We start from the raw sequence: 111,980 nt of genomic DNA on the forward strand, positions 1-111,980 counted from the left end.
CGAACCCGTGGTCCACGACGGCCGAGAGCAGGCCGTTCTTGTCGCCGAACAGGCGGTACAACATCGGCGCGCCGACCCCGACCGCCTCGCACACGGCGCGCGTGGAGATGTCGCGGTCGGGCGAGGCGTCGAGCAGCTTCTCGGCGGCCTCCAGCATCTGGGTGCGGATGTCCATGCGTCCAGTGTAGCTCAGATATCGCGTCCACGTAGCACTGTTACGCAGGTCATAGCACCGCTACGGATTATCTCTACCAACGATAGAGCGACGCGGGCCGCACCCGCGGAAGGAGTGCGGCCCGGCGCGGTCACCAGGTGACCGGCACGCTCGAAACCCCGCCCGTCAAGCGGTTGGAGCGCACGTCGAGGTCGTCGACGTCCACGGCCAGGCGCAGGTTCGGGAAACGGCGGAACAGCGAGCTGAACACCACGCGCAGCTCGGTGCGTGCCAGGCTTGCGCCGATGCAGAAGAACCCGCCGTAGCCGAAAGCGATGTGGGAGTTGGGTTTGCGGTCGGCGTCGAACGCCTCGGGGTCGGCGAACACGCTCGCGTCACGGTTGGCCGACGAGGTCGAGATCATCACGGCGTCACCGCGCTGGATCGCGACGCCGCCGATCTCCACGTCCTCGTGGGCATAGCGCAGCAAGCCCAGGCCACCCGGCGCGGACATCCGCAGGATCTCCTCGACCGTGCCGTGCACGCGACCCTCGGGGTCGGCGGCCAGCGCGTCGCGGCGGACGGTGTCGGTGAGCAGGAACAGCACGCCGAGGTCGATGCGGTTCGACGTCGTCTCGTGGCCGGCGAAGAGCAGTCCCGCACCCAGCCGGGCGAGGTCGTCGTCGGTGAACGTCGGGTCGTCGGCCTGCGCGGCGACGAGGTCGGACACGACGTCCTGCGCCGGCTCCGCGCGCTTCTTGTCGGCCAGTTCGCCCATGTAGGCGGCGAACTCGTCCATCGCGCGCTTCGCGTCGCCGCCGCTGTCGAGCACGCCGATGCGGTCGGACAGGTCGCGGAACTTGTCGCGGTCGGCGTACGGCACGCCGAGCAGCTCGCAGATCACCAGCACCGGCAAGGGGAACGACAGGAAGTCGTGCAGGTTCACGGGTTCGCCGCCCGCGGCGTCGTGCGCGGCTTCGAGCTCGTCGAGGCATCGGTCGGCAAGCTCCTGGATGTGCTCGCCGAGCTTGCGCATCCGGTTGGCCGAGAACGCCGGCACCAGCAGGCGCCGCAGCCGCGCGTGCTCGGCCTCTTCGTTCTCGTAGTCGCCCTGTGGGCCGCTGAGCACCGCGGCGTCGGACACCGCCGAGGCCTGCTCCGGCTTCGGGTGCGAACGGCCGAAGCGCGCGTCGGCGAACACCGCGCGGGCCTCCTCGAACCGCGTCACGAGCCAGGCCGGGTCGCCAGCCGGTGTAGTCACGCGCGCGATCGGGCCTTCGCGGCGCAGAACCTGGTACAGCGGCGCGATCTCGAGCACGTTGGGCCGGTCGAACGGCAGCCGCGGCGCACGCTCGGTGGTGGTCATCGGGTCTCCTCCTCGGGTGACGGTTTCCGGGCCCGCGCACGCACCGTCGCGAGCCAGCTCAGTTCCTGCTCGGCCCGCCGGCCGACCTCGGCCAGCACCAGCCGGCTCCACGGGTCCTCCTGCGCCTCGGCGAGCTTCCCCAGCCGCTCGCCCTGAGCGGCGAGCGCGGTTTCCCGCGCGTCGAGCACCCGCAGGCGTTCCGCGGGCTCGAGCCAGCCGAACCCGGCGAGCCGGGAGAGGAACTCGGTCGAGTCTCCGGCCAGGTCGGGCGGCAGGTCCGCGAGCAGGTCGTGCAGCAGCTCGCGGCCGACGTCGGTGATCGTGTAGACGTGGCGCGGCGGCTTGCCCTCGTGCGTCTCGGCGCTTCGCGTGACTGCGCCGGCCTCGGCGAAGCGGCGCAGCGTCGGGTAGAGCGAGTTGTTGGACAGCGCCCGGCCGCTCGACTCCTCGACCTTCCGGCGCAGTTCGTAGCCGTGCCTGGGCTGCTTGGCAAGGCTCGCGAGCAGCAGGACGTCGATCCACATCTAGGTCACCGTAACCTAGGTCATGGTGACCTATCAACGGCCGAACGAGTCACACCGGCGGAAAATCCCCGTCAGGCGCGCAGCACGGCGGCGCCGGTGAACCGGCCTGCAGAGAGGTCCGTGAGGGCCTGATCCGCGTCGGCCAGCGCGTACGGACGAGTGGTCACTTCGAGGTGGTGGCGGCCCGCGAAGGCGAGAAACTCCCGCGCGTCGGCCCGCGTGTTGGCCGTGACGCTGCGGACCTGCCGCTCCTGGAACAGGTGGCGCTGGTAGTTCAGCACCGGCACGTCGGACAGGTGGATGCCCGCGATCGCGAGCGTGCCGCCGCGGTCCAGCGCGGCGAGCGCGACCGGCACCAGGCCCCCGGCGGGGGCGAACAGGATCGCGGAGTCGAGCGGCTCGGGCGGCGGCTCCTCCCCTGCCGACGCCGCCCCGAGGTCGAACGCCAGCCGCTGCGCCGCGCGGCTGCGCGTGACCACGTGGACGATCGCGCCCTGCGCGAGGGCCACCTGCGTGGCGAGGTGCGCGCTGCCGCCGAAGCCGTATACGCCGAGACACCCGCCTTCGAGCACTTCGGCCCGCAGCAGCGCGCGGTAGCCGATGAGACCGGCGCACAGCAGCGGCCCGAGCTCGTCGTCGCTGTAGCCGGCGGGCAGGTGGTGGGCGTAGTCCGCCGGGACCACGGCGTACTCCGCGTAGCCGCCGTCGGCGTCCCAGCCGGTGTAGCGCGATGCCAGGCATAGGTTTTCCGTGCCCCGCAAGCAGAACTTGCACGTGCCGCACGTGTGACGCAGCCAGGCGATGCCTGCGCGGTCACCGATCGCGAAGGTGCCGCCGGCGCCGGCTCCCAGGGCGACGACCTCGCCGACCACCTCGTGCCCCGGTGTCACCGCCGACCGGTGCACCGGCAGATCCCCTTCTGCGACATGGAGATCGGTGCGGCACACGCCGCACACGAGCACCCGCACGAGCAGCTCACCGGGCGCCGGTTCGGGCACCGGTCCGCTCGCGGGCTTCATCGGCCCGGTACCGATCGGCCCCGGCGCCGTGACGCGCCACGACCGCATGGTGGCCGGTAGTCCCGTCATCGCCGCTCCTTCGTCCGGGAACCCGAACGTACCGCGTGCGATGCGGGGCGGCGGGCGCTGCGCCGCCCCGCATCACCCGGTCGGTCAGCGGCCGCTCCACTGGAAGGTGACGGTGGCGCCGGCGCCCACGGTCGCGTCGAACGAGCGGTCACCGGAGACGACGGTGAACTTCTGCTCGGTCTTCGCGGTGTTCAGCGCGACCACGGTGGTCGAGTGGTCGGGGTTCGTGAACGCGACCGCCTCGATCGGTGTGCTGCTGCCGCTGGTGTAGACCACGGACGAGGCGATGTGCACCGAACCCGGCGGAACGAACTTCGAGAAGTGCTCGATGTCGCGGTACTGGTCGTTGTACGTCACGGCCTTCGTCTGCGAGTTCACGGTGATGGTGCCGTTGCAGGTGCCGCAGCCGCCCAGGTGCGGGCCGTGGTTCTCGTCGAGCGCGATGTTCCAGTCGATCGAGCTGCGGCCCCAGTTCTGCATCACGCCGAGGATCGTGGACGAGTCGCCGCCCTCGCACTCGGTCATGAAGATGTCCTTGCCGGGAAATGATGCCTTCAGCGGCGTCTGCGCGTCGGACGAGCCGTAGTAGCAGTGGTAGGCGGTGCCGGCCATCCACTTCGCGGCCGGGGTGGACAGCAGGTCGTACGGGTACTCCGGCTGCGGGTCCTCCCCCGCCCGCTGGTGCGAGGCGATGTCACCGGGGTGCTCGCTCCAGTTGTGGTCGAAGCCGAGGATCTTCGTGTCGAGCCCGGCGGCGCGGATGGCGGGGCCGAGGGCCTCGATCACCTTCGCCTCCTGCTGCCACGGCAGGTCGGTGCCCGGGTAGTTGTTGCGCTCCAGCGCCTGCGGCTCGTTCTGCACGGTCAGGTAGTCCACGTGCACGCCCGCCTTGCGGTAGGCCTGCAGGAACTTGACCAGGTACAGCGCGTAGGCGCGGTAGATCTTCGGCGAGTCGATGAGCTTGCCGTCGATCATCGAGCCGGACGTCTTCATCCAGCCCGGCATGCTCCACGGGCTGGCGACGATCTCCAGCTGCGGGTTCAGCTTCTTCGCCTGGCGCACGAGCGGGAGGATCTGTGCCTCGTCGTGGGCGATGGAGAAGTGCTTCATGTCGTAGTCGGTCTGCCCGGCCGGCAGGTCGTCGTAGCCGTAGTCCTGGCCGACGGCGAAGTCCGACGCGCCGATGGGCTGGCGCAGGAAGCTGATGCCCGCGCCGGTGCGCGGGTCGAAGAGGTTCTTCATGACCTCGTCGCGATTGCCCGGTGTGAGGCCGTAGAGCACCTGGGCCGACGAATCGGTGATGGCCGCGCCGAAGCCGGACACGGTCTGGAACTTCACGTTCGGATCGAGGCGGACCGTCGTGGGCGCCGCCGCGGCCGGGCTCTGCCAGCTCAGCTGCGTGTCGACGGGCGTCGCATCACCGGGGTTCGTGAGCCACTCGTGGACGGTCCGCGACACGGCGGCAGGGGCCGGGGCGGCGGGCGCCGCCGGCGTGATCTCGGGCCCGGAGGCGGCGGTCGCCGACCCGGCCGCCACGGTCACGGCGGCCGCCGCGGCCGTCACCGAACACAGCACTCTTCGCAAGCGCGGCATGCAGATTCCTTCGTTTCACGGGGAAAACCCAGCGGACACGGCACCTGATCGGCACCGTGGGGAACCCGTGCCCGCGTTGGCGGCCGCGACCGGGGGTCCGCACCGACACAACCAAACCGCGGGCGCGGTGACAAGATCCCCGCCCCGGTTTCCCATCGTTGGGGCGGTTTGTCCGCACGTCTGACCCCTCCTCGTGCCACTGACCGGCAACCGCCCGCGCGGGTTCCCGTTGTCGGGCAAGGCAATTCAGCCCGCCGAACGCGGACTCGTTACGGTGGCCCGATTCCCGCACCGCTGACGTGAGGAGACCCCGGTGAGCACCCTGCGCCACGGCCTGTACCTGCCGCCGTTCGGACCTTTCGGCGACCCGGCGGTGCTCGTCGAGCTCGCCGTGCGCGCCGAGGCCGCCGGCTGGGACGGGGTGTTCCTGTGGGACCACGTCGTGCCCGGCGCGCCACCGATCGCGGACCCGTGGACCACGCTCGGCGCGATCGCCCAGGCGACAAGCACGATCCTTCTCGGCCCGATGGTCACTCCCCCGGCGCGGCGCCGGCCGTGGGTGCTCGCGCGGCAGGCCTCGACCGTCAGCCGCCTCTCGCACGGCCGCCTCATCCTCGGCACCGGCCTCGGCTCCGACGAGACCGGCGACTTCAGCCGCTTCGGCGAACCCCTCGGCCCCCGCTCGGCGAAGTTCGACGAGGCAATGGCCTTCGCCCGCGCGATCTGGTCGGGCGCCGAGGTGCGCCACCGCGGCGAGCACTTCCACGTCGACCTCGACGCCGGCCCACCCGAACCGCACCCCATCCCCGTCTGGACCGCGATGTCCACCGACCACCCGCGCGTTCGCACCCGCGCCACCGCCGGCGACGGCATCTTCCCCCTGGCCGGCCCGCACCCGCCGGCACCGGAGGAGCTGGCCCGGCTGGTCACCGCCGTGCACCCTGCCGGCCGCCCCTTCGACGTCGCGGTGGCCGGCAACGCCAGCCCGGCCTGGGACCAACCCCCGACGGTCGACCTCGGCGCGCTGACCGAGGCGGGCATGACGTGGTGGCTCGAATCCCTGATCCACTTCGACCCGCTCGACCTCTCGTTGGCCGTCGTCGACGCCGGGCCACCACGCCGGTGACGCCTCGAACCGCCCAGCCGAACGCGACCCGACACCCGGGACCGGCGGGCCCCACCCGAAATCGAAACAAGTCCGCCCGCCCGTCGAACTCGGCGCACTGACCGAAAACCGGCCCACCGACCCCCTCGACCCATCGTGCACCGTCACCGACGCCGGGCCGCCACGCCAGTAACGCCCCGGGCTGCCTGGCGAGGCCGGGGCTGTTACGTTCGGACGAACCACGGTTGAGCACCCAGCCGTCACCAGACCCTGTCCCGGCCGCAGGCCGGGCACCGGGCCTGCCGGGTGCTCGTCCGGCCCGGCGGGCCCGTGACCGCGGAGGGAACGTGTCGTGACCGACAACCTCAGAGCGGCCGGCGCGCGACGCCTGCCCACGCTCCACATCACCACCATGACCACCGCCGCGACGACGGTGGTCACCGCCACCGGGGAAATCGACACCGCGGTGTCGGACGCACTGCGCGACCAGCTGGTCGCGGCCCTGGAAGCCCGCCCCGACGTGCTCGTCGTGGACCTGTCCGAGGTGCCGTTCTGCGATTCCAGCGGCCTTTCGGTGCTGATCGACGTCCGGGGCCGCGCGACCGAGGCCGGGATCCCGTTCCGCATCGTCACTCAGCAGCGCGGCCTGCTGCGGCCGATCGGGTTGCTGCACCTCGACTCGGTGCTGGAGATCCACCCGAACCTGGAGGCGGCCACCGGTACCGTCCCCTCGTCGTAGTGCGAGGCCGCGGCAGTGGGCCTAATGTCCTCACATGAGCGATCTGCCGCGGTTTCCCGAGGATTCCACGCCGCCTTCCTTCTCCGGCGAGCCCCCACGTCCGGCCGTGCCCAACACCATCACGGTCGCGTTCTGGGCGTTCGTCGCCTCGACTGTGATCGGCATCGTCGCCGCCCTGCTGCTGTTCGGGCAGAAGGACGACCTCGTCGACGCCGCCCGCCGCACCAATCCCAACCTCGACCAGGCGCAGCTCGACCAGGCCGCGAACATCGCGCTTGTCGTGGCGGTCGTGATCGCGGTCCTCATCGCGCTGCTGTACTTGCTGTTCGCGGTGAAGCTTCGGGCCGGGCGCAACTGGGCGCGGATCGTGCTGACCGTACTCACGGCGCTGCAGGTCCTGTCGCTCATCACGGGCAACGGCGGCACCTGGCTGAGCTACCTCTCGGCGCTGGCGGCCGTGATCGGCGTCGTGTTCTCGTTCGTCGGCGACTCCAACACCTACATAGCGGCGGGCAAACAGGTTCGGAGGTAACCACTCCGGCGGTGGCTGGCGGCTCTAGTGCACGTGCACTATCCTGGGTCTCGGTTGAGCCACCAGCCGCCGCGATTTCACCGCGCTCCGGGAGCGTTGGCGCCGATCGGCTGGGATGCCCGAACTTCCGGCCCGGATCGGCCGTCACCCGGGTGCGCGGCCTACGAGAGGCGGGCCGCCATGAGCGCCCTACGCCGCACGAAAGCTCCTTCCGCCAGGGTCGGCCAACTCGACCCGAAACGCCTGCTCGACCTGCACGTCCACCGTCCCGTGCCAGGCGTGTCCGTGGTGGAGGTGGTCGGCGAGGTCGATCTCTGCACCGCCCCGCACCTCTCCGAGGTCGTCGAAGCCAGGATCCGCAGCACGGTCGGCGTGGTGATCATCGACCTCGGCCGCACCACGTTCCTCGCGGTCGCCGGCCTGAAGGTCCTGCGCCGCATGCAGTTGCTGGCCGAGCTTCTCGACACCGACTTCTACGTGGACCCCGGCGACTCCCACCCGGCTCGCCGCCTGCTGCAGCTCATGCCACTCGGCTGCGAACGCCCCGGCGCCGCCACGGGCCTTTCACCCGTCGACGTCCCCGGCCAGCGGCGGCGGCTCACCACTTGAGGATTTCCCGGCGCACTTCCGTGGCCGCGAACCCGGGTTCCAGTGGCAAGATCACCACGGGGACCACCACCGCGGACGCCGGGAGAGCACCATGCGCATCGGTTTCACCCTGCCCCAGTTCGGCCCGTTCGCCGGAGACGGCTCGGGCGTCACCCGCTTCGCCCGGCGTGCCGAGGAACTCGGTGCCGCGAGTCTGTGGGTCGGCGACCGACTGCTCGCGCCGGTGCACCCGACGGTCGGGTACGGCGGCTCCGACGCGATCCCGGCCGAGTTCGCCGTGCGACTCGACCCGTTCGCGCTGCTGGCCGCCGCGGCCGCGGTGACCGAGCGGGTGCGGCTCGGCACCAACGTGCTCAACGCGCCCTGGTACCCGCCCGCCGTGCTCGCGCGCTCGCTCACCACGATCGACGCGCTCAGCGGCGGCCGGCTGGTCCCGGGGCTGGGCACGGGCTGGTCTCCCGAGGAGTACGAGGCCGTGAACGTGCCGATGACCGAACGCGGCGCGCGGCTCGACGAATGCCTCGACGCCCTCGGAGCGCTGTGGACCACCGATCCCGCCGAATACCGCGGCCGGCACTGGACCGTGCCCGAAACCCACGACTCGTTCAAGCCGGTCCGCACGCCGCCGGTGTACCTCGCCGGGTACGCACCGGCCGCGATGCGCCGGATCGCGCGGCGGGCGGCGGGCTGGCTGCCGGTGGTCACGCCGCCGGCCGAGTACGACCCGGGGACCGCGATCCTCGCACCGCTGGCGAACCTGCGGCAGCTGGCCGAGGAAGCCGGCCGTGACCCCGCGGAACTGGGCGCGATCCTGCGCGTCTACCCGCTGGCGGGCGCCGGCGTGGCCGACGTGGTCACCGCCATCGAGCGCACTGCCCAGGACACCGAGCTGCGCGACGTGTTCGTCGACCTCACCTTCACCGCGCGCAGCACCGACGATGCCCTGGAGCTCGTGGAGTCGATCCTCGGGCAGACCGCCCACGAGCCCGCGTGACGCGTTCACCCTCCGTTGGTTGCCCGCCGGGGTCCGGACTGCCGAAGATGTCGGGATGATCGAGCGCCACCACCACCGGCACGAGTCCGACGAGAACGACGGACTCGCCGAAGCCGCCCGGCACGCCGGCTTCGACCTCGGGACCGACGTCGCCCAGCCGGTGGCCGGGCACGAGCACAACGCCTTCGACGCGGAGGTCGACCTCGGCGTGGACGGCGAGCCGCCGGAGCTGCGCGGCTGAGCGAAGATCACCCCGGGCACGAGGATGGCCCCCGACCGGAGCCAGGTCGGGGGCCATCGTCTCGGGCCGGTGCGCTGTGGCCGCCTCTCGGCAGATCGCGCGACGCGGCGCCGGACGGATGCCGGGGCAGCCGGACGGAACACCGCCTCGACGAGGGGTGAGCCCGGCGGACACGAAGCGCATCGGCCGACTCGTTCAACATCACGAGCGGCGATCGCTATTCCCGCTCAGGCGGGCCCTGGTCCGGGGTCGCGGAAGTCGTCCGGGCTGACCTCGTCGAGCAGGTCGCGGAACTGGCGGATCTCGTCCTCGGTGCCCACGCCCGGCTCGCCGCCGAGCGCTTCGGCCGGGTCCTCGCCGCCGGCCACGGTGACGTCCACCGCGGCCTCGGCGAGCACGGCCTCGGCCACCTCGATGGGTGCGTGGGCTCGCAGCCCCACGGCGATCGCGTCGCTGGGCCGCGCCGACACGCGCACGCCGTCCGAGAGCACCAGGTCGGCGTGGAAGATGCTGTCGCGCAGCTCGGTGACCTCGACGCTCGTGACGTGCCGTCCGAACGCCGACACCACCTCGAGGATGAGCTCGACCGTGCCCGGCCGGGCCGAGGTCACCTGCTCCTGCGCGGCGGCCAGTTCCTGCGCCTCCGGTGCGCCGATGGTGATGGCCAGCCAGCGGCGCTGCCCGGTTTCCTCGCGCAGCAGCACCACCGGCGCCACCTCCTGGGCGACGACGGCGAGACCCTGGACCCGCACTTGCACCATGTGGTTCACCCGCTTCCGGACTGAGAGCCCCCTCGGGGACGTACCCAGTGTCGCGCGCGGGCACGCGTACCCGCGCGGGGCGGGGTCAGGTAAAACTGGACACGGCGGCCACGAACTCGGCCGCCACGTCGTAGAGCTTGCGGTTTCCGTCCTGCGAACGCTTCACGAGCCGTTGGAAAGCTTCCTCGGCCGTGATGCGGTGAGCGGCCATCAGGATGCCTTTGGCCTGGTCGATGACGGCGCGCGTGTCCAGTGCGCGGTTGAGCTGCGCCACCAGCTCCTGCGCGTCGAAGTAGCGCCGCGCGCTGCGCAGGCCGAACACCACCGTCGCGGTGTAGAGCTCCAGGATTTTCACCTCGAGGTCGCTGAACCCGTGTTCGCCGAACCCGAACAGGTTCATCGCGCCGCTGATGTCGCCGTCGACGGTGAGCGGGGCGGCGAGGAAGCTCGCCACGCCGAGCTCGTCGGCGGCCGACGCGAACTGCGGCCACTGGTCGGCCACCGCGCCGACCCCGACCCGCACGGGCGCCCCCGTCTCGGCCGCGCGCAGGCACGGTCCGTCACCGATGCGGTACTGCTCGCGGTCGAAGTTCACCGCGCGCTGATCGGTGCTGGCGACGGTCTCCCCGACGCCGTCCCGAACCAGCGTGATGCTGGCCATGTCTGCCCCGGCCACCACACCGACCACGTGCTCGCAGACCGCCTGCAGCATCTGGCCGAGATCGAGTTCCTGGTGGTCGAGCATCGCGGTCAGCGACTCCATCGCCACGGTGACTTCGTCAAGCCGCGCGGATAGCCGTTCCTGGCCGCCGGTCATGTTTCCCAGACCCTTCTCTTGGGTACTCGAAGGGCGCTGCTGACCAGGAGAGACCCGGGCGCGCGCCACCATTGGCCGCTAGCGCTTTAACGGGTCCTCGGGCGACATTACTGCATCCCGATCACCTGTCGGACACGCGGTGCCGCTCCCTCGCACCCCCGGCACGCATCGCGAAACCGAGGTGTCGAAGCCTGACTGAGTGGGTATGCGGGGGGCATGGAGAACGAAGCCGCCGGCAGCTCGCCGAGCCACGGGATGCCGGCCGTCGACAACCTGCTCGCGGAGGTGGTCGAGCTGCGCCTGCCCGCCGAGACCGCACAGATCCCGCTGGCGCGGATGCTGGCCCAGGCGGTGGCCGCGCGCGCCGACTACGGGCTCGACGCGATCGCCGACGCGAAGATGGCTGTCGACGAGGCGTGCGCGCAGCTCGTGGAACTCGCCGACTTCGGCGAGACCATGACCTGCCGCTTCCGCGTGGCACCCGAGGGCATCGCCATCACCGTGGAGACCCGCACCGGGCACGCGCGGCTGCCGAGCGAGCGCAGCTTCGGCTGGCACGTGCTCACGACGCTGGCCGCCACCGTGTCGTCGACCAACACCCCGGCTCCCGACGGCGTCGGCAACACCCTGGCGATCCACCTCGAGCTGGGCCAGGGGACGGCCAGGTGAACCCGCCGCCGATCACCCGGCGCCGGGACGAATACGCCCACACGGTGCCGCTGTTCGAAGAGTTCGCCGCCCTCGACGCCGACGATCCGCGCCGCCCACGCCTGCGCGAGCAACTCGTGACGGAGTTCCTCCCGGTCGCCGAGCACATCGCCACGCGCTTCACCGGCCGCGGCGAGCCGCGCGAGGACCTCGTGCAGGTGGCCCGCATCGGGCTGCTCAACGCCATCGACCGGTTCACCCCGGACCGCGGCCCGGACTTCCTCTCCTTCGCCGTGCCCACGATCATGGGCGAGATCCGCCGCCACTTCCGCGACACCGGCTGGTCCGTGCGGGTGCCGCGCCGGCTGAAGGAGCTGCACCTCGCCCTGAGCCACGGCTCGAGCGCGCTGTCGCAGACCCTCGGCCGCGCGCCGACGCCGACGGAGCTCGCGGAGCACCTCGGACTCGACGTCGGCGAAGTCCACGAAGGTCTCATCGCCGGCAACGCCTACCAGACGCTGTCGGTCGACAAGCCCGTGCACGACGACGCCGAACCCCTCTCGCTCGCGGACACCCTCGGCGAGGAAGACGCGGAACTCGAGCACATCGAAAACCACGAGGCGCTGGAACCGCTGCTGCGCGAACTGCCGCAGCGCGAACGCGCGATCCTCGTGATGCGCTTCTTCGGCGGTCTCACGCAAACCCAGATCGCCGACCGCGTGGGCATTTCCCAGATGCACGTCTCGCGCCTGTTGTCACAGACCCTGGAACAACTTCGCGGAAAACTCACCATCGAGCCGTGAGCACGGTCATAACCGAAAATCTTTTCACCGAGCACACCGGAAACCGCCATGCTGCAACGGAAAACCCACAACTTACGGCACTGGTCCCCGTTACCGAAGCGCGATTTCTTCACCTGCCGGAGCGACCCCGTTGTCCACCCCTTCGTCTTCTGCGAGGATTCATTCCCGTCCACGACGAAGGAGTGTCCGGTGGCTTCGATCCTCAACCCGTACATCAGCTTCCGCGACGACGCCCGGCAGGCGATGGAGTTCTACCGGGACGTGTTCGGCGGGACGCTGACCGTGAACACGTTCGGGGAATCCGGTATGCCGGACTCCCCCGCGGCGAACAACATCATGCACGCTCAGCTCGAGACCGAGAACGGATTCACGTTGATGGCGGCCGACACGCCGCCGGGCATGGACCACAACCCCGGCACCAACATCTCGGTGAGCCTCAGCGGCGACGACGGCGACCAGCTGCGCGGCTACTGGACCAAGCTCTCCGACGGCGGCAACGTCGCGGTGCCGCTGGAAAAGCAGATGTGGGGCGACGAGTTCGGCATGTGCGTCGACAAGTTCGGCATCGGCTGGATGGTCAACATCACGCAGCCGCAGGGCTGAGCGCACCCGGCGGCGGCATCCGGGGTTGCCGCGGCCGCCGCCGGGTGACCGCCACGTGTCCGGCAACCGTACGGGGAGGAAAAACGTGATGCGGGTCGTGATCGTCGGGGGCGGGTTCGCCGGGTACAACGCGGCGAAGCGGCTGCGCAGGACCGCGGGCGACGACGTGGAAGTGGTGGTGGTCAACCCCACCGACTACTTCCTCTACCTGCCACTGCTGCCGGAGGTCTCGGCCGGGCTGCTCGACCCGCGCAGCATCACCGTCTCGATCCCCGGCACCCTGCGCGGCGTGCGACTGGCACTCGGCACAGTGACCACTGTGGACTTCGACGCGCACACGATCGGCTACACCGACCCCGAAGGCCACGGCCACGAGTTGTCCTACGACCGGCTCGTGCTCGCCGCCGGCAGCGTGAACAAGCTCCTGCCGATCCCCGGCGTCGCCGAGACGGCCCACGGGTTCCGCGGGGTGCCGGAGGCGCTCTACCTGCGCGACCACATCACCCGTCAGATCGAGCTCGCCGCCGCCGCCGACGATCCGGAGGAGCGCACGGCTCGCTGCACGTTCGTCGTCGTGGGCGCCGGTTACACCGGCACCGAGGTCGCGGCTCAGGGCCCGGCGTTCACCGAAGCGCTCGTCGCGCGCCACCCCGAGCTCACGGGGCAGCCGGTGCGCTGGCTGCTGCTCGACATCGCCGATCGCGTGCTGCCCGAGCTGTCGCCGCGCCTGGGCAAGACCGCCGACGCGGTGCTGCGCGAGCGGGGCGTCGAGGTGGTGATGAAGACGTCGGTGAAGGACGCCACCGCCGACGCCGTCACGCTCACCAGCGGCGAACGCGTCCCGACGCGGTCGCTCGTGTGGTGCGTCGGGGTGCGGCCCGACCCGCTCGTCGCCGACGTCGGCCTGCCCACGGCCAAGGGCCGCGTCGTGGTGACCGCGCAGCTCGCCGTGCCGGGCTACCCGGACGTGTTCGCGTGCGGCGACGTCGCGGCCGTGCCCGACCTGACCCGGCCGGGTGAGTGCACGGCGATGACCGCGCAGCACGCCGAACGCCAGGGCAAGCTCGCGGGAACCAACGTCGCCGCGTCACTCGGATACGGCCGGCCCGGCACCTACCGCCACCACGACCTCGGGTTCGTGGTCGACCTGGGTGCCGGCCGCGCGGCGGCCAACCCGCTGCACATACCGCTTTCGGGCTGGCCCGCGAAGATCGTGACCCGCGCTTACCACCTGCTCGCGATGCCGGGCAACCGCCTGCGCACCGCCACCAACTGGGGACTCGCGACGGTGAGCCGCCGCCCGACCGTCCAACTGGGACTGGTCCGGGGCTCGTCCGTGCCGCTCGACACCGACTCCCCCGAGGTGCCGCACCGCCGGCACTGAGTCCACTGTGGATCTCATCTGTTCCACAGTGGACTAATCAGGCCTTCACCTCGACGGGCGCGCCCACCGGCAGCCCGGCGAAGAACACCTCCGAGTCGGCGTCGGTCAGGTGAATGCAGCCGTGGGAGGGCTTGTCCAACGGCCCGGCGTGGAACGCGATCCCGCCGGCCGCGAAGAACACCGAGTTCGGCATCGGGTCGCCGTACTCGCTGCTGGTGTGCACCTTGTCCTTCCACGCGACCTTGAAGCTGCCCACAGGTGTCGGCTGGCTCGCGTCACCCGGCTCCATCGCGACCGGTCCGCGCACGACGACGCCGTCCTTGAGCAGCCACGCGAGCCGCAGCGACAGGCTCGCGCACGCGCCCGTGGACACCTCTGCGACCGCGCACGGCGGGGGCGGAGGCGGAGGCGGGGTGGTCGAGGTGGGCGTGGTCTCCGTGGTGGCGGGCGCGAGGCTCGCGGTCTCGGCCAGCGGCGTGGGGGTGGTGGCCGCCTGCGGCGCCGTGCACGCCGTCAGCGCGGCCGCGGCTGCCACGAGCGCTCCCGTCCCGAAGGTCTTTCCCTGCATCGACAACTCCTGTCGTCCGGTCCACCGTGATCAACGGGTGAGCGGACGGGAAGGTTGAGTCCGTGACCGCGGACACTACCGGCAGGAAATGTTGACGCGTCATCAAAGCCTGGTAGGTTCGACGCCAGGAACTCGCGAGGAAGTGGACATGGAACTCGGTATCTACAGCTTCGGCGACCGGACGCCCGACCCGGCGACCGGTGAACAGGTGTCGGTGGCGCAGCGGCTCGCCGAGACGGTGGAGCGCATCAAGCTCGCCGACGAGCTCGGGCTCGGGTTCTACGGCCTGGGCGAGCACCACCTGGAGCACTACGCCATCTCGAACCCCGCCACCGTGCTGGCCGCGGCGGCGAGCGTCACCGAGCACATCACGCTCGCGAGCGCGGTCACGGTGCTCTCCACCGAGGACCCGGTGCGCGTGTACCAGCAGTTCACCACGCTCGATCAGCTCAGCCGCGGCCGTGCGGAGCTGCTCGCCGGGCGCGGGTCGTTCACCGAGTCGTTCCCGCTCTTCGGCGCCGACCTCGGCGACTACGACGAGCTGTTCGAGGAGAAGCTCGCCCTGCTGCTGCGCATCGACCGCGAGGACCCGATCACGTGGTCGGGCCGCTTCCGCCCGCCGCTGAACGACGCGCACATCTACCCGCGCCCGTACGGCCGGCGCCTGCGCATCTCCGTCGGCACCGGCGGAAACCCCGAGTCCTCGATCCGCGCCGGGCTGCTCGGCCTGCCCGTGGTCTACGCCGTGATCGGCGGCGAGCCGGAGCGCTTCGCACCGCTGGTGGACCTCTACCGCCGCGCGGCCGCGGCCGGCGAGCACGCCGACGACGAGCACGACGTGACCATGGGCGCCATCGGCTTCGTCGCCGAGAACTCCCAGGATGCCAAGGAAACCTTCTACCCGTACTGGCTCGAGACGATGAAGTGGGGCGCGCGCTCGCGCGGCTGGGCCGTGCCCACGCGCCGCGAGTACGACCAGTACACCGAGGGCGCCCGCGCGCTGTTCGTCGGCAGCCCGAACGAGGTGGCCGAGCGCATCATCAGCGTCGGCAAGCTGACCGGCGCCGACCGCTACGCCATGCAGATGGACTGGTCGGGTGTGCCGCACGCGAAGGTGATGAAGGCGATCGAGCTGCTGGGCACCGAGGTGCTCCCGCAGATCCGCAAGGAGTTCGGCTGAGGCCCGAGTACCGGGAAGAGCCTCAGCAGAACTGCTTGGCCCCGCCGGCCAGCCGCGCCGCCCGCTCCACCGCCACGTGCAGCAGATCGGTTGGGGCGCAACACGTTTCCACCAGTCCGGCGACGAGTGCCGCCTCCGGGGTGAACGTTCGCTCGCCCGAGCGGACCGTGCGCCAGACCGGGCCGGCGTGGCGGCGCAGCACCGCCTCGACGGCGGGCGGCACGTGCGCGACCGCGCCGAGCCCGAGCCGCCCCTGAGCCATCACGCGCAGGTCGGTGGCCGCCGCCAGCGCGTAGCCGGCGCCCAGCGCGTCTCCGCCGATCGCGGCGACGACCGGGCTCGGGTGGTTCGCGATGGCGAGCACGGCCCGCTCCAGCCGGTCCGCCGTGCCGGCGAAGCCGCGGGCGAACACGTCGTCACCGCCGGTGAGGACGACCGCGTACGAGCCGCCGATGTAGCCCAGCGCGGCGGTGATCCGGTCCAGTGTCTCGGGAACCATGCTCCCGCAGGGGTTCTCGTGCATCCGGACCACCGCGACGCCGTGGTCGTGCTCCAGGTCGATCATGCGCCGTCCTCCCCGCACCCGATCGCAGCGCCCCACGCGAGATGGCTCACGAGGGGATGTCGATGCCGTAGTCCCGGATCTTGCGGTAGATCGTGGCCCTCGACATGCCCAGGGAATGGGCCGCGCGGGACTTGTTCCCGTCGGCGTCGAGGAGGCTGCGCACGATCGCGTCGCGCTCCAGCGACTCCAGCGGGTTGAGCACGCGCTTGACCACCGTCCGGCATTCCGGCGGCAGGTCCTCGGGCTCGATCACGCCGGCGCGGCGGGTGTGCACGACCTTGCGCAGCACCTGCCGCAGCTGGGCGACGTTGCCCGGCCACTCGTTGCGCAGGAGCAGCTGCAGGGCGGCCGGCGAGCAGTGCAGCAGGGGGCCCTTGCCGAGCTGCGCGAGCAGGAACGGCACGAGCACGCGCACGTCCTCGATGTGGTGGCGCAGCGGCGGCACCGTGACCGACGTCGGGAAGTGGCGCATCAGGTCGGTGTCGAGACCGTCCTGCTCACCCTCCGCCACCGTCGCGACGCCCCACACGCGGGCGTCGAGCCGCGCGTCGTCGAGCACCGCGGCCAATGCCCGCTGCTCCTGCTGCGAGAGCTTGTCCAGGTGGCGGAACACCACCGTGCCCGGGCCCTTGCGCAGCACGCGCCGCACCGGGGCCTCCCACTCCCCCGGCTTGATGCCGTCGAGCTCCACGACCTCGCAAGGCGCGCTCGCCGTGGAGCCGGAGTGCGCGGCGCGGGCGATGGCGAGCTTGCCGCTGCCGGGTTCGCCCTCGACCACGGTCCACTTCCGGTCGCGCGCGAAGCGGCCGACCGAGTGACACGCCCGCACCCACAACGCGCCCGTGCCGACGATGCCGGGCAGCACGGGCTGGCGCGTGTCGATCCGCGCGGACACGACCTCGGGCTCCTGCAGCAGCCGGGCCCGCACGACGCCGCCGGCCGGGCCGACGTCGCTCGAGACCGGCGTGTACGACAGCCGCGCACGGGCCCCGCTGGGCAGGTCCATCGACAGCGAGCGGTCCGACTGCGAGCTCAGCGCCTCGACGGCCCGGGCCAGCAGCGCGGCCTGGTCCTCGGGCACGAGCAGCTGGCGGGCGTGGTCGTTGAGCATCACGAGGTCGTTGTTGACCGCGAGCACGATCCCCTGCCCGCGCCGGCACGCCCGCAGGTACGCCGAGAACAGGCTCAGCTCGCGCAGGCCGACCTGAGTGGTCAGCTCCGTCTCGATGTCGTGCGCGGTCGCCTTGGCCAGCGCCAGCAGCAGCGGGCCGGCATCCTTCTTCCAGCACGTGAGATCCAGCAGGCCGAGGACCTGGCCCGAGATCGGGTGGCGGATGGGCACGCCGGCGCACGCGAGCGTGTCGAGGTTCTCCGCGTAGTGCTCGTGACCGAACACCGCGGTCGCCTGCCTGCCTTCGAGCGCCGTGCCGATCCCATTCGTGCCGACGAACTCCTCGGCGTAGCTGAACCCGCGCGCCAGCTGCACGCCGTCGAGGTACCGCTCGAGCGCGCGGTCCTCCGTCCGGCGGTCCAGCACCAGCGCCTGGTCGTCGGTGAGCACCACGCTCACGGCGAGGTCGCTGAGCTTGTCCTCCAGCGCGTCGAGCACCGCGCCCGCGCTCTGCAGCAGCGGCGTTTCGAGGTTCGGATCCGCCACGTACGGGGTCTTCACGTGGTCGGCGGCTACCTGGTGCGTACGGGAGCGCCACCACGAGGCGAGGATCGTCTTGCGGACGCTTTCCGCGTCGACCTCCTCCGTGGACAAGAACTGCTCCCTGGCGTTCGCCAGCCTGTCCGGCGACGAAATGGAGGCGCCTGCGTCGGTCAAAGCCTCACCTCCCGGCAGAAGGGCGTCGTGCGCCCCGGCCAGGCACACGACGTCGTGTGCCAGTCACCATAACGGCAGCACCGACCACTGCCTGTCTCATATTGAGACCACCATCACAGGGTACTCGCGGTGTCATTCCCTGCATCCGGACGGCGACGTGCGAGCTGCATCCGGTGCCCGGCGGCCAGGCGGCCGGGTACCGGATCACCACCCGCGAGCGGCGCGAACCAAGCCGAGCCAGGAACTGCCGACGACCGATCAGGTGGAGGTACACGGCGTGAGTCGACAAAGTCTGAGCAAGGCGCACAAGAAGATCACGGAACTGTCGTGGGAACCGACCTTCGCGACCCCCGCGAAGCGCTTCGGGACCGACTACAAGTTCGACAAGGCCCCCAAGAAGGACCCGCTCAAGCAGATCCTTCGGTCCTACTTCCCGATGGAGGAGGAAAAGGACAACCGCGTGTTCGGCGCCATGGACGGCGCCATCCGCGGCAACATGTTCCGCCAGGTCCAGGAACGCTGGATGGAGTGGCAGAAGCTGTTCCTGTCCATCATCCCGTTCCCGGAGATCTCGGCCGCCCGCGCGATGCCGATGGCCATCGACGCGGTGCCGAACCCCGAGGTGCACAACGGCCTCGCGGTGCAGATGATCGACGAGGTTCGCCACTCGACGATCCAGATGAACCTCAAGCGCCTCTACATGAACCACTACATCGACCCCGCCGGGTTCGACATCACGGAGAAGGCGTTCTCCAACAACTACGCCGGCACGATCGGCCGGCAGTTCGGCGAGGGCTTCATCACCGGTGACGCGATCACCGCGGCGAACATCTACCTCACGGTGGTGGCCGAGACCGCGTTCACGAACACCCTGTTCGTCGCCATGCCCTCGGAGGCGGCGGCCAACGGCGACTACCTGCTGCCCACGGTGTTCCACTCCGTGCAGTCCGACGAGTCCCGCCACATCAGCAACGGCTACTCCATCCTGCTGATGGCGCTGGCGGACGAGGACAACCGGCAGCTGCTCGAGCGCGACCTGCGGTACGCGTGGTGGAACAACCACTGCGTGGTCGACGCGGCCATCGGCACCTTCATCGAGTACGGCACGAAGGACCGCCGCAAGGACCGTGACAGCTACGCGGAGATGTGGCGTCGGTGGATCTACGACGACTACTACCGCAGCTACCTCATCCCGCTCGAGAAGTACGGCCTGAAGATCCCCCACGACCTCGTCGAAGAGGCGTGGAACCGGATCATCAACAAGCACTACGTGCACCGCGTGGCGCAGTTCTTCGCCACCGGGTGGCCGGTGAACTACTGGCGCATCGACCCGATGACCGACACCGACTTCGAGTGGTTCGAGTCGAAGTACCCGGGCTGGTACAACCAGTTCGGCAAGTGGTGGGAGGCGTACAACCGCCTGCGCTACCCGGGCAAGAACAAGCCGATCGCGTTCGAGAACGTGGGCTACGAGTACCCGCACCGCTGCTGGACCTGCATGGTCCCCGCCCTCATCCGCGAGGACATGGTGACCGAGAAGGTCGACGGCCAGTGGCGCACCTACTGCTCGGAGACCTGCGCCTGGACCGACACCACGGCGTTCCGCGGCGAGTACGAGGGCCGCGAGACCCCGAACATGGGCCGGCTCACGGGCAAGCGCGAGTGGGAGACGCTCTACGACGGCATGGACCTCGCCGACATCATCTCCGACCTCGGCTACGTCCGCGACGACGGGAAGACCCTCATCCCGCAGCCGCACCTCGACCTCGACGACCCGAAGAAGCTGTGGACTCTCAACGACGTCCGCGGGATCACCTTCGGCAGCCCGAACATCGCGCTCAACAAGATGTCGGACGCCGAGCGCGAGGCGCACATCGCCGCGTACAAGGCGAACCCGAACGTCACGGTGGCCTGAGGCCGCACCCCGAAACGGTATCCCGCCGGGGTTCCGAGGGTTTCGAACCCCGGGACCCCGGTGGGTGCCCCCATCCCCAGGAGCGGCGTCCATGGGCGACAAGCACAAGATCCGGTTCGAACCGGTCGGCATCGACATCGAGGCCGACGAGGACGAGACCATCCTCGATGCGGCCTTCCGGCAGGGCGTCATGCTCATGCACGGCTGCAAGGAGGGGCAGTGCTCGGCGTGCAAGTCCTTCTTGCTCGAGGGCGACCTGCAGATGGACCGGTACTCCACGTTCGCGTTGGCCGACTACGAAAGCGAGGAAGGGTTCGTGCTGCTCTGCCGAGGGCACGCGTACTCCGACCTCGAGATCGAGCTGACCAACTACGACGAGGACATGATCCGGTCCGGCCTGCCGGTCGTCACGGCGGGAACCACGGTGGATTCGATCACCGACCTGACCCACGACATCTCGCTCGTCCGCCTGAAGGTGGACGAGGACGCGGGCATCCGGTTCCACCCGGGGCAGTACGTGGACATCAAGATCCCGGGCACGGACGAGCACCGTTCGTTCTCCATGGCCAATGTCACGGTGGCCGACGGGATCCTCGAGTTCATCATCAAGCGCTACCCCGGTGGCAAGTTCTCCGGGCTGCTCGAAGGACCCCTCTCCGCCGGCGACCCGCTGGAGGTGACCGGGCCGTACGGCACGTTCACCCTGCGGGTCAGCTCCGATCGGCGGCTGGTCTTCGTCGGCGGCGGGGCCGGGATGTCCCCCATCCTGGCGCTGCTGCGGCAGATGGCGGAAAGCGGCAACGAGCGGGAGGTCGTGTACTACTACGGCGCCCGCACCGAGCGGGACCTCTTCCACCTCGAGGAGATGGCGGAGCTCGCCCGGCAGTTGCCGAAGTTCCGGTTCGTGCCGTGCCTGTCCGACACCGCTCCCGAGGGCTGGCCGGGTGACGGCGAAGGCGAGCTCGGGCTCGTGACCCAGGTGCTCGAACGGCGGGAGGACAACCTCGCCGAATGCGACGTGTACCTGTGCGGCCCGCCGCCGATGATCGACGCGGCCCTGCCCCTGCTGGAAAGCCTGGGTGTGCCGTCCGATCAGGTCTTCTACGACAAGTTCACGATCACGGCCGCGGCGGAGGACTGACCCCGCAGGCCGATCCCACCCGAAGCAGACCACCACACACAGAGAGGTGTGCTCATGGTCAGTACGGAAAAGCCCCAGCAGAGCTTCCCGAAGCCCGAGTTCACGGGCGCCGAAGCCGGGTTGCTGGACTTCCCGAGCTCGAAGAGCCGTAGCTACAACTACTTCAAGCCGCGCAAGATGCGCGCGACGATGTACGAGGACGTGACCTTCGACGTCCAGCCCGACCCCGATCGGCACCTCTCGCAGGGCTGGATCTACGGCTTCGCGGACGGCCCCGGCGGCTACCCGAAGGAGTGGACGGAGCTCAAGTCCGGCAACTGGCACCAGTTCCTCGACCCCAACGAGGAGTGGGAACAGACGATCTTCCGGAACAACTCCAACGTCGTCCGGCAGATCCAGCTCAACCTCGAAAACGCGAAGAAGGCCGGCGCCTACCAGAACTGGGCGCCGAGCTGGAGCAAGTTCGTGGAGCGGCACCTCGGTGCGTGGATGCACGCCGAGCACGGTCTCGGCATGCACGTGTTCTGCTCGGAGCAGCGTTCGGCCCCGACGAACATGATCAACAACGCGATCGCCGTGAACACCGCGCACAAGCTGCGCTTCGCCCAGGACCTGGCGCTGTACAACCTGGACGTGACCGAGTCGGAGATCGAGTTCGACGGTTCGGTGCACCGCTCGGTGTGGCACGAGGACCCGGCGTGGCAGGGCGTGCGCGAGAACGTGGAGCGCCTGACCGCGATCGGCGACTGGGCCGAGTCGCTCTTCGCGGCCAACGTGGTGTTCGAGTCGCTCGTGGGTGTGCTGTTCCGCAGCCACCTGGTGATGCAGGTCGCCGCCCGCAACGGCGACTACGTCACGCCGACCGTCGTCGGTGCCGGCGAGCACGACTACGAGCGGGACCGCAGCTACACGCGGGCCCTGTTCGCCATGCTCACCAGCGACGCCGAGCACTCCGCGCACAACAAGCAGGTGCTCACCTCGTGGCTCGAGAAGTGGGTGCCGGTGTCCGAGGCCGCCGCCCGCACGCTGCAGCCGATCTGGTCGCAGCCGCAGGAGAAGGTCGTGACCTTCGCCGAGTCCTGGGACGCGTCGGTCACCGGCTTGCGCAGCCTCTTGTCCGATCTCTCCATCGACGAACCGAAAGGGCTGCTTTCATGACCGCGAGCAGGCAGTTCACCGTCGACCGCACCGCGTCGAACATGTGCGGCGTCACCCTGATGAACAACCAGAACGGCTACGTCGTGGCTGAGGTCATGCGCGGCAAGCCGGGTGTCACGGTGGCGGAGTACCCGTCCATGATCCGCGTGGACGGCACTAACAAGATCGTCTTCAACTGGGACGAGATCTCCGAGGCGATCGGCTTCGACTTCGGGCAGCCGGACTTCGAGGAGATCATGTCGACGCACTACGGGCGCATGGTCCACCTCGACGACGAGACGGTGCTGTTCGCCAACCCTGAGGACGCGGCCGAGTACATCGACTTCGACCTCGAACCGGTCGAGTAGCCCGCGCACGGACACCGGTTCGCCCCGAGGGGGGCCGGGCCGGGACGGTGCTCGCCGTCCCGGCCCTGGCCCCGGGGCCCTTCCCGCGAAAGGACTCCCCATGTACCGCAAGGACGGCGAGAGCTATTTCATCGTCGACAGCCACGTGCACTTCTGGGACGGCTCGCCCGCCAACCAGGCCAACCGGTACGGCAAGGGCTTCATCGAGTGCTTCTACGACCACCACCGCACCCTCAGCCCCGCCGAGTGGCTGTGGTCGCTGGAGAAGTTCGGCAAGTACTCCGAGGAGACACTGATCGACGACCTGTTCACGACGGGCTACGTGGACAAGGCCATCTTCCAGCCGACCTACCTCACCGAGTTCTACGTCAACGGGTTCGACACGACCGAGCAGGACGGGGCCGTCGCGGAGAACAACCCCGGCAAGTTCATCGTCAACGGCGCCTTCGACCCTCGCGACGGCGAGGCCGGGCTGGACAAGCTCGAAGCGCTGGCCGAGCGATGGGACCTCAAGGGCGTGAAGCTGTACACGGCGGAGTGGAAGGGCGAGTCGAAGGGCTGGCAGCTGTCGGACCCGTGGGCCCACCGGTACCTGGAGAAGTGCGAGCAGCTGGGGATCCGCAACGTCCACGTCCACAAAGGACCGTCGATCGACCGCAGCGAGCGGGACTCGGCCGATGTCGGCGACATCGACGACGCGGCCGTCGCGTTCCCGAACCTGAACTTCGTCGTCGAGCACGTGGGCCTGCCCCGGTTCGAGGACTTCTGCTGGATCGCCACGCAGGAACCCAACGTCTACGCCTGCCTCGCCGTGGCGATGCCGTTCATCCACACGCGACCGCGCTACTTCGCGCAGGTCGTGGGCGAGCTGTTGTACTGGCTCGGGGAGAACCGCATCACCTTCGCCAGCGACTACGCCATCTGGCAGCCGAAGTGGCTTGTCGAGTCCTTCGTGGACTTCGAGTTCCCCGAGGACATGCAGGGCGACTACGGCACGCTGTCCACCGACGCGAAGAAGAAGATCCTCGGCCTCAACGCCGCGCAGCTCTACGACCTCGAAGTGCCTGCGGAGGTGACCGCCGGGATGGCCGGTGCCGGCGCGGGCGCCGGGACGAGTTCGAAGGTCCCGGCATGACCGCGGCGACAGCGGAAACGCTGACCAGCAGAGTCTGGCGTGCCCTGGCCGACGTCGTGGACCCCGAGTTCCACGAGCCGATCACGGATCTCGGGTTCGTGGCCGGCGTCCGCGTGCGATTGCACAACGACCGCGGCCACTCGGTTTCGGTGCGGCTGCGGCTGCCCGCGTACTTCTGCGCGCCCAACTTTGCGTACCTGATGGTGGCCGACGCGCACGATGCGGTGCTGAGCCTGCCGAGCGTCGACACGGTCGACATCGTGCTGGAGGGCCGGCGCGCCGGCGACGAGGTCACCGCGGCCGGCTTCGGCGGCTCGGTCCCTGAACAGGCCGGAGGTGAGCTCGCCGAGCTCCCGGCGGGCTTCCGGCGCGAAGCACACCTGGCCTGCATGGAGCGGGCCGTGCGCAAGCTGGTGGACGAGGGCTGGCAGGTCGATGCACAGCAGTCCCCCGAGCGCGAGAGCCTGCTGCGGTTCGCCAAGAGCGTGCGCGTGTCCATCGAGGACAGCACGAAGCCGCGGTACTACCGGACCGGCGACGAGGTGCGAGAGGAGGTACCGTCGTGAAAGCGGTGCAGTTGCGCGGCTACGACCGCACCCCCGAACTCGTCGAGGTGCCCGACGCCCACGTGACGGGGCCGCTCGACGTGGTGGTGCGGATCGGCGGCGCCGGCGTGTGCCGCACGGATCTGCACATCATCGAGGGCCAGTGGGCGGAGAAGTCGGGCGTCACACTGCCCTACACGCTCGGCCACGAGAACGCGGGCTGGGTCGCGGAGATCGGCGAGGGTGTCACGTCGGTGTCCGTGGGCGACCCGGTTATCCTGCACCCGCTCGCCACGTGCGGGCTGTGCAAGGCGTGCCGCGCGGGCGATGACGTCCACTGTGTACAGTCGGCGTTCCCGGGCATCGACCGTGACGGCGGCTACGCGGAATACCTGCGCACCAACGCGCGGGCTGTGGTAAAGCTGGACTCCTCGCTCGAACCGGCGGCCGTGGCGGCGCTGGCCGACGCGGGGCTCACCGCGTACCACGCCGCCCGCAAGGCGGCGGCCCACCTGCACCCGGGTGAGCGCGTGGTATCGATCGGCGCGGGCGGGCTCGGCCACATCGGCATCCAGGTGCTGAAGGCGATTTGCCCGGCAGAGCTGATCGTGGTCGACCGGTCTCCGGAGGCGCTGAGGCTCGCGGGCGAGCTCGGTGCCGACCACCTCGTGGTGGCCGACGGCTCGGAAGCCCAGGCGGTGCTCGAGCTCACCGGCGGCGAAGGCGCGGAAGCCGTCGTCGACTTCGTGGGCGAGGGCGGCGCGATCGAGGCCGGCGTGAAGATGTTGCGACGCGCCGGGAACTACTACGTGGTCGGCTACGGCGGGACGCTGGCGGTGCCGACCATCGACATCATTTCCACCGAAATCAACTTCGTCGGCAACCTCGTCGGGTCCTATTCGGATCTCGCCGAGCTCATGGTGCTGGCCGCGCAAGGAAAAGTCGCGCTGCACACCAGTACGTACGCCCTGACCGACTTCGAGAAGGCGCTCGACGATCTGGACCGCGGCCTCGTCCGCGGTCGCGCGATCCTCGTACCCTGACCGCCGGCAGGTTCAGCCGCGACCACGACCACCGTAGGAGAAGGACAGACATGGCCAAGGACTTGCGCTTCAACGTCGAAGCCCGCCAGCTGCTGGAGTCGGGCGTGAACGCGCTCGCCGACGCGGTGAAGGTGACGCTCGGCCCCAAGGGACGCAACGCCGTGATCGAGAAGCTCACCGGAGCCCCGACGATCACGAACGACGGCGTCACCATCGCCAAGGAGATCCAGCTGCGCAACCCGTTCGCCAACATGGGCGCGCAGCTGGTGAAGGAGGTGGCGATGAAGACCAACGGGGTGGCGGGCGACGGCACGACCACCGCCACCGTGCTGGCGCAGGCGATCGTGCGCGAAGGCCTGCGCGCCGTCGACGAGGGCGCCAACCCGCAGCTGCTGAAGAACGGTATCCAGAAGGCCGTGCAGCGCGTGGTCGAGGTGCTGCAGGCAGGCGCCCGCGAGGTGACGGAGGCGGGCGACCTCGCGCACGTCGCGACGCTTTCGGCGAACAACGACCCGGAGATCGGCGACATCATCGCCGAGGCGATGGGCCGCGTCGGGCTCGGCGGTGTGGTCACCGTGGAGGAGTCGCCGGCGTTCGGGCTGCAGGTGAACTTCGCGGACGGCGTGGAGTTCGACAACGGCTACATCTCGCCGTACATGGCCACCGACAAGGACCGCATGGAGACGGTGTTCGAGGACCCGTACATCCTGCTCACCAACGAGAAGATCTCGAAGGTGCAGACGCTGATGCCGGTCCTGGAGCAGGTGACCCGCACGCAGAAGCCGCTGGTGATCATCGCGGAGAACGTGGACGGGCCCGCGCTGGGCATGCTCGTGGCGAACAACGTGCACAACACGTTCCGCTCCGTCGTGGTGCGGGCGCCGGGCTTCGGCCACCGCCGCATCGCGGAGCTGTCGGACCTCGGCGTGTTCACCGGCGGCGAGGTGGTGACCGGCGACGCGGGGCAGAGCATCGACGCGGTGCGCCTCGAACAGCTGGGCCGCTGCCGGCGCATCACCATCACCGAGGGCAGCACCACGCTCGTCGGCGGGGCCGGCAACGAGACCGCGGTCTCCGCGCGGATCGAGCAGATCAAGCGGGAGCTGGAGCGCGCCGAGAACGAGCACGACCAGGACAGCCTGCAGGCCCGCATCGCCCGGCTCTCGGGCAGCGTCGCGGTGATCCACGTCGGTGCGGCCACCGAGGTCGAGCTGCGGGAGAAGCAGCACCGCGTGGAGGACTCGCTGTCGGCCACGCGCGCCGCGATCGAGGAGGGCATCGTCGCCGGCGGCGGCACCGCCCTCGTGCAGGCCCGCGCCGAAGTCGACAGCCTCGACCTCACCGGCGACGCCGCCGTGGGCCGCGACATCGTCCGGCGCGCGCTGGTCGAGCCCCTGCGCTGGATCGCCATCAACGCCGGCTACGACGGCGACGAGGTCCTCGCGGCGGTCGGCTCGTCCGCTCCAGGGCACGGCTTCAACGCGCTGACCGGTGAGTACGGCGACATGTTCGAGGCCGGCGTCATCGATCCCCTCAAGGTGACCCGCTCTGCGTTGCAGAGCGCGGCGTCCATCGCGGCTCTGCTGCTGACCACGGAGACGCTCGTGGTGGAGGAGATCATCCAGAACCCGGGCGCCATCATTGCTCCCGGTTTCGGTGACCTCGCGGAGGGCATGGTGCGGCCCTCGAACATCTACTGACCCGGCCGGGCGCCACCGCTCGACGGGGCCGAATGCGGAACCGGTTTCGGTCCCGTCGAGCGAGCGGCACGGTGGTGGCGTGAACGGTACGTCGCGTGGTCGATCGGCAAGGTGCCCGTGTTCTGGCAAATGTCCGACACAACGGCTTGTTGCCGGGAACTCTGGCACCAAGCCGCCGAACCGGCCGATCGCCCTGGCAAGGAAGCGACCCAGGTGGCGAATTGCCAAACCGAACGGCATCCCGCGACGTGATTCGCAGCTTGCCAAGGGTGTTGGCACCAAGCCACACCGACTAGCAACCCACCGCGGCGAATCGCCCGTTGCCGGAACGGCGTGACAGCCAGCCACGCCAGCGGCAAGCCACCAAGCCATGGGCAAGCCGCCATGGCAACGGCAAGACCCACGGCAACGGCCGGCCGCCATACCCATGGCAACTGGCCACCGACAACGGCAAGTCGCCCTTGCCCTGGCGAGACGCCTGGGCAAGGGCAACGCGCCGGCGGGAATGGCAAGTCGCCACGGCATCGGCCAGTCGCCAGGGCGTGGCAACTGGCAACCGGCAATTGGCCAAGACAACGGCGAGTTGCCATGACCAACCGCGAGTTGCCGCGAAAGCCGCAGTTGCCGCGGGAATGGCAAGACGCCACGGCGACGGCGAATTGCCGTGAGTGCCGCAGATAGCCGTGGCAGCGGCAAGACGCCACGGCAAGGGCAAGACGCCACGGCAAGCGCGACACGCCACGGCAAGGACGAGGCGCCACGGCGAGTGCGCGGCGCCGTGGCAAGCGACCGACGGAACGGCAACGTGTCACAGCCCGTGGCAAGCGGACAGCCGGACCAGTCGGTTGCCAGGGCAATCTGCCACCGCGATGGCAGGTTGCCAGCATTAATGGCAAGTGAGGCAGCCGTGGCAACGGCAGCCGGGGCGAAGGAACGCCGCCCCGGCGAACCCGGACTCGGTTCCCGGCGCGGGACGCCCGCCGGGGGCCGCGGCCGGTCGTGAGTACGGGTGGTCGCGGCGCCCGGCTCACGCCCGGTCACGAGGCAGCGTGGCCTCGTGCGCCGTCTGTGCCCCTTTCGGAGGACAGCATGATCTTCATCGTCGTCAAGTTCACCGTCCGGCCCGAGCGGAGCGAGGACTGGCTCGGCCTGGTCGACGACTTCACCCTCGCCACCCGGCGCGAGCCCGGGAACCTGTTCTTCGAGTGGTCGCGCAGCGTCGACGTGCCCCACCAGTTCGTGCTGGTCGAGGCTTTCGCCGACCCCGACGCCGGCCGCGCGCACGTGAAATCGCCGCACTTCGCGGACGCGATGGCGTGGATGCCCGGCGTCATCGCCCGCACCCCGGAGATCGTCAGCCTGGACGCCCCCGGCGCCGGCTGGAGCCCGATGGGCGAACTCCGAGTCGACTGACCGCTCCCACCACAGGCCGGACGGGGTCCGGACCGCCGCGAAGGGTCCGGACCCGTCCGGCCGCATCGCCCGAGAATTCACCCGAGAAATCGTCTCGGATATCGCCCGGGAACGCCGTCAGCGCTTTCTGCCCCGCCGGCGCCGGGTCGCGCGGGTGAGGATCCAGGCCAGTGAGATCACCATCCCACCCACCGCGAGACCCCAGGCCGTGACGTCCACGGCGGGCACCCACGAGACCTCCGAGCCGCGGATGACGAAGGCGCCCGTCGGGCGGGCGAAGAGCCCGAAGCCGACGCCTTCCTTGTCCGGCGCCTCCTGTCCGCCGCCCCCGCCGCCGGTCACCATGGCCGCCGGGATGACAACGATGCCATCTTTCTCGACCGGGTCACCGTAGACGCGTTGCGCCGTGTACAGCTCCGCTGTGGACGCGGTGATGTCCTTGAGTCCCATGTGGTCACTCCTTCGTCGAGTCGCTGCCGGTCACGATCCTCGTCGATTACAACGTCCGGGTGAAGTCCCTGGCCACCACGGCTCACGTTGTTAGCGTGGACGCCGCTGACTCGACGGACGGTGGGGACATGACAGCATCCGTGCAGGAGCGGACCAGCACACCACGAAGAACGACCGAAGGAGTGAAACCGTTGTCCCGCAAGGAAGAGCCAGGATTGGCGTTGAGCATCGCGCTCACGACGGCACTGGGCTTCGCCTGGGCGGCGGAGGTGGGGTTCGGTGTCGGGGTGAGCATCGGGAACCTCGTGACCGGCAACACGCGCAAGTCCGCTCCCCTACTGAAAAACAACGGATAGACCACGAAAAAGCCGCCGCCGCAACGGAAATCGTCTCCGAGTGGGGCGCGGCGAAGGAGTGGCACATGCTCATCGTCGCCGGGCACCTCGTCGTCGCCCCCGGCCGGCGGGAGGCCTACCTCGCCGGCTGCGTGCGCGTGGTCGAGCAAGCCCGCGACGCGCCCGGCTGCCTCGGCTTCTCCCTCGCCGCGGACCTGCTGGCCCCTGGGCGCATCGTCGTCTTCGAGCGCTGGGAGTCGCGGGCGGCCGTCGAGGCGTTCCGGGGCAGCGGCTCGAGCGACGAGCAGAACGCCGAGATCCTCGCCGCCGAAGTGGCCGAGTACGACGTCGCCGGCGTTCGCGAACTGACCTGACCGAAAAGGCTAAGACCAAATCGTCACGTACACGGGCGGCCGGAACCGCGAAGGCGGCACGCCGCTGCCCGGCGCGCGCATCACGTGCATCGCCGCCGGCGTCGTCAGGAAGTGGCGCAGCGAGTTGGCCGCACCCGTGCGGCGGTCGGTCGGCAGGGTGGTCACGTACCAGCACGTCGACATCGGCGTGTGACGCGTCGGCACCACAACCAGCTCGTGGCGGCGCAGCTGCGGCGCCACGAGGTGCTCCAGCGCCACCGACACCCCGCCCCCGCTGGCGGCCGCCGACCACGCGGCCGTCTGGTTCGGGAAGACCTGGATCGCGTCGTCGGGCACGCCGAGGCGGGCCAGCAGCCGGCCGGTGTCGCTGCCCGGGTCGGCGCCCGCCGGGTCGAGCAGCCACGGCCAGTGCGCCGGGCTGCCCTGGTGGCGGCAGTGCGGCGAGCCGACCACCACGAGTGACGCGCGGAAGATCGGCGTGCAGTCGAGGTCGCCGCTGTCGCCGGTGACATCGGGGCCCAGCGCGACATCGGCGAGCCGGTTGGTGATGAGCACGGGCAGCTCGGCGGTGCGCGCAAGCCCGGACGACGCGTCGATGGCGTTGCCCGATCTTCGCGTGAACGCCTCCAGCAGCGGGTTGGCGACGAACTCCGCGATCTCGCTGGTCACCGCCAGCTGCAAGCGCGCCGCGACGCCGTTGGCCTGGCGCACGGCGGCGTCGGCCTCGGCGCCGAGTGCCACCATCTGCGATGCGATGGGCAGCAGCCGGCTGCCGCCCGCGGTGAGTGTCATGCCGCCCGAGCGCTTGATGAGCAGCTTGTCGCCGTGGTGCTGACGCAGCGCGGCCAGCGCCTGCGACACCGCGGGCTCGCTCACACCGAGCGCTTTCGCGGCGTCGGTGACCGACCCCAGCCTCGCCACCAGGACGAACGCGTTGAGCTGGCCCAGTGTCATGGTCAAATACTCTCGGTAACCCCGAATCCTGGACAATACTCCTTAAGCAAAGGGTTAATCCAGAGCTCCGCAACCGCGCCCGCGGTGTTCACTCGCCCCATGGACGACGAAGCGCTGCATGTCCTGCGCGAGGTCTGGCGCGCCCACGGCCAGGACGCCGACGAGCTGGAAGCGGCCTGCGGGCCCCAGCGTTCGTGCAAGAACATGTCGGCCGTGGGGTACGGCGGGCTCGCCGACAACGGCGACCTGCACACGGCGTGGCACGACCAGCTCGCCCGCGAGGGGAAGCTGAAGCCCGGCACGAGCACGGTGCGTGACCTCGTGCTCGGCGCGGACGAGCAGCCGTAACGGGATGACCGAACCGGACACCGTCGCAGGGCTCACCGCCGCCCTGCGCGACGGCGCGTACCTCGCCGACCGCGGCCTAGCCACGGCGCTGCTGGTCGGGCTGCGGCTGCACCGGCCCGTGCTGCTCGAAGGCGAGGTCGGCGTCGGCAAGACGGAGGTCGCGAAGACGCTCGCCACGGTGCTCGGCCGCCGCCTCATCCGGCTGCAGTGCTACGAGGGCATCGACACCGCCCAGGCCCTCTACGAATGGGACTACGCCCGCCAGCTGCTGCGCATCCGCGCGCTGCAGGACCACCAGGCCGAGTCCGGCGAGGTGGTCGAGCAGCTGTTCGGGCCCGAGTTCCTCGTCGAACGGCCGCTGCTCGCCGCCGTCCGCGCGGGCGCCGGGGCCGTGCTGCTCGTGGACGAGATCGACCGCGCCGACGACGAGTTCGAAGCCTTTCTGCTCGAGCTGCTGTCCGACTTCCAGGTCACCGTGCCCGAGATCGGCACCATCGTCGCGCCCAGCCCGCCGCTGGTCGTGCTCACCTCCAACCGCACCCGCGAACTGCACGACGCGCTCAAACGCCGCTGCCTCTACCACTGGCTCGGCTACCCGGGCGCCGACCGCGAGGTGGAGATCGTGCTCGTGCGCGAGCCCGGCGTCGAGGAAACCTTGGCGCGCCAGGTCGTGGCCGCGGTGCGACGGCTGCGGGAGCTCGACCTCGCCAAGCCGCCCGGCGTCGCCGAAACCATCGACTGGGCTCGCATGCTGCGGTTCCTCGGCGAGCGCACGCTCGACGAACGCTCCGCCGGCGACACGCTCGGCGCCGTCGTGAAGGACCGCGACGACCTTGACGTGGTGCGTGAGCACCTCGCGGAGCTCGCCTCCGGTGGCTGAGCTCACCCGCGTGCTGGTGGGTTTCGCGCGGGCCCTGCGCGAAGCCGGACTGCCCGTGGGCTCCGGCGACGCGCTCGGCTGCTGCCGCGCGATGACCGTTCTCGACACGACCGACCTCGCCGACCTCTACTGGGGCGGCCGCACCACGCTGCTGAAGCGCCACGAAGACCTCCCCCGCTACGACGAGACGTTCCGCCGTTACTTCCTCGGCGCCGGCGAACCGCCCGCGGCGCTGCTCACGATCCTCGCCGAGTCGGGCGTCGACGCCACGCTGGCGCTGCCCGAACCCGAACGCACCGGCGACGAGCACGAGACCGACATGCTGCTCGGGCTCACCGCGTCCGATGTGGACAGCCTGAAACGCAAGTCCTTCGGCACCTGCACGCCCGACGAGCTCGCGGCGATCCGCCGCATCATGGCCCGGCTTCGCCTCACCCCGCCGAAACGCCGCACGCGCCGCACCCGGCCCGCGCGCAAGGGCCGCGAACCGGATCTGCGCCGTACGGTCCGGGACTCGCTGCGGACGTTCGGCGAACCCCGCGCGCTGCGGTGGCGCGAACGCCGCGTGCGGCTGCGGCCGCTGATCCTCGTCCTCGACGTCTCCGGCTCCATGGCCGACTACTCACGCACGCTGCTGCAGTTCGCCTACTCCGCGCGCCGCGCCGCGGCGAAGGTCGAGGTGTTCTGCTTCGGCACCCGCCTCACGCGGATCACCGACCAGCTGCGCACCCGTGACGCCGACGAAGCCCTGGCGCGAGCGGCCGAAGCCGTGGTCGACTGGGAGGGCGGCACCCGCATCGGCGCCGCGCTCGACGAGTTCGTGCGCACCTTCGGCCGGCGCGGCCGGTGCCGCGGCGGTGTGGTCGTGATCTGTTCCGACGGCTTCGACCGCGGTGACCCGGATGTGCTGGCCAAGGCGGTGGAGCGGCTGTCGCGGCTGTGCCACCGGCTGGTGTGGACGAACCCGCACGGCGACGCCCTCGACCCGGCGCCGCTCGGGATGAGGATCGCCGCGCCGTACGTGGACCTGCTGGTGGCCGGCCACGACCTGCGCAGCCTGGAGGAGCTCGCGGCAGCGCTGCCCCGAGCTCGGTGAGGAGCACCGGCGATGCGGTGGAGCGTGGGGATCGAAGCGGACGGCGAGCGCGTGTTCACTCGCGAGGAGATCGTGAGCCTGGCCGACGCGGTGGCGGCCTCGGGCGGGATCGCCAGCGGGATCGGCACCACGAGCTACGGCGCGCGCCTGCTCGTCGAGGCACCCGACCGGGAGAAGGCGATCACGCTCGCCACGGCGGAGTTCCGCCGCGCGGCGAAGGAGGCCGGGCTGCCGTCGTTGCCGGTCGGGCGCGTCGAGGCCGTCGGCGAACACGAGTGATCCGCCTCGGCTCGGCTTCGGGGTACCCGTTCGAGGGCCCCCGCCTGCTCGGCGGGTGGACGCCCCCCGCCGTCGCCGCGGTGTACGCCGTGCTCTACCGCCCCGAGCCCGAAGCCCGCCCCGATCGCTACGCCGTGGTGTACGTCAACCACGCGGACGACCTGTCCCAGGCGAGCCTCCCGTGGCGGCACCCGCGCGCGCAGTGCTGGATCGCCCGCGCGGGCTCGCGGTGGAAGGTGCACATCTGCACCTACGAGGTCCCCGGTGGGCTGCCCGCGCACCGCGAGCAGATCGTCCGCGAGCTCACCGCCGTCTACCGGCCGCGCTGCAACGAAACGCAGTTCGATCACAGCTGGGCCGAGGAGTGGATCGGCCACGAACGCTGAGGCGCCCCTCTCATCCCCCACGGATGAGGCCGGATCGCTCGGTCGGCGGCGACGATGCTCCCGGACACGACCGGAGTCCGTGATGCGTCGTGACGGAGCTGGAGGCAGGGATGACAACGACAGCCATCGAGCCGCCGCGGGCGGACGTCCTCGTGATTTTCGGGATCACCGGCGACCTGGCGAAGGTGATGACCTTCCGTTCGCTGTACCGCCTCGAGGCCCGCGGCCTGCTCACGTGCCCCGTCGTCGGGGTGGCCGCCGACGACTGGACACTCGATCAGCTCGTCGAACGGGCCCGGTCGTCGATCGAAGCGACCGGAGACCTCGACAAGGCGGTCTTCGACCGGTTCGCCGCCAAGCTGTCCTACGTCAGCGGCGACTTCACCGACCCGGCCACCTACGACCGGGTCGGAGCCGCTGTCAAGGGCGCCACGACACCGGTGTTCTACCTGGAGATCCCGCCGTTCCTGTTCGCCCGGGTGGTCAAGGGACTGTCCGACGCCGGGTTGACCACCGGCGCCCGGCTCGTCATCGAGAAGCCGTTCGGCCACGACCAGCAGTCCGCGCGTGCGCTCGCCGATCAGTTGCACCAGTACGTCGACGAGGCGCAGCTGTTCCGGGTCGACCACTACCTGGGGAAAATGGGGTTGCAGGAGATCCTCCACCTGCGTTTTGCCAACGCCGTCCTCGAGCCGCTGTGGAGCCGCAACTACCTCGAGTGCGTGGAGATCACGATGGCGGAGAGCTTCGGCGTCGAGGACCGCGGTCATTTCTACGACCCGGTCGGCGCGTTGCGCGACGTCGTCGTCAACCACTTGATGCAGGTGGTCGCGGCCGCCGCGATGGAGCCGCCGTCACGAGGCGACCCGGTGACGCTCAAGGAGTCGCAGGTCGGTCTGTTCCGCGCGGTGGTGGAGGCGAATCCGGCCCACTACGTGCGCGGGCAATACCGCGGCTACCTCGACATCGACGGCGTTCCGCGCGACTCGGCCACCGAGACGTTCGCGGCGCTGCGGCTCGACATCGAGAACTGGCGCTGGGCCGGCGTGCCGTTCTTCATCCGGACCGGCAAGCGGCTGCCGGTGACGCAGACCGAGCTGCGGCTGGTCTTCAAGCGCCCGCCCAAGCTGGGTTTCGGGCTGGTCGGACACGAAGCGCAGCCGAACCAGCTCGTCCTGAGGCTCGACCCGTCGACCGGGGTCCGGATCCAGGTCGACGCGTTCCGCGCCGACGTGGCCCGCATCGCGCCGATCGAGCTCGACATGGAGTTCGCGGACGAGGGCGGCGAGGGCCCGACACCGTACGAGGTTCTGCTGCACGCGGCGATGATCGGGAACAGCACCCGGTTCTCCCGCCAGGACGGCGTCGAGGAGACCTGGCGGGTCATGCAGCCGCTGCTCGACGCGCCGCCGCCGGTGCGGGCCTACGAACCCGGAACCTGGGGGCCGGGCGCGGCCGACGAGATCACGGCCGGGTTCGGCGGCTGGCGCACGCCCTGGACATCCCGCTGACCAGCTCGGCCGAGCCGCTCCGGTGGCCGGTCGCCGACGCGAAGTGCTCCCTCGTCGGCCGTCCTCCTCAGGAACGGCCGGCTGACGTCGTGGAGTCGCCTCGGCCGAGTGAGATGTGCGGAACGTCCGCGTCGTCGTCTCCCCAGACGATGCGGTGGGGTTTCGTGGACCACTCGACGATCGCGGCGTGGTCGCGCTCGAAGTAGTCCCACGCCCACGACATGAAGGCGTCGACCTTGCTGTGCACCCCGCTCAGCAGCATCGCGTGGACACCGAGCCAGGCGGCGAACGCGAGGGGCCCGTCGACCTGGTGCCGGTGCTTGCCGACCTCGGCGACGGCGGCGTTGCGGCCGATCATGGCCATGATGCCCTTGTCCTTGTAGTGGAACGGTTTCGCCGGCTGTCCGGCTCGCCGGCGCAGGATGTTGCCGGCGGCCCGATCGCCGGACTGCTGGGCCACGGAGCCCAGTTGCGGCAGCGTCCCGTGATGCCCCGCCGGGATGTTTGCGGCGTCTCCGATCGCGTACACGTCCGGGTGGCCGTCGACCGTCAGGTCGGGCAGCACGTCGACCCGCCCGCCACGACCGGTCCCGAGCCCGGCGGCGGCCTGCACCACGGGCGCCGCAGACTCGCCGCCGCCCCAGATGACGGTGCGGGTGCGGATGGCGGTGCCGTCGCCGAGCTCCACCCGGTCGGCGTGCACCGCCGCGACTCCCGTGTCGAGCCGGGGCTCGGCGCCGTGCTCGGTGAGCCGCTTGTGCGCGTACTGGTGCGACCGGTGGGAAAAGGCGCCGAGCAGCCTGCTGCCGCGGTCGATCAGGAAGATCCGCCCGGAGGTCGGGATCCGCTCCATGGCCACGAGAGCGGTCATCAGCTCGGTGAGCGCGCCGGTGATCTCGACGCCGGTCGGGCCGCCGCCCACGACGACGATGTCGAGGGCATCCTCGCCGAGCCGCTTTTCCGCCACCTCCCGCACCAGGTCCTGTACGTGAAGCCGCAGCCGCACTGCGTCCGCCACCGAGTAGAGCGGGAACGCGTGCTCGGCGGCGCCCGGGACACCGAAGTACTCGGGCTGCGCGCCGGCCGCGATCACCAGGTGCGATCCGCTGATCTTCTCGCCGTCGGACAAGGTCAAGCCGAGGCCCGCGAGGTCGAGCTCCGTGACGCGCGCGGTGCGGGTCTCGACCGTCGGGTGGTCGCGGAAGATCACCCGGTGCGGGCGCGCGATGTCTTCCGCGGGCAGCTGCGAAGTGGCGACCTGGTAGAGCAGTGGCTGGAACTGGTGGTAGTCGTTGCGGTCGACGAGGGTCACCCCGATGCCCTCGTCACCGAGCCGCCGGGCACACGCGACGCCCGCCAGCCCGCCGCCCAGCACCAGGACGTTCCGGTTCCCGGTTCGCTGCCCGGTCACAGCGACAGCTCCGCCATGAAGTCGGACAGGATGATCCGGCTCGCCGCTTGGATCAGGGCGAGGTGCGAGAACGCCTGGGGGAAGTTGCCGAGGTGCCGGGCCCGGTCGACCTCGAACTCCTCCGCGTAGAGACCCAACGGCGACGAGATCCGCAGCAGGCGCTCCAGCAGGCTGCTCGCCCGGTCCATCTCGCCGACCATCGCGAGCGCGGAGACCAGCCAGAACGAGCAGATCAGGAACGTGCCTTCCTTTCCGGACAGGCCGTCGTCGGTCTCGTCGGTCTTGTAGCGCAGGACGTAGCCGTTCTCGGTCAGCTCGTCGGCGATCGCGTCGACCGTCTTGCGCATGCGTTCGTCGGTGCCCGGCAGGAAGCCGAACAGAGCCGCGAGCAGAGTCGAGGCGTCCAGCGCGTCGGTGTCGTAGTGCTGCCGGAACACGCCCCGTTCGCTCACGCCGTTCTCGAGGATGTCCGCGCGGATCTCGTCCGCGGTCGCTTGCCACTGGCTCGCGAGCTTGCCGTCGTCGCGGATGTTGGCCAGCTTGGCGGCGCGGTCGAGCGCCACCCAGCCCATCAGCTTCGACGACACGTAGTGCTGCGGCTTGCCGCGCGCCTCCCAGATGCCCTGGTCCGGCTCGCGCCACGCCGCGGTCGCGGCCGCGGCCTGCGACTGGACGAGCGGCCACAGCCGGCGCGGCAGGTGCTTGCTCCTGGCGGTGTGCAGCAGCAGCGAGTCGAGCACCGCGCCGAAGACGTCGTTCTGGTGCTGGTCGAAGGCGCCGTTGCCGACGCGGACCGGCCGGGCGCCTTCGTAGCCGCCGAGATCGTCGCGTGTGGACTCGGTCAGGTCGCGGCGTCCGTCGATGCCGTACATGATCTGCAGGCCGCCGTCGGAGTTCGGCTCGAGGTCGCCGACGAACTGCATGAAGTCGCCGGCTTCCCAGTCCAGGTTCAGGTAGTGCAGCGCCTGGAGCGTGAATGTGGTGTCGCGGATCCAGGTGTAGCGGTAGTCCCAGTTGCGCTCGCCGCCCGGTGCCTCGGGCAGTGACGTGGTCAGTGCCGCGACCGTCGCGCCGGTCGGCATGTAGGTCAGGCCTTTGATGGTGAGCGCCGAGCGCTCCAGGGGCGGGCGCAGCGGGTGATCCGGGATGCGGGCCCGGGAGAGCCAGCTGCGCCAGAACCGGACCGTCGCGTCGATCCGGGCTTGCGCCTCCGCGACGTCGGCCGGCGAGGCCAGCCCCTCGGCCCACGACAGCGCGCAGAACGCCTTGTCGCCCTTGACGAGCACGTGCCGAGCCCGCGCGGTGCCACCCTCGATGCCGATGAGCATGTCGGTGCTCAGCCGGAAGGTCTGGCCGGCCCCGGTCGCGTCGGCGTGGTGATCGTCGCCGCCGATGGTCCAGTCGGCCGGCATCCGCCCGTAGTCGAACGCCGGCTCGCAGACCAGCTCTACCTCCAGCTCGCCTTCGAGGCACTCGACGGTGCGCACGAGCAGGTGGTCGGCGTCGTTGTCGGCGGGTGGCCTGGTGTGGGGCGTGACCGTGTCGCGGCCGCGCCGCGGGCCCATCGTCAGGGCGTCGTGGACCAGCAGCCAGCCGTGTGGTGTGTGCCAGGTGGTGATCATGACGTTGGTACCCGGCACGTAGGCGCGCGAGGTCGGCACGTTGATCCCGTAGGGACCGAACCGGAAGGACCCGGCGCCGCGGTCGAGCAGGTTGCCGAAGCTGCTCGGGGCGTCGAACGCGGGCAGGCACAGCCAGTCGACGGACCCGTCCGGCGCCACCAGGGCACCGGTGTGGCAGTCGGACAGGAACGCGTAGTCGGCGATCCGCGGGAAGGGCGAGGTCGTGGCGTTCACGGGGGCTCCTTCACTTTCGTGACGCGCGAAGTCGCGGGCCTGCTTCGACGATCCGTGGACCAGGCGGCGCGGCAATCACCTTTCGCAGGTGATTGCGGTACGGCTCAGCCGGCCTCGGTGTCGACGGCGGGGTCGGCGGCGTCCTCGAGGCCTTCCTCGGGGAGCAGTCGGCGCTGGTCGAGCACGTAGAGCAGCACGAAGCCGGGTAGCACGATCAGCACGGCGAGTCCCACGGCCACGAGCATCGCGGTCTGAGTTCCGGTCGGTGCGGCGGCGGCGGCGATGGTGAGGGTCTCGGGCAGCAGGTAGGGCCATTGGGCGATGCCCCAGCTGAGGATGATGCAGGCGACCGCGACCACGGCGAGCACCCGCGCGCCGCGGGCGGCGTCGCGGACCAGCAGCACCAGGGCGCCGAACCCGCACAGGACGCTGAGCACGACCGGGGGCAGCGCCCACGAGATCAACCGGCCGAAGACGCCAGGATAATGTGGAACCCGAGCGTGAAGGCCATCTGCGAACGCGCCACGGAACGGGATTCACGCCCGCAGCCGCGTTCGCCAAGCCCGTCAACGTCTCGCCCACGATCACCCCTGCGCGCTTGCCCGTGCACCGGCCCCAGCCGCTCGGAGGGTCCGCCGGTTGTGGCGGTGCCCCCGACCCTGGCGGGTCGCGCACCCGGCGGGCATCACCCGGCGGGGATGACGTCGGCCCGGCACCGGACCGCAAAGGGCGGGAGTCAGCCGGCCGCGAAGCTCGCTCCGCCTCCTCGATGCCCAGGAACGTGAGGCGAGGTTTCCGCGCCTCGCGAATCGCGGTCGCCACGTCGCGAAGCACTCCTCGTGCGGCGCCTTGGGCCCACCCTGATCTCGGCATCGGCCCGCCGCGCCGACGCCGAACACGATCAGTGCGACGCGAATCCCACCGCGTCGTGCAGCCGTGAGCGCCGGGTCCCCGACGCCGGGCGCGCGGGCGGGCGTTCCTCCGTCGGCGGCGTGTAGGTCGCCCCCGCCACGATCTCCTCCGCCATCCCGTACAGCAGCGGCAACGCGCCGGCCACCACCGCGCCCGTGCGGTTGATGTGCGAGACGGCCGGCACGATCGCCTCGGCGTGGGTGTTGATGCGCCGCACGGTGTCCGCGCAGTCCTCCAGGTTCGTGGCGATGCGGGCGAGCAGGCCGCCGACCCAGAACAGGTACACCGCGAGGCCCGCGATGAGCAAGGCGATGTCGACGACGGTCAGCACGATCAGGGTGGTGGTCACGATTTCACCTTTCCGAGCACACGGCCGAGGAACAGGTGGTGCTGCAGGCCTTCGGCGAGCACGGCGTCGACGCGCGTGGCCGTGACGGGGATCAGGTCGGTGTGCTGCGTGTTGTCGGCGGCGCCGTGCAGCGTGTCGCGGATGCCCGCGACCCGGCGGTCGATCACCTTCACGTAGCGGATGAGCAGGCTCAGCAGAGCCACCACCACGAGGATCACCACGAACCCGGCGGCGATGGCGATCCACCACAACGTCTCGTCCTGTGTGGACACTCGGATCAGCCTCCCAGTCGCGCACGGCCGCGCCGCAGGCCGGCGACGATGACCTCGGCGTGGTCGATGGTGGTGCGCAGCTCGGCCAGCGGCGCGGTGTTGCGTTCGGCCGCCTTGAGCTCGTCGTCGATGAGTGGCGCGGCCTGGCCGATGGAGCGCGCGAGCGCCAGGATCGGCACCACGAGCGCCACCACGACGAGCACGATGACGACCCCGATCGAAAACCCGATGATCCAGCCCGTGGTCATGACACTCCCCCTCTCACACCGACTCGCAGAAGTCGCGCACCGGCTTGAGGTTCGCGTTGACCGAGCCCAGCGCGGCGGGCACGGGCGCGGTCTCCTCCGCGATCACGCGCACGCCGCCCAGCACGCTGCCGAGCGTGCGGCGGACGTGGCGCAGGTGCAGGATCACGCGGAGCAGGCCGACGGCGGCGAACAGGATGATCAGCGCGCTGATGGCCAGGGTGGCCCAGGCGGCGGCAGGCATGGCGAAACTCCTTTCAGCCCAGCAGTTTCGCGACGCTGCCGGCGTACCGGGTCGCGCCGACGGCCACTTCGCCGATGGTGCGGTCGGTGCGCGCGAGCGCCTCCGGGACGGGTTCGAGCTGCCCCGCGAGGCGCACGCCGCCCACGAGGATGTCGTCGGCCGCGGCGCGGATCCGCTCGACGGCGGCCAGCACACGGTTGAGCAGGGCGATCACCACGGGCAGCACCACGAACAGCAGCACGGCGTTGCCGATCCACCACAGGACCACGGTTTCCTCCTCAGGCCGGGGTGCTCGGGTAGTGCGCGAAGAACCGGCGGAACACGCGCCTGAGCGCCATGAGCGTCGCCTGCAGGCCGATCGTGAACCCGCGGGCCGGGGCCGCCGCGGGCCGCGCCGCCGCCGTCTCCCCGCGTTCGGCGCGCGCGATGGCCTCCTGCACGTTGAGGGCGAACTGGCGCATCAGCACCGACGAGACGTCGGCGATCATGCCCCGCCCGTACTGCGCGGCGGCGCCGGACACCTGCAGGTCCTGCTCGAAGTCGACGCGGGTGCCCACGTCCGCGCGGGCCAGCGTCGCCGTCACGACCATGGCCGCCTGGCCCCGGCCGCGGGCTTCGGCGCCGCTCGCGTCGACCACGAGCCGGCGGGCGTCCTCGTCGCGCGAGGTGATGGCCGCGACGCCGTCGAACTTCAGCGACACCGGTCCCAGGCGGACGCCCACGCGGCCGCGGTAGCGCTCGTCGCCGAGGTCCTCGGTCAGCTCCGCGCCCGGCAGGCACGTCGCCACGGCCGGCACGTCGTCGAAGAACCGCCAGACCTTGTCCACGGGCTGCGCGACCTCGAACTGGTTGCGGATCAGCATCGGCTCTCCTTCTTGGCGTACGCGCCGGGGTCGCGCAGGAACGCGGCGCGGCAGCCGGCGCAGCAGAAGTTGTATTCGTGGCCCTCGAACACCACCGGATCGTCGACCTCCACGGTCATGCCGCACACCGGGTCCACGGTCTCCGCCGGGTCCGAAACAGCGGAGGCCGGCGGACCGGGCGGCACCCCGCGGGCCGCCCGGATCCGCACGAGCTCGGCCAGGATCGCCACGGCGATCTCCCGGTGTGACACGCTGCCGAGGTCCAGCCCGGCCGGCACCTGCACGCGGTCCAGCTCGTCGGCCGCCACGCCGCGGTCGGCGAGGTAACCGAGCACGCTCGCCCCGCGGCGGCGCGAGCCGACGAGCCCGACGTACGCCGGCCGTGCGGCGAGGGCTCGCTCCAGCGCCTCCTCGTCGTGGTGACCCTGCGTCGCCACGACCACAAAGGACCGCTCGGTCACGAGGTCCAGCCCGGTGTGCTCGACGAGCTGCGCGTGCCACCCGAGCGAACCCGCCAGCTCCACCAGCGTGTGCGCCATCGGCGAGCGCCCGACCACCACCACGTGCGGCACGGGCTGCACCGGCTCGATGTAGACCTCCAGCGCGCCCTCGCTCTGGCAGGAGATCGGTACCACCGTCATGCCCTCGGGCACCGCCGCGCCGAACTGCTCCGGCGAACCGAGCAGCAGCAGCCGGGGCGTACCTTCGACGAGCGCCTGCCGGGCCTCGCGGATCACGGCCGGCTCCGCGCACGCTCCGCCGATCCACCCGCGCAGCTCGCCCTCGGCCGTGATGATCGCGCGGCAGCCCTGCTTGCCCGACGACGGGCCCTGGCGCCACACCACGGTCGCGAGCGCGAACGCCTCACCGCGGCGGGCCATTTCACCGGCCTGCGCGAGGACGTCCCAGCCGTCGGGTGAGCTCACGGTGGACATGTCAGTCCGTCCGCACCGGCGGCGCGCCGGACACGTCGTGGCGCTGCCTCAGGGCTTCCCACACGCGGTCGGGCAGCAGCGGCATGTCGATGTTGCGCACGCCGGTGTCGTCGAGCGCGTCCATCACCGCGTTCACGAACGCCGCCGGCCCGCCGACCGCCGCGCACTCCCCCACTCCCTTGGCGCCGATCGGGTGGTGCGGCGACGGCGTGACGACCTCGCTGTGCAGTTCGAACCCCGGCGTCTCCCACGCGGTGGGCAGCAGATAGTCCATGTAGTTCGAGCCGACGCAGTTGCCCTCGGCGTCGAAGGTGATGAACTGCATGTTCGCCATCGCGTAGGCCTCGGTGAGCCCGCCCATGATCTGGCCCTCGACGATCATCGGGTTGATGCGCACGCCGCAGTCGTCCACCGCCACGGTGTTGAGCACGTCCCACACCCCGGTTTCGGGGTCGACCTCGACGGTGACGATGTACACCGCGAACGGCCAGGTCAGGTTCGGCGGATCGTAGTAGGCGTGGTTCTCCAGCCCGGGCTCCATGCCGTCGGGCATGTTGCCGTACGCCGCCATCGCGCACTCCTGGATGGTCACGCCGTGCTCGGGCACCCCGCGCACGGAGAACCGGCCAAGCTCCCACTCGAGGTCCTCTTCGGACACTTCGAGCAGGTGTGCGGCGAGCTTGCGCGCCTTGGCCCGGATCTTGCGCGACACCATGGAGATCGCCGCGCCCGCGACCGGCGTGCTGCGCGAGGCGTAGGTGCCCATGCCGAACGGCGCGGTGTCGGTGTCGCCCTCCTCCACCGTGACGTCGTCGGCCGGGATGCCCAGCTCGTGGCTCACGATCTGGGCCCACGTGGTCTCGTGGCCCTGCCCCTGGCTCTTCGCCCCGACCCGCAGCAGCGCCTTGCCTGTCATGTGCACGCGCAGCTCGGCCGAGTCGAACATCTTGATGCCGAGGATGTCGTACTCGCGGCTGTTGCCGGCGCCGAGCGGTTCGGTCATCGTGGAGATCCCGATGCCCAGGCGCCGCCCGCGTTTGCGCGCTTGCTCCTTCTGCCGCAGGAAGTCCTCGTAGCCCACGGCTTTCAGGCCCACGTCGAGGCACGCCTCCGGCTGGCCGGAGTCCACGAGGAACCCGAACGGCGTGCGGTACGGGAACGCATCGGCGCGGACGAAGTTGCGCCGCCGGAACTCGGCCGGGTCCAGCCCGAGATCTTTCGCGGCTTGGTGAACCATGCGTTCCTGGAAGAACATCGCCTCGGTGACGCGGAACGAGCAGCGGTAGGCGACGCCGCCGGGCGCCTTGTTGGTGTAGGTGCCGCGCGCGGTGAGGTGCGCGGCGGGCACGTCGTAGCAGGCGAACGTCGAGTGCAGCAGCCCGATCTTGAACTTGCTCGGCTGCGCGTCGGCGAAGAACGCGCCGTGGTCGGCCTCGGCATGCATGCGGACGCCGAGGATCTTGCCGTCGGCACGCAACGCCATCTCGCCGTCGAGGTACATGTCGCGGGCGAACCCGGTGGAGATCAGGTTGCCGGTCTTGTCCTCGATCCACTTCACGGGCCGCTCCAGCAGGATGGAGCACAGGATCGAGCACACGTAACCGGGGTACACGGGCACCTTGTTGCCGAAGCCGCCGCCGATGTCCGGGGAGATGATGCGGATCAGGTGCTCGGGCAGCTCGGCCACCATCGCCACGGCGGCGCGGATGATGTGCGGGGCCTGCGTGGTCATGTACACGGTGAGCTTCCGCGTCGCGCGGTCGAAGTCGGCCACGGAGCCGCAGCACTCGATCGGCGAGGGGTGCGAACGCGGGTAGTGCAGCCGCAGTTTCGAGACCACGTCGGCTTTCTCGAACGCCGCGTCGGTGCCGGCCTGGTCGCCGACTTCCCAGCGGTAGACGACGTTGTCGGCCTGGCCCGCCTTGTCGTCACGGATCAGCGGCGCGCCCTCGGCCACGGCCTGGCCGGGGTTCACGATCACGGGCAGCGGTTCGTACTCGACGTCGATGGCCTCGCACGCGTCCTTGGCGATGTAGGGGTCGTCGGCGACGACGCACGCGACTTCCTGGCCCTGGAACCGCACCTTGTCCGTGGCGAGCACCGCCTGGGTGTCGTAGGAGAGCGTGGGCATCCACGCGAGGTTGCGGGTCGCGGCCATCTCGCCGGTGAGCACGAGCCGCACCCCCGGGATCTCCCACGCCCGGCTGGTGTCTATCGACTTGATCCGCGCGTGCGCGAGCGGGCTGCGCAGGATCTCCATGTGCAGCATGCCGGGCAGCACGATGTCGTCGGTGTAGTTCCCGCGCCCGCGGATGAACCGGTTGTCCTCCACCCGCTTGCGGCTGACGCCGATCCCGCCGATCTTGTTCTCGTCCAACGCCTGTGACACGTCGAGCCTCCTATTCGGACCGCAGCTTGGCGGCGGCCCACAGCACCGACTTCACGATGTTCTGGTAACCGGTGCAGCGGCACAGGTTCCCTGACAGCGCCCAGCGGACGTCCTCTTCGGACGGATCCGGGTTCTCGTCGAGCAGGGCTTTGGCCGAGAGCATCATCCCCGGCGTGCAGAAGCCGCACTGCAGGCCGTGTTCTTCGCGGAAGCCCTCCTGCAGAGGGTGCAGCTCACTCGCCGTGGCGAGCCCCTCGACGGTGGTGACCTCGTGCCCGTCGGCCTGCACCGCGAGCATCGTGCACGACTTCACCGCGCGGCCGTCGACGAGCACGGTGCACGCGCCGCAGTTGGTGGTGTCGCAGCCCATGTGCGTGCCCGTGAGGCGCAGACCCTGGCGCAGCAGGTGCGCGAGCAGCAGCCGCGGTTCGCACTCGACCACGCGGCGCTCGCCGTTGACCGTGACCGTGATCCGGCGGATCGGGACGCCGCCGGTGGTTTCCTCGTGGATCTCGTGGACGCTCGTCATGCCGCTTCCTCCCCGGTGCGGCCCAGCGCGCGCACCACGAACGTGCGCACCAGGTGCCGCTTGAACTCGGCCGTGCCGCGGTGGTCGGTCTTCGGGCGGGCCGCCGCGGCCGCCAGGGCCGCGGCCTCCGCCACGCTGTCCGGCGTCAGCGGACCGCCGACGAGCGCGTGCTCGGCGTCGGTGGCTTCGATCGTGGAACCGCCCACGCCGGTGAGGGCGATGCCGGCGCGGGTGACCGTGCCGGACTGTGTCTCCACCGCCACGGCGACGCCGACCGTCGCGAAGTCGCCGACCCGGCGTTCCAGCTTGAGGTAACCGCCCGCGGGTGTGCCGCGGGGTGCGGGAATGACGGCCTCCACGGCGATCTCGTCGGGCCCCAGCGCGTTCTGGAACGGGCCGAGCACGAAGTCGCGCACGGCGATGCGGCGCCGGCCGGCGGGCCCTTGCGCGACGATCGACCCGTCCAGCGCCAGCACCACTGAAGCCCAGTCGCCCTGGGGATCGGCGTGGCACAGCGAACCGACCAGCGTGCCGCGGTTGCGCACGATGGGATCGGCGATCAGCGGAGCCGCGGCGGCCATCGTGGGCTGCACGGATTTGAGCAGCTGCGAGCGTTCGAGATCCGCGTGCCGGCACAGGGCGCCGACGTGGAGGTTGCCCTCGGCGTCGAGCTCGTGGTGGGCGAGGCCGGGCACGTTGTTGATGTCGACGACGAGCGCGGGCGCGGCGAAGCGCAGCTTCATCAGCGGCACCAGGCTCTGCCCGCCCGCGAGGACCTTGGCCTCGTCGCCGCCGGTGTGCAGCAGGTCGAGCGCCTCGGCCAGGGAACGGGGTGCTTCGTAGCGGAACCGGGACGGGTACACGCGGGCCTCCTCAGCCGTTCTCGGGAGGTTCGGCCACGGCCGTGGGCAGCGTGTCCTCTTCCGGGTCCTGCCGCGCCCGCTGGTGTGGCGGCCACGGCCCGGCGACCGGGCGGCCCGCCACCTTCAGGAAGTCCACGAGGTCGGGCCACGCCCACACGGTCGGGCCTGGGCCCTGCTTCGGTGCGTCCTCGACGAGCTCGAACAGCCGTGGGTTGCCGCGGCTGTGCCCGTCGGACTCGATCCGCATGACGCGCACCTGCTTCCGCCGTTGGTCAGCTGCCGTGATGCTCCACCCGGACCACGACCGCGACAATCCGCGATTAACCCTTTGCTTAACCCCGTGCCGAGCTGGGCGGAACCGGTGCCTCTACCTGTTACCAATCCGACCAAAAGTAGGCAGACCCCGGGCATGAGGTAACCGTTGCTACGAAAGCTCGGAGCCGTGGCTGTGGTCGGATTGGTAACCAACGGCGCAGTAGGCCATCGGTTAATCCGCTGTTGCGGCGGGCCCGCGCGGCGGGGACGATCGACCGTCATGCAGGTGCCGGCGCAGTTCGAGTACGAGCGGGCCACGAGCGTCGAGCACGCGCTGGCGCTGCTGGCCAAGTACGGCCCGGAAAGCCGCGTGATCGCGGGCGGGCACAGCCTGATCCCGATGATGAAGCTGCGCCTGGCCCGGCCCGAAGCGCTCGTGGACGTCAACGAGCTCACCGAGCTGTCCGGGATCGAGGTCTCCGACGGCGAGCTGCGCATCGGCGCGCTGGTGCGGCATGCGGAACTGCTGGCCTCGGCCGAGGCCGGCGCGCTGTTCCCGGTCCTGGCCGACGCCGAGCGCGTGATCGCCGACCCGATCGTGCGCAACCGCGGCACGATCGGGGGTTCGCTGTGCCAGGCCGACCCGTCGGAGGACCTGTCGGCCGCCTTCGCCGCCGTGCGGGCCAACGCCGTGATCCGCGGTGAGCAAGGCACGCGAACCGTGCCCGTGCGCGAGTTTTTCACCGGGCCCTACAGCACCGTCGTCGGCCCGGCCGAGCTGCTCGTGGAGCTGCGCCTGCCGATCCGCGAGGGCAGCGGCAGCGCGTACGCGAAGGTCGGCCGCCGGGCGGGTGACTGGGCGGTGGCGGCCGCCGGGGCGGAGCTCGTGCTCGAACGCGACGATGTAGCCGAAGCCGGCATCGGGCTCACCGCGGTCGGCGCGCCGCGGTTCGTCGCGGCCGAGGCCGAGGATTTCCTGCGCGGTGGCGCCGCTTCGGCGGAACGCTTCGAGAAGGCCGGGGTCATCGCGGCCGAGCACTGTTCCCCGGCCGCCGACCAGCGCGGCCCGGCGGACTACAAACGCCACCTCGTCGCCACGCTCACCACACGGGCGTTGCACCGGGCGGCGGAACGAGCCGGAGGCTGACGGGCGTGGAGATCACGGTGACGGTCAACGGCGAGCCCCACCGCCGCACGGTCGAGCCACGTCTGCTGCTCGTGCACCTGCTACGCGACGACCTCGGGCTCACCGGCACGCACTGGGGCTGCGACACCTCCAACTGCGGCACCTGCGTGGTGTGGCTCGACGACCTTCCGGTGAAGTCGTGCACGGTGCTGGCGGCGATGGCCGACGGCAAGCGGGTGCGCACCGTCGAAGACCTCGGCCAGGGCGCGGAGCTCGACCCCGTGCAGCAGGGTTTCGTGGCGTGCCACGGGATCCAGTGCGGCTTCTGCACGCCGGGGATGCTGATGACCGCGCGCTGGCTGCTCGACCGCGACCCGGATCCGAGCGAAGACGTGATCCGCGAAGCGATCTCCGGGCAGCTGTGCCGCTGCACCGGTTACGAGAACATCGTCCGCTCGATCCGGTGGGCGGCCGAGCACCCGGACGGGGAAGCGCCATGACCTACGGTTCGCTGCCCCGCAAGGAAGACGCCCGCTTCGTGCGCGGACGCGGCACGTTCCTCGACGACCTCGTGCTGCCCGGGATGCTGCACGGCGCGATCCTGCGCAGCCCGCACGCCCACGCGCGCCTGGTGTCGGTGGACACCAGCGCGGCCGAGGCGCACCCCAAGGTCCGCGCCGTGCTCACCGGGAAGGACCTGGGGATGCGCGGGATGGCGTGGATGCCGACGCTCTCGCACGACGTGCAGGCCGTGCTGGCCACCGACAAGGTCCGATTCCAGGGCCAGGAGATCGCGTTCGTGGTCGCGGAAGATCGGTACGCGGCAAGAGACGCGCTCGAGCTGATCGACGTCGAGTACGAACCGCTGCCGGTGGTCGTCGACGCGCCGGCCGCGCTCGCCGCCGGCGCCGCCGTGATCCGCGACGACCTCGGCAAGGCCGACAACCACGTGTTCGACTGGTCCTCCGGCGACGAGGAAGCGACGGAAGCCGCCTTCGCGAAAGCGGACGTGGTCGCCCGGCAAGACATGCTCTACCCGCGCGTGCACCCGGCGCCGCTGGAAACGTGCGGCGCCGTGGCCGACATCGACGCGATCACCGGCAAGCTCACGGTGTGGGCCACGGCGCAAGCGCCGCACGCGCACCGGATCCTGTACTCGCGGATCACCGGGCTACCCGAGCACCGGATCCGCATCGTCGCGCCCGACATCGGCGGCGGTTTCGGCAACAAGGTCGGGATGTACCCGGGGTACCTGTGCGCGGTGGTCGGTTCGATGGTCACCGGGCGGCCGGTGAAGTGGACCGAAGACCGGTCGGAAAACCTGATGAGCACGTCGTTCGCCCGCGACTACCACATGCGCGGCGAGATCGCGGCGACGCGCGACGGCCGGCTGCTCGGGCTGCGCGTGCGCGTGCTCGCCGACCACGGCGCGTTCAACGGCACCGCGCAGCCCGCGAAGTTCCCCGCCGGGTTCTTCCACGTGTTCACCGGCTCCTACGACCTGCCGGCCGCGTTCTGCTCGGTCACCGGCGTCTACACGAACAAGGCGCCCGGCGGCGTCGCGTACGCGTGCTCGTTCCGGATCACCGAGGCCGTGTACGTGGTCGAGCGGATGATGGACGTCCTCGCGCGCGAGCTGGGGCTCGACCCGGCGGAACTGCGCATGCGCAACCTGCTGCGGCCCGAGCAGTTCCCGTACACGTGCGCCACGGGCTGGCAGTACGACTCGGGCGACTACCCGCGCGCACTGACGCTGCTGAAGGAGATCGCGGGCTACGACGAGCTGCGCCGGGAGCAGGCCGAGAAACGCGCCCGCGGCGAGTTGATGGGCCTCGGGCTGAGCTTCTTCACCGAGGCCGTGGGCGCCGGCCCGCGCGAGCACATGGACATCCTCGGCTTCGGCATGGCCGACGGCGCCGAGCTGCGCGTGCACCCGTCCGGCTCGGCCGTGCTGCGCCTGTCCTGCATGTCGCAGGGCCAAGGCCACGAGACGACGTTCGCGCAGCTCGTGTCGGCCGAGCTCGGCATCCCGCCCGACGAGGTCGAGGTCGTGCAGGGCGACACCGACCACACGCCGTTCGGCCTCGGCACCTACGGCTCGCGTTCGACGCCGGTGTCGGGCGCGGCCGCAGTCACGGTGGCACGAAAGGTGCGGGAACGCGCGCGGCAGGTCGCGTCGGCGATGCTCGAGGTGAGCCCGGACGACCTCGAGTGGGAACGCGGGCGCTGGTTCGTGCGCGGTGTCCCCGGCCGGGGGCACACCATCCGCGAGATCGCGCTGGCCGCCCACTCCGACCTGGCGCTGCCCGACGGCGTGGAGGGACAGCTCGACGCGAGCACCGTGTACAGCCCGCCGAACCTCACCTATCCCTTCGGCGCGTACCTGTGCGTGGTCGACGTCGACGCGGACACCGGCCAGGTGCGCGTGCGCCGCTTCATCGCCGTGGACGACTGCGGCGTGCGGATCAACCCGATGATCGTCGCGGGCCAGGTGCACCGTGGCCTCGCCGACGGCATCGGCATGGCACTGATGGAGCTCATGGCCTTCGACACCGACGGTAACCACCTCGGCGGCTCCTTCATGGACTACCTGCTGCCCACGGCTTTGGAGTGCCCTTCTTGGGAGCTCGGCGAGACCGTCACGCCCTCGCCGCACCACCCCATCGGCGCGAAGGGCATCGGAGAGTCCGCGACCGTCGGCTCGCCCGCGGCCGTGGTCAACGCGGTGGTCGACGCGCTCGCCCCGTTCGGGGTGCGCCACGCCGACATGCCGCTGACGCCCGCCGCGGTCTGGCGCGCCATGCGCGGCTCACCGCTGCGGGCCGACCTGGCGATCTCCTGAGCGGGGTGAACCGGTGGGGCCGCGGATCCGTGTTCGAGGTGAGGGACGCGGAAAGGAACCGCCATGACCACGACACCGCTCAGCGGCCGGGCGCTCGCTCTGTTGCGCGCCGTCGCGGCGGGTCGCGCCGAGCTCGGCGCCGGCAGGGAACCCGACCTGCGGATCGACGGCCTGCTCTGCTCGGACCAGCCCACCGCGCACGCGCTCACGCACGCCGGGCTTGTCCGGCCGGTGCGGGAGGTCGCGCCCGGGCAGTGGGTGCCGGCCGAGCTCACACCGGCAGGGGCGCAGGCGCTGGGCCTGGACCCCGCCGCCTGAGGAAACTGCGCCGGGTACGCGCGGATGGCCGCCGCCGATCTCAGCCGGTGGTGACCGGCGAGCGCGGAAACGCGATCACCGCACCGAGGCTGATCAGCGCGACCGCCACCATATACAGCGACACGGACAGCGACGTGCCGGTCGACGTCTGCAGCGCCGTCGCGATCAGGGGCGCGAAACCACCACCGAGGACCGCGCCCACCGCGTACGCGAACGAGGCGCCGCTGTAGCGGTAGCGCGGTTCGAACAGCTCCGCGAACAGCGCCGACTGCGGCCCGTACGTCGCGCCCAGTCCGAGGTTCAGCACGACCACGGCGACCCCCAGCAGCCACGGCTGGCGCGTGTCGACGAGCAGGAAGAACGGGATCGACCACACGACGAGCAGCACCGAACCCGCGAGGTACACCCGTTTTCGCCCGACGCGGTCCGACCAGATCGCGCCCGCGATGATGCTCACGAGCCACACGACACTGCCGACGATGATCTCCACCAGCATCGTGGTGCTGCTCAGCTTGAGCACGGAAGTGCCGTAGGACAACAGGTACGCGAAGAAGACGTAGCCCAGCGCGGTGTTGGCGATGAAGCTCAACGCCGCCACCGTCACCTCTCGCGGGCGGCGGCGCAGCACGTCGACGATCGGCACGCGGCTGCGTTCGCCGGTCTCGCGCAGCCGCGCGAACACGGGACTTTCGGCCACGCGCAAGCGGATCACCAGACCCACGACGACCAGCACGAGACTGACCAGGAACGGCACGCGCCAGCCCCACGACCGGAAGTCCTCCGGCGACAAGGAGCTCGTCACCGCGAAGAACACCAGCTGCGCGATGATCAGCCCGGCGGGCACGCCGATCTGGGAGAACGAGCCGTATCGCCCGCGCCGGCCTGCCGGGGCGTGCTCGACCGCCATCAGCGCCGCGCCGCCCCACTCGCCGCCGGCCGAGATGCCCTGCAGCACGCGCAGCACCACCAGCAGCACGGGCGCGAGCACGCCGGCTTGCGCGAACGTGGGCAGTACCCCGACCGCGGCCGTCGCGAGCCCCATCAGGACGAGCGACGCGACCAGCATCGCCTTCCGCCCGACCCGGTCGCCGAAGTGGCCCCACACGATCCCGCCCAGCGGCCGCGCGACGAAGCCCACACCGAGCGTCGCGAACGCCGCCAGGGTGCCCGACGCCGGTGAGAGCGACGGGAAGAAGAGCTTGTTGAACACCAGCGCGGTGGCGGTGCTGTAAATGAAGTAGTCGTACCACTCGATCGTCGTGCCGATCGCGCTTGCCACCGCGACGCGGCGCACCTGCTCGCCGCGCACCAGGACCTGCTCAGCCATCCCGTCCTCTCCCCCGTTGATCAACCCGGCGAGCATAGTCCGCGCAGGTCGGGGGAGAAACGGCCAAGAGTCGCCCGGGTGCCCGCCCGTCCCGTCAGTTCTTCCCCATCCGCACCAGCGAGCCCAGCGAGGCGTCCGGCAGGTAGGCGCGCGCGAGCGCGACGCCGATCCGCGGCAGGTCGGCCTCCTCGCGGTAGGCGAGGTACATCGGCACGTAGCGGGGCTTGAACTTCGTCTTGAACGCGTGCAGCGAACGGAACCCGTAGTAGGGCTCCATCGCTCCGCCGAACGAGTCGAGGAGGCGTTCGAGCGGCGCGGCGGGCGGGGCCTCCGGGGCGCGGGCCAGCGGGGCGCCCGACAGCGAGACGAACCGAGCGCCCTCGGCGCGGAACGCCTGGCAGGACGAGGCGATGAGGAACTCCACCACCGGCCGGAACCCGTTGCCACGGCGGCGCATCACGTCGAGCGTCCAGCCCTCGACCTGCCCGTCGCCGCCGTACACGGGCAGCCACGACGTGACGCCCTGGACCACGCCGTCGGCGTCCACGGCCAGCCCGACGCGGACACGCGGGTCCAGCGCCTCGTCCACACCGCCGAGGGTGAAGCCCATCTCGGGCATCCCCTTGTCCCCCACCCACTCCTCGGAGATCGCGCGCACCTGCGCGACGAGCGACCACGGTTCGTCGGCCAGCGTCACCAGGCGGAAGGCGACGCCCTCCTTCACCGCCCGGTTGAGTGCCGAGCGCACGGTCTGCCACGCCTTCCCGCGGAACTCCAGGTCCTCGAGGTCGACGAGGGTGTCCTCGGCGACCTGCACGCGCGCCCAGCCGAGCGAGTCCGTGACGGCGGTGGTCTCGTTGGTGACGGAGAACAGGCACGGCACCAGCCCGGAGTTGTCGCACAGCTCGGCGAACGCCGTGATCGTGCCGGCGGTGTCGGGGCCGATCGGGTCGCCGAGGGCGATGGCCACCCCGGCGTGGCGGCGGTAGGCGAGGTAGGACTCGCCGTCGGGGCCGAAGAAGTGGGAGTTCTCCGGCCAGAGGGTCATCCAGGACAGCGTGCCGCCGCCGTGGCGTTGCAGCAGCTCGGTGGCGCCGTCGACGTCGCGGGAGCCGAGCGCGCGGCGCCGCTTCCGCCGGGAGGGAACGCGGAACGCCCCGCGCGCGGCGATGAGCAGCGTCAGCATGGCGCCCCAGAGCACGGCGTCGGCGATGAGGAACGACGCGTTTTCGATCGTGTAGGCCAGGCCGAAGATCTCCGCGACCAGCACGACCACGGCGATCACAACGCCGAGCGCCACGATCAGCGAGGCGAGCCCGACCGCCCACCGCCACGCGGCGCGTTTGCCGCGCCGCAGGCCGTTGATCATCAGCGCGATCACCACGAGCACGATCGCCAGCTCAGGCACCGAATCGGCCTGGCCCGCCGTGGAGCCGAGCGGGCTGACGCCGGGTGCGATGCGCACCACGATCTGCACCGCGCCCGCGATGACGAGCCCGGTGACCGCCAGCAGCCGCCACTCCCGCCGCGTCGGGCGGCCCGTGGAGCGGAGACGTTTCGGGCCGGCGAGCCGGCGCGCGAGCGGCAGCGTGAGGCCGACGGCGAGCAGGTGTTCCAGGTCGGCCAGCGTGCCGATGTAGAGGATGGACACCCCGACGTACACGCACAGCAGTGCGCGCAACCGCAGCCGCCACGGGGAGCGGATGGTCGCGCTGACCACGGCGACCACGGCGAGCGCGCCCGCGGAGAACCCGACGTCGGTGCGGCCGGCGAGCTGCGTCGCCCATTCCCAGCCGGTGCCGCGCAGCGCGAGCAGGATCAGCGCAGCGCCGAGGGTGGCGGCCAGCTGCGCGCCCACGGCGATCGCGGCGGTCCGGCGCGTGCCCAGCCGTGCTTCGGACGGGCCGACGAGCAGGGCGAACCCGCCGGCCACGGGCAGGTAGAAAAGCGGGTTCAGCGCGAAGAACGGACCGACCAGGAACGTCCACCAGCGGCCGTCGAGGAGCGAGGGCAGGCCGTAGGACACCTGCGGGAACCACTCGCGCGTCTCGACGGCGCTCCACAGCGTGCCCGTCGCCAGGCCGAGCGCGACCATGGCCACGACGACGCCCGTGGTGAACGGGGCGCGCCGCCACAGCACCAGCGCGATCGACCGTGCGCGGGTGAGGAACTCGGGGGTTTTCGCGTGCTCGACGGTCGCGGTGTGTTCTGCCATGGTTGCCGGCCCGGTCCGCGGTCTCAGTACGGCGGCGGGGCCGGTGTGGTCGGCTCCGGGGCCCGGCTGCGGGGCCGGCCCATCGCGAGCGCGACGATGGCTGCCACGACCAGGACCAGCCCGCCGATGAGGAGGCCGAGCGCGTAGCCGAACAGGCCCGGCAGGTTCAGGTCCACGGCGAGGCGGGAGTTCACGCCGGGCGTGCCGTCGGCGTTCATCACGACCGCGCGGTAGTCGCCGTCGGTGATCTGCCAGGTCACGTCGGTCGCCCCGGACGCGACCCAGAACGGCTGGGTGGCCGGCGGGACCGCCAGTGCCGTGCCGTCGCGGCGGACGGCGTCGAGCGCGAACGGGTCGAGGTTGAAGTTGCGCGCGTGCTCGATCGCGACACCGGTCAGGTACCGGTCGACGTCCGCGGCGGGCCCGATGCCGATGAACAGGCCGGACGAGTTGCCGCCCGTCGCGTGGACGCTCACCGAGGGCGAGCCGAGCGCGCGGGTGAGCCGGCCGGTGTCGGTGATCTGCGCCGTGTCGGTCACGATGGCCGCGGTCGGGGTCGTGACGTCGTGCTCCCCCGACCTCAGCGACCCGCCGGAGCCGAACACGAGCAGCAGGACGCCGCCCCCGATGGCCAGGCACACGCCGATCACGAGCACGACCACCGCGATGACGATCACGGCGATCCGCCCGGGGCTGCGGCGCGGCGGATAGGTATCGGTCATCGGCGCCTCCCCGGCTCGAAGACAGCTCTCGGCAGACGAGCCGTCGGGTGTCCATTGTGGTCGGTGGGTGACCAGAAACGGTCACGCGGTGGAAACTCACCCGTCGAGCTCGCTGCGCGCCAGTTCCCCGCACGACGCGATGCCGGGGTTCGTGGGGCACGCCACGGCCCGGCGACCGAGGAACATCGTCGCAGCATGAATCGGATGGTAACCCCGCTTTCGGGCACCTCCGGCCGGCTCGAGACCGGGCACCTGCCGGATCCCCCGCCCGGCGCGGCGTGGCACCGCGCGGCCGGGCTCTCCGCGCGGCTGGGCACGGGCGTTGGGCACGCCGACGTTCTGGTCGCCTTCTCGGGGATCGATGCTGCTGCCGGCGGCGTGCCGGTGCGTCGGCGATCGGGCCCGACCCGGGTGGACACGGTTCGGAATCCGCTTGCGGTGCACCGGTTCGGCGGTGCTCATCAGCTTCGGCCACCCGGTCCCGCTCGGCGTTCAGGCCACGCGATGACGACCCCTGCCGTGCGCCGTGCCCGGCTCTCGGACGCCGGGGTGCCTGCGCCGGACTTCGAACCGGGCTCGATCACGTACGGCCGCGGTGCTGCTGACGGCCTCTTCCGGTGATCGATTACCGGCTGTGAAAAGTGCATCCGCAACCGGGTGCGTCAGCGCCAGTCGCGCGCGGTGCGGCGGCCCTGCGCGCGGCCGGCTTCCCCGGTGGGACGGCGAGTGGCGGGATCAGCCGGGTTCGCCCCGATGGCGGCCAGGGAATCCGCGTCCGGCTCGACGTAGGCGACGGCCGCACCGCCCGTCCGCAGGTCACCGATCGCGACGGCGAGTGATGTCTCGCACGGGAACAGTTCGAAGTGGCCCAGCGGTGCGAGTACAAGCACCCGCGCCGCGCCCGCCGCGTAGTCCGCGCTGGTGTTGGAGCGGACGGCGCCGTCGACGTGACGGCGACCCTCGATCGTCACCGGCGGCCACAGTCCCGGCACGGCAGAGCTGGCGGCGACGGCGTCGACCAGCCGCACGCCCGAGCCGCTGTCGAACCCTCGTGGTTCGCCGCTTTCGGCATCCACGGCGACGAGCTTCAGCCATGGTTTTTCGGGCCACGTCAACGAAGGCAGCCCGGACTCGATCACGGCGAGGCGGGCGGCTTCGGGAACCGTCTGCCGTTGGAGCGCAGAACGGCCCAGCGCGCGGCGGCTCTCCGGCGACGTTTCCGCCCCGCTCAATACGGCAGCGAGGTCCGCGCCGAACGACGCCGGGTCCACGTCCGCCTTGACCTCGCCGGCTGGCGGCCGGGTTCGGTCCGGCGCGCGTACAACTCCGCCGGCCCGACCCCGCTGCCGCCCTGGGCCGCGACGGTCGCGCCCGCCGAGGTACCGAAGATCGTGCCGGCGTCGGTGACGTCGTGGCCCGCGTCGGCCGGGCCCGTCAACAGCCCGGTGAGCCACGCGATGCCCGCGATCCCGCCTCCGCCCAGGACCAGCGCGTCGGTCACCACGGCAGCTCGCCGTGGCGGTCGGAAAACGTGCCGGCAGGACCGTTCGCGCCGATGCTCGCCAGGCGGCGCACGATCGCGTCGGTGCCCTCCTCGGCGGTCTGGATCCCGTCGCCGCTCGTGCCGTGCATCTCGGTCCCGGTGCACCCGGGATCCACCGCGTTCACGCGGATTCCCGGCAGCCCCTTGGCGTACTGCACGGTCAGCATCCCCACCGCCGCCTTCGACGACGCGTACACCGGCAACGGAAACCGCGACTCGTGCCGCTCGGGGTTGTTCACCGTCCCGAACGACCCCAGGCCGCTGCTCACGTTCACGATCACCGGCACGCCGGACCCGCGCAGGACCGGCAGGAACGCGTGAATCGTCCGGACCACACCGGACACGTTGACGTCGAAGCTCTCCCGCATGTGCCCCGCCGTCGCGTCTTCAGGCTCGAGCATGCCCTCGAACGCGCCCGCACAGTTGACCAGCACGTCCAACTCGGTCAACCGGCCGGCCGCCGCGGCAACGGACTCGTCGTCGGTCACATCGAGCTGCAGGAACTTCGCCCCAAGCTGATCCGCCGCCTCGCGGCCCCGCGTGACGTCCCGCGCTCCGATGTAGACGGTGTGCCCGGCGGCGACCAACCTGCGCGCGGCTTCCCGGCCGAGACCCCTGGCGCCGCCGATGATGAGCGTGCTTGCTGGTCATGGTTCTTCCCCGTCAGCTGTCGAAGAGAGAGTTCTGGCACGATCACGGCATGGCCTCCGCTCACGAGCTGTCCGCGTCGCTGCAACTCCTGGTGGGCCGCAAGATCAGCGCGGTCAGCTTCGTCCGCGACTACGTCGAACTGCATTTCGACGGACCCGTCTTGCGAGCACTCACGAACCCGTTCGGGTTGTACGGCTGCCGCGCATGGCGCTTTCCCGAAGGACAGTCGCTGGTCGTCATGCGCTCTTTCGTCGGCAACGTGATCGACGGCTACGAAGTGGTCCCCCACCGCTACCTCGCGGTCGACTCCGGCGAGCATCGCTTCGCCATCCCGCTGGACGACGACTCCCGCAGCGGCCCCGAAGCAGCCCATCTCGTCGGGGTCGACGAAAACGGTCAGCCCGACGCACGACTGTTGTCGGTCTGGTAGCGAGGACATCATCGACTGCCTGACCCCGCCGATCGCGTCTCGAGGCCGGGACAACCCACTGGTGCGATCCGATCAGGGCGACAGAGGAACTTCCACCTCACCCGGCACCCGATCAGGTCGACGGAACTTCCACCTCACCCGGCACCCGATCCGGCCTCAACCCCCGCCAAGCCGTGTGCCGAAGCCGCTGGTCGCCCGGTGTCAGGCGGCGGTACACCACCTCGCCGACGAGCGAAGGTGCCAGCCAATGCGCCCCCCGGGCCCGGTCCCGGGGCACCACGTTGGCGAACGGGCTCACCGGCCGCTCCAACGGCGCCAGTGTCTCCCGCAGATCCACCAGCATCTGCTCGGTGAACCCTGTCCCCACATCACCGAGGTACAGAAGATCGCCCGTCGCAGGATCGTGCGCACCGAGAAGCAGCGCGCCCAGGGTGGAAGCACGACGCCCCTGGCCCGGCCGCCAGCCCCCGAGGACGACTTCCGTGGTGCGGATCAACGGGTGCTTCAGCCACTCCGGACTCCGCCGGCCTGGGTGGTACCGCGAAGCTCGCGCCTTGACCACCAGGCCTTCGAGCATCATCTTCTGCGCCACGTCCAGCAGGTCCTGCGGCGACATCCCCTGCGCCGACAAGTCCGTGTGGCTGTAGGAGGGGGTGATGGCCGCCAGGCGGCGGTCCCCAGGCGCAAGTGACTCAAGAACAGCCCGGCGTTCGTCGTACGGAGCATCCATAAGCGAATCGCCGCCGAGCCGCAGCACGTCGAACACGAAGTACGACACGGAACGCAGGGAACTGTCGTGGTTCTGCAGCAGCCCGAAGTCGGGATGCCCCTGCTCGTCGAGAGCCACGATCTCGCCGTCGAGCACCGCGGGCCGCCCGCCCAGCGCGTCGCCGAACACGCCCAGCAGCTCGGGGAAGCGCCCGGTGAAATCGTTGTTGTTGCGGCTCGTGAGCACGGTGGTGCCGTCGGGGGCGACGCGCATGATGGAGCGGTAGCCGTCCCACTTGAACTCGTAGGCGTAGTCCGGGCTGTCGCGCAGGAGGCCGCCGTCCGGGGTCGCGAGCATCGGCTCGATCGGGGCCGGCACGCGCGACCGCTCAGCACCGCCTGCCATGCCGGCCTCCCGCCTCGGACGTCTCGCTCGCCCCACCGTAAGGCGAACCGAGCGGAAACGTCCACAGTGGTCACCCGCCGTGCGTGCTGCCGCTCTGGTAGTCGGTGTAGGTGTACGGGTTGTCGAGGACCTTCGCCGCGGGGACGTCGGGGTTCATCCCCTGGTCCCAGGCCTCGTCGCCCAGCTGCGCGCGCAGGTGTTCGACCGTCGCGTCCACCGTGCGGCGCACCGCCGCGAGGTCGGCGTCCACGAGGCGGCCGTCGCGCTTCACGATGCGGCCGTCGACCAGCACGGTGTGCACGTCGCCGCGCTGGGCCTGGAACGCGATGTGGCCGTGGGGGTTCAGCAGCGGGAACGACACGGGCGAGTGATCGTTTTTCACCAGCACCAGGTCGGCTTTCTTGCCGACCTCGACGCTGCCCAGCTCCGCCTCGCGCCCGAGGGCCCGGGCGCCGCCGCGGGTGGCCCACTCCACGACCTGGTCGGCGCGCAACGCGGCGTGCGTGACGGTGTCGCCTTTCGCGTGCGCCTCCAGGTGCTCGCGGGACCGGTCGGCGCCCAGTGTGGTGCGCATGGCAGAGAACAGGTCGCCGCTCCACCACACCGACGTGTCCATCGACAGCGACACCGGGATGCCGTGCGAGCGCAGCGCCCAGGTGGGCGGGTAGCCCTGGCCCGCGCTCTGCTCGCTCTCGGTGGACACCGACACCGAACCGCCCGTCGCGGCGATCCGGTGGTACGAGTCGGCCGAGAGCGACGCGCCGTGCACGTAGATCGTCTCCGGCGTCATGAAGCCGTGGTCGTGCATGAGGCGGATGCCGTCGTCGCCGGTCGCCCCCCACACGCCCGCGTGCGTGGTCACGGGCACGCCGAGCTCGCGCGCGACCTCGAACGCCGGCTTCTCCGGGAACGCCGGGTCGCCGGTCACGTCGAACGCGAGCTGGAAGCCGAGCATCGGGTCGCCGGTCATGCGGCGCGCGACGAACTCGCGGAACTCGGGCGCAGCGGTCCAGTGCGCCGGCGCGTCCTGGATGTTGCCGTACGCCAGCACGAACCGGCCCGGCACGGCCTGCAGCGCGTCCACGGCCGCGTCGGCGTGCTCGGTCGTCTGCAGCCCGTGCGACCAGTCCACTGTGGTCGTCACGCCCGCATCGAGCGCTTCCCAGGCGGACAGCAGGTTGCCCGCGTAGACGTCGGCCGGGCGGAACGTCTTGCCGTGTTCCAGGTAGTACCAGACGAAGTACTGCGTCAGCGTCCAGTCGGCGCCGTAGCCGCGCATCGCCGTCTGCCACATGTGCCGATGGGTGTCGATCATGCCCGGCATCACGATGCCGCCGGTCGCGTCGATCTCCACGGTGCCGTCCGGCACGGCCAGTTCCGGGCCGACGGCGGTGATCGTGTCGCCGGTGACCAGCACGTCGTGCCCGGGCAGCACGCGGCGGGTGGCGTCGACGGTCAGCACGGTCCCGCCGCGCAGGACGACCGGCCGGCCGGTGGGCTCGCTCATGGCTGCCTCTCTTCCACGCCGGAGCCCCACGGACCCCCGACGCGTACAATCGTCCGCTTGACGGACAACCAGTGGGGTGAAGACACTTTTGCGCACCGCGGAGCCCCTGTCAATGCCCGGCCGGACCCCGCGCCGCGCGAGGCCGGGCGACGCTGTCCGTCTCGCGGACAGCGAGCGGATACGCTTCGCGGGACGCAGTGCCCGCCAGGCCGTGAGGAGGTCGTGCCATGCCACGAGAGGGAACCGGTCCGGACTTCATCGAGGCGCTCGCCCGCGGGCTCGAAGTGATCGCCGCCTTCCGGCCCAACCAGCCGGTGATGACGCTCGCCGAGGTCGCGACCGCCACGAAGCTGGCCCGCCCCACCGCACGGCGGATCCTGCTGACACTGGAAGAACTCGGCTACGTGCGCGCGGCCGAGCGTGGTTACGCCCTCACGCCCCGCGTGCTCGAGCTCGGCGTCGCCTACGTGCGGTCGATGGGCCTGTGGGACATCGCGCGCCCGCACCTGGAGAAACTCGTGGCGCAGACGAACGAGTCCTGCTCGATCGCCCAGCTCGACGGGTCCGACATCGTCTACGTGGCCCGGGTTTCGGTGCCGAAGATCGTGTCGCTGGCCGTGCAGATCGGCACCCGGTTCCCGGCGTTGCCGACGTCGCTGGGCAAAGTCCTGCTGGCGGCCCTCTCACCCGAGGAGCTCGAGACCACGCTCGCCGAGCCGACGCGCTCCGGGCTCGTGCCGCGCTGGCAGCCCGGCCACGCCGAACGCGACGCCGAGCTGCGTGAGGTCCGCGCCCGCGGCTGGGCGCTGACCGACGAGCAGCTCACCCTCGGCATCCGCTCGGTGGCGGCGCCCCTGCGCGACGGGGCCGGCCGCGTGATCGCGAGCATCAACGTCAACTGCCACGCCGCCGAGACCCCGGTCGACCGCCTGATCGGCCACCACCTACCACTGCTGCTGCAGGCCGCGGGCGACATCAGCGCGGACTTCGCGCGCCTGGAGGACGTGCCCCACAGTGCCGCCACCGCCGCGCCGACCGTGTCCTGACCCGCGCTTGACCGGCGCGCCGCGCTGGCGCAGACTCTCAGTTGGACGACCCGGACGGACACTGGTCCGCCTGACGGACACGAAGAGAGGCGAAGCATGGAAGACTCCCCGGCGGGAGCGGGCACCGGACCGCTGTCGGGGCTGCTGGTGGCGGACTTCTCCCGGGTGCTGGCCGGCCCGTACGCCACGATGCTGCTCGCCGACCTCGGCGCCGAAGTCGTGAAGGTCGAGGGCCCGCAGGGCGACGAGACCCGCACCTGGATGCCGCCGGTGCGCGGCGAGACCTCCACCTACTACCTCGGCGTGAACCGCGGCAAGCGCTCCATCGCCCTCGACCTGCGCGACGAGGCCGACGCGGCGCTCGGGCGCGAGCTCGCCGCCCGGGCCGACGTGCTCATCGAGAACTTCAAGCCCGGCGGCCTCACCAAGTACGGCCTCGACTACGAGACCGTCCGCGCCCTCAACCCCGGCCTCGTCTACGCGTCGATCACCGGCTTCGGCTCCGGCGCGGGCAGCCATGTGCCCGGCTACGACCTCATGGTGCAGGCGATCTCCGGCCTGATGAGCCTCACCGGCGACCCTGCCGGGCCGCCGTACCGCGCCGGCATCTCCGTGTTCGACGTGATGGCCGGCAACCACGCCGTGATCGGCATCCTCGCCGCGCTGCGCCACCGCGACGCGACCGGCGCCGGCCAGCTCGTGGAGGTCAACCTGCTGTCCTCGGCGCTCACCGGGCTGGTGAACCACAGCTCCGCCTACGTCGCCGGCGGCGTGGTCCCATACCGGATGGGCAACGCGCACCCCAGCGTCTTCCCGTACGAGCCGCTGCCGACCGCCGACGACGACATCATCGTCGCCGCGGCCAACGACGGCCAGTTCCGCAAGCTGTGCGACGTGCTCGCGATCCCGGAGATCGCCGAAGACCCGCGCTTCGCGCACAACGCCGACCGCACGCGCAACCGCGAGGAGCTGCGCCCGATCCTTGTCGAGCGCCTGGCCGCCCGCGGCGCCGTCGACTGGTTCGAGGCCCTCACGGCCGTGGGCGTACCGTGCGGCCCGATCTCCACGATCGACGGCGGCTTCGCGATGGCCGAGCGGTTCGGGCTCGATCCCGTGGTCGAGGTCGGCGAAGGCGACCGCGCGGTGCCCACCACGCGCCACCCGTTGCGGCTCTCGGCGACCCCGGCGTCCTACCGGCTGCCACCGCCCGAGCTCGACGAGCACGGTGCCGAGCTGCGCGCCTGGCTCCGTACCCCGCGAGAGGAATCCGAGTGAACGAGCCGGTGTACGAGACGGCGCTCGGAGCGTCGTCGCTCGACAAGATCACCCTGCTCGGCCAGGACCTGGCCCAGGACGTGATGGGCAAGGTCGGCTTCGGCGAGCTGGCCTTCTGGCTCGCCACGCAGCGTCGGCCGACGCCGGGCGAGACCCGCGTGTTCGAGGCCGTGCTCGCGGCGCTGGCCGACCACGGCTTCACCCCGACCGCGATCGTCACGCGGCTGACCTACCTGTCCGCGCCCGACTCGATCCAGGGCGCGCTCGCCGCCGGCCTGCTCGGCGGTGGCTCGCGCTTCCTCGGCGTCACCGAGGACTGCGGCCGATTCCTGCACGAGGTGCTCGCCTCCGCCGGAGAGATCCCCACCGACGACGCCGGCTGGGACGCGCTCGCCCTCGAAACGGTGCGCACGAAACGGGAAGCCCGCGAGTTCGTCCCCGGGCTCGGGCACCACGTGCACAAGCAGGGCGACCCGCGCACACCGCGCCTGCTGGAGATCGCCGCCGAGGAGGGGCTCGTCGGCCCGCACCTGGCGCTGTTCACCGCGATCGGCCGCGTGCACCCGCAGGTGCTCGGCAAAACGCTGCCGCTCAACGGTGCGGGCGTCTGCGGCGCGGCGCTGGCCGACCTCGGGCTGCCTCTGGAGCTACTGCGCGGGTTTGCCCTGCTGGCCCGCACGGCCGGGCTCATCGGGCAGCTCGCCGAGGAACTGCGTCACCCTGTGGGCAACGACATCTTCCTCGCGGTAGACCTGAACAACCGGCCTGTCGCGCCGGACCCGTACACGCCCTGACCCCCTGACACGCACTGGAACCGGCCGAGGAAAAGGACGCCCATGGAGCTCGTCACCGAGGACAACATCACGGAGCTGGCCGCGCGGCGGTGGGGCACCGCGCACGACCCGCGCACGAGGGAGCTGATGACCGCGCTCGTGCGCCACCTGCACGACTTCGCGCGCGAAGTGCGGCTCACAGAGCCGGAGTGGATGGCCGCGATCCAGTGGCTCACCAAATCGGGCCAGATCAGCGACGAGAAGCGCGAGGAGTTCATCCTCGCCTCGGACGTGCTCGGCCTGAGCATGCTCGTCGTGCAGATGAACCACGCCTTCGAGAAGGAAGCCACGCCGGCCACGGTGCTCGGCCCGTTCCACATCGACGGCTCCCCCGAGCTGGACTTCGGCGGCGACATGTCCGACGGCGTCGAAGGCACCCCGCTCTACGTCAGCGGCGCCGTCCGTTCCCTCGACGGCTCCCCCGTCGCCGGCGCACTGCTCGACGTGTGGCAGGCGGACGCCGACGGCTCGTACGAGTCGCAGCTGCCGGAGATCGACGAAGCCCGGTTGCGCGCGAAGTACACCGCTCGCGCCGACGGCACCTACTGCGTGCGCACGATCGCCCCGAAGGGATACTCGATCCCGATGGACGGCCCCGTCGGCGACCTCATCTCGCGCACCGACATCAGCCACTTCCGCCCGGCGCACGTGCACTTCCTCGTGAACGCCGCGGGGTACGAACCGCTGATCACGCACCTGTTCCAGGAAGGCGCCGAGTACCTCGACAGCGACGTCGTGTTCGGCACCAAACAGGAGCTCGTGGTCACCTTCGAGCCCCGCGAGCCAGGTCCGACGCCCGACGGCGGCGAATCGGCCGTGCCGTGGGTCGAGGCGCGCTACGACTTCGTCCTGCAGCCCGTCGGCTGATCCCGAGACTCCCGACAGTAGAGGCAGTAGAGGCAGCAGAAGGCCCCCAGCGCTCACGAGTCGCTGGGGGTCTTCTGCCTGCGCGGTCAACGCCCGAGCTGCTCCAGCAAGGCCGGCCACGCGGCGGCGCGAACGTCGAGTTCGCCGCCCTGGCGGTCCTTGGTGTCCCGGATGCCGACCGACTTGATGCCCACGGCGACCTCGACGCATTGCCCTTCACTGCTCGAATACGACGAGGTGCGCCACAGCCGGGTCTCGTTCACGTTCTACCCGCCTTGGTGCTCGGTTCGAATGGTCGCCATCAGGCTAGTCGAATCCTCGAAGCTCAACGCTGTCGCCTGGAGCGCCTCCCAGGCCGACTCATACCGGTCAACGTCGCGAGTCTCCTCCAGGTACGAGCCACCGGCGAGGGTGTCGAGGTAGACATACGTGGCCCGATCGGCAAGATCGAGCAGCGTGAAGGGCGTCCCCATCGCCGGATGGCCGCTCACGTCTGTCGGGAGCACCTGCACGCGGATGCCTGGCGAGTTGGCCGCCGAGATCAGCGCAGCGACTTGGTCCGCCATCACGCCGCGACCGCCGACAGGGCGCCGCAGCGCCATCTCGTCGAGGATCACCCACATCCGCAGGTCTCGGGACCGGGCGCTCTCCTGGAGTTCGGTCCGGACCTTGAGCCGCTGCTGGATTGTCTCCTCGCTCGCATCCGGCAGGCCGAGGCGCAGAACGGCTTCGGTATATCCACGGGTCTGGAGCGCACCCGGCACGATGCCTTCCTCGAACTCGCGGATGCGGACCGCATCGGCCTGCATTTCGATGTAGTCGGTCAGTCTGCCGAGCGCATCATCGGAGTAGGCGGCCCACCACCCGCGCTGCTTGGAGCTTCGCGCGAGCTGCACGAGCGCATCCGTTGTCTGCTGGTCCGCCCCGTAGACCTGGGCGAGCCGGTAGGTGTCGTCGCCGTTGACCATGTGCCGCAGCGTTTCGATCCGGCTGAGCTTGGCTTCGGAGAACCCCGCGGCCTCGGCAGCGTCCACAATGGTCAGCCCCGCTTCGGTGCGCAGCCGGCGAAGCGCCGACACCAGGCGCCGACGGCGAAGGGAAGGCGGGTTGGGCACGATCATGCTCCTTTCGAGTGAGGCGAGAGTGTAAATATTGCACTCTCGCCTCAGCTGCTTCAAAGTGTAGTCCCGTGCACACGTGACGTGTCCGGGGAGGGTGAGCGATGACAATAGCGGCAGATGAGGTGACCGGCGAGCTGTCACCAGCGATGATCGAGCGCGGCCTGTTCGCCGTGCATTTCTGGGCAGGAGACACACGCAACCACCGGTACCTGCGCGCTCAGCTGGAAGACGAGGGACGGGACACCTTCAGCCCCGGCTGCACGCAGAACGGCTTCGTCATTCCGGCGCGGTGGGCGTTCCGCTCCGAGCTGTCGCAGGAACTCGGCGATGACCGTGACAAGGCGCGCGACTGCCGCACCTGCTTCCGGCGGCCGCGATGACTGCGCTGGTCCAGCGGTCGGCGCTCGAGCAACTCGACATCGTCGCCGCGCGGCTCGAGGAGATCCGCGTCGCCGAGGGCCTCACCCTGCGGGAAGCGGGGCGGATCCTCGGCATGCTCGCCGGGAACATCCACTCGCTGCGCACCCGGGCCCGCACCAGCCAGACCCTGCCGACCCTCGACGCCTACGCTCGCCACCTCGGCTATCGCCTGCACGTGGTCCTCGTCGAAGACGACCCAGGACAACGCCGCCCGCCCTGGCGCGAGCGCATGCCCCACGGCGACAACGCCGGCGACACCCAGGCGATGTCCGAGCTGTGGCAGCTCCTGCAGCACCTGCACACGCTGCGCCGGAAGGCCGGCCTGACCCGCGACGAGGTCGCCGAAACCCTCGGCATCAGCCCACTCACCTTGTGGCGCCTCGAAAACCACCCCGGCGCAGCGGATGCGGCCTTCACCAACGTGCTGCTCTACGCCCGCTTCTACGGCTACACCGTCCAACTCCTCCTCGCCGAGCCGCTGGAGGTGAAGGCGATCGGCAAATGGATGCGCGACGACGGCTCGGTGATCTACGACGGCAACCCCGAAACCGGCGACGACGAAGACCACCCCGACGGCGAATGATCTCCCGGCCGCCGCGTGCTGACCCCGACCAAGGCGCGGCGGCCGGGTTCCCACTCCCGCCTCGGGCGGGCTGAGCCGAAGCCCCCAGGGACTCACGAGCCTGGGGGCTTCGTGCTGGGCCCGCCTGCCGCGGGTTTTCCTGCCGCTGGTTTGCCTGCCGGGCGGGCCGGGAAGACCTAGGCTCGTGCTGGGGACGGCCCGCGCGGCCGCACCGCGACGAGGAGAAGGGACGGCTCCGCCCATGGCGATCGCCACCATCAACCCCGCGACCGGGGAGACGGTCAAGACGTTCACCGAGCTGACCGAGGCCGAGGTCCGGGACAGGATCGGGATCGCGCACGAGCAGTGGCAGACCTACCGGCGCACCACGTTCGCCGAGCGCGCCGCGCTGATGCATGCCACCGCCGACCTTCTCGAGAAAGAAGCCGACGACGTCGCGCGAATGATGACGACCGAGATGGGCAAGACGCTCGCCTCGGCCCGCGCGGAGGCGCTGAAGTCCGCCAAGGGCATGCGGTACTACGCCGACCACGCGCAAGCGTTCCTCGCCGACGAGCCGCTGCCGGACCCGTCGGTGGTCGGCGCGTCGCGTGCGTTGGGCCGCTACCAGCCGCTCGGGGTGGTGCTGGCCGTGATGCCGTGGAACTTCCCGCTGTGGCAGGTGATGCGCTTCGCGGCGCCCGCGCTGATGGCGGGCAATGTCGGGCTGCTCAAGCACGCGTCCAACGTGCCGCAAACCGCGTTGTACCTCGAGGACGTGTTCCGCCGCGGCGGATTCGGTGAAGGCTGCTTCCAGACGCTGCTGGTCTCCTCGCGCCAGGTCGAGCGGATCCTGCGTGACGCGCGCGTCGCCGCCGCCACGCTCACCGGCAGTGAGCCGGCCGGGCGTTCGGTCGCCGCGATCTGCGGTGACGAGGTGAAGCACACCGTGCTGGAACTGGGCGGCAGCGACCCGTTCGTGGTGATGCCCTCGGCCGACCTCGACCGCGCGGCCGAGACCGCGGTGACAGCGCGCACGCAGAACAACGGCCAGTCGTGCATCGCGGCGAAGCGCTTCATCGTGCACACCGACGTCTACGACGAGTTCGCCAGGAAGTTCGTGGAGCGGATGCGCGCGCTGACCGTCGGCGACCCGTTCGACGACGATACGAAGGTCGGGCCGCTGGCCACGGAACAGGGCCGCACCGACGTCGAGGAACTGGTGGACGAGGCCGTTTCCGCGGGCGCCACCGTGCTGTGCGGTGGGAAACGCCCGGATCGCCCGGGTTGGTTCTACCCGCCGACGGTGATCACCGACATCACGCGCGAGATGCGCATCTTCACCGAAGAGGTGTTCGGCCCGGTCGCCTCGCTCTACCGCACGGCGGACCTCGACGAGGCGCTGGAGATCGCGAACGCGACGTCGTTCGGCCTCGGGTCCAACGCGTGGACCGAGGACGCCGGCGAGATCGAGCGGTTCATCGACGACCTCGACGCCGGGCAGGTGTTCATCAACGGCATGACGGTGTCGTACCCGGAGCTGCCGTTCGGCGGTGTGAAGCGCTCGGGTTACGGCCGCGAGCTGTCGTCGCACGGAATCCGGGAGTTCTGCAACCTCAAGACGGTCTGGGTCGGCTGACGCACGGGGCCCCGGGCGTCAGAGCACGCCCGGGTACGCCCCACCGTCGATGAGCAGGCTCTGGCCGGTGACGAACCCGGCCTGCGCCGAGCACAGGTAGGCGCACGCCGCACCGAACTCCGCGGGCTCGCCGAACCGTCCGGCGGGAATCGCCGCGCGCTGCCGGTCCGCGACGGCTTCCGGCGTCACTCCCGCGTTCGCAGCCGCCGTTTCCTGACCCGAACGCAGGCGGCGGGTGTCGAACGAGCCGGGCAGCAGGAAGTTGATCGTCACGTTGGCGTGCGCGACGGACCGGGCGACGCCGGCGAGGAACCCGGTGAGGCCGGCCCGCGCGCCGCTGGAGAGGTCGAGCCCGGCGAGCGGCATCTTGACCGAGCCGGACGTGATGTTCACGATCCGGCCGAACCGGCGTTCCACCATGCCGTCGACGACCAGCTGCACCAGCCGGATCGGCGTGGCCATGTTGGCGCGCACGCCGGCGAACAGCGCGTCTTCGTCGACCTCGCGGAAGTCGCGGAACGGCGGACCGGCGTTGTTGTTCACGAGGATGTCGACCGGTCCCGCGGCCGAGAGCAGCGCGTCCTGCACGGCGTGGTCGCCGAGGTCGCCCGCCACGGGCACCACGGCCGCGCCCGTTTCCGCCGCGAGCTCCGCGGCCGCGGCGCGCGTCGAGTCCTCCGAGCGCCCGTTGACGACGACGGTGCAGCCCGCCCGGGCGAGCTCCGCCGCGCAGGCCCGCCCGAGGCCCTGGGTCGACGCGCACACCACGGCCGTGCGGCCGGCGATTCCGAGATCCACGAGCGTGCTCCCCTCCTTTGACATCGGAAAATCGCCAACGGAAGTCCCGAGTGGACTTTACCCGGCGATCTCGCAGAGCACGTCGCCCTGGGCGTGGCTGTCGCCGACCGCCACCGCGAGCCCCGTGACCACGCCGGATTTGTGCGCCTTCACCGGGTTCTCCATCTTCATCGCCTCCACCACGGCGATGAGGTCGCCGGCCTCGACCTGGTCGCCTTCGGCCACGGCGAGCTTCACGACCGTGCCCTGCATCGGCGTCGTCACCGCGTCGCCGGACACGGCCGTCGCACGCGGACCGAGTGCCACGGCCGCGGAAGCCGCGCGGATCTCGTCGGCCCGGCTGCCCACTTCGGACAGACCGGGCAACGCCACCCGCAGGGCGCGGCCGCCGACGGAGATCGACACCTTGCCGTCGTCGGCGGGTTCGGCGGAGTACTCGGGCAGGGTGTTGGCGAAGTCCTCCTCGATCCAGCGCGTGTGGACGGTGAACCCGTTCTCGGCCGTGAACGCCGGGTCGCGCACCACGGCGCGGTGGAACGGCACCACGGTCGCGAGACCCTCCACCGCCAGTTCGGCCAGCGCCCGCCGGCTGCGAGCCAGAGCCGTCGCGCGGTCGGGCCCGGAGACGATCAGCTTGGCCAGCATCGAGTCGAACTGTCCACCCACGACGCTCCCCGCCTCCACACCGGAGTCAAGGCGGATGCCGGGGCCCTCGGGTACGTCGAAGCGGCGCACGGTGCCGGGCATCGGGAGGAAGCCACGACCCGGGTCCTCGCCGTTGATGCGGAACTCGAACGCGTGCCCGCGTGTTTCGGGATCGGCGATGGTCAGCCGCTCGCCACGGGCGATGCGGAACTGCTCCAGCACGAGGTCGAGGCCCGTCGTCTCCTCGGTCACGGGGTGCTCGACCTGCAGCCGGGTGTTGACCTCGAGGAACGAGATGGTGCCGTCGGTGCCGACGAGGTATTCGACGGTGCCCGCGCCAAGGTATCCCGCCGCCGCGCAGATCTGCTTGGCGGAGGTGTGGATCAGCTCGCGCTGCTCGGCGCTCAGGAACGGCGCCGGGGCTTCCTCCACCAGCTTCTGGTGACGGCGCTGCAACGAGCAGTCGCGGGTGCCGGCCACGACGACCGTGCCGTGGGCGTCGGCGAGCACCTGTGCCTCGACGTGCCGGGGGTGGTCGAGGTAGCGCTCGACGAAACACTCGCCGCGGCCGAAGGCCGCGACGGCTTCGCGCGTGGCGGACTCGAACAGCTCGGGGATCTCTTCGAGCGTGCGCGCGACCTTGAGCCCGCGACCCCCGCCGCCGAACGCGGCCTTGATCGCCACCGGCAGCCCGTGCTCGCGCGCGAACGCCACGACCTCCTCGGCCGACGCCACCGGCTCTTCGGTGCCCGGCACCAGCGGCGCGCCGACGGACCGGGCGATCTTGCGCGCGGTCACCTTGTCGCCGAGGTCGCGGATCGCCTGCGGACCCGGGCCGATCCACACGAGACCGGCGTCGAGCACGGCCTGGGCGAAGGCGGCGTTCTCCGAGAGGAACCCGTAGCCGGGGTGCACGGCGTCGGCGCCGCTGACCTTGGCGACGTCGAGGATCTTGTCGATGTCCAAATAGGACTCGGCGGCCGTGCTGCCGTGCAGCGCGTAGGCCTCGTCGGCGAGGCGGGTGTGCGGCGCCCGGGCGTCCGGGTCGGCGTAGACGGCGACCGACCCCAGCCCGGCGTCACGCGCGGCGCGGATCACGCGTACGGCGATCTCGCCGCGGTTGGCCACCAGCACCTTGGTGAACACCTTCGAGACCACTTCGGTGGACTCAGACACGGGACACTCCCCTCTCCCGGATGCCGGGCAGAACCTCGGTGGCGAACAAGTCGATCGCGCGGTCGTGGTCGGCGCACGCCGGGGCGAAGATCACGCTCTCGGCCCCCGCCGCCGCGTACTCCGCCAGCCGCTCCCGCACGCGGGCCGGTGTGCCGAACAACAGGTAGCGGTCGGCGTAGCCCTCGAAGTCCTGCTGGTAGGTCTCGCTCACCGCCGACACGACCTCACGCCTGGCCCGGTCGCCGTCGGTGTCCACAGCGGACCACAGATAGACCCCGCCGCGGATGTCCTCGGGCGGGCGCCCGTATCCCGCGGCCAGCTTCCGCACCTGCGCCACGCTGTCGGCCAACCGCTCCGGTGAGACCAGGTAGGGCAACCAGCCGTCCGCGTGGCGTGCGGCCCGGCGCATCGCCGCGGGCCGCCGGCCACCGACCCACACCGGCGGCCGGACCGCGGGCACCGGCTGCAGTTCCTGGCCCTCGATCGTGGTGAACTCGCCGCGGAACGTCACCGGTCCCCCGGCGAGCAACCGGTGCAGCACTTCGAGCGCCTCGTCCGTGCGGCGCCCACGCTCGGCGAGCGGCACGCCGACGGCCTCGAACTCCGGCGGGTGTTCACCGCCCACGCCGACCCCGAGCTCGAACCGACCGCGCGACACCGTCGCGAGCGCGGCGACGAGCTTGGCCGCCAGCGCCGCCGGATACATCGGCAGGATCGTGAGCGCGCTCATCAGCCCGATCCGCTCGGTCGCGCCCGCCGCCGCGGCCAGCCCGACGAAGGCGTTGGTCATCGGGCCGTGGAAGAACACGTGCTCACCACAGCAGAAGAAGTCGAACCCGGCCGCTTCGGCGCGGCGCGCGACCGCCGGGATCTCACCGGGGTCCGCCCCGGGCGGGAACATCAGCCCGACGCGCATCAGCTCTCCTCCGGCACACGCGCCAGCACCGTGCGCGCCATCCGCACGTGGACGTCGTCCACCATTTCTCCGTCGACCACGGCCACGCCGGAGTCGGCCGCGGCCAGCACCGCGCGGGCGCGCGCGACCTCGGCCGGCGCAGGCGTGAAGACCTCGTGGGCCAGCTCGACCTGACGCGGGTGCACGCAGATCTTGCCGGTGTAGCCGATCGCACGGCCGGCTTCGGCGTCCACGCGGAACCGGTTGTCGTCGCGGATCGCAACCACGGCCTGGTCCACAGTGGACACTCCACCGAGGTGGGCGGCGAGCCGCACTTCGCTGCGGGCGAAGAGCACCTCGTCGCCGCGGGTGGTGCGGACGCCGCCGATGTCGGCGATGTAGTCCTCGGCTCCGAAGTAGACGGAGTCGATCGCGGCGCTCAAGAGCTCACGGCAGTACGCCACACCGCGCACCGTCTCGAGCCCGACCACGATCGGCACGTCCGCACCGACCTGGGCGCGGACCACGTCGATCTCTTCGCGCCGCTCGTACTTCGGCAGGACGACGCCGACACCGCGCAGCGACGCGACGGCTGCGAGATCGTCGGCGAAGCACGGCGAGGTGCTCGGGTTGACCCGCACCAGCACCGTCGTGCGCGGACCGACCTCGAACCCGGCCAGCGCGGCCACGGTCGTCTCGCGAGCTTCGGCCTTCTGCGCCGTGGGCACGGCGTCTTCGAGGTCGACCACGGCCGCGTCGGGCGCGATCGCGGGGATCTTCGCGATCATCGACGCCTTCGAGCCCGGCATGAACAGCAGGCTGCGGGGAACCAATCCGGTCGTCATCATCACACCGGGCTGATCAGGTGGTGGCGGCGGTGGCCCGAACGCTCCCAGCTCCCGGCCGCGCGCAGGCGGCCCAGCAGCTCGGCCCGCAGCGCCTCCGGCTTCACCACCGTGTCGACGTGCAGCTCACCGGCCATCCGCAGCAACGTGAAGTCCGCGGCCTGCTCGGCGACGCGTGCGGCCACGAACGCCTCGCGCTCCGCCGGGTCCTCGATCGCCGCGATCTTGTTGGCGTACACCGCGTTCGCCGATGCCTCGGGGGACATCGTGCCGATCGTCGCGGTCGGCAGCGCGATCGTGGCGCGCGGTTCGAAGCCCGGCGCGCACATCGCGTAAAAGCCGGCCGCGTACGCCTTGCGCAGCACCACGCTGAACTTCGGTACCTCGGCACTCGCCATCGCCGCGACCATCTTCGCACCGTGCCGGATGATCCCCTGCCGCTCCACCGCGACGCCGACCATGAAGCCCGGCACGTCCTGCAAGAACACCAACGGCACGTTGAACGCGTCGCACATCGACACGAACCGCGCCGCCTTGTCAGCCGAGTCCACGAAGATCGCGCCGCTGCGCACCGACGGCTGGTTCGCGACGAACCCGACGGTCTGCCCGCTCAGGCGCGCGAAGCCCGTCACCATCTCCTCGGCCCACTCGGACTTGATCTCGAAGAAGCTCCCGGCGTCGACCAGCCGCAGGATCACGTCGCGCACGTCGTAGGCCGCGTTGGGGTCCTCCGGGATCAGGCCGTCGGGCCACTCCGGGATCTCCGGCGCCACGGCCTCGGCGCGGGCGGGCGCCGAACGCCAGTCGTCGGGCAGGTACGACAGCAGCAGCCGCGCCGCCGCGATCACCTGCCAGTCCTCGTCGAACACCTCGTCGCCGCAGCCGGAAACGGTGGCGTGCATGGTCGCGCCACCCATTTCCTCCAGCGTGGTGCGCTCGCCGGTCACCTTCTCCGCAACGCGCGGCGAGGCCAGGTACATCGACGCGTTGCCCGCGACCATGCCCACCCAGTCGGTGAACGCCGGCATGTACGCGCCACCCGCGGCCGACGGCCCGTGCAGGCAGCAGATCTGCGGCACCCTCCCGGAAAGCTTCACCTGCAGCTGGAAGATCCGCGACGCGCCGCGCCGCCCGGAGAAGAACCCGAGCTGGTCGGTGAGCCGCCCGCCGGCGGAGTCGACGAGGTAGAAAACCGGCAGCAGGTCACGGTCGGCGCGCTCCAGGATGCGCACCTGCTTCTCGCACGTCAGCTCGCCCCACGACCCGGCCTTCACCGAGAAGTCGTGGGCGATCACGGCGACCGGCCGGCCCTCGACCGTGCCGACGCCGGTGAGCACGCCGTCGGCGGGCAGGCCGTCGCCCGACGCGTCGGCGAGCAGCCCGTCCTCCACCCAGCTGCCGGGGTCGAGCAGCAGCGCGATCCGTTCCCGCACCGGGAGCTTGTTCGGCCAGCGGCTCGCGTCGCCACCCGCCAGCGCGACCTCTTCGGCCTTCTCGAGCTCGGCTGTCACCTCGCTCATCGCGCCGCCCCTTCCGTGACCACCAGGGTCTTCAGCGACGCCGCGAGCACGGTTTCGCCCCGCTGGTTGAGGATCCGGAACGCGGAGGTGACCACACCCTTGCCGTCGCCGCGCGGGGTCAGCTCGGTGACCTCGGTCTCGACGTGGATCGTGTCGCCCACGCGCACCGGCGTGATGAAGCGCAGCTTGTCGATGCCGTAGAACGCCTTCATGGCCTCGGGCCAGAACGTGACCAGGCCCAGCGCGACCGACAGCGAAAGCGCGCCGTGCGCCACGCGTCCGCCGAACACCGGGTCGGCGCCGAAGTACTCGGCGTCGGTGTGCGCCGGGTGCCAGTCGCCGGTGAACATGGCGAACTGGACGATGTCGGTCTCGGTGATCGTGCGGGCCCGGCTGACGTGGGTGTCGCCCACCTTGATCCGGTCGAAGTACTCGGTGATCACGCGGCATCCCCCACCGGTCGGCGGTGCATCAGGCCGGTGCGCTTTGCCCGGCACACCAGTTCGTCGCGCTGGTTGTAGGCGCGGTGCTCGAACACGACGATCCCGGCGCCCGGCCGCGACTTCGAAGCCCGGGCCTCCACGACCTCGCTCTCCACGCGGATCGTGTCGCCCGCGAACACCGGCTTCGGGAACTCCACCTCGGACATCCCGAGCTGCGCCACGATCGTGCCCAGCGTGAGCTCGTACACCGAGAGCCCGACCACCAGCGCGATCGTGAACATGCTGTTCACCAGCGGCTTGCCGAACTCGCTGCGCGAGGCGTAGTCGGCGTCGAGGTGCATCGGCGCCGGGTTCATCGTCATGGTCGTGAACAGCACGTTGTCGGTCTCGGTCACGGTGCGCCGCGTCGCGTGCCGCACCACGGTGCCGACTTCCAGCTGTTCGAACCACCGGCCCGAGACCGGGCGATCGGTGTCTGTGCTCATGGTTTTACCTTTCCGTGCCGGGCCACCGGCGATCTTGAGTCAGAGACTGCCGAACCGCGGCGCTCTGCGCTCGGCGAACGCGGCCAGCCCTTCCCGCGCGCTTGCGCCGGCCAGGTGCGCGAGCAACGTCTCCCGCTCCGCGGTGATCGCGGCGGCGGGTTCGTCGGCGAGTGCCTTGCGGTGCAGGCGTTTCATGCCGCGCAACGCGTCGGGCGCGTGCCGGGCCAGGCGCGCCACGAGCGCGTCGACGGCGTCGTCGAGCTCGGCCGCGGGCACCGCGCTGCTCACGAGCCCGAAGCCCGCGGCGGTGGCGCCGTCGACTATTTCGCCGGTGTAGAGCAACCTGCGGGCGATCGCCGGGGCGACGGCGTGGGTGAGGCGCACCGAACCGCCGGCGCCCGGCAGCAGCCCGTACTCGAGGTGCCGGTCGCCGATCTGCGCGGTCTCGCTGACCACGGCGAGGTCGCAGGCGAGCATGATCTCGCAGCCACCCGCCACCGCGTAGCCGTCGATCACGCAGACGGACACGAACGGCGCGGATTCCAGCCGGTCGAGGGTCACCCCGATGGACGTGATGTACTCGCGCACCGCGGCCGGGTCGTCGAGCACCGAACGCAGGAACTTCAGCTCGGCGCCGGCCGACAACGTTCCGCCCCGCCCCCGCACCACGACCACCGAGCACTCCCCCGCGGCCGTGATCGCCTTGTCCAGACCGGCGATCACCTCGGGACTGAGCGCGTTGCGCGTGGCCTCCTGGTCGATCGTGATCCGGCCGACGGGACCGTCCGCACTGAACCTGACGGCTTCACTTCCTGATGACAATGCCCGCCGCCTCCCGGTCCCACAGCTCGCCGACGCGGTCCGCGGCGGCGGTCTTCAGCTTGTACTTCTCGATCTTCTCGCTCGGCGTCTTCGGCAGGCCGTCGATGAACTCCAGGTAGCGCGGCACCATGAAGTAGGGCATGCGCTCGTCGCAGAACGCGATGATCTCCTCGTAGGAGGCGCTCGCGCCTTCTTCGAGCACGACGTACACCATCAGGTCGTCCTCGCCCAGTTCCGAAGCCACGGGCACGGCGGCGGCCTCGAGGATCGCCGGGTGTTTGCAGACGATGGTCTCCACCTCGTAGGCGGAGATGTTCTCGCCGCGGCGGCGGATGGCCTCCTTTTTGCGGTCGGAGAAGAAGAGGTACCCGTCTTCGTCGAGCCAGCCGCGGTCGCCGGTGTGGAACCACAGGTCGCGGGTGGCGCCGACAGTGGCGTCGGGCATCTTGTAGTACTCCAGCATGGTCATGCCGGGTTCGTTGGGGCGCAGGCGGATCTCGCCGACCTCGCCCTGGGCGACGGGCCGGCCCTCCTCGTCCACGATCTGCACGCTCATGTCGGGCCGCACCCGGCCCGCCGAGGGCACCTTCTCCAGCGGGTCGTCGGGGCTGAACACGGTGACCGCGCAGTTCTCGGTCATCGCGTACACGGAGGTGACCTTCGCGCCGTAGCGTTCGAGGAACCCTTCGGCCAGCTCGCGGGAGTTCGGCACCATCATGCAGATCCGCACCGAGTGGTCGCGGTCGCGCTCCGAGCGCGGCTGCTGCCAGATGATGTTCGCCATCGCGCCCAGCGCGTTGAACACCGTGGCTTTCGACTCGCGGATCTGCGACCAGAACCGGCTGGCCGAGAAGTGCGGGTACAAGGCCACCGACGCTTCCGCCCACAACGCGGCGTACACCGTGTACCAGATGGCGTTGCCGTGGAAGACCGGCAGGCACGTGTAGAGCACGTCGTCCTGGCGGTAGGAGTTGAGCGATGCCATCTGGTGGCCCACGGCGTGGCCCTGCGCCTGCGGGCAGATCGCGCCCTTGGACGGGCCCGTGGTGCCGGAGGTGTAGAGGATCAGGTGCGGGTCGTTCCAGCGCACGGGCTCGGCGAGCCGCGGCGGCTCGGGTGAGGCCTGGCCGAGGTCGGCGAGGTCGTGCGTGGTGATCCCGTCCAGCGCGGCCAGCTGCGCCGGGTCGGAGCCGAGCCCCAGCACCGTGCGCACGGCCGGCACCTCGGGCAGCACGGCGGCGACGCGCGTGAGCAGATCGCCGGCCACGCACACGGCCGTGGAGTCGGACTGGTCGAGGAAGTAGCGCAGCAGCTCACCCTTGGCGGCCGTGTTGAGCGGCACTGCCACGGCGCCGAGCTTGCCCAGGCCCCAGAGCGTCCACAGGAACTCGGGCCCGTTGGGCATCATCATCGCCACGTGGTCGCCCCGGCTGATGCCGAGCGCGGCGAACCCGTTGGCGTAGCGGTTGGTCATCTCGTCGAGGTCGCGGTAGGTGAAGGTGCGCCCCGCCCAGTGCAGGAACGGGCGGTCGCCGACGCGGGCGGCTTTGTCGGCGAGGATGTGCGCGGTGGTCCTCTGGTCGATCTCGTAGTAGCGCATCGTCGGGCTGCCTCCAAGTCTCACCTCCGGACGCTAATCGCACGGGCGCGATCGGTCAACAAACAGTTGTTGCACGCGATTGGCCCATCGACTCGTCACTCGCCGTAGTGTCTAATGGGCGGGTGTCCGAACGAGCCACCGACTACGTCACGCCCATCGTCGAGATCGCCGCGAGCCTGTTCGCCCGCAAGGGCTACCACGGGACTTCGATGCGCGACATCGGCCGGGAGGTCGGCGTGCACGCCGGAAGCCTGTACGTGCACATCCAGAGCAAAGAGGACCTGCTCGAGGCGATCGTGCACAGCATCATGGAACGCTCCGAGCGCGACATGGAGGAGATCATCGCCGCGGGCGGTACCGCCACCGAGCAGCTGCGCCAGGTCGCCGCGCGCGACCTCAAGCTCATCGGCGAGAACAAGGAGTTCGCCACCGTGTTCTTCCACGAGTGGCGCCAGCTCAGCGAACCGCGCCAGCAGGCCGTGATCGCGAGCCGCGACCGCTGGGAAACGGGGCTGCGCGGCATCATCACGCAAGGCATCGAGGCCGGCGAGTTCCGTGAAGCCGACCCGCGCATCGCGGGCATCGCGCTCACGAGCATCCTGAATTGGGCGTATGTCTGGTATTCCCCGGACGGCTCGCTCACCACTGACGAGCTCGCGGACCGCTTCGCCGACCTGCTGATCGAAGGCCTGCGCGCACACTGAATCCCGGCTGTGGTCGCGGTCTCGCGCGGCGGGCACCTCGCGGACTTATGATCGCGGCATGCTCGAACTCTCCCCGGATCAGCTGCTGTCCACCACTCGCGCGGTGCGCAAGCGCCTCGACTTCACCCGCGACGTGCCCGACGACCTCATCCGCGAGTGCGTCGCCCTCGCCCTGCAAGCCCCGGCCGGCTCGAACGTCGTCACAGCCCGCTTCGTGGTCGTGCGCGACGAAGCCAAGCGCCGCGCCATCGGCGAGATCTACGGCTCGATCTTCGCGCAGTACAAGGCATCGCCCGGCTACCCGGGCAAGAACGACGGCGCCACCGAGCGCGACCGCGTGCAGTCGCGCGTGGCCAGCTCGGCCGATTACCTCGGCGACCACATGGGTGAAGCGCCAGTGCTCGTGCTGGCCTGCAACGAAGGCACCGACCGCGCGTCAGCCACGGCGGGCATGTCCAACGTGTTGCCGGCGACGTGGAGCTTCATGCTGGCGGCTCGCGCTCGCGGCCTCGGCACGGCGTGGACCTCGATGCACGTCGTACGCGAGCGGGAGGTGGCCGACCTCCTCGGGATTCCGTACGAGACGGTCGCGCAGGCCGTGCTGACCCCGTTGGCGTACACGAAGGGCACGGACTTCCGCCCGGCTTCGCGCCCCGCCCCGGACGAGGTCACCCACTGGGACAAGTGGTGACTTCGAGGAGCACGTAGAAACAACCGGGTCCGGCCCGGTGAATTCCCAGCCGGACCCGGTTCTCCGACAGCTCGGCCGAGCGTCAGCCGAGGCCGTGCTGCTTCGCGATCTTGCTGCCGTACTCCTTCCACCAGTTCTCGTTCACCGGGTTGGCGTGGTAGGTCGAGGTCCACTTACCCTTGACCGGGTCGTACTGGCTGGTCATGTCGTACTGAATGCCGTCATCCTTGGCGTTCTTGTCGTACTGGATCACCTTGTTGTTACGATCTTCGACCGCGGCCGCGTAGTCGTCTTCGGCGGCCTTTTTATCAGCGTTCGCATTCCTGAGCTCGCCGGCTTTGGCCTGAATTTCTGCTTTGATTTCTTCCAGCTTGGCGGTCTTCGCTTCCGGAGTCAGATCCCTGGAAGCCTTGACTTCAGCGTATTCCGCCTGCTTGTTCTTTCCTTCGATCTTGATTTCTTCGATGTTCGAGTCGTGCTCGTCGATCTTGGCCTTCTTGCCGGCGATGTCCTCGTCGATCTGCTTGGCCGGACCCTCGTTGGTGTGCTTGGCGACCTGCGGCCCGAGGTACTTCTCGTGGAAGTTCCCATCCACCTGCGCCGGGAACTTGGTCCCCGAACCGCCCTTGTACGGGTCCATCCCGAGGAAACTGTTGCCGCCGGTCTGGTGCTTGGCCTGGTGGGAGTCGACGTGCACCTCGACCCCGTCGTGCTCGCCGAGGCTCACCGAAGCCTTGCCACCGCCCGAACCCGAACCCGACGCTGTGTCGGTGTCGTTCGCCTTGTTCTTGCCCTTGCCCTTCTTGTCCGGGACGTTGCTCGCGTCGTTGCTCGCGCCCGGCCGGTCCGAGGCGCCACCGGAGCCGCCGCCGCAGGCGCCCTTCTTGCCCTTCGTCGGCGCGAGGCCCAGCGGGTCGCAGTCCGCGAACGGGTTGGGGACGTACGCGACCGGGTTCTCCGCGGGACCGAGCCCGAGCGGGTCCTGGCTGAGGTACCGGCCGGTGGCCGGGTCGTAGTAGCGGTAGACGTTGTAGTGCAGGCCCGACTCGCTGTCCGCGTACTGGCCGGGGAAGCGCAGCGGGGTGAGCGTCGCGCTTCCGGCGCGGTCCCAGAGCCCGCCGCTGTCGCGCCACACCGTGGCTCCGTCGGCGTCGAGCAGTTCGGTCGGGGTGCCGAGCAGGTCGGTGACGATGGAGAGGAACTGCTCGTCCACAGTGGACGGCTGACCCACCTGCAGGATCGGGCGGTCGTCGTCGGGGTGGTACTCCCACGTGGTGACGGTCCGCGTACCCGACTCGTCGACGTGGCACTGCTCCACGAGCTGTGCACCGCTCCACGAGAACTCGAAAGTCTCGGCCACCCGCCACGAACCCGCGGCGGCCACCAGCCGCTGTTTGCCGATGCGGCGGCCCACCGGGTCGTAGCGGTACGTCCACCGGTCACCTTCGGGTGTGAGCAGCCCGATCAGCCGATCGTGCGCGTCCCAGGTGTAGTGCCACGCCCGGTTGCCCTCGCGCCGCACGACCACGCGTCCCTGCAAGTCGTGTTCGTACGCCGTGGCGCCCGCACCCACCAGGGTGTTCCTCGCATAGCGGTGGGCCCCGGTGGCTGCTCCGGCCACCGGCCCGCCGGACTCGACGACGTTGCCCAGACCGTCGTAGCGGTACTGCCGGCTGCCCTGCGGCGTCTGCAGTTCCACCACGCGGCCGACGGAGTCGAGGGACATCCGCGTCGGCCCGGCCACGTCGTCGTCGATGCCGGCGAGGAAACCGTCGCGCCGGTAGGTGAACCGGCGGCTGCGCTCGGACTCGCCGATCCGCACCGACTGCGCGATCAGGTTCTCGTCGCTGTCGAAGGCGTGGGAGACGACCACCCGGTCGTCGACGGTCCGCGACACCTCCCGGCGGCCCTCGTCGTGGCGCAGGCGCACCGAGTGCCCGCCGACCGTCAGCGCGTCGGGGTTGCCCGCAGAGTCGAAGCTCCACACGCTCTCCACACCGGACGGGGTGCGCCGGACCAGCGCGCCACCGCCGTCGCGGCCGGTGGTCACGGTGCGGCCGTCGACGGTCTCGCTCAGCAGCTCGCCCTCCGGGTCGTACTCGACGCGCAGCTCGACGTCGCCGATCACGGCGTGGATCATCCGCCCGACCGGGTCGTGGGTGTAGCGCGTCGTCCCCGTCGGGGTGCGGCGTTCGAGGACGTTGCCGAGCTGGTCGTACACGTACTCGGTCACGTCGCCGGCTCCGTTGACCGACCGGACCAGTTGCCCGGCCGGGTCGTACTCGAAGCGCAGCACGCGTCCGTCGAAGTCGATCTCTTCCAGGACCCGGCCCGCCGGGTCGTGGCGGTAGTGCCACTGCAGCCCGAGCGGGTTGGTCACCGTCGTGAGGCGGAGCTCGGTGTCGTAGGCGTAGGTGGTCCTCGCACCGGAGGCGTCGACCGACGCCGTCCGCAACCCAAACGGCCCGTACTCGATCCGGGTCGCGAACCCCGCGCCGTTGACGTGCTCGACCTCGTTGCCCTCCGCGTCGTACCGCCGGGCCTCCCGGATCCCGGACGGGTGGACCCGCAGGTTCTCCTCACCCTCGACGGTCCAGCCGAGCCGGACCTGCCGCCGCGACCGGTTGAGCACGGTGGTCGCGCGGCCGAACACGTCGCGCGCGTCCGGCGCCGCGATGGCGCCGGTGCTCGTCGGCGCGACCGCCGGGCTCGCGTTCTGGCGGTCGATCACCTCGGTGTAGCTCAGCGCGGTCGACACCCCGAGCGGGTCGGCCAGCGGATCGGGCACGTTGTCGCCGCTGTACGTGCGGCTCCAGTAGCGGTTCTCGTCCCGCACCGTGATCGTCAGCTCGGTGTCGTCCCCGCCGACCTCGACGACGGAACCGTCGGGGCGGGTCACGGACATCAGCTCGCCGTCGGCATCGTAGGAGTACGCCGTCGTGCGGCCGAGCGGGTCGACGCGCTCGAGCAGCCGGTCGTAGCGGTCCCAGACGTAGCCCGTCACGTTCCCCAGCGGGTCGACGCGGCGCAGCATCTGGTTCGCCTCGTTGAGCTGGTACTCCGTGACGTTGCCCAGGGAGTCGGAGTAGCGCGTGATCAGCCGCTCGCGGTCGTAGGCGAAGGCGCCGCTGAAGTAACCCTGCGGGCCCACGGTGCGCACGCAGCGGCCCTCGGCGTCGTAGACGTAGCGGTACCAGGTACCGGTGCGGTCCTGCCAGCCGACCATGCGGCCGTGCACATCGTAGTCGTAGCCCGCCGCGAGGCCGGACGAGTTCGAGGCGTTCGTCAGCTGGCCCAGCCTGTTGTAGCCGAACCTGGCGACGGTCACCGACACGTCGCCGGCCGCATCGACGACGTCGACCCCGGTGATCCGGCCCTGCTCGCTGAGCAATCGGACCGCACGACCGTCGGATCGGGTGAGCCCGGCCGGCACGCCGGACGGACCGTACTCGAAGTCGATCCGGTCACCACCGGCGTGCTCGATCGCGACAAGGGGGAACACCCCGGGACGCGACCCCGCGACCGCGGCGAACTCCAGGTCCACCTGCCCCGCCGGGTCGGCCAGCCGATAACCCGACTCGGTGGCGACCAACGGCAGCCTCGGGCCCTCGATCGGGAGCACGGCCGCGTTCGCGCCCAGCAACGGGTACACGAGGATCATCCCGTCCGCCGAGAAGTAGCAGGCGTTCTCGTCGTCGAACTCCAGACGCTGGTCCAGAGTGGACGCCCACGTCGCGCCGAACAGCCGGCCGGCGCGGTAGGACGAGATGTGCGTGCGCTCCAGCGAAAGCTCCGGCAGCCCGGGCATCAGCAGATCGAGCGCCGTCATCACCACGTCGCCGGTCGCGATGTCGACCGGGTCCGACTCGCACACGCGATCGTCGCTGCCGACCGCGCGGTCGCGTGGTGGCTCCGGCTTGTCGGGCAGACCCCTCGAGTTCCCGGCACCGGACGTCTTGGTGCCCGACCCGGAGTCGGGCGTTTTGGTCGAGGGCAGGTCGCCACCGCCGGCACTGCTGCCCCCGCTCGAGGTGCTGTCGCCGGTTTTAGGCGGGGGCGTGCCCCCCTCGCCCTTGCCGCCGCCGGCACCCGACGCATGGGTGGCGTCGTCGCCCGACTTCGAGCCGGCCGGTGGCGAGTAGTCCTTCGAACCGCCGCCCTCGTAACCCGAGGCGTGGGTCCCGTCGTCGCCGGCCGACTTGCCCGGCGGCGGCGTGTAGTCCTTCGGCGCGCCCTCGTAACCCGAGGCGTGAGTCCCATCGTCGCCGGCCGACTTGCCCGGCGGCGGCGTGTAGTCCTTCGGCGCGCCTTGGTAACCAGACGCCTTGGTCCCGTCCCCGCCACCACCACCGCCCGACTTCGCGGGCGGCGCCTTCGGCGTTCCGCTCAGCTCCCCCGTCTTGCCCGGGCCCGCGACCTTCCCGCCCTTGATGTTCTTGAGACCCTTGCCCACGTCCTCGAACAGCTGCCCCGTTTTCTTCAGCATCGGGGCCAGCGCCTTGAGCGCCTTGACGAGGCTCGTCACCAGCTTCGAGATCTGCGTCGCCGTCTTCGCGACATTCTCGGCCACTTGGGGGATGACCCACGAGAGCCCGATGCCCAGCGTCGCCACCACCTGCAGCGCCCAGCTGATCATGTGCCCGATCAGCTGCGAGATGATGTCGCGCACGAGCGTCCGCACGGCCGCCACGATCTCGCCGCCCTTCTTCACCCCACTGGCCGCGCCCTCGCACCCCTTCGCCGCCGCCTGCAACGACGCACTCAGATCCTGCGCCCGCTGCCGGTAGGCATCCGCAGCGGCGCCCGACCACGACTGCAGATCCGCGTTCACCTCGTCGGTCAGATCCGTCGCGACCGCGCCCAATTCCTTCGCGACGTTCGCCAGCGTCTCCGACTGCGCCTGGATCTGGTCCGCGTTGCCCGTCAGGCCGTTGAGCGCCTCTTTCAACGGCCCCACGTGCTCCAGCAGCCAGCCCACGCCGGCCGCCAGGGCCGCACCGAACGGGTCCATGGCCGCCGACAACATGTCGAGCCCGGTCCCGACGGCACCCATCGCGGCCGACGCCCAGTCACCCGACTCGATTCCCTGGGCCAGACTGTTCGCGTCCTCCAGCAGGGAGATTCCCGAATACGCCTTGGTCGAATCCTTCGTGGGCACGATCAACGGATTGCTCACTTCGACACCCCTCCTATGCCGGCGAGCGAAACCTGCCGGGAGAATCAGAAATTGAGAAGAAAGACAGGCACAATTCCAGGCGACAACGCAGCCGGGAACTCACCCATTGTTTTCGGTCGGCACCAGCGACCGTCATGGCGATTCACTCGTGGTTGCGGCCGGCCGAAAAAACCGGCCGCAACCACGGAACCCGTCCAAGCACCAGCGAGTCCATCGTCCTCAGTGGACACCGGACATCACCAGGGGTTGTTGTCCTGCTCGTCCGGGTCGATGCCACCCCGGCGGCGCGGCGCAGCCGGACCGGCCGGGCCCGGCGGAGCGGCGGGCGGCGGCGGGGTCGCGGCACCACCGGCCGACGGTGCGGGCGGCACCGGCGGCGGGGTCGGGGCCGGGGGCTCCGGCTCGCCCGAGCCGCCTTCAGGCTCGTCGAGGTCCGGGAAGCGGCTGCGGAGGCTGCCGAGCAGCGCGGAGCGGGTGTCCTGGTCCTCGTCGCCGAGGTTCTCGGTCATGACCTCGGCCACGCGCTGGGTGATGCCCGACTGCGCGCGCCGCATGGTGTCCAGCACCATGCGGGCCAGCTCCTCCTGCGGCATGGTCCGCGTCTTGGACCCGAAGACCAGGTCGGACACGACCCCGTCAGCGCCGACGGTGACCTTGACGGTGCCGTCGGGGCTCGACGCCGTGAGGCGCAGCCGTTCGGTCTCCTGCTGGGCGGCCGCGTAGCGCTCGGCCTTGCGGGCGAAGCCCGCCGCCCACTCGTCCATCCGCCGGATCGCCTCGTCGGGGTCCCTGATCAGGTCACCCAACCCTCCCGCACTGGTCATGGTGTTCGTACTCCTCGATCTGCCTGCTGCTGAACTGTTCGGGTGGCGCCAGGCGAAGCGTCGCCCGGCGCCACGGTGGCACCGGCTACTCGGTGACCGTGCCGATCCGGAACGACGACGGGTTCGCCACGGGCTCGTCGGGCACCGTGGTGCCGACGCGGAACCTCGGCTGCTCGGGCGCGAGCGGCTCCTGCAACGGCTCGCTCGGGACCGTCGTGCCGATCCGCGGCGACAGCGGCTCCTGCAACGGCTCGCTCGGGACCGTCGTGCCGATCCGCGGCGACAGCGGCTGCTGCAGCGGCTCGCTCGGGACCGTCGTGCCGATCCGCGGCGACAGCGGCTGCTGCAGCGGCTCGCTCGGAATCGTCGTACCGATGCGCGGCGACAGCGGTTCGCTGCCCGATGAGTAACCGCCCGACGAGTACCCGTCCGAGCCCCCGCTGGTGAAGCCCGCCGCCTCGTCGCTGTTGGCCAGCTGGTTGAGGAACGGCTGCGCCTCCTGGGAGTCGCCGTCCAGGTACGCCTGCGCCGTGGTGCGCACGTTGTCCGCTGTGGTCTGCATGCCTTCGGCCGCGGCACTCACCGCGTCCTTGGCCTGCTCCCCCGTCGGGTTCACGATCGGCGGGAGAAACGCGCACAGCAGGCCGTAGGCGTCGTCGTTCAACGCGTAGTCCGCCGCCTGCACGGCGTTGTTCAGCCGGTCCACGAGCCCGTCGAGGTGGCTGGCGTGCGCCGTCAGCTCGTCGGGTTCGACGTCGAAGCCTCCGCTGGTCATCCCCGCCTCACTTCCAGTCCTTGTTCTTCCAGTCACCGATCACCGGCGGCGCGACGACCTCGTCCGGAGCGAAGAAGCTCGGGTCGTCCGACTCCACGTAGTCGGCGATCTTGTGCTCCTTGTCCTCCGGGCCCTTGCCGCCCTTCTGGCCGGCACCCATGCCGCCCATTCCGGGCTGGCCGGCTGCGCCCTTGGCACCCGCCTGCGCGCCGGCGCCGCCGCGCGCCGCCAGCTCTTCCTCGGTCAGCGCGGCGCCCGAAGCGGCACCGGCGCCCGCCGCGCCGCCCGCGCCACCGAGGCCCGCGCCCTTGATTCCGGCGCCACCACCGATGCCGCCGATCCCGCCGCCACCGGCACCGCCGCCACCTCCGAGGCGGCTGCTGATGCTTTCGCCGTTGATGCCGCCACCACGGCCGATGGTCGGGATCTTGCCCGAGCCCCCGCCGATGCCGCCACCGGATCCGCCGAGCGACCCGCCGCCGACGCCCGTGCCGGGGTTGAACGGCGGCGGGGTGAAGCCTGTGCCGGACCCCGAGCCGCCGCCCAGGCCACCGCCACCGACACCGCTGCCCGGGTTGAACGGCGGCGGGTTGAAGCCACCGCCGCCGATCCCGGTGCCGCCGGGACCGTCGGGCACGTTCAGCGGCGGGGGCGTGAAGCCCGAAGTCTTCGTGGTCTCGTCGTTCGACAGGCCGGAGCCGCCGCCGAGTCCGCCACCGCCCAGGCCACCGCCACCGACGCCACCCGGACCGTCGGGGACGTTGAGCGGAGGCGGGTTGAAGCCACCGCCACCACCCGCGCCGCCGCCGGCACCGCTCCCCGAGCCACCGCCGAGGCCGCCACCACCGACACCGCCCGGGCCGTCGGGCACGTTGAGCGGAGGCGGGTTGAACCCGCCGGCGCCGCCACCGGCACCGCCACCCGCGCCACCGCCGGCCCCACCTCCGGCACCGCCGATCGGCAGCCCGTCGGGACCGATGGGCTTGCCGTCCGGGCCGACCGGCAGGCCGTCGGGGCCGACCGGAAGACCCTGGCTCCCGGCACCGCCACCGCCGGCGCCACCCGCACCGCCGCCGTTCGCGGCGGTCGCGGCCGCGAGCTTCGGCGGAGCCGCGAATGCCGGCGTCACGACGGCCGAGCCGATCGTCTGGTCGTACTGGGTCATCAGCTGCGCGGCCTGCTGGCGCGCGGCCTGCTGCTCGGTGAAGGTCGCCATCGCCTTGGACGCCTGCGCGGCGTACTCGGTGGGGTCCTTGATCTGCTGCAGCTGCGCGTTGGCCTGCTGCACGTCGAACTGCACCGGCGGGTTGGCGGCCATCGCGATCTGCGTCTCGTTCAGCGCCTGCGAGTGGATCTCCTGCTGGCGGCCGGCCAGGGTCGCGCCCTGGGCGGTGGTACCGAGCCACTTGCCGACGTTCGCGAGGTGCTCGCGCGCCGCGTCGCCGCCCGCGCCCTGCCAGTTGCTCGTGCTGGCGGAGATCGCCTGCGCGAGGTTCTGCTGGTGCGTGGCCAGGTCGTTGCCGACACTCACCCATTCCTCCGACGACTCGGCCACGGTGGCCGGGTTCGCCTGCTGGGTGATGGCCTGCTGCATCTGCTCGTGCGTGGCCTGCGACCAGTCGGTGTAGGGCGCGCTGTCGGGCTGGCGAAGCTGGAGGCCGTCGTTCAGGCCGCTCTTCGCGTCCACGAGCTTCTGCTCGTAGAGCTCCTGGATCTTGTCGTTGCGCGTCTTCGGGTCGACGGTCGGGCCGAGCCAGCCGTTCGCGATCTCGTCGTCGATCTCCTTCGTCGCGTCGGCACGGATTTGGTCACCCGAAGCGACGTCGTCCGGCTTGACCGGGCCGATGAAGTACTTCGACGACGAGTCGGCCGTCACGTCGTAGTAAGGGCTGTGCGGGTCGTAGTCCGGCGACGACGGGTCGGAGACCGCCGAGGCGGACGAGTCGGTTGCAGTGGACACGAGATCCTCCTCAGGTCAGCTCGTCGACGGGAAGCCGGTTGATGGTGTCGCGCGTTCCGGCTTCGGTGTTGCTGTAGTTCTGCTTGGCCAGCTTGATCGCCTCGACGTATGTCGGGAACTCGTCGCGCGCCGCCTGCAGCTGCGTGAGCAAGCCCTGGGCGTCGCTGGCGGTGTTGAGCATGTGGTTCGACACCCAGCGACCGGTCGCGGTCGAAGACATGGCCGGGGCAGCGCCCAGCTTCTGCAAAGCGTCCCACCGGGCCTGAAGGGTGTCGATCACACCTTCGAGCGCTTCGATCATCTGGTTGCCGGTGGTGTCGTCCACCGCGAAACTGCCGGTCTGCGCCAATCGCTTCAGCTCGGTCCCGGACAACTGCGGCGTCAGCTCACGCGCCGTCATCTTCGCCGGGGTCGCGTCGTCGGCCACCGGATCTCCCTCCTCTTGGTGCGCGCGCGTCAGTAGACGGCGGCGATGGCGTTCTGCACGGCGCGGGCCACTTCGGACCGCCCTGCGGGGACGTACTTCGCGCTCAGGTCACCGGCCTCGCCGGTGGTGGTGTGGACCAGGTAGCGGCCGTCGTGGGTGTCGAGCCAGCTGAGCGGGTCGGCCGCGCGCAGCTCGCCGTGCCGGCCCCAGCCGGTGACGGTGACGTGGCCGCCGCCGAGGCGCGGCGCCGCCATGACGCGCTCGAGCACCTCGGTGCTGCCGGGCGTCGGCGTCACGCGGGGGTCGGTGCGGCTGGGCCGCACGGTCCCGCGGACCTCGATCATCCCGAACGCGTCCGTCTCCTCCTCGTCCTCGGCCGCCTCCGCGATGCGCCGCGCGGTCATCGCCGACACGGCGCGCGTCGCCTGCCGGCTCACCTCATGGGTGCCGGTCGTCGCGGCACGCGCCGGCGGCAGCACGCCGGTGACGACGTCGACGAGGTCCTCGTCGGCGAAGAGGGAGAACAGCAGTTCGTCGGTGCGCGGGTTCTGCGTGATCCCGAGCGCCTGCCTGCCGTCGCTGAGGGCGAGCACCGCGATGTCGGCACCGACGCCGTCGACCCCGGCCACCGCGACGGAGACGCGCGGCCGGCCGAGCAGCCCGAACGCCGTCTGAACGTGGGGACTGAGCTCACCGTGGGTGGAGAGCCGCTTGTCCTCCATCGCCCGGTAGACCTGAGTCGCCACGCGGACGAACCGGATGGGATCCGAAGGCACCGTGCCGATTCGCAACGGGTACTGGCGGATGTCACCGCCGGTTGCCTGGCTGACCACAAGAGCTTCGAAGACGTCGAGAACGAACTCGAACCTGTCCGCCATACCCGAGAGCTTCCTTCCCCACGGCGGGTCGTGCACGGCGCTGCGCCGCGGTCCGGACACCTGCGCAAAAGGGGCGCAGATGTCACTGATCGGAGCGTAGCAGTCCTGGTGTGACGGGAAATCACCGCTCGAACCGGTGCCCGAAAGACCATCCGTCCGTGTCAACCCGGGCACGGCCTTCGCGCCCTTCCGCACCCATCACGTAGGCCGGAGCCGATTCGGTTCACCGCGGTCGGCGAAAAAGTTCGCGGACTTCTCCCGGGGCGCCGAAACGGGGTTCGTTCGGGGGCTCAGCCCAGCCGTGACCGGTACACACGCAGGTTCAGCCGGACCAGTTCCAGCAGCGGTACGGACACCCCGAGCCCGTGCGCCCGGTCTACCAGATCGCCGAAGATCTGCTCGCCCTCCACGGGCAACCCGGCCGTGAGGTCGCGGTAGAGCGAGGGCGCGCGCGGGGAGCCGACCTCGGTCACGGAACCGCGGGCGTTCTCGAGAGCGGCGGCCTCCAGCGGGTGCCCGGCGGCCGCGGCGACGGCCGCGCATTCGGCGACCACGGCCTCGGCGAACGCGATCCCGCCCGGCTGCCCGGCGACGTCGCCGACGGTGCCGCGCATGAGCGAGGTCACGGCCCCGATCGAGGCGATGAAAACCCACTTCGCCCACATGGCCGCCGTGATGTCCGGCGACAGGGCCGTGTCGAAGCCCGCACCCGAGAGCAGTTCGTGCAACGCGGCGAGCCCGGCCGGCGCCGGCTCGGTGCGGGCGCCGTAGGTCAGCGACTGGAGGTCGAACAGGCGGCGGACGTCGCCCGCACCGTCCACAGTGGTCATCACGATCGCGACGCCGCCGAGCACCCGCTCCTCGCCGAAGCGGGCCACGAGCGCGTCGAGGTGGCGCAGCCCGTTGAGCACCGGCAACACAAGGGTGTCCGGCCCGACCGCCGGCGCCACGTCCTCGATCGCCTGCGCGAGCCCCGCGGCCTTGACCGTGAACAGCACGAGGTCGTACGGCTCGGTGAGCTCGCCGGCGCGCACGAGCTTCGGTGTGAGCACCGTCTCCTCGCCGAGCCCGGTGATCCGCAGGCCGCGTTCGCTCAACGCCGCCGAGCGCCCGGGGCGCACCAGGAAGGTCACGTCACGGCCGGCCTGCACCAGCCGGCCGCCGAAGAACCCGCCGGTTGCGCCGGCACCCACCACCAGGATTCGCTTCGCGCTCGTCACCCGTGCGACAATAGGCTCCTGACTTGTCTAGGCCAAGTCAGAGTCGGCGCTCTCACACCTCGGCCGTTCGGTTCAGACGCCGACGACGCCGTCGACACCCTCGCGCAGGAAGTCGGCGTGGCCGTTGTGCCGGGCGTACTCGTGGATCAGGTGCAGCATCACCAGCCGCAGGGAGACGTTCTCGCCCCACCGCGCGTTGTACGCGACGACGTCGAGCGACTCGGCGGCCGCCTCGATCCGCCGCGAGTGCTCCACCTCGGCCTGCCACGCGGCGAAGGCCTCGGCCCGCGTGCCGTCGGTGGCGTCGTAGGCGACCTGGTAGTCGCCGTCGGCCGACCAGACGAGCGGCACGTCCTCGCCGTCGATCACCCGGCGGAACCAGGCGCGCTCAACTTCGGCCAGGTGCCGCACGAGCCCCAGCAGCGACAGCCTCGAGGGCGGCATCGACTGCCGGCGCAGCTGCTCGTCGGAGAGGCCGTCGCACTTCATCGCGAGCGTCGCGCGGTGGAAGTCGAGGAACGCGCGCAGCATCTCCCGCTCCCCCGCGATCGCCGGCGGCCCGATCCGTTCCGTCGCCACGGCTCCCCCTTCATCCGGTGGCAAATCCGGGCTCAGGCTACCGGCGCGCCGAGGTGCGGCGAACGGCGCCGCCGCGGGCACCTCCGGCCGCACGGCTTCGTGCGCGACCCGGCGCGCGGACTTGGTTCCCCGTTGCCCGTGGACTGTCTACTGTGGATTGGCGCGGCGCGGTTCAGCTCACGGGTTCGGCGAGCGGCACGGGTTCGGGCGAGCGCCACGGCCGGTACCAGAGCATGTCCTCGCGGCGCATCGGTTCGCGGCACTCGTCGCACAGCGTGCCGGGGCGGGTCCGCGCCCCGCAGGCGCCGTGGACGATCAGCATGCGCTCGGCGGGCGGGTCGGAACGGGTGTGCTCGTCGCCCCACTCGGCGAGGGACAGCAGCACCGGCAGCGCGTCGGCACCGGCCTTCGTGAGGCGGTACTCGTGGCGGGTGCGGCCGCCGTCGCGGTACGGCACGCGCGCGAGCAGCCCTGCTTCCGTGAGCTTGGTGAGCCGGGTCGTGAGCACGTTGTCGGCGATACCGAGCTCGTCGCGGAACTCGTCGAAGCGCGTGGTGCCCATTGTGGCGTTGCGCAGGATCAGCAACGTCCACGGTTCACCGAGCACGTCGACCGCCCGGGCGATCGGGCACGCTTGCCCAGACCACTGGATGCGTCGGACCATCACCGCTCCCTTCCTTCCACCACACCGCGTTCGCTGCCTTTCGCGGTGCAAGCTGTCACTGACCGTAGCACGCGGCGGGCGGACGCTGGGCCGTTCGGCCGATCACAGCGACTTCACAGCAACACACAGGAAACAGACAGGTGGAATCGGCTGCAACAAACCGGTTCCGCGACGTTGTCCCGGTATGGCAAGACGGCTGAGATGGACACTCGCCGCCGCGGGGCTCACCGCGACGGTCCTCACGACGGCGGTCGTCGTCACGGTGAATACGCGCCACGTGACGACGATGCCCGCGGCGCAGACGCTACCGCCGCCCTCGTCCTCCCCCGCGCCGCCCTCGTCCTCCCCCGCGCCGCCGTCCACGAGCGAACCGCCGACCTCGACGACACCACCGACCACTTCCTCGCCTCCCCTGCCCGACCCCTCGGCCGTGGCCGACGACGTGGTCGACGCGGTGACCGCCGCGTCGAAGCGCACGAAGGTCGGGCTCGCGGTGTACGACACGAAGACGGGCAAGACCCTCGCGCTGACCAACTCCGAAACCCCGTACTACACGGCTTCCGTGGTGAAGCTGCTCATCGCGCTCGACTCGCTGTACGACGACGGCACCTGGCAGGTCCCCTCCGGCGACACCGCCGACGAGCTCACCGACATGATCTCCGGCAGCAACGACGCCGTCGCCGACAAGCTGTGGGAAGCCGACGGTGGGACCGCGATCGTCGGGCGGATGGCCCACCTCATCGGGCTTTCGCACACGCTCGAACCGACGGACCCGGGCCAGTGGGGCATGACGAAGATGAGTCCCGACGACGTGGTCACCACCTACCGCTACCTCACCGACACCGTCCCCGACGCCACGGCACAACCACTGCTCACCGCGATGGCCGACGCGCGCCAGCCCGCCGACGACGGCTACCCGCAGTACTTCGGCATCCCGGACGGCATGCCCGGCACGACGTGGCAGATCAAGCAGGGCTGGATGATCCTGCGCTCGGCGCTCGTGCTCAACACCACCGGGATCGTCGACTCCCGCTTCGTCGTGGTGCTCATGACGCAGCAGCCCGCCGCCACCTCGTCGGCGAAGGGCCGCGCCGCGGTGACTGCGGGGATCAAGGCTCTGGCGCCGGCACTGGCCGCGTGGACCGCGAGCTGACGGACACCGATCACTCCTCTGTGGACAGTGTGATCCCCCGCCGCCCCCAGGAGTTCGGGCGGAGCCACGGTTCGGTGAGAACCGCGGCCCCGCCCCGCTCGGGTGCGACGAGTGCGCGCCGGGTCAGCGACGCTTCGCGATGTCCGCCCACGACGGTTTCGGCGGTGCCGTCGAACTGCTCGGTGCCGGACCCAAGGAGCGGGAGCCGGTGCCTGGGCCGGCGCGGCCTGGAGCAACGGGCGCGCGGGCAGCGTGAGCTTTCGTGGAATCCTGGGTCTGCGCGATCAACGGATTGCTCACGGACGTGCCCTCCCCACCAGGCCTTGTCACCTCGAATTCACAAGTTATCGACTGGTCTGGACCCCGCCCGGCGGGCCCGCTCGATGTCCGGACCGCGGTAGAGCCGCTCGGGGATCGACGCCAGCGTCGACTCGCGTACCTGCGGGCCCAGGCCGTAGAGCTTCTGGAAGCTCATGATCAGCGGACGCCACGCGTCGGGGTCCACGCGATCGTCGGTGCCGGGCAGGCGGATGTCGTCGTGGACGAAGACGCGCTGAACACGGACTTCCAGGCCCAGGACGGAGCCGTGCTGGGTCTCATCGTCGGCAGCGAAGGGGTGGGTGGCCTCGAGGACGGCCTCCATGGCCACCGGGCACTCGGCGACGCGCGGCGGCGCGACCGTCTCGGACGGGACGGGGGTGAGGCCCGCGCGGCCGAACTTGTCGGCGACGTGGAAGTAGCCGCGCTGCTGCTTGCCCGGGGGCACCGGGTCCGTGCCCGTGGTGAGCGCGAGCCGGTCGACGGCCGCGGCGAGGGTGGACGATGGCAGGTTCAGCACGCATTCGCGCGTGCGCCGCAGGTTCTGGGTGGTCTTCGAGCGCGCGCCGAGGCCGAGCATGGCACGCCAGCCGAGCCAGAACGCCGAGGACATCGGGGCGAGGTTCGCCGAACCGTCCTCATTGGTCGTGGAGATCAGCACCACCGGGGTGCCGAAGTACAGGATTCCGGGCTCGATGGCCGTGTGCAAGGGAAACGTCGTGTTCACGTCCCCAGTCTGCGCACGCCGGGCGCGCGCGGCTGGCGGGAAACGGACGTCACGATCACGCCCGTTCCCCACCGGCCGGACGACTCAGGCGATGCCCGCCGCCAGCAGCGCCCGCCGCGTCAGCACGCGCGCCAGGTGCCGGCGGTACTCCGCCGACGCGTGGGGCTCGTCGGGCGGCGAGGTGTTCTCGGCGGCGAGCGCCGCGGCCTCGTCGGCCGAAGCGCCGTCCGCCAGTGCTTTCTCCGTCGCCGCGGCCCGCAGCGGGGTGCCACCGAGGTTGATCAGGCCCACGGACTTGCCGACCACCGCCACGCCCACGATCGCCCAGTCGATGTTACGGCGCGTGAACTTCTCGAAGCCCCAGCCCAGTCCGGCCTGGCTGGGCAGGCGGATCTCGGTCAGCAGCTCGTCCGGCTCCAGCGGCGTGGTGAACGGGCCCAGGAAGAACTCCGACGCCGGGATGCGCCGCTCCCCCGCCGGACCGCGCGCGACGAGCACGCCGTCGGACGCGAGGATCACCGCGGGCAGGTCGGCGGCCGAGTCGGCGTGCACGAGCGAACCGCCGAGCGTGCCGCGGTGGCGCACCTGCGGATCTCCGACGGCACCCGAAGCGTGCGCGATGAGCGGCGCGTGCTCGGCGAGCACCGGGTCGCCGTGGAGGTCGTGGTACCGCGACAGCGCGCCGATCACCACCTCGTCTCCGTCGAGCCGCACGAACTTCAGCTCGTCGAGCGGCGCGATGTCCACCACGACCTCAGGCGCCGCGAACCGCAGTTTCATCAGCGGCAGCAGCGAATGCCCGCCGGCGAGCAGTTTCGCGTCCTCGCCGTGCTCGGCCAGCAGCGCCAGCGCCTCGTCCACAGTGGACGCCCGGCGGTAGGAGAACTCGGCGGGGATCACCGGTCCACCTCCGCACCCGAAGCCTCGACCACGGCACTCACGATGTTGTGGTAACCCGTGCAGCGGCACAGGTTCCCTTCGAGCGCCTCCCGGACCTCGCGTCGCGACGGCTGCGGGTTCTCCTTCAGCAGCGACACCGAAGCCATCATCATCCCCGGCGTGCAGAAGCCGCACTGGAGCCCGTGCTGCTCGCGGAACGCGCGCTGCACGGGGTGCAGGTCGCCGTCGTCGCCGGCCAGACCCTCCACTGTGGTCACCTCGTGCCCGTCGGCCTGCGCGGCCAGCACCGTGCACGACTTCACCGACTCGCCGTCGAACAAGACCGTGCAGGCGCCGCACGAAGTGGTGTCGCAGCCGATGTTCGTGCCGGTGAGCCCGACGGTGTCGCGCAGGTAGTGCACCAGCAGCGTCCGGTCCGGCACCTCCCCGGCCGTGGTCCGGCCGTTCACCTCGATGGAGACCCGCACGTCAGTTCGCCTTCCTCACGTCGTTCAGGGCCGCCCAGACCCGCATCGGGGTGGTCGGCATGTCCAGGTGCCGCACGCCGTGGTGGGCGAGCGCGTCGACCACCGCGTTGTGCACCGCCGGCGTCGACCCGATCGTCGCGGCCTCGCCGATCCCCTTGACGCCCAGCAGGTTCCGCGTCGTCGGCGTCGCCATGTCCACGAGCTCAAAGTCGGGCAGCTCGGTCGCGGTCACGAACGAGTAGTCCGCGAGCGTGGCCGTGGTCGGGTTGCCGTCCTCGTCGTAGTACACGACCTCCAGCAGCGCCTGCGCGATGCCCTGGCCGAGCCCGCCGTGGCGCTGGCCGCGGAAGGTCAGCGGGTTCACCACCGGCCCGGCGTCGTCGACCGCGACCAGCCGCCGCACCTCGACCTTGCCCGTTTCCGTGTCGACCTCGACCACGGCCAGGTGCGCGCCGAACGGGAACGTCGGCTTGCCGTCGCCGAACCACACGTCGGCCGACAGCGCCGTGCCCTCGGCCGAGGACACGATCCGCGCCCAGTCGAGCGTGGTGCTCGACGGCGCGCCGCGCACCTGCCAGACCCCGCGTTCCGTGTCGAGCTCCAGATCCTCGGTCGCGGCCTCGAGCAGGTCGGCCGCGAGCTCGCGGGCCTGGGCGATCACCTCATCGGCCGCCTGCCGGACCGCCGAGCCGCCGAGCTGCAGCGACCGCGAGCCGAACGTGCCGACCGCGCGAGGGACCTCGTCGGTGTCGCCGTGCTTCACGGTGATCTTCGCCAGCGGCACGCCGAGCTGGTCGGACAGGAGCATCGCCAACGACGTCGCCAGCCCCTGGCCGTGCGGCGAGCTGCCCGTGTACGCGGTGACCGAGCCGTCTTCGTGGATGTCGACGCGGCCACTCTCGCCGCTCGCGTCGCCGCCGGTGATCTCGACGTAGGCCGCGATGCCGAGACCCAGTGCCACCGGGTCACCCGCGGCGCGGCGCAGCTCCTGCTCCGCGCGCAGCTCGGCGTAGCCGGCGGCCTCGAGCACCTTGTCGAGCGCCGCTGCGTACTCGCCCGTGTCGTAGTCCCCGCCGGTCGGCGTGGTGTACGGGAATTCCTCCGGGCGGATGAAGTTGACCCGCCGCACCTCGGCCGGGTCCATCCCGATCTCGGCGGCGAACAGGTCCATCGCGCGCTCGACCGCGGCCGTCGCCTCGGGCCGGCCCGCGCCGCGGTAGGCGGCGATCGGCGTGGTGTTCGTGACCACGCAACGGCTGCGCGTCTGCACCACCGGGAAGCGGTATACGCCGGGCGCCATCATCTCGGTCAGCGTGGGCAGGAACATGGCGCGCGGGTAGGCGCCGCTGTCCTGCACGACGTCGATCCGGTACGCGAGCACCGTCCCGTCGCGCTTCCCGCCGATGGTCACCGTGTTCTGCTGGGCCCGACCGTGGGTCATCGCCGTGAGGTTCTCGCTGCGCGACTCGGTCCACCGCACCGGCCGCCCGACGGCACGCGCGGCCCAGCCGAGCAGGCTCGCCTCGGGGTCGGCGCCGATCTTGGCGCCGAAGCCGCCGCCGACGTCCGGCGTGATCACGCGCACCCGTTCCTCGTCGAGCCCCAGAGCACCCGCCACGGTGGTCCGGGCGATCTGGGCGTTCTGCGTGGACAGCCACAACGTCAACCGCCCGTCCTCGCCCCACGCCACCGATCCGCCGCGCACCTCGAGCGGCGCCGGGGCCACGCGCGGGTTGAGAATCGTCTGTGTGACCACGGCGTCGCAGTCCGCGAACACCGCGTCGTCGAAATCCTCGGCGCCGTTCACCTGCATGACGTTGCCGGTGACACCACCACCGGGGAACAGCTCGATTTCGCCGGACAGCGCGGCGTCGATGCTCGCCACGGCGTCCAGCGGGTCGTAGTCCACGTCGACCAGCTCCGCCGCGTCGGCCAGCTGGTAGCGCTCTTCGGTGAGCACCAGCGCGACGGGTTCGCCGACGTAGCGCACGACGTCGATGGCGAGGAACGGCTCGGTCACGGGACCGACTTGCTGAGGCGCGAGGTCGAGGTCCGCCGCGGTGAAAACCGCGACGACTCCGGGTGCCTGCTTCGCCTCTTCGGTGTCGATGCCGGTGATGCGCGCGTGGGCGATCGGGCTGCGCACGAAGACCGCGTGGACGGCACCGGTGAGCGCCACCTCCCGCAAGTCGTCGACGTACGTTCCGCCCGAGGTGATCAGCTTCTCGTCCTCGACGCGCACCACGCGGGTGCCGACAATGCTCATCTGGCCTCCTGCTCGGGTACCCCGCCGATCATGCCCCCTGGGGTGCCCGCGCGTCAGCCTGGCACGGCAACGAATCCGCTGCGATCAGCCGGCGTAGGCCTCCCGGGCGAGCACCACCGCGAGCACGAGCCCGCCGATCGCGATCGCGATCCGCAGCGGTGTCGCGGGCAGGTATCGCACGAGGATCGAACCGAGCCAGGACCCCGCGACCGAACCCAGGCACACGGCGAGCGCCGCAGGCCAGAGCACGCGGCCGGTGAACGCGAAGACGGCCGCGGCGATCAGGTTCGCCGTGCCCGTGGCGATGTTCTTCGCGGCGTTCGTGCGGGCCAGCGGCTGCGTCCACACGGTGGTGAGCAGAGCCAGCATCAGCACGCCCGCCGCGGCACCGAAATAACCGCCGTACACGCCGACCAGGAACGCCGCCGCGCCGGCGCCCGGGCCGATGCCGTGGCGTTCCGCTCCTTCCGCCAACCGGCGCAACCGCGGACCCGCCAACAGCACCACCGACGCACCGCCGATCAGCCACGGCACCACCACGGTGAACGCGCCGGGAGGCGTCAGGAGCAGCACGAGCCCGCCGCAGCCCCCGCCGGCAGTGGTGATCAGGCACAGCGGCAGCAAGCGGCGCCACTGCCCTTTCAGCTCGGGCCGCGCACCGGCGGCCGCGCCGGCGGTGGTGCCCAGCATCGCGACGGTGTTGGTCATGTTCGCGACCACCGGCGGCATCCCGGCGGCGAGCAGCGCGGGGTACGACACGAGCGAGGCCAGCCCGGCGGTGGCGCCGACGAGGCCGGCGCCCACTCCGGCGAGCAGCAGGAGGACGAACTCGCCCGCGTCGATGATCACGCCCGCCATCAGAACACGCGCTCCCGCGCCGCCGTATAGGTTGTTATACATGTCACTTCCGGTTGAACGGACACCGCCGAACGGACGCCGGGCGACAGGCGGACAGGCGAGTACGTTGAGGACAAGGCAACCCGCCCGGTGCTCGGATTCGCATGGAGGACCGATGCGCGTCACGATCGCGGAGGTCGCCCGCCGTGCGCGGGTGAGCAAGACGACCGTGTCCCGAGTGCTCAACAACAAGTCCGACGTGGACGCCGCCACCGCCGTGCGCGTGCGTGAAGTCATCGCCGCGACGGGCTACATCCCGAGCGCCGGGGCCGTCGGCCTGGCGAAGGGCCGGACCCGGCTGGTCGGGGTGCTCGTGCCGGGACTCTCGTCTTCAGGCGTCGGCGAGGTGTTGCAGGGAGTGGCCGACGTCGTCGAGGCGAGTGACCACGGCCTGCTGCTGAGCACGGCCGCCCGGGGCGCGGACTCGCTCGAGCGCTTCACGCACCAGGTGCGGGCGCACGCGTTCGACGGACTGCTGCTGCTCGACCCGCCACCCGCTGTCACGGACAACGACGCGCTGCGCGACGCCGACCTCCCGGTCGTGGTCGTGGACGGGGCGCGCTCGGCGTTCCCGTCCGTGACCGGCGACGACGCCGCGGGCGCCGCCGCGGTGGCCCGGCACTTCCTCGCGCGCGGCCGGCGTCGCGTCGCCGTGGTGACGGGTCCCGGCGAACACGCCGCCTCCCGGTTCGCCGGATTCAGGTCCGTACTCGAGGAAGCCGGTTCACCGCTCACCGGGAACGCCGTGACCGAGGCGGGTTCCACCGCGGGCAGCGGCCGCTCGGCCGTGCGGCGGCTCGTCGCCTCGGGCCACGGGTTCGACGCCGTGTTCGCCTGTGACGACGTGGTGGCAGCCGGTGTCCTCACCGGACTGCGCGAAGCCGGCCGCACCGTGCCCGGAGACGTCGCCGTGGCCGGGTTCGGCGACCTGCCGCTCGCGGCGTTCACGCAGCCGCCGCTCACGACCGTGCGCAGGCCCTCGCGGGCACTGGGGGAAACGGCGGCGCGGCGCCTGCTCGGCAAGCTGACCGGCGACACGCCTCTCGACGGCATGACCGTGCTGCCGACCGAACTGGTGGTGCGGGAGTCGGCGCCCTGACGCGGACGATCCGATGTGGACGGTTCAGCTGGCGAGGCCGGCGTGGCCGAACCCGGCCGGCAGCACGAGGCTGTGGCCGGTGTGCTCGACCTTCGCCCGCAGGTACCGGACGTTGGTCTCCGTCGCGAACACGCCCGTGGGTACGCGGTCGCGCACGTCGAGACCGTGGGCGGTCAGCTGCGCCGCCTTGTCGGGGTTGTTCGACAGCAGGTCGAGACGGCGCACGCCGAGCGCGGTGAGCATCTGCGCGGCGGCGGTGTAGTCGCGGGCGTCCTCGGGCAGGCCGAGCGCGGCGTTGGCTTCGTAGGTGTCGAGCCCGCCGTCCTGCAGCGCGTACGCGTCGAGCTTGTTGTACAGGCCGATGCCGCGGCCTTCCTGGCGCAGGTAGAGCAGGTAGCCGCCGGTTTCGGAGATCCGGGCGACGGACTCGCGCAGCTGCGGGCCGCAGTCGCAGCGGGCTGAGCCGAAGACGTCGCCGGTCAGGCACTCGGAGTGCATCCGGACGAGCGGCACCGGGCCCGGCTCGCCGAGCACGAACGCGAGGTGCTCCAGCCCGTCGGCGAGCCCGTGGAACGTCACGGCCTCCGCGTCGACGGAGAGGTCGTCGCCCAGCCGCAGCGGGATCCGCACCCGCGCACGCACCTCCGCCACCATCGCCATCGGCTGCTCCGTTCTCCCAGGTGGTTCAAATTCGAACCACGACTTGATCGACCCTACAACATGGTTCAAGTTCGAACAACCTGCGTTACCATGGGTGCATGGCCGACCCCCGATGGCTCACGGATCGCCAGCTGAAGACCTGGCAGGCCTTCCTGGCGGTGAGCTCGCAGCTCAACCGTCGCGTCGAACAGCAGCTTCGCGACGACGCGGGGCTTTCGCACCCACAGTACGAAGTTCTGGCGCGCCTCGCCGCCGCCGGCGGCGCCCTGCGCATGACGGAGCTGGCGGGCGCGGCTCTCACGTCCAAGAGCGGGCTGAGCTACCAGGTCGGCCAGCTGGAGAAAACCGGGCTCGTCGGGCGCCGTTCGTGCGAGTCCGACGACCGCGGCGTGATCGCCTTCCTCACCGATCTCGGCTGGTCGCAGCTTCGCGAGGCGGCCTCCGGGCACGCCGCGCTCGTGGGTGAGCTGCTCGTCGACGCGCTCACCCCCGAGCAGTTCGGCGCGTTCAGCACCGTGCTCGACACCCTGGAGTCCCGGCTGCGCGGCGCCCAGCGGCCGCAGCGAACCGCCGTATGACGCTCGGCACCCCGCACTACGAGCCGACTGTCCTCTGTGTCCAGTCGGGCACGCGCGGTTGCGGCACGGGTTCGGCGGTCAGCAAGGCCAGGTCCGGCGGCACGAGCACCGCGGCGGCCAGCAACGCACCGAACAACAGGTCGTCGCCGCTCGCCGGGCGGAACCTGGCCCGCACACCGTCGAGGGCGGCCCGCACACCCAGCGCGGTCCAGTCGCCGCCGGGGTCCAGAACCGCGAGCTGAGCCGCCGCCCGCTCCGGCGGCACCGGCCGCGGTAATGCCTCCCAGCGCAGGAAGCTCTGGCCGACCACGGTGAGCGCCAGCCGTTCGCGCGTGTCGAGCCCCCCGCGCGCCGCGGGTGGCGCGGCGGGCCTGCCGTCGGCGACGTGCACCTCCAGCACGTGCTCCCGCCCCCGCGAACCGTGCACGAACAACGGCAGGTAGCCCGCCGGCAGCGCCAGCGGCGCCGCGCCGGTGAACAGGAGCCGGGATTCCGGCAGCCGCAACGGGACCTTGCCCGTCGCCCGCACCCACCAGCGATCGCGGTGGTGCTCCAGCACGCCGTGGCGGCGGCTCACCCGCCGGTCGTCCTCCCCGACCGGCACGGAGACCTCCGCGGTGTTGCGCCCGAACGTCACCGGACCCGGCGCGGACGGCGGCACCAGCACTCCCCCGGCGAGCCCGAGCACGACCAGCGTGCCCGGCGGTGACGCGAAGCCCCGCGCCAGGCTCGGATGCCCGGCGGGCAGTGCCCGCATCCCCTCACCCGTCACGACGTCCCCCGCCCGTTGCCGGCGCGGGGCCTGCCCCACCGCGCGCCGCGAGGCTAACCGGGCGGCGCCGGGACCCCTCCCGGAGCAGTTTCGTCGGGTGGTTCGAGCAGTGCGAGGTCCGGCGGCACCAGCGAAGTGGACAACAGGAGTTCCTTCACGAGGTTGTCGTTGAGGGAGTTGCCCACCGGCTCACCGACCTCTTCACGCGTGAGGCCCGCGACGCCGGCGCGCGCGAGCCGCGACCGCACGGCGACCACGAGGTGCTCCACCCGTTTGGGTGTCCAGCGGCTGCCGGGCGCCAGCTCGGAGAGCTGCTCGGCGACTTGTCGCCACGCCATCGGCTGCGGGTAGGGCTGTTGCAGCAGGTAACGCTGAGCCAGCGAGACCAGCACGAGCCGCTCGTCGGGGCTCAGCCGCCACATGCGCGGCGGCTCGGTCACGTCCTGCGGGCGCGACTCCGGCCGGCGTCCGTCCGCCCCCGACACGTACAGCTCCAGCAGGTGCTCGCGGTCGGCCGAACCGCGCACGAACACCGCCGTGTAGCCCTCCGTGAGCGGCACGGGCTCCTCTTCAGGGAACAACAGGCGCGAGCCCGGCAGGCGGATCGGCAGCCGCCCGGTGTTGTGCATCCACCACGCGTCGCGCCGGCGCACGAGGAAACCCTGTTTGCGGCTGACCTTCCGGTCGTCCTCCCCCACGCACACGTGGACGTCTTCACGGTTGCGTCCGAAGAGGACTTCACGGCCGTCGCGGGGCGGCATGCGCACGCCGCCGGTCACGGCCAGCGCGAAGATCGTGCCCGGCGCGGCGGGCGGCACCCCGTAGGCGAGGCTGCCGTGGTCGGCGCCGAGGGACTCGGCCGGCCCGCCGGATCGCAGCGCGGTCATGCCTGCGGCAGCTTCGCGACGACGTCGCCGGCCAGTGACGTGGCCGGTGCGCAGAGGCCCTGCGACGGCGGGTCGCCGTGGACCACCACCTTGATCTGCTCCACCGCGGCCTCTCCGTGTGCGTCGGTGTAGCGCCGGTACACCAGCAGCGCCTGGCACGTGTCGTCGGCGAAGTCGTCGGTCGCGAGGTACGCGTCGTGCCCGGAGACCTTGACGAGCTGGCCCGAGTCGCCGTCCGGCGGCTGGTCGCGGTCGAAGATCACCGTGACCGCGCGGTCCGACGCCGAGCTGTCCCAGTCACAGGTCCAGTCCCCGTAGCCCGGCACCACCTGCACCGGCGCCGTGACGCCCGCAGTGCTGCCGAGCGAGGCGGAGCTCAGCAGCGAACACGCGTCCACATCGGACAGCGAGCCGTCCGGGGCCGGCGCCGACCGCGCGGGCACGCCCGCCACGGCGAGCACCTTCGCCGCCGACGCGACCGCGACGTCGGCGGGCTTGCACGTGTCGAGGTTGTCGCCGTCGTCGTCGGAGACGGTCACGCGCACGAGGTAATGGTCCTGCAGCTGGAGCAGGCGGACGCAGGCGCCGTCCTGCGCGGGGTCGCCGAACACGTCGAACGGGCCGGAGCGTGAGCGCTGTCCCTCCGGCGCGGCGCCGCCGGACGGCGGGTCCTCCAGCTCGACCTTCACGTCGGCCTGCAGATCGTTGCCACGCTTGAGGATCACGTCGCAGCGGTCGAAGTTGCCGTAGTCGGGTTCCACCTCGGGGTCGCCATACGGGCGCAGCGGCACCGCGTCCACGAGCCGGCACGGATCCGCCGAACGCGGGTCCTTGCCGATGCCGAGCTTCGCCGGAGCGGCAGGCACCTTCGAAGCCGCGGCCGGGGTCTGCGGCTTTCCCTTGTCCGGCAACAGGATCAGGGCCACGCCCGCGAGCACCACGACGGCGGCCACCGCCCCCGCGAGCACGAGCCGCCGCCGGCGCAGGGCGGGCCGGCGACGCAGCGGCGGCGCGGGAGGCAGCCCGCCCACGCCCGCGACCAGCAGGTCGTGCGCGGCGGCCGCGGTGGGCCGGTCTTCGGGTGCCGTCCGCATCAGCGCGGCGAGCACGGGCGCGAGATCACCGGCCTTGCGCGCCGGCGGGACCGCGCCCTCTGCCGCGCGCCGGATGGTCGCGTACTCGTTGCCGCCACCGAAGGGCGCAGCGCCTTCGACCGCGGAGAACAGCGTGGCGCCCAAGGAGAAGACGTCGGACGCGGAAGTCGGCGGGTGTCCCTGCGCGACCTCCGGCGCGAGGTAGCCGGGGGTGCCGCCGATGTGCGGGGAGTCGGTGACCGTCTCGTCGGTGCGGACCGAGCGCGAGATGCCGAAGTCGGTGAGCTTGGCACGGCCGTCGTCGGTGATGAGGACGTTGCCGGGCTTCACGTCGCGGTGCACCACCCCGCCCTCGTGCACCGCCGCGAGCGCGCCCGCGACCTGCACGCCGATCTCGGCGACCGTGCGCGCGGGCAGGCTGCCCTCGGCGGTGAGGACCTCGGCGAGGCTGCGCGAGGGCACGTACTCCATCACGAGCCACAGCTCGTCGCCCTGGGCGACGACATCGAAGAAGGTCACCACGTTCGGGTGCTGCACGCCGGCGGCGAGCCGGGCTTCGCGACGCAGGGTGCGGCCGCTGACCGCATCGGAGAGCCGCGCCTGCTTGAGCGCCACCTCGCGGTCGAGCTGCTCGTCGTGCGCGCGCCAGACCACGCCCATACCCCCGGTGCCGATCCGCTCGAGCAGTCGATAGCGCTGCGCGATCAGCTGGTCACCCTGCACCGACGCTCCCCTCGGCGTGGTCGGACCTCTGTGAGGTAACTCGCAGTGACGATACTGCATCACGTCCGGTGGCAGGAAGCGGCCCGGATCGGGACCACCCCCCGATGCGGGCCTACGGCCCGAAAACGGACGGCCACTCAGCCGAACCGGAGACACCCCCCGTGGGGTTCAGGACGGGTGCGGACACGCCCGCCGGGACGAGGACATCCCTTGCGAGGCCGGGATCGACAAATCGTCCCGCGAGGGCTACGTCGGCCCCGAGTCGGACTGCGCGCCGTGACCCGGCGCCGGTTCCCTTTGCTGCCAAGGGAACCGGCGCTGCACTGCGTGAACAGCAGAGTCACCCGTCCGGCTGATCAAGCGTCCACAGTGGACGAAAAACCGGCACGGCGGTCCAGGATTCGACGTATAGCCCGTTACACGAATGGGTGCGGCCGGGTGAACCCGCAGCGGAGCGCCCGGATCGGCGATTGGATCACGGCGGCCGGGGGTATCTGGCGGACGTGACGGCAGGCGCGCCGCCGAAGGAGACCTTCATGCTCAGTCACCACGAACGCAGCGAGCTGGACAAAATCGAACGCTGGTTCGAGTTCAGCGATCCGGAACTGGCGGCGGCGCTCTCCCGAGGCAAGCCGACGCCGAACCGCCGCCTGCTCACCCTCTTCGCGGTGCTGCTCGACGTCTCGGCCGTCGCGTTCCTCGTGACCGGTCTCGTCACCACGAGCCCCGCCTTCACGCTGTGCGCGCTGCTCGCCGCCGGCGGCGGGGTGGCGCTGCACGTCGTGCACGGGCATGGCCGCTTCTGACGCAGCGGGAGCCGCGGCGCGTCTGACGTGCGCTCACCCGGGTCCGCGCAGCACACTGGTGCGGTGTCCGCCTGGGTTCTGCACGTCGATCTCGACCAGTTCATCGCCGCGGTCGAGATCGCGCGCCGGCCCGAGCTGCGCGGCCGGCCGGTGGTCGTGGGCGGCAACGGCGACCCCGCCGAGCGCGCCGTGGTGGCCACCGCGTCCTACGAGGCGCGCGAGTTCGGCGTGCAGTCCGGCATGCCGCTGCGGCTGGCCGCCAAACGCTGTCCCGACGCGGTGTTCCTGGCCACGGACGCGCCCGCGTACCAGGAGGTCTCCGACCGCGTCATGGCGCGGCTGCGTGAGCTGCCGGTCGTGGTCGAGGTGCTCGGGTGGGACGAGGCCTTCCTCGGCCTCGACACCGAGACCGCCGGCACCGATGGCCCCGAGGCGTTCGCGGCCGAGGTCCGCCGGGCGGTCGAGGAGGAGACCGGGCTTTCGTGCTCGGTCGGCATCGGCGACAACAAACTGCGCGCCAAGCTCGCCACCGGCTTCGCGAAACCGGCCGGGATCTTCCGCCTCACGAGCGAGAACTGGTGGGCGGTGATGGCCGAGCGGCCCACCGACGCGCTGTGGGGCATCGGGCGCAAGACGGCCAAGAAGCTCGCCGAAGCCGGGTTCACCACGGTGCTGCAACTGGCCGGCGCCGACGCGGACGACCTCGCCGCACGCTTCGGCCCGCGCCTCGGCCCGTGGTACCGGGTGCTGGCGGGCGGGATCGGCGACGCCGAGGTCACCGCCACCCCGTACGTCGCGCGCTCCCGCAGCCGCGAGACGACCTTCCAGCAAGACCTCACCGATCCCGCGCGCATCGCGGAAGAGATCGACACCCTCGCCGTGCGCGTCGCGCGCGACGTCGTGGACGAGGGCCGCCCGGCGGCACGCGTCGCGGTGAAGGTGCGCTTCGCGCCGTTCCACACGCACACCCACAGCATCACGCTGCCGGAGCCGACCTCGGACGCCGCGGCGATCGGGCGCGCCGCGCGCGAGGTGCTCGGGATGTTCACGCTGGACCAGCCGGTCCGGTTGCTCGGGGTGCGCGCGGAGTTCCCCCACGCGCCCGCGTGATCGGACGCCGTGACCGGCGGGGTGCGCGTTTGGCCGAGCCTGCCGGCGGGGTAATCGGGACTCCGGGCACACGAGTGAGGTGAGGCATGTCCGAAAACGGAGTCCCCGCGACCGGTTCCGATGACCGATTCGGCGGGCTGGGTGGCGAGTTCCGGGACCTCACGCGGTCGCTGCTGGAGGTCACGACTGTCGGCGGCGTGCTGCAGCAGCTCGTGACGGCGGCGGTCCGGGTGATCCCCGCGGCGAGCGTCGTCAGCATCACGCTGCGCTCGCCCGACGGGCTGTTCTACACCCCGATCGAGACCGATGCAGTCGCCGTCGAGCTCGACCAGGTGCAGTACCGCACCGGGGAGGGCCCCTGCCTCGACGCGGCCCGCCCGGACGGCCCGGCCCACGCGGAGAGCCAGGACCTCGCCCACGAGACCGAGTGGCCGAAGTTCGGACCGGCCGCGGCCGAGCTCGGCATGGGCTCGATGCTCGCCATCGCGTTGCTGCCCGACGCCCGTGAGCCGCAGTTGTCCGGTGCCCTCAACGTCTACGCGCGCGAGACCGGCGCACTCACGCCCGCCGACCGCGACCTCGCGCTGCTGCTGGCCACCCACGGTTCGCTGGCGCTGGCCACCACCAACGCCGTGACGGCCGCGGACCTCCAGCGGGCGCACCTGCGCAAGGCCATCGACTCGCGCGATGTGATCGGCCAGGCGAAGGGCATCCTGATGCAGCGGCGCGGCATCTCGGCCGTCGAGGCGTTCGACATCCTGCGCCGTACGTCACAGGACCTCAACGTGAAGCTCGCCGTGCTCGCCGAGACCCTGGCCACGCGCCACACCGAGCTCGACCTGCCCGGTCCGCGCGCTTGACAGCCTCCGGCCCGCCTTGCCATGGTTGGAACCGGTAGAACGAACCGTGCGCCGCGAGGGCGCACTCCGGGCCGAGAGGCGCTGCGACGGAAGCCGAGAGGTTTCCGCCACGCTCGGCCCGCGAGTTCCGGAGAAGGGCGCCTCCTGCGAAGGAGGTGCCTTTTTTGTTGACCCAGCTGTCGTCGACCCGGACGTCGTCGGCACAGGTGTTGCCGTCCCAGGAAAAGCCGGCGGACGGCCCCCGCACCTCCTGAACCCCTCCCGGGTGAGTCCGGTGCTGCCGAACGCGGTCGTGCCGCGATTCCCCGTGCCCTGAAACAGAAACCAGAACAGTATCGAACGGGAGCGGAACCTCTATGAGCCCGAAACTGCAGAAGGTCGGCGGACTCGAGTTCGCGGTGGCCGACCTGGCGCTCGCCGAGGCCGGGCGGACACAACTGCGCCTGGCCGAGCACGAGATGCCCGGTCTGATGGCGATCCGGCGCGAGTTCGCCGAGGCGCAGCCGCTGAAGGGCGCCCGCATCGCCGGCTCGCTGCACATGACCGTGCAGACCGCCGTGCTGATCGAAACCCTCGTGGCGCTGGGCGCCGACGTGCGCTGGGTGTCCTGCAACATCTTCTCCACCCAGGACGAGGCCGCGGCCGCCGTCGTCGTCGGTCCGAACGGGACCGCCGAGCGGCCCGAGGGCACGCCGGTGTTCGCGTGGAAGGGCGAGACGCTCGACGAGTACTGGTGGTGCACCGACCGGCTCTTCCGGTTCGCCGACGGCCAGGGCCCCAACATGATCCTCGACGACGGCGGCGACGCGACGCTGCTCGTCCACAAGGGAGTCGAGTTCGAGGCCGCGGGCGCCGTGCCGCCCGCCACGGACGCCGACGCCGACGAGTACGCGATCATCCTGCGCACGCTCGCCGAGAGCCTCGCCGCCGACCCGAAGCGCTTCACGCGCATCGCCGGCGAGGTTCGCGGCGTGACCGAGGAGACCACCAACGGCGTCAAGCGGCTCTACAAGCTGGCGACCGAGGGCACGCTGCTGTTCCCGGCGATGAACGTGAACGACTCGGTGACGAAGTCCAAGTTCGACAACAAGTACGGCATCCGCCACTCGATGGTCGACGGCCTCAACCGCGCCACCGACGTCATGATCGGCGGCAAGCTCGCCGTCGTCTGCGGGTACGGCGACGTCGGCAAGGGCGCCGTGGAGGCGCTGCGCGGCCAGGGCGCGCGCGTGGTGGTCACGGAGATCGACCCGATCTGCGCGCTGCAGGCGGCGATGGAGGGCCTCGACGTGGTCGAGCTGGACGACGTCGTGGAGCGCGGCGACATCTTCCTCACCACCACCGGCAACTTCGGCATCATCTCCGCCGCGCAGATGGGGCGGATGAAGCACAACGCGATCGTCGCCAACGTCGGCCACTTCGACAACGAGATCGACATGGCCGGGCTCGCGAAGGTGCCTGGCATCCGCAAGCTGGAGATCAAGCCGCAGGTGCACGAGTGGGCCTTCCCCTCGGCCGAGGGGCGCCCGGCGCACTCGATCATCGTGCTGTCCGAGGGCCGGCTCATGAACCTCGGCAACGCCACCGGGCATCCGTCGTTCGTCATGTCGAACTCGTTCGCGAACCAGGCGATCGCGCAGATCGAGCTGTTCACCAAGCCCGGCGAGTACCCGGTGGGCGTGCACCGCCTGCCCAAGCTGCTCGACGAGAAGGTGGCGCGGCTGCACCTCGACGCGCTCGGTGTGAGGCTGACGAAGCTCACGAAGGAGCAGGCGGAGTACATCGGCGTGGACGCGGCCGGCCCGTTCAAGCTGGAGCACTACCGCTACTGAGCCCCGGGCCACCCCGGCGGAGGCCGGAAATAAGGGGTCCTCCGGCTCCGAGGGGGAGGGAGAGCCGAAGGACCTCGTTAGTGTTAGCACATCGCCAAGCCGGTGTACACAGCTGCATACACGATCGGGTAAGGATCGGGACCGGAGGGGAAACCTTCGGCGGAAAACCGTGAAGGCCTCGTTCCCCGGCGGTCCGGGGAACGAGGCCTTCACGGTCACTGGGCCGCGGGAGGGCTCAGGAAGCTTGCCGAAGCTCCGCCTCGACCTCGACGGCGAGCGTGCAGGAGCACTCCGCGTCGACGGTGTGGCAGTCGATGATCAGGGCGTGGCGGACGCGATCGAGGTCCGCGCAGCTCTCGTGCGTGCACTCGGCGAACCCGCCGTCCGGGTGAACCACCAGGGTGCCGTGACAGTGGTCGATCCCGCTGGTGCAGAACGCGCACTCCATGCTCAGGCCGCCTTCCGCTCTCGTGCTCTCGAACCGGCTCAGGTCACAACCGGCTCTTATCAGACCGGACAGCTTCTTGGTACCACCGGTGAGCGCCAGAGTCTGGCATACGGGCGGCGTGTCGCCGCACCCGGTCCGGTGATCTCGGACGGGCTCGAAAATCCCGCAGCTCAGCGGGAAAAGATCACTAGGCGCTCTTCGACCGACGGGTCCGCGGGGCGGCCTTCTTGGCGGGCTTCTCCTCGTCGGACGCGGCCTTGCGAGAGCGCGACGACGTGCTCTTGGCCGGCGTGCCCGAGCGCGACTTGCGGGCCTCGGAAACGCTCGCCTCCAGGGCCGCCATGAGGTCGACGACGTCGGCTTTCGCCCCCACCGCGCCGGGTTTCGTCGTCTCGTTGCCCGAGACCTTGGCCTCGATCACGGATTCGAGCGCCTCACGGTAGCCGTCGGTGTACTTTTCGGACTCGAACACCGGTTCCGACAGCGAATCGATCAGCGAGCCGGCCATCGTCAGCTCCTGCGGGCGCACCTGCGGCGGATCCTCGCGCAGGAACGGGAAATCGGGCGTGCGGACCTCGTCGGGCCAGAGCATCGTGGTCATCACGAGCACGTCGGACACCACGCGCAGCAGCGCCAGGCTCTCGCGCTGGCGCACGGCGACCTTGGCGATCGCCACGTGGCCGGCCTTGTGCAGCGCATCGCGCAGCACCACGTACGGCTTGACGGCGTTCTTCTGCGGCTCGAGGTAGTAGGTCTTGTCGAACTGGATCGGGTCGATCGACTCGAGCGGCACGAACTCCAGCACGTCGATCGTGCGTTGCGTGGCCAGCGGCAGGTCGGCGAGGTCGGCGTCGGTGATCACGACCATCTCGCCGTCGGGCAGCTCGTAGCCCTTGGCGATCTCGGCGTAGGGCACCTCCTGCCCGTCGACCGTGCAGAAGCGCTTGTACTGGATCCGGCCGCCGTCGGACTCGTGCACCTGGCGCAGCGAGACGTTCTTGTTCTCCGTGGCCGCGTACAGCTGGATCGGGATGCTGACCAGCCCGAACGAGACCGAGCCCTTCCACATCGACCGCATGCGCGCTCCTCCGCCGTCCGCCGGTGCTCCACTCACGCTCGGTAACAACCGTAGCCCGGATCATCCGATCCCGACAGTCCCGCCGGTCGGCGCGGCTCCCGATCGGCCCAGCCTGACCTGCGACGACCGGTCGGGACCCGTCACCCGGGGTAGCGGCTTCCCCGGAGGTACCCCGTCACGCAAAAGTGCGGGTCACGCAGATTATTGCGTGCCCCGCACTTTTGCTACGCTGGTTCGCGTGACCTCCGAATCCGTGGCACCCGTGCTCGGGCTGCGCGAACGCAAGAAGCTGGCGGCCCGGCAGGCGCTGGGTGCCGCGGCGCTGCGGCTCGCGCTCGAGCGTGGCCTGGACCGGCTGCGGGTCGAAGACATCGCGAGCGAGGTCGGCGTGTCGCCACGCACGTTCAACAACTACTTCTCCAGCAAGGAGGAGGCGGTCTGCTCGTTCATCGTCGCGCAGCAGGAGCGGATCCGGGAGGCGCTGCGGGCCCGCCCCGCCGACGAGCCGCTGTGGGACGCCGTGATCAACGCCGCGGTCATCCAGGCTTCGCGCGACGGCTCGCCGCGACGCGAAGACGTGCGCCGCATGCGCGACATGCTGCGCAACGCCGGGCTGTTCGCGGAGATGCTGCGCGCTCACGCCACCGTGGAGCGGGTACTGGCCGAGGCCGTGGCCGAGCGGGCAGGCAGCACCGCAAATCCGTTGCACGCGAGGATGCTCGCGGGGATCGTACAGAGCGCTTCCCGCATCGCGTTCCACACGTGGCTGACCTCCGGACCCGACGCGGAGTTCCTGCCCACGTTCGTCAACCTGCTGCGGGAAGCGGCCGCGGGCATGCCCGCCCTCACCGCGGCCGCGGCCGGCGCCACGGCGGAACGCACCGCGGCGTCGTGAACCGCCCGAACCACACCACAATTCCAGAACCGAACCGTCCGAACCGGACACATCACCACAGAACACCACCCTGGGGGAGAACCGACCCGTGCTGATCCGGCTGTTGCGCAGTCATCTGCGCCCCTACAAGACGACCATCTGGCTGGTCGTCGTCCTGCAGTTGATCCAGACGCTCGCCGCGCTGTACCTGCCGACGCTCAACGCCGACATCGTCGACAACGGGCTCGTGAAGGGCGACACCGGCTACATCATGCGGATCGGCGGCATGATGCTGCTGGTCACGCTGGTGCAGATCGCCGGCTCGATCGGCGCCGTCTACTTCGGCGCGCGCACCGCCATGTCCCTGGGCCGCGACGTGCGCGGCTCCGTGTTCCACCGGGTCCAGGACTTCTCCGCCCGCGAGGTCGGCCAGTTCGGCACGCCCTCGCTCATCACCCGCACCACCAACGACGTGCAGCAGATCCAGATGCTCGTGCTGATGACGCTGACGCTGATGGTGTCGGCGCCGATCATGTGCGTCGGCGGCATCGTCCTGGCACTGAACCAGGACGTGCCGCTCTCCTCGCTGCTGCTGGTGATCGTGCCCGTGCTGGGCGTCGCGGTCGGCCTGATCATCGCCCGCATGCGCCCGGCCTTCCGGCTCATGCAGGTACGCATCGACAAGATCAACCAGGTGATGCGCGAACAGATCATGGGCATCCGCGTGATCCGCGCGTTCGTGCGCGACAAGCGCGAGCGCGAACGCTTCGGCCAGGCCAACGACGAGCTGCTCACCGTGTCGCTGCGCGTCGGCCGGCTGATGGCGCTGATGTTCCCCACGGTGATGCTGGTGGTCAACGTCTCCAGCGTCGCCGTGCTGTGGTTCGGCGGGCATCGCATCGAGAGCGGCTCGATGCAGATCGGCGCGCTGACGGCGTTCCTGGCCTACCTGCTGCAGATCCTGATGTCGGTCATGATGGCCACGTTCATGTTCATGATGGTGCCGCGCGCCGAGGTGAGCGCCGAGCGCATCTCCGAGGTCCTCGACACCGAGTCGAGCGTCCGCCCGCCGCTCAAGCCGGTCTCCCCCGGCCGCGTGCACGGCGCGCTGGAGATGACGGGCGTCGAGTTCTGCTACCCCGGCGCGGAGAAGGCGGTGCTGAGCGACATCTCGCTGATCGCGCGCCCCGGTGAGACCACCGCCGTGATCGGCAGCACCGGCAGCGGCAAGACCACGCTGCTCAACCTGATCCCCCGGCTCATGGACGCCACCGCCGGCACTGTCCGCGTGGACGGCGTCGACGTGCGCGAGCTCGACCCGGCCGTGCTCGCCTCGGCCGTCGGGATGGTGCCGCAGAAGCCGTACCTGTTCGCGGGCACGGTGGCCAGCAACCTGCGTTACGGCAACCCGGACGCGACCGACGAGGAGCTCTGGCACGCGCTGGAAGTGGCGCAGGGCAAGGACTTCGTGCAGAAGATGCCCGAAGGGCTCGCCTCGCCGATCGCCCAGG

At 70.9% G+C, this 111,980-nt stretch carries 116 protein-coding genes and 1 pseudogene (2 of these 117 cut by a window edge); 52 read left to right on the plus strand and 65 right to left on the minus strand.

The features are described from left to right. From AB0M56_RS04750 to AB0M56_RS04770, 5 genes are all read right to left on the minus strand, one after another. A protein-coding gene (locus AB0M56_RS04750) for a TetR/AcrR family transcriptional regulator (RefSeq protein ID WP_354875420.1) crosses the window boundary here: on the minus strand, positions 1–175 show its beginning. Its footprint begins 518 nt before the window's first position; only the first 175 of its 693 coding nucleotides appear in the window; the start codon lies at positions 173–175; its stop codon lies beyond the left edge, outside the window. Between the two features lie 130 nt (positions 176–305). Beyond that, on the minus strand, positions 306–1,520 hold the full coding sequence (locus AB0M56_RS04755; RefSeq protein ID WP_364171102.1) for a cytochrome P450: 1,215 nt from the start codon (positions 1,518–1,520) through the stop codon (positions 306–308). Further along, positions 1,517–2,044: a PadR family transcriptional regulator gene (locus AB0M56_RS04760; RefSeq protein ID WP_364171104.1), complete on the minus strand. Its 528-nt coding sequence runs from the start codon at positions 2,042–2,044 to the stop codon at positions 1,517–1,519. Before AB0M56_RS04760 ends, AB0M56_RS04755 begins: the two co-directional genes overlap by 4 nt. Before the next feature lie 71 nt (positions 2,045–2,115). After that, positions 2,116–3,111 carry a zinc-binding alcohol dehydrogenase family protein gene (locus tag AB0M56_RS04765; protein ID WP_364171378.1) on the minus strand — a complete coding sequence of 332 codons (996 nt, stop codon included), beginning with the start codon at positions 3,109–3,111 and terminating at the stop codon, positions 2,116–2,118. Between the two features lie 105 nt (positions 3,112–3,216). Next, positions 3,217–4,725: a glycoside hydrolase family 30 beta sandwich domain-containing protein gene (locus AB0M56_RS04770; protein ID WP_364171106.1), complete on the minus strand. Its 1,509-nt coding sequence runs from the start codon at positions 4,723–4,725 to the stop codon at positions 3,217–3,219. Between the two features lie 313 nt (positions 4,726–5,038). On the opposite strand from AB0M56_RS04770, the gene AB0M56_RS04775 reads away from it, so the two are divergent. The 6 genes from AB0M56_RS04775 (at position 5,039) to AB0M56_RS04800 (ending at position 8,945) form a co-directional block, all read left to right on the plus strand. Then, positions 5,039–5,851: an LLM class flavin-dependent oxidoreductase gene (locus tag AB0M56_RS04775; RefSeq protein WP_364171108.1), complete on the plus strand. Its 813-nt coding sequence runs from the start codon at positions 5,039–5,041 to the stop codon at positions 5,849–5,851. Between the two features lie 331 nt (positions 5,852–6,182). Further along, on the plus strand, positions 6,183–6,569 hold the full coding sequence (locus AB0M56_RS04780) for an STAS domain-containing protein (RefSeq protein WP_364171110.1): 387 nt from the start codon (positions 6,183–6,185) through the stop codon (positions 6,567–6,569). Between the two features lie 34 nt (positions 6,570–6,603). Beyond that, positions 6,604–7,101 carry a hypothetical protein gene (locus AB0M56_RS04785; RefSeq protein ID WP_364171112.1) on the plus strand — a complete coding sequence of 166 codons (498 nt, stop codon included), beginning with the start codon at positions 6,604–6,606 and terminating at the stop codon, positions 7,099–7,101. 180 nt (positions 7,102–7,281) lie between these two features. Further along, positions 7,282–7,710, plus strand: a complete 429-nt coding sequence (locus tag AB0M56_RS04790) for an STAS domain-containing protein (RefSeq protein ID WP_364171114.1) — start codon at positions 7,282–7,284, stop codon at positions 7,708–7,710. A gap of 91 nt (positions 7,711–7,801) precedes the next feature. Continuing rightward, positions 7,802–8,704, plus strand: a complete 903-nt coding sequence (locus AB0M56_RS04795) for a TIGR03619 family F420-dependent LLM class oxidoreductase (protein WP_364171116.1) — start codon at positions 7,802–7,804, stop codon at positions 8,702–8,704. Between the two features lie 55 nt (positions 8,705–8,759). After that, on the plus strand, positions 8,760–8,945 hold the full coding sequence (locus tag AB0M56_RS04800; protein WP_354875434.1) for a hypothetical protein: 186 nt from the start codon (positions 8,760–8,762) through the stop codon (positions 8,943–8,945). 227 nt (positions 8,946–9,172) lie between these two features. Here the strand turns inward: AB0M56_RS04800 and AB0M56_RS04805 are convergent, their stop codons facing one another. Together AB0M56_RS04805 and AB0M56_RS04810 are read right to left on the minus strand one after the other, a co-directional pair. Beyond that, a complete protein-coding gene (locus tag AB0M56_RS04805) occupies positions 9,173–9,706 on the minus strand; it encodes a bifunctional nuclease family protein (RefSeq protein WP_364171118.1) in 534 nt (177 codons plus the stop codon). A gap of 85 nt (positions 9,707–9,791) precedes the next feature. Beyond that, entirely contained in the window at positions 9,792–10,523 is a 732-nt protein-coding gene (locus tag AB0M56_RS04810) for a GAF and ANTAR domain-containing protein (protein WP_220241220.1), read from the minus strand. Between the two features lie 216 nt (positions 10,524–10,739). Between AB0M56_RS04810 and AB0M56_RS04815 the strand changes: the two genes are divergently transcribed. From AB0M56_RS04815 to AB0M56_RS04830, 4 genes are all read left to right on the plus strand, one after another. Further along, positions 10,740–11,192, plus strand: coding sequence for an ATP-binding protein (locus tag AB0M56_RS04815; RefSeq protein ID WP_364171120.1), 453 nt, complete (start codon positions 10,740–10,742; stop codon positions 11,190–11,192). Beyond that, the gene (locus AB0M56_RS04820; RefSeq protein WP_364171122.1) at positions 11,189–11,974 is read left to right on the plus strand and encodes a SigB/SigF/SigG family RNA polymerase sigma factor; all 786 of its coding nucleotides are present in this window, start codon (positions 11,189–11,191) and stop codon (positions 11,972–11,974) included. Before AB0M56_RS04815 ends, AB0M56_RS04820 begins: the two co-directional genes overlap by 4 nt. A 189-nt stretch (positions 11,975–12,163) precedes the next feature. Further along, on the plus strand, positions 12,164–12,577 hold the full coding sequence (locus tag AB0M56_RS04825; RefSeq protein WP_364171123.1) for a VOC family protein: 414 nt from the start codon (positions 12,164–12,166) through the stop codon (positions 12,575–12,577). Between the two features lie 88 nt (positions 12,578–12,665). Further along, positions 12,666–13,961 carry an NAD(P)/FAD-dependent oxidoreductase gene (locus AB0M56_RS04830; protein WP_364171125.1) on the plus strand — a complete coding sequence of 432 codons (1,296 nt, stop codon included), beginning with the start codon at positions 12,666–12,668 and terminating at the stop codon, positions 13,959–13,961. 37 nt (positions 13,962–13,998) lie between these two features. Here AB0M56_RS04830 and AB0M56_RS04835 read toward each other — a convergent pair whose 3' ends face one another. Further along, entirely contained in the window at positions 13,999–14,529 is a 531-nt protein-coding gene (locus AB0M56_RS04835) for a L,D-transpeptidase (RefSeq protein WP_364171127.1), read from the minus strand. Between the two features lie 148 nt (positions 14,530–14,677). On the opposite strand from AB0M56_RS04835, the gene AB0M56_RS04840 reads away from it, so the two are divergent. After that, positions 14,678–15,709, plus strand: coding sequence for an LLM class flavin-dependent oxidoreductase (locus tag AB0M56_RS04840; RefSeq protein ID WP_364171129.1), 1,032 nt, complete (start codon positions 14,678–14,680; stop codon positions 15,707–15,709). Between the two features lie 22 nt (positions 15,710–15,731). Here AB0M56_RS04840 and AB0M56_RS04845 read toward each other — a convergent pair whose 3' ends face one another. Together AB0M56_RS04845 and AB0M56_RS04850 are read right to left on the minus strand one after the other, a co-directional pair. After that, positions 15,732–16,274: an enoyl-CoA hydratase-related protein gene (locus tag AB0M56_RS04845; protein ID WP_364171130.1), complete on the minus strand. Its 543-nt coding sequence runs from the start codon at positions 16,272–16,274 to the stop codon at positions 15,732–15,734. A gap of 46 nt (positions 16,275–16,320) precedes the next feature. Next, the gene (locus tag AB0M56_RS04850) at positions 16,321–18,039 is read right to left on the minus strand and encodes a helix-turn-helix domain-containing protein (protein WP_364171132.1); all 1,719 of its coding nucleotides are present in this window, start codon (positions 18,037–18,039) and stop codon (positions 16,321–16,323) included. Between the two features lie 340 nt (positions 18,040–18,379). On the opposite strand from AB0M56_RS04850, the gene AB0M56_RS04855 reads away from it, so the two are divergent. The 9 genes from AB0M56_RS04855 (at position 18,380) to AB0M56_RS04895 (ending at position 28,499) form a co-directional block, all read left to right on the plus strand. Next, positions 18,380–20,017 (plus strand): aromatic/alkene/methane monooxygenase hydroxylase/oxygenase subunit alpha, encoded by a 1,638-nt coding sequence (locus AB0M56_RS04855; RefSeq protein ID WP_285966586.1) that lies wholly within the window; start codon positions 18,380–18,382, stop codon positions 20,015–20,017. Between the two features lie 91 nt (positions 20,018–20,108). Continuing rightward, positions 20,109–21,158, plus strand: a complete 1,050-nt coding sequence (locus AB0M56_RS04860; RefSeq protein ID WP_364171134.1) for an FAD-binding oxidoreductase — start codon at positions 20,109–20,111, stop codon at positions 21,156–21,158. Positions 21,159–21,212: 54 nt separating this feature from the next. Continuing rightward, entirely contained in the window at positions 21,213–22,316 is a 1,104-nt protein-coding gene (locus AB0M56_RS04865) for an aromatic/alkene monooxygenase hydroxylase subunit beta (RefSeq protein ID WP_364171136.1), read from the plus strand. Next, a complete protein-coding gene (gene mimD, locus AB0M56_RS04870; protein ID WP_364171138.1) occupies positions 22,313–22,663 on the plus strand; it encodes a propane 2-monooxygenase effector subunit MimD in 351 nt (116 codons plus the stop codon). The genes AB0M56_RS04865 and mimD overlap by 4 nt, the downstream gene beginning before the upstream one ends. Before the next feature lie 100 nt (positions 22,664–22,763). Then, the gene (locus AB0M56_RS04875; RefSeq protein ID WP_364171140.1) at positions 22,764–23,798 is read left to right on the plus strand and encodes an amidohydrolase family protein; all 1,035 of its coding nucleotides are present in this window, start codon (positions 22,764–22,766) and stop codon (positions 23,796–23,798) included. Then, positions 23,795–24,364 carry an iron-sulfur cluster assembly protein gene (locus AB0M56_RS04880; protein ID WP_364171142.1) on the plus strand — a complete coding sequence of 190 codons (570 nt, stop codon included), beginning with the start codon at positions 23,795–23,797 and terminating at the stop codon, positions 24,362–24,364. Before AB0M56_RS04875 ends, AB0M56_RS04880 begins: the two co-directional genes overlap by 4 nt. Continuing rightward, positions 24,361–25,386: an NAD(P)-dependent alcohol dehydrogenase gene (locus AB0M56_RS04885; protein WP_364171144.1), complete on the plus strand. Its 1,026-nt coding sequence runs from the start codon at positions 24,361–24,363 to the stop codon at positions 25,384–25,386. The genes AB0M56_RS04880 and AB0M56_RS04885 overlap by 4 nt, the downstream gene beginning before the upstream one ends. Before the next feature lie 50 nt (positions 25,387–25,436). Further along, on the plus strand, positions 25,437–27,086 hold the full coding sequence (gene groL / locus AB0M56_RS04890) for a chaperonin GroEL (protein WP_364171146.1): 1,650 nt from the start codon (positions 25,437–25,439) through the stop codon (positions 27,084–27,086). Positions 27,087–28,175: 1,089 nt separating this feature from the next. Then, positions 28,176–28,499: a putative quinol monooxygenase gene (locus AB0M56_RS04895; protein WP_354875466.1), complete on the plus strand. Its 324-nt coding sequence runs from the start codon at positions 28,176–28,178 to the stop codon at positions 28,497–28,499. A gap of 117 nt (positions 28,500–28,616) precedes the next feature. On the opposite strand, the gene AB0M56_RS04900 is transcribed toward AB0M56_RS04895, so the two are convergent. After that, entirely contained in the window at positions 28,617–28,949 is a 333-nt protein-coding gene (locus AB0M56_RS04900; RefSeq protein ID WP_364171149.1) for a hypothetical protein, read from the minus strand. A 191-nt stretch (positions 28,950–29,140) separates the two neighbouring features. Between AB0M56_RS04900 and AB0M56_RS04905 the strand changes: the two genes are divergently transcribed. Further along, positions 29,141–29,305 carry a hypothetical protein gene (locus AB0M56_RS04905; RefSeq protein ID WP_364171150.1) on the plus strand — a complete coding sequence of 55 codons (165 nt, stop codon included), beginning with the start codon at positions 29,141–29,143 and terminating at the stop codon, positions 29,303–29,305. Positions 29,306–29,370: 65 nt separating this feature from the next. Further along, positions 29,371–29,658, plus strand: a complete 288-nt coding sequence (locus AB0M56_RS04910; protein ID WP_364171152.1) for an antibiotic biosynthesis monooxygenase family protein — start codon at positions 29,371–29,373, stop codon at positions 29,656–29,658. 9 nt (positions 29,659–29,667) lie between these two features. On the opposite strand, the gene AB0M56_RS04915 is transcribed toward AB0M56_RS04910, so the two are convergent. Then, complete coding sequence (locus AB0M56_RS04915) at positions 29,668–30,612, minus strand: LysR family transcriptional regulator (RefSeq protein WP_364171154.1); 945 nt, start codon at positions 30,610–30,612, stop codon at positions 29,668–29,670. 99 nt (positions 30,613–30,711) lie between these two features. On the opposite strand from AB0M56_RS04915, the gene AB0M56_RS04920 reads away from it, so the two are divergent. From AB0M56_RS04920 to zwf, 6 genes are all read left to right on the plus strand, one after another. Further along, on the plus strand, positions 30,712–30,960 hold the full coding sequence (locus AB0M56_RS04920; RefSeq protein ID WP_364171155.1) for a hypothetical protein: 249 nt from the start codon (positions 30,712–30,714) through the stop codon (positions 30,958–30,960). A gap of 4 nt (positions 30,961–30,964) precedes the next feature. After that, positions 30,965–31,840 carry a MoxR family ATPase gene (locus AB0M56_RS04925; protein WP_364171157.1) on the plus strand — a complete coding sequence of 292 codons (876 nt, stop codon included), beginning with the start codon at positions 30,965–30,967 and terminating at the stop codon, positions 31,838–31,840. Further along, positions 31,833–32,936 carry a VWA domain-containing protein gene (locus AB0M56_RS04930; RefSeq protein WP_364171159.1) on the plus strand — a complete coding sequence of 368 codons (1,104 nt, stop codon included), beginning with the start codon at positions 31,833–31,835 and terminating at the stop codon, positions 32,934–32,936. Before AB0M56_RS04925 ends, AB0M56_RS04930 begins: the two co-directional genes overlap by 8 nt. A 12-nt stretch (positions 32,937–32,948) precedes the next feature. Then, a complete protein-coding gene (locus AB0M56_RS04935; RefSeq protein ID WP_364171161.1) occupies positions 32,949–33,215 on the plus strand; it encodes a hypothetical protein in 267 nt (88 codons plus the stop codon). Beyond that, positions 33,212–33,601 (plus strand): hypothetical protein, encoded by a 390-nt coding sequence (locus AB0M56_RS04940; protein ID WP_364171162.1) that lies wholly within the window; start codon positions 33,212–33,214, stop codon positions 33,599–33,601. The genes AB0M56_RS04935 and AB0M56_RS04940 overlap by 4 nt, the downstream gene beginning before the upstream one ends. Positions 33,602–33,711: 110 nt before the next feature. Continuing rightward, a complete protein-coding gene (zwf, locus tag AB0M56_RS04945; RefSeq protein ID WP_364171164.1) occupies positions 33,712–35,112 on the plus strand; it encodes a glucose-6-phosphate dehydrogenase in 1,401 nt (466 codons plus the stop codon). Positions 35,113–35,179: 67 nt separating this feature from the next. Here the strand turns inward: zwf and AB0M56_RS04950 are convergent, their stop codons facing one another. The 14 genes from AB0M56_RS04950 to AB0M56_RS05015 form a co-directional block, all read right to left on the minus strand. Next, positions 35,180–36,523 carry an NAD(P)/FAD-dependent oxidoreductase gene (locus AB0M56_RS04950; protein ID WP_364171166.1) on the minus strand — a complete coding sequence of 448 codons (1,344 nt, stop codon included), beginning with the start codon at positions 36,521–36,523 and terminating at the stop codon, positions 35,180–35,182. Continuing rightward, positions 36,520–38,379, minus strand: a complete 1,860-nt coding sequence (locus tag AB0M56_RS04955; RefSeq protein WP_364171168.1) for a glycoside hydrolase family 15 protein — start codon at positions 38,377–38,379, stop codon at positions 36,520–36,522. Before AB0M56_RS04955 ends, AB0M56_RS04950 begins: the two co-directional genes overlap by 4 nt. Before the next feature lie 104 nt (positions 38,380–38,483). Then, complete coding sequence (locus tag AB0M56_RS04960; RefSeq protein ID WP_364171170.1) at positions 38,484–38,843, minus strand: cytochrome d ubiquinol oxidase subunit II; 360 nt, start codon at positions 38,841–38,843, stop codon at positions 38,484–38,486. A 437-nt stretch (positions 38,844–39,280) separates the two neighbouring features. Beyond that, positions 39,281–39,640, minus strand: a complete 360-nt coding sequence (locus AB0M56_RS04965) for a hypothetical protein (protein ID WP_364171172.1) — start codon at positions 39,638–39,640, stop codon at positions 39,281–39,283. After that, complete coding sequence (locus tag AB0M56_RS04970) at positions 39,637–39,912, minus strand: hypothetical protein (protein ID WP_220241270.1); 276 nt, start codon at positions 39,910–39,912, stop codon at positions 39,637–39,639. The genes AB0M56_RS04965 and AB0M56_RS04970 overlap by 4 nt, the downstream gene beginning before the upstream one ends. 5 nt (positions 39,913–39,917) lie before the next feature. Further along, positions 39,918–40,160, minus strand: coding sequence for a hypothetical protein (locus AB0M56_RS04975; RefSeq protein ID WP_364171174.1), 243 nt, complete (start codon positions 40,158–40,160; stop codon positions 39,918–39,920). Between the two features lie 13 nt (positions 40,161–40,173). After that, on the minus strand, positions 40,174–40,401 hold the full coding sequence (locus tag AB0M56_RS04980; protein WP_220241271.1) for a hypothetical protein: 228 nt from the start codon (positions 40,399–40,401) through the stop codon (positions 40,174–40,176). A gap of 13 nt (positions 40,402–40,414) precedes the next feature. Further along, the gene (locus tag AB0M56_RS04985) at positions 40,415–40,669 is read right to left on the minus strand and encodes a hypothetical protein (protein ID WP_220241272.1); all 255 of its coding nucleotides are present in this window, start codon (positions 40,667–40,669) and stop codon (positions 40,415–40,417) included. Between the two features lie 10 nt (positions 40,670–40,679). Further along, positions 40,680–41,264: an SRPBCC family protein gene (locus AB0M56_RS04990; protein ID WP_364171176.1), complete on the minus strand. Its 585-nt coding sequence runs from the start codon at positions 41,262–41,264 to the stop codon at positions 40,680–40,682. Next, positions 41,258–42,199: an XdhC family protein gene (locus tag AB0M56_RS04995; RefSeq protein WP_364171178.1), complete on the minus strand. Its 942-nt coding sequence runs from the start codon at positions 42,197–42,199 to the stop codon at positions 41,258–41,260. The genes AB0M56_RS04990 and AB0M56_RS04995 overlap by 7 nt, the downstream gene beginning before the upstream one ends. Position 42,200: 1 nt before the next feature. Then, positions 42,201–44,588, minus strand: a complete 2,388-nt coding sequence (locus AB0M56_RS05000) for an aerobic carbon-monoxide dehydrogenase large subunit (RefSeq protein ID WP_364171179.1) — start codon at positions 44,586–44,588, stop codon at positions 42,201–42,203. Between the two features lie 10 nt (positions 44,589–44,598). Further along, entirely contained in the window at positions 44,599–45,117 is a 519-nt protein-coding gene (locus tag AB0M56_RS05005) for a (2Fe-2S)-binding protein (protein ID WP_364171181.1), read from the minus strand. Continuing rightward, entirely contained in the window at positions 45,114–45,980 is an 867-nt protein-coding gene (locus AB0M56_RS05010) for a xanthine dehydrogenase family protein subunit M (protein ID WP_364171182.1), read from the minus strand. The genes AB0M56_RS05005 and AB0M56_RS05010 overlap by 4 nt, the downstream gene beginning before the upstream one ends. A 10-nt stretch (positions 45,981–45,990) precedes the next feature. Continuing rightward, on the minus strand, positions 45,991–46,227 hold the full coding sequence (locus AB0M56_RS05015; protein WP_364171184.1) for a hypothetical protein: 237 nt from the start codon (positions 46,225–46,227) through the stop codon (positions 45,991–45,993). 288 nt (positions 46,228–46,515) lie between these two features. Between AB0M56_RS05015 and AB0M56_RS05020 the strand changes: the two genes are divergently transcribed. From AB0M56_RS05020 to AB0M56_RS05035, 4 genes are all read left to right on the plus strand, one after another. Beyond that, positions 46,516–47,382 carry a xanthine dehydrogenase family protein subunit M gene (locus AB0M56_RS05020; RefSeq protein WP_364171185.1) on the plus strand — a complete coding sequence of 289 codons (867 nt, stop codon included), beginning with the start codon at positions 46,516–46,518 and terminating at the stop codon, positions 47,380–47,382. 5 nt (positions 47,383–47,387) lie between these two features. After that, a complete protein-coding gene (locus tag AB0M56_RS05025; protein ID WP_364171187.1) occupies positions 47,388–47,861 on the plus strand; it encodes a (2Fe-2S)-binding protein in 474 nt (157 codons plus the stop codon). After that, positions 47,858–50,203: an aerobic carbon-monoxide dehydrogenase large subunit gene (locus tag AB0M56_RS05030; protein ID WP_364171189.1), complete on the plus strand. Its 2,346-nt coding sequence runs from the start codon at positions 47,858–47,860 to the stop codon at positions 50,201–50,203. The genes AB0M56_RS05025 and AB0M56_RS05030 overlap by 4 nt, the downstream gene beginning before the upstream one ends. 63 nt (positions 50,204–50,266) lie before the next feature. Then, positions 50,267–50,521, plus strand: coding sequence for a hypothetical protein (locus AB0M56_RS05035; RefSeq protein ID WP_364171191.1), 255 nt, complete (start codon positions 50,267–50,269; stop codon positions 50,519–50,521). Between the two features lie 40 nt (positions 50,522–50,561). Here AB0M56_RS05035 and AB0M56_RS05040 read toward each other — a convergent pair whose 3' ends face one another. The 3 genes from AB0M56_RS05040 to AB0M56_RS05050 form a co-directional block, all read right to left on the minus strand. Then, positions 50,562–51,848: an MFS transporter gene (locus AB0M56_RS05040; RefSeq protein WP_364171193.1), complete on the minus strand. Its 1,287-nt coding sequence runs from the start codon at positions 51,846–51,848 to the stop codon at positions 50,562–50,564. Between the two features lie 94 nt (positions 51,849–51,942). Continuing rightward, complete coding sequence (locus AB0M56_RS05045) at positions 51,943–54,063, minus strand: DUF2156 domain-containing protein (RefSeq protein WP_364171195.1); 2,121 nt, start codon at positions 54,061–54,063, stop codon at positions 51,943–51,945. 23 nt (positions 54,064–54,086) lie between these two features. Further along, on the minus strand, positions 54,087–54,785 hold the full coding sequence (locus tag AB0M56_RS05050) for a hypothetical protein (protein WP_364171197.1): 699 nt from the start codon (positions 54,783–54,785) through the stop codon (positions 54,087–54,089). 195 nt (positions 54,786–54,980) lie between these two features. On the opposite strand from AB0M56_RS05050, the gene AB0M56_RS05055 reads away from it, so the two are divergent. Continuing rightward, positions 54,981–55,406, plus strand: coding sequence for a hypothetical protein (locus tag AB0M56_RS05055; protein ID WP_364171199.1), 426 nt, complete (start codon positions 54,981–54,983; stop codon positions 55,404–55,406). A gap of 41 nt (positions 55,407–55,447) precedes the next feature. On the opposite strand, the gene AB0M56_RS05060 is transcribed toward AB0M56_RS05055, so the two are convergent. From AB0M56_RS05060 to AB0M56_RS05070, 3 genes are read right to left on the minus strand one after another with little or no spacing between them, the layout of a single operon-like run. Next, the gene (locus tag AB0M56_RS05060) at positions 55,448–56,017 is read right to left on the minus strand and encodes a patatin-like phospholipase family protein (RefSeq protein ID WP_364171201.1); all 570 of its coding nucleotides are present in this window, start codon (positions 56,015–56,017) and stop codon (positions 55,448–55,450) included. Further along, the gene (locus AB0M56_RS05065) at positions 56,014–56,286 is read right to left on the minus strand and encodes a hypothetical protein (protein WP_364171203.1); all 273 of its coding nucleotides are present in this window, start codon (positions 56,284–56,286) and stop codon (positions 56,014–56,016) included. Before AB0M56_RS05065 ends, AB0M56_RS05060 begins: the two co-directional genes overlap by 4 nt. Continuing rightward, complete coding sequence (locus AB0M56_RS05070; protein ID WP_364171380.1) at positions 56,283–56,960, minus strand: SDR family NAD(P)-dependent oxidoreductase; 678 nt, start codon at positions 56,958–56,960, stop codon at positions 56,283–56,285. Before AB0M56_RS05070 ends, AB0M56_RS05065 begins: the two co-directional genes overlap by 4 nt. Positions 56,961–57,028: 68 nt before the next feature. Here AB0M56_RS05070 and AB0M56_RS05075 point away from each other — a divergent pair, with 68 nt between their 5' ends. Further along, positions 57,029–57,409 carry a hypothetical protein gene (locus AB0M56_RS05075; RefSeq protein WP_364171205.1) on the plus strand — a complete coding sequence of 127 codons (381 nt, stop codon included), beginning with the start codon at positions 57,029–57,031 and terminating at the stop codon, positions 57,407–57,409. Positions 57,410–57,521: 112 nt separating this feature from the next. Here AB0M56_RS05075 and ligD read toward each other — a convergent pair whose 3' ends face one another. Both ligD and AB0M56_RS05085 read right to left on the minus strand, forming a co-directional pair. After that, positions 57,522–58,523 carry a non-homologous end-joining DNA ligase gene (gene ligD, locus AB0M56_RS05080; RefSeq protein ID WP_364171207.1) on the minus strand — a complete coding sequence of 334 codons (1,002 nt, stop codon included), beginning with the start codon at positions 58,521–58,523 and terminating at the stop codon, positions 57,522–57,524. A gap of 70 nt (positions 58,524–58,593) precedes the next feature. Further along, positions 58,594–60,030 (minus strand): amidohydrolase family protein, encoded by a 1,437-nt coding sequence (locus tag AB0M56_RS05085; RefSeq protein WP_364171209.1) that lies wholly within the window; start codon positions 60,028–60,030, stop codon positions 58,594–58,596. A 227-nt stretch (positions 60,031–60,257) separates the two neighbouring features. Here AB0M56_RS05085 and AB0M56_RS05090 point away from each other — a divergent pair, with 227 nt between their 5' ends. The 4 genes from AB0M56_RS05090 (at position 60,258) to AB0M56_RS05105 (ending at position 64,051) form a co-directional block, all read left to right on the plus strand. Further along, positions 60,258–61,076, plus strand: coding sequence for an IclR family transcriptional regulator C-terminal domain-containing protein (locus tag AB0M56_RS05090; protein WP_364171210.1), 819 nt, complete (start codon positions 60,258–60,260; stop codon positions 61,074–61,076). Positions 61,077–61,172: 96 nt separating this feature from the next. Then, a complete protein-coding gene (locus AB0M56_RS05095; protein ID WP_364171212.1) occupies positions 61,173–62,351 on the plus strand; it encodes a CoA transferase in 1,179 nt (392 codons plus the stop codon). Next, positions 62,348–63,145 carry a citryl-CoA lyase gene (locus AB0M56_RS05100; protein WP_364171214.1) on the plus strand — a complete coding sequence of 266 codons (798 nt, stop codon included), beginning with the start codon at positions 62,348–62,350 and terminating at the stop codon, positions 63,143–63,145. The genes AB0M56_RS05095 and AB0M56_RS05100 overlap by 4 nt, the downstream gene beginning before the upstream one ends. A 42-nt stretch (positions 63,146–63,187) precedes the next feature. Next, on the plus strand, positions 63,188–64,051 hold the full coding sequence (locus AB0M56_RS05105) for a dioxygenase (RefSeq protein WP_364171216.1): 864 nt from the start codon (positions 63,188–63,190) through the stop codon (positions 64,049–64,051). An 86-nt stretch (positions 64,052–64,137) separates the two neighbouring features. On the opposite strand, the gene AB0M56_RS05110 is transcribed toward AB0M56_RS05105, so the two are convergent. Together AB0M56_RS05110 and AB0M56_RS05115 are read right to left on the minus strand one after the other, a co-directional pair. Further along, positions 64,138–64,314 carry a DUF397 domain-containing protein gene (locus tag AB0M56_RS05110; RefSeq protein WP_364171218.1) on the minus strand — a complete coding sequence of 59 codons (177 nt, stop codon included), beginning with the start codon at positions 64,312–64,314 and terminating at the stop codon, positions 64,138–64,140. Positions 64,315–64,317: 3 nt separating this feature from the next. Beyond that, entirely contained in the window at positions 64,318–65,172 is an 855-nt protein-coding gene (locus tag AB0M56_RS05115) for a helix-turn-helix transcriptional regulator (protein ID WP_364171220.1), read from the minus strand. Positions 65,173–65,294: 122 nt separating this feature from the next. Between AB0M56_RS05115 and AB0M56_RS05120 the strand changes: the two genes are divergently transcribed. The 3 genes from AB0M56_RS05120 (at position 65,295) to AB0M56_RS05130 (ending at position 67,793) form a co-directional block, all read left to right on the plus strand. Next, positions 65,295–65,552: a hypothetical protein gene (locus tag AB0M56_RS05120; protein ID WP_364171221.1), complete on the plus strand. Its 258-nt coding sequence runs from the start codon at positions 65,295–65,297 to the stop codon at positions 65,550–65,552. Continuing rightward, positions 65,549–66,175, plus strand: a complete 627-nt coding sequence (locus AB0M56_RS05125) for a helix-turn-helix transcriptional regulator (protein ID WP_364171222.1) — start codon at positions 65,549–65,551, stop codon at positions 66,173–66,175. Before AB0M56_RS05120 ends, AB0M56_RS05125 begins: the two co-directional genes overlap by 4 nt. Before the next feature lie 241 nt (positions 66,176–66,416). Then, positions 66,417–67,793, plus strand: a complete 1,377-nt coding sequence (locus AB0M56_RS05130; protein ID WP_364171223.1) for an NADP-dependent succinic semialdehyde dehydrogenase — start codon at positions 66,417–66,419, stop codon at positions 67,791–67,793. Positions 67,794–67,811: 18 nt separating this feature from the next. Here AB0M56_RS05130 and AB0M56_RS05135 read toward each other — a convergent pair whose 3' ends face one another. The 9 genes from AB0M56_RS05135 to AB0M56_RS05175 are packed head-to-tail and all read right to left on the minus strand — an operon-like array spanning position 67,812 to position 77,046. After that, entirely contained in the window at positions 67,812–68,591 is a 780-nt protein-coding gene (locus tag AB0M56_RS05135; protein WP_364171225.1) for an SDR family oxidoreductase, read from the minus strand. A gap of 57 nt (positions 68,592–68,648) precedes the next feature. Continuing rightward, positions 68,649–70,412, minus strand: a complete 1,764-nt coding sequence (locus tag AB0M56_RS05140) for a biotin carboxylase N-terminal domain-containing protein (protein ID WP_364171226.1) — start codon at positions 70,410–70,412, stop codon at positions 68,649–68,651. After that, positions 70,405–71,328: an LLM class flavin-dependent oxidoreductase gene (locus AB0M56_RS05145; protein ID WP_364171228.1), complete on the minus strand. Its 924-nt coding sequence runs from the start codon at positions 71,326–71,328 to the stop codon at positions 70,405–70,407. Before AB0M56_RS05145 ends, AB0M56_RS05140 begins: the two co-directional genes overlap by 8 nt. After that, entirely contained in the window at positions 71,328–72,152 is an 825-nt protein-coding gene (locus AB0M56_RS05150; RefSeq protein ID WP_364171230.1) for a CoA ester lyase, read from the minus strand. Before AB0M56_RS05150 ends, AB0M56_RS05145 begins: the two co-directional genes overlap by 1 nt. Before the next feature lie 2 nt (positions 72,153–72,154). Further along, on the minus strand, positions 72,155–73,672 hold the full coding sequence (locus tag AB0M56_RS05155; RefSeq protein WP_364171232.1) for an acyl-CoA carboxylase subunit beta: 1,518 nt from the start codon (positions 73,670–73,672) through the stop codon (positions 72,155–72,157). Further along, complete coding sequence (locus AB0M56_RS05160) at positions 73,669–74,115, minus strand: MaoC/PaaZ C-terminal domain-containing protein (RefSeq protein WP_364171233.1); 447 nt, start codon at positions 74,113–74,115, stop codon at positions 73,669–73,671. Before AB0M56_RS05160 ends, AB0M56_RS05155 begins: the two co-directional genes overlap by 4 nt. Further along, positions 74,112–74,600, minus strand: a complete 489-nt coding sequence (locus AB0M56_RS05165) for a MaoC family dehydratase (RefSeq protein WP_364171235.1) — start codon at positions 74,598–74,600, stop codon at positions 74,112–74,114. Before AB0M56_RS05165 ends, AB0M56_RS05160 begins: the two co-directional genes overlap by 4 nt. Positions 74,601–74,639: 39 nt before the next feature. After that, positions 74,640–75,422, minus strand: coding sequence for an enoyl-CoA hydratase-related protein (locus AB0M56_RS05170; protein WP_364171237.1), 783 nt, complete (start codon positions 75,420–75,422; stop codon positions 74,640–74,642). Continuing rightward, positions 75,406–77,046 carry an AMP-binding protein gene (locus tag AB0M56_RS05175; RefSeq protein WP_364171239.1) on the minus strand — a complete coding sequence of 547 codons (1,641 nt, stop codon included), beginning with the start codon at positions 77,044–77,046 and terminating at the stop codon, positions 75,406–75,408. Before AB0M56_RS05175 ends, AB0M56_RS05170 begins: the two co-directional genes overlap by 17 nt. 98 nt (positions 77,047–77,144) lie before the next feature. On the opposite strand from AB0M56_RS05175, the gene AB0M56_RS05180 reads away from it, so the two are divergent. Both AB0M56_RS05180 and AB0M56_RS05185 read left to right on the plus strand, forming a co-directional pair. Further along, on the plus strand, positions 77,145–77,726 hold the full coding sequence (locus AB0M56_RS05180; RefSeq protein ID WP_364171241.1) for a TetR/AcrR family transcriptional regulator: 582 nt from the start codon (positions 77,145–77,147) through the stop codon (positions 77,724–77,726). A 58-nt stretch (positions 77,727–77,784) separates the two neighbouring features. Continuing rightward, complete coding sequence (locus AB0M56_RS05185; protein ID WP_364171242.1) at positions 77,785–78,417, plus strand: nitroreductase family protein; 633 nt, start codon at positions 77,785–77,787, stop codon at positions 78,415–78,417. Between the two features lie 82 nt (positions 78,418–78,499). Here AB0M56_RS05185 and AB0M56_RS05190 read toward each other — a convergent pair whose 3' ends face one another. From AB0M56_RS05190 to AB0M56_RS05230, 9 genes and pseudogenes are all read right to left on the minus strand, one after another. Continuing rightward, entirely contained in the window at positions 78,500–83,593 is a 5,094-nt protein-coding gene (locus AB0M56_RS05190; protein ID WP_364171244.1) for an RHS repeat-associated core domain-containing protein, read from the minus strand. Positions 83,594–83,829: 236 nt separating this feature from the next. Then, positions 83,830–84,417: a YbaB/EbfC family nucleoid-associated protein gene (locus AB0M56_RS05195; protein WP_364171246.1), complete on the minus strand. Its 588-nt coding sequence runs from the start codon at positions 84,415–84,417 to the stop codon at positions 83,830–83,832. A 484-nt stretch (positions 84,418–84,901) separates the two neighbouring features. Beyond that, positions 84,902–85,192 (minus strand): annotated as a pseudogene (locus AB0M56_RS05200) (type VII secretion target); the annotation flags it as partial. A 7-nt stretch (positions 85,193–85,199) separates the two neighbouring features. Further along, complete coding sequence (locus AB0M56_RS05205) at positions 85,200–87,152, minus strand: hypothetical protein (protein WP_364171248.1); 1,953 nt, start codon at positions 87,150–87,152, stop codon at positions 85,200–85,202. 10 nt (positions 87,153–87,162) lie between these two features. Beyond that, entirely contained in the window at positions 87,163–87,552 is a 390-nt protein-coding gene (locus tag AB0M56_RS05210; RefSeq protein WP_364171382.1) for a hypothetical protein, read from the minus strand. 56 nt (positions 87,553–87,608) lie between these two features. After that, on the minus strand, positions 87,609–88,457 hold the full coding sequence (locus tag AB0M56_RS05215) for an ESX secretion-associated protein EspG (protein ID WP_364171249.1): 849 nt from the start codon (positions 88,455–88,457) through the stop codon (positions 87,609–87,611). Positions 88,458–88,747: 290 nt separating this feature from the next. Next, on the minus strand, positions 88,748–89,677 hold the full coding sequence (locus AB0M56_RS05220) for a 2-dehydropantoate 2-reductase (protein WP_364171251.1): 930 nt from the start codon (positions 89,675–89,677) through the stop codon (positions 88,748–88,750). 72 nt (positions 89,678–89,749) lie between these two features. Beyond that, entirely contained in the window at positions 89,750–90,256 is a 507-nt protein-coding gene (locus tag AB0M56_RS05225) for a DinB family protein (protein WP_364171253.1), read from the minus strand. Positions 90,257–90,428: 172 nt separating this feature from the next. Next, positions 90,429–90,920 (minus strand): helix-turn-helix domain-containing protein, encoded by a 492-nt coding sequence (locus tag AB0M56_RS05230; protein ID WP_364171255.1) that lies wholly within the window; start codon positions 90,918–90,920, stop codon positions 90,429–90,431. A gap of 184 nt (positions 90,921–91,104) precedes the next feature. Here AB0M56_RS05230 and AB0M56_RS05235 point away from each other — a divergent pair, with 184 nt between their 5' ends. Further along, a complete protein-coding gene (locus tag AB0M56_RS05235) occupies positions 91,105–92,073 on the plus strand; it encodes a hypothetical protein (protein WP_364171257.1) in 969 nt (322 codons plus the stop codon). A 337-nt stretch (positions 92,074–92,410) separates the two neighbouring features. Here AB0M56_RS05235 and AB0M56_RS05240 read toward each other — a convergent pair whose 3' ends face one another. The 5 genes from AB0M56_RS05240 to AB0M56_RS05260 form a co-directional block, all read right to left on the minus strand. Further along, positions 92,411–93,118 (minus strand): flavin reductase family protein, encoded by a 708-nt coding sequence (locus AB0M56_RS05240; protein WP_364171259.1) that lies wholly within the window; start codon positions 93,116–93,118, stop codon positions 92,411–92,413. 84 nt (positions 93,119–93,202) lie between these two features. Continuing rightward, positions 93,203–94,018 carry a xanthine dehydrogenase family protein subunit M gene (locus tag AB0M56_RS05245; protein ID WP_364171261.1) on the minus strand — a complete coding sequence of 272 codons (816 nt, stop codon included), beginning with the start codon at positions 94,016–94,018 and terminating at the stop codon, positions 93,203–93,205. Next, positions 94,015–94,485 carry a (2Fe-2S)-binding protein gene (locus AB0M56_RS05250; RefSeq protein ID WP_364171263.1) on the minus strand — a complete coding sequence of 157 codons (471 nt, stop codon included), beginning with the start codon at positions 94,483–94,485 and terminating at the stop codon, positions 94,015–94,017. Before AB0M56_RS05250 ends, AB0M56_RS05245 begins: the two co-directional genes overlap by 4 nt. Before the next feature lies 1 nt (position 94,486). After that, a complete protein-coding gene (locus AB0M56_RS05255) occupies positions 94,487–96,751 on the minus strand; it encodes a xanthine dehydrogenase family protein molybdopterin-binding subunit (RefSeq protein ID WP_364171265.1) in 2,265 nt (754 codons plus the stop codon). Between the two features lie 84 nt (positions 96,752–96,835). Beyond that, on the minus strand, positions 96,836–97,600 hold the full coding sequence (locus tag AB0M56_RS05260) for a sulfite exporter TauE/SafE family protein (protein ID WP_364171384.1): 765 nt from the start codon (positions 97,598–97,600) through the stop codon (positions 96,836–96,838). A 163-nt stretch (positions 97,601–97,763) separates the two neighbouring features. On the opposite strand from AB0M56_RS05260, the gene AB0M56_RS05265 reads away from it, so the two are divergent. Then, positions 97,764–98,747: a LacI family DNA-binding transcriptional regulator gene (locus tag AB0M56_RS05265; protein ID WP_364171267.1), complete on the plus strand. Its 984-nt coding sequence runs from the start codon at positions 97,764–97,766 to the stop codon at positions 98,745–98,747. A gap of 24 nt (positions 98,748–98,771) precedes the next feature. Here the strand turns inward: AB0M56_RS05265 and ribA are convergent, their stop codons facing one another. Beyond that, entirely contained in the window at positions 98,772–99,401 is a 630-nt protein-coding gene (gene ribA, locus AB0M56_RS05270; protein ID WP_364171386.1) for a GTP cyclohydrolase II, read from the minus strand. Positions 99,402–99,505: 104 nt separating this feature from the next. On the opposite strand from ribA, the gene AB0M56_RS05275 reads away from it, so the two are divergent. Further along, positions 99,506–99,985, plus strand: coding sequence for a MarR family winged helix-turn-helix transcriptional regulator (locus AB0M56_RS05275; protein ID WP_364171268.1), 480 nt, complete (start codon positions 99,506–99,508; stop codon positions 99,983–99,985). 16 nt (positions 99,986–100,001) lie between these two features. Here the strand turns inward: AB0M56_RS05275 and AB0M56_RS05280 are convergent, their stop codons facing one another. The 3 genes from AB0M56_RS05280 to AB0M56_RS05290 all read right to left on the minus strand — a co-directional run bounded on the left by AB0M56_RS05280 (position 100,002) and on the right by AB0M56_RS05290 (position 103,461). Continuing rightward, positions 100,002–100,742 carry an FHA domain-containing protein gene (locus AB0M56_RS05280; RefSeq protein ID WP_364171270.1) on the minus strand — a complete coding sequence of 247 codons (741 nt, stop codon included), beginning with the start codon at positions 100,740–100,742 and terminating at the stop codon, positions 100,002–100,004. Between the two features lie 68 nt (positions 100,743–100,810). After that, positions 100,811–101,644, minus strand: a complete 834-nt coding sequence (locus AB0M56_RS05285; RefSeq protein ID WP_364171272.1) for an FHA domain-containing protein — start codon at positions 101,642–101,644, stop codon at positions 100,811–100,813. Continuing rightward, on the minus strand, positions 101,641–103,461 hold the full coding sequence (locus AB0M56_RS05290; protein WP_364171274.1) for a serine/threonine-protein kinase: 1,821 nt from the start codon (positions 103,459–103,461) through the stop codon (positions 101,641–101,643). The genes AB0M56_RS05285 and AB0M56_RS05290 overlap by 4 nt, the downstream gene beginning before the upstream one ends. Positions 103,462–103,997: 536 nt before the next feature. On the opposite strand from AB0M56_RS05290, the gene AB0M56_RS05295 reads away from it, so the two are divergent. The 4 genes from AB0M56_RS05295 (at position 103,998) to ahcY (ending at position 108,069) form a co-directional block, all read left to right on the plus strand. Then, positions 103,998–104,267: a DUF3040 domain-containing protein gene (locus tag AB0M56_RS05295; RefSeq protein WP_364171275.1), complete on the plus strand. Its 270-nt coding sequence runs from the start codon at positions 103,998–104,000 to the stop codon at positions 104,265–104,267. 63 nt (positions 104,268–104,330) lie between these two features. Continuing rightward, on the plus strand, positions 104,331–105,377 hold the full coding sequence (locus AB0M56_RS05300; protein ID WP_364171277.1) for a DNA polymerase IV: 1,047 nt from the start codon (positions 104,331–104,333) through the stop codon (positions 105,375–105,377). Positions 105,378–105,463: 86 nt separating this feature from the next. Beyond that, a complete protein-coding gene (locus AB0M56_RS05305; protein WP_364171279.1) occupies positions 105,464–106,237 on the plus strand; it encodes a GAF and ANTAR domain-containing protein in 774 nt (257 codons plus the stop codon). 356 nt (positions 106,238–106,593) lie between these two features. Continuing rightward, positions 106,594–108,069, plus strand: a complete 1,476-nt coding sequence (gene ahcY / locus AB0M56_RS05310; RefSeq protein WP_364171281.1) for an adenosylhomocysteinase — start codon at positions 106,594–106,596, stop codon at positions 108,067–108,069. Positions 108,070–108,304: 235 nt separating this feature from the next. Here ahcY and AB0M56_RS05315 read toward each other — a convergent pair whose 3' ends face one another. Continuing rightward, complete coding sequence (locus AB0M56_RS05315) at positions 108,305–108,517, minus strand: hypothetical protein (RefSeq protein WP_360604195.1); 213 nt, start codon at positions 108,515–108,517, stop codon at positions 108,305–108,307. A gap of 187 nt (positions 108,518–108,704) precedes the next feature. After that, complete coding sequence (locus tag AB0M56_RS05320; RefSeq protein ID WP_364171283.1) at positions 108,705–109,595, minus strand: Ku protein; 891 nt, start codon at positions 109,593–109,595, stop codon at positions 108,705–108,707. A gap of 238 nt (positions 109,596–109,833) precedes the next feature. On the opposite strand from AB0M56_RS05320, the gene AB0M56_RS05325 reads away from it, so the two are divergent. Both AB0M56_RS05325 and AB0M56_RS05330 read left to right on the plus strand, forming a co-directional pair. Further along, positions 109,834–110,490 (plus strand): TetR family transcriptional regulator, encoded by a 657-nt coding sequence (locus AB0M56_RS05325; protein WP_364171285.1) that lies wholly within the window; start codon positions 109,834–109,836, stop codon positions 110,488–110,490. A gap of 88 nt (positions 110,491–110,578) precedes the next feature. Beyond that, positions 110,579–111,980 carry the 5' portion of an ABC transporter ATP-binding protein gene (locus AB0M56_RS05330; protein ID WP_364171287.1) on the plus strand. It continues 332 nt past the right edge of the window, so only the first 1,402 of its 1,734 coding nucleotides appear in the window; it begins with the start codon at positions 110,579–110,581; its stop codon lies off the right edge, out of view.

The organism is Amycolatopsis sp. NPDC051372 (assembly GCF_040682095.1).
In the GTDB taxonomy this organism is placed as follows: Bacteria; Actinomycetota; Actinomycetes; order Mycobacteriales; family Pseudonocardiaceae; genus Amycolatopsis.

Coding starts and splice junctions, on each gene's coding strand:
- AB0M56_RS05075 (WP_364171205.1), top strand. CDS start 57,029: ATGGCCTCCGCTCACGAGCTGTCCGCGTCGCTGCAACTCCTGGTGGGC.
- AB0M56_RS05030 (WP_364171189.1), top strand. CDS start 47,858: ATGACCTACGGTTCGCTGCCCCGCAAGGAAGACGCCCGCTTCGTGCGC.
- AB0M56_RS05215 (WP_364171249.1), bottom strand. CDS start 88,457: ATGGCGGACAGGTTCGAGTTCGTTCTCGACGTCTTCGAAGCTCTTGTG.
- AB0M56_RS04995 (WP_364171178.1), bottom strand. CDS start 42,199: ATGTCCACCGTGAGCTCACCCGACGGCTGGGACGTCCTCGCGCAGGCC.
- AB0M56_RS04920 (WP_364171155.1), top strand. CDS start 30,712: ATGGACGACGAAGCGCTGCATGTCCTGCGCGAGGTCTGGCGCGCCCAC.
- ahcY (WP_364171281.1), top strand. CDS start 106,594: ATGAGCCCGAAACTGCAGAAGGTCGGCGGACTCGAGTTCGCGGTGGCC.
- AB0M56_RS05045 (WP_364171195.1), bottom strand. CDS start 54,063: ATGGCAGAACACACCGCGACCGTCGAGCACGCGAAAACCCCCGAGTTC.
- mimD (WP_364171138.1), top strand. CDS start 22,313: ATGACCGCGAGCAGGCAGTTCACCGTCGACCGCACCGCGTCGAACATG.
- AB0M56_RS04765 (WP_364171378.1), bottom strand. CDS start 3,111: ATGCGGTCGTGGCGCGTCACGGCGCCGGGGCCGATCGGTACCGGGCCG.
- AB0M56_RS05005 (WP_364171181.1), bottom strand. CDS start 45,117: ATGACGAGCGTCCACGAGATCCACGAGGAAACCACCGGCGGCGTCCCG.
- AB0M56_RS04915 (WP_364171154.1), bottom strand. CDS start 30,612: ATGACACTGGGCCAGCTCAACGCGTTCGTCCTGGTGGCGAGGCTGGGG.
- AB0M56_RS05235 (WP_364171257.1), top strand. CDS start 91,105: ATGGCAAGACGGCTGAGATGGACACTCGCCGCCGCGGGGCTCACCGCG.
- AB0M56_RS04895 (WP_354875466.1), top strand. CDS start 28,176: ATGATCTTCATCGTCGTCAAGTTCACCGTCCGGCCCGAGCGGAGCGAG.
- AB0M56_RS05265 (WP_364171267.1), top strand. CDS start 97,764: ATGCGCGTCACGATCGCGGAGGTCGCCCGCCGTGCGCGGGTGAGCAAG.
- AB0M56_RS05105 (WP_364171216.1), top strand. CDS start 63,188: ATGGAGCTCGTCACCGAGGACAACATCACGGAGCTGGCCGCGCGGCGG.
- AB0M56_RS04760 (WP_364171104.1), bottom strand. CDS start 2,044: ATGTGGATCGACGTCCTGCTGCTCGCGAGCCTTGCCAAGCAGCCCAGG.
- AB0M56_RS05095 (WP_364171212.1), top strand. CDS start 61,173: ATGGAAGACTCCCCGGCGGGAGCGGGCACCGGACCGCTGTCGGGGCTG.
- ribA (WP_364171386.1), bottom strand. CDS start 99,401: ATGGTGGCGGAGGTGCGTGCGCGGGTGCGGATCCCGCTGCGGCTGGGC.
- ligD (WP_364171207.1), bottom strand. CDS start 58,523: ATGGCAGGCGGTGCTGAGCGGTCGCGCGTGCCGGCCCCGATCGAGCCG.
- AB0M56_RS04990 (WP_364171176.1), bottom strand. CDS start 41,264: ATGCTGATCCGCAACCAGTTCGAGGTCGCGCAGCCCGTGGACAAGGTC.
- AB0M56_RS04785 (WP_364171112.1), top strand. CDS start 6,604: ATGAGCGATCTGCCGCGGTTTCCCGAGGATTCCACGCCGCCTTCCTTC.
- AB0M56_RS04840 (WP_364171129.1), top strand. CDS start 14,678: ATGGAACTCGGTATCTACAGCTTCGGCGACCGGACGCCCGACCCGGCG.
- AB0M56_RS04755 (WP_364171102.1), bottom strand. CDS start 1,520: ATGACCACCACCGAGCGTGCGCCGCGGCTGCCGTTCGACCGGCCCAAC.
- AB0M56_RS04860 (WP_364171134.1), top strand. CDS start 20,109: ATGGGCGACAAGCACAAGATCCGGTTCGAACCGGTCGGCATCGACATC.
- AB0M56_RS04800 (WP_354875434.1), top strand. CDS start 8,760: ATGATCGAGCGCCACCACCACCGGCACGAGTCCGACGAGAACGACGGA.
- AB0M56_RS05315 (WP_360604195.1), bottom strand. CDS start 108,517: ATGGAGTGCGCGTTCTGCACCAGCGGGATCGACCACTGTCACGGCACC.
- zwf (WP_364171164.1), top strand. CDS start 33,712: ATGACAACGACAGCCATCGAGCCGCCGCGGGCGGACGTCCTCGTGATT.
- AB0M56_RS05150 (WP_364171230.1), bottom strand. CDS start 72,152: ATGACGACCGGATTGGTTCCCCGCAGCCTGCTGTTCATGCCGGGCTCG.
- AB0M56_RS05275 (WP_364171268.1), top strand. CDS start 99,506: ATGGCCGACCCCCGATGGCTCACGGATCGCCAGCTGAAGACCTGGCAG.
- AB0M56_RS05185 (WP_364171242.1), top strand. CDS start 77,785: ATGCTCGAACTCTCCCCGGATCAGCTGCTGTCCACCACTCGCGCGGTG.
- AB0M56_RS04815 (WP_364171120.1), top strand. CDS start 10,740: ATGGAGAACGAAGCCGCCGGCAGCTCGCCGAGCCACGGGATGCCGGCC.
- AB0M56_RS04805 (WP_364171118.1), bottom strand. CDS start 9,706: ATGGTGCAAGTGCGGGTCCAGGGTCTCGCCGTCGTCGCCCAGGAGGTG.
- AB0M56_RS04880 (WP_364171142.1), top strand. CDS start 23,795: ATGACCGCGGCGACAGCGGAAACGCTGACCAGCAGAGTCTGGCGTGCC.
- AB0M56_RS05155 (WP_364171232.1), bottom strand. CDS start 73,672: ATGAGCGAGGTGACAGCCGAGCTCGAGAAGGCCGAAGAGGTCGCGCTG.
- AB0M56_RS05285 (WP_364171272.1), bottom strand. CDS start 101,644: ATGACCGCGCTGCGATCCGGCGGGCCGGCCGAGTCCCTCGGCGCCGAC.
- AB0M56_RS04900 (WP_364171149.1), bottom strand. CDS start 28,949: ATGGGACTCAAGGACATCACCGCGTCCACAGCGGAGCTGTACACGGCG.
- AB0M56_RS04925 (WP_364171157.1), top strand. CDS start 30,965: ATGACCGAACCGGACACCGTCGCAGGGCTCACCGCCGCCCTGCGCGAC.
- AB0M56_RS05195 (WP_364171246.1), bottom strand. CDS start 84,417: ATGACCAGTGCGGGAGGGTTGGGTGACCTGATCAGGGACCCCGACGAG.
- AB0M56_RS04830 (WP_364171125.1), top strand. CDS start 12,666: ATGCGGGTCGTGATCGTCGGGGGCGGGTTCGCCGGGTACAACGCGGCG.
- AB0M56_RS04810 (WP_220241220.1), bottom strand. CDS start 10,523: ATGACCGGCGGCCAGGAACGGCTATCCGCGCGGCTTGACGAAGTCACC.
- AB0M56_RS05055 (WP_364171199.1), top strand. CDS start 54,981: ATGAATCGGATGGTAACCCCGCTTTCGGGCACCTCCGGCCGGCTCGAG.
- groL (WP_364171146.1), top strand. CDS start 25,437: ATGGCCAAGGACTTGCGCTTCAACGTCGAAGCCCGCCAGCTGCTGGAG.
- AB0M56_RS05305 (WP_364171279.1), top strand. CDS start 105,464: ATGTCCGAAAACGGAGTCCCCGCGACCGGTTCCGATGACCGATTCGGC.
- AB0M56_RS04865 (WP_364171136.1), top strand. CDS start 21,213: ATGGTCAGTACGGAAAAGCCCCAGCAGAGCTTCCCGAAGCCCGAGTTC.
- AB0M56_RS05130 (WP_364171223.1), top strand. CDS start 66,417: ATGGCGATCGCCACCATCAACCCCGCGACCGGGGAGACGGTCAAGACG.
- AB0M56_RS04835 (WP_364171127.1), bottom strand. CDS start 14,529: ATGCAGGGAAAGACCTTCGGGACGGGAGCGCTCGTGGCAGCCGCGGCC.
- AB0M56_RS05035 (WP_364171191.1), top strand. CDS start 50,267: ATGACCACGACACCGCTCAGCGGCCGGGCGCTCGCTCTGTTGCGCGCC.
- AB0M56_RS05015 (WP_364171184.1), bottom strand. CDS start 46,227: ATGCGGATCGAGTCCGACGGGCACAGCCGCGGCAACCCACGGCTGTTC.
- AB0M56_RS05125 (WP_364171222.1), top strand. CDS start 65,549: ATGACTGCGCTGGTCCAGCGGTCGGCGCTCGAGCAACTCGACATCGTC.
- AB0M56_RS05320 (WP_364171283.1), bottom strand. CDS start 109,595: ATGCGGTCGATGTGGAAGGGCTCGGTCTCGTTCGGGCTGGTCAGCATC.
- AB0M56_RS04935 (WP_364171161.1), top strand. CDS start 32,949: ATGCGGTGGAGCGTGGGGATCGAAGCGGACGGCGAGCGCGTGTTCACT.
- AB0M56_RS05295 (WP_364171275.1), top strand. CDS start 103,998: ATGCTCAGTCACCACGAACGCAGCGAGCTGGACAAAATCGAACGCTGG.
- AB0M56_RS05145 (WP_364171228.1), bottom strand. CDS start 71,328: ATGCGCGTCGGGCTGATGTTCCCGCCCGGGGCGGACCCCGGTGAGATC.
- AB0M56_RS05255 (WP_364171265.1), bottom strand. CDS start 96,751: ATGAGCATTGTCGGCACCCGCGTGGTGCGCGTCGAGGACGAGAAGCTG.
- AB0M56_RS05230 (WP_364171255.1), bottom strand. CDS start 90,920: ATGGTCCGACGCATCCAGTGGTCTGGGCAAGCGTGCCCGATCGCCCGG.
- AB0M56_RS04875 (WP_364171140.1), top strand. CDS start 22,764: ATGTACCGCAAGGACGGCGAGAGCTATTTCATCGTCGACAGCCACGTG.
- AB0M56_RS05050 (WP_364171197.1), bottom strand. CDS start 54,785: ATGACCGATACCTATCCGCCGCGCCGCAGCCCCGGGCGGATCGCCGTG.
- AB0M56_RS04980 (WP_220241271.1), bottom strand. CDS start 40,401: ATGCCTGCCGCCGCCTGGGCCACCCTGGCCATCAGCGCGCTGATCATC.
- AB0M56_RS04845 (WP_364171130.1), bottom strand. CDS start 16,274: ATGATCGACCTGGAGCACGACCACGGCGTCGCGGTGGTCCGGATGCAC.
- AB0M56_RS05165 (WP_364171235.1), bottom strand. CDS start 74,600: ATGAGCACAGACACCGATCGCCCGGTCTCGGGCCGGTGGTTCGAACAG.
- AB0M56_RS04770 (WP_364171106.1), bottom strand. CDS start 4,725: ATGCCGCGCTTGCGAAGAGTGCTGTGTTCGGTGACGGCCGCGGCGGCC.
- AB0M56_RS04910 (WP_364171152.1), top strand. CDS start 29,371: ATGCTCATCGTCGCCGGGCACCTCGTCGTCGCCCCCGGCCGGCGGGAG.
- AB0M56_RS05040 (WP_364171193.1), bottom strand. CDS start 51,848: ATGGCTGAGCAGGTCCTGGTGCGCGGCGAGCAGGTGCGCCGCGTCGCG.
- AB0M56_RS05020 (WP_364171185.1), top strand. CDS start 46,516: ATGCAGGTGCCGGCGCAGTTCGAGTACGAGCGGGCCACGAGCGTCGAG.
- AB0M56_RS05115 (WP_364171220.1), bottom strand. CDS start 65,172: ATGATCGTGCCCAACCCGCCTTCCCTTCGCCGTCGGCGCCTGGTGTCG.
- AB0M56_RS05280 (WP_364171270.1), bottom strand. CDS start 100,742: ATGCGGGCACTGCCCGCCGGGCATCCGAGCCTGGCGCGGGGCTTCGCG.
- AB0M56_RS05085 (WP_364171209.1), bottom strand. CDS start 60,030: ATGAGCGAGCCCACCGGCCGGCCGGTCGTCCTGCGCGGCGGGACCGTG.
- AB0M56_RS05090 (WP_364171210.1), top strand. CDS start 60,258: ATGCCACGAGAGGGAACCGGTCCGGACTTCATCGAGGCGCTCGCCCGC.
- AB0M56_RS04790 (WP_364171114.1), top strand. CDS start 7,282: ATGAGCGCCCTACGCCGCACGAAAGCTCCTTCCGCCAGGGTCGGCCAA.
- AB0M56_RS05210 (WP_364171382.1), bottom strand. CDS start 87,552: ATGACGGCGCGTGAGCTGACGCCGCAGTTGTCCGGGACCGAGCTGAAG.
- AB0M56_RS04795 (WP_364171116.1), top strand. CDS start 7,802: ATGCGCATCGGTTTCACCCTGCCCCAGTTCGGCCCGTTCGCCGGAGAC.
- AB0M56_RS04975 (WP_364171174.1), bottom strand. CDS start 40,160: ATGACCACGGGCTGGATCATCGGGTTTTCGATCGGGGTCGTCATCGTG.